Origin of the sequence: Brevibacillus borstelensis (assembly GCF_036700025.1) — a bacterium.
Classification (GTDB): domain Bacteria; phylum Bacillota; class Bacilli; order Brevibacillales; family Brevibacillaceae; genus Brevibacillus; species Brevibacillus borstelensis.
In genome coordinates, this window is the sequence record NZ_CP144922.1 from 2,843,083 (window position 1) to 2,956,446 (window position 113,364).

General features: G+C 50.2%; 122 protein-coding genes, 4 tRNA genes, 2 pseudogenes and 2 riboswitches (2 of these 130 cut by a window edge). Of the genes and pseudogenes, 89 read left to right on the forward strand and 39 right to left on the reverse strand.

Translation table 11 applies throughout. The features are described 5' to 3' along the window. Positions 1–265, forward strand: the end of a protein-coding gene (locus tag V5G20_RS13370; protein WP_024984185.1) for a TlpA family protein disulfide reductase. The gene continues 278 nt to the left of window position 1, outside the view; the window shows 265 of its 543 coding nt (coding positions 279–543); its start codon lies off the left edge, out of view; the stop codon is at positions 263–265. 24 nt (positions 266–289) lie between these two features. Here the strand turns inward: V5G20_RS13370 and V5G20_RS13375 are convergent, their stop codons facing one another. Then, positions 290–1,450, reverse strand: coding sequence for a CapA family protein (locus tag V5G20_RS13375; protein WP_003385620.1), 1,161 nt, complete (start codon positions 1,448–1,450; stop codon positions 290–292). Between the two features lie 251 nt (positions 1,451–1,701). Between V5G20_RS13375 and V5G20_RS13380 the strand changes: the two genes are divergently transcribed. From V5G20_RS13380 to V5G20_RS13450, 15 genes are all read left to right on the forward strand, one after another. Further along, positions 1,702–1,902 (forward strand): hypothetical protein, encoded by a 201-nt coding sequence (locus V5G20_RS13380; RefSeq protein WP_003385619.1) that lies wholly within the window; start codon positions 1,702–1,704, stop codon positions 1,900–1,902. 406 nt (positions 1,903–2,308) lie between these two features. Continuing rightward, on the forward strand, positions 2,309–3,064 hold the full coding sequence (locus tag V5G20_RS13385) for a 2-phosphosulfolactate phosphatase (RefSeq protein WP_003385618.1): 756 nt from the start codon (positions 2,309–2,311) through the stop codon (positions 3,062–3,064). 130 nt (positions 3,065–3,194) lie between these two features. Continuing rightward, positions 3,195–3,353: a YycC family protein gene (locus tag V5G20_RS13390; RefSeq protein WP_122958313.1), complete on the forward strand. Its 159-nt coding sequence runs from the start codon at positions 3,195–3,197 to the stop codon at positions 3,351–3,353. A gap of 257 nt (positions 3,354–3,610) precedes the next feature. Further along, entirely contained in the window at positions 3,611–4,177 is a 567-nt protein-coding gene (locus V5G20_RS13395) for a thioredoxin family protein (RefSeq protein ID WP_003385616.1), read from the forward strand. A gap of 178 nt (positions 4,178–4,355) precedes the next feature. Further along, the gene (locus V5G20_RS13400; protein WP_024984085.1) at positions 4,356–4,670 is read left to right on the forward strand and encodes a hypothetical protein; all 315 of its coding nucleotides are present in this window, start codon (positions 4,356–4,358) and stop codon (positions 4,668–4,670) included. A gap of 102 nt (positions 4,671–4,772) precedes the next feature. After that, positions 4,773–4,848: transfer RNA gene (locus V5G20_RS13405), tRNA-Thr, on the forward strand. Positions 4,849–4,854: 6 nt separating this feature from the next. After that, positions 4,855–4,939, forward strand: a tRNA-Tyr gene (locus tag V5G20_RS13410). A gap of 25 nt (positions 4,940–4,964) precedes the next feature. Beyond that, a tRNA-Leu gene (locus V5G20_RS13415) sits at positions 4,965–5,051 on the forward strand. Between the two features lie 171 nt (positions 5,052–5,222). Further along, the gene (locus V5G20_RS13420; RefSeq protein WP_003385614.1) at positions 5,223–5,711 is read left to right on the forward strand and encodes a MarR family winged helix-turn-helix transcriptional regulator; all 489 of its coding nucleotides are present in this window, start codon (positions 5,223–5,225) and stop codon (positions 5,709–5,711) included. A 152-nt stretch (positions 5,712–5,863) separates the two neighbouring features. Then, positions 5,864–6,802 carry an ABC transporter permease gene (locus V5G20_RS13425; protein WP_035979648.1) on the forward strand — a complete coding sequence of 313 codons (939 nt, stop codon included), beginning with the start codon at positions 5,864–5,866 and terminating at the stop codon, positions 6,800–6,802. Further along, the gene (locus tag V5G20_RS13430; protein WP_122958310.1) at positions 6,795–7,619 is read left to right on the forward strand and encodes an ABC transporter permease; all 825 of its coding nucleotides are present in this window, start codon (positions 6,795–6,797) and stop codon (positions 7,617–7,619) included. The genes V5G20_RS13425 and V5G20_RS13430 overlap by 8 nt, the downstream gene beginning before the upstream one ends. Then, positions 7,616–8,440 carry an ABC transporter ATP-binding protein gene (locus V5G20_RS13435; protein WP_327955560.1) on the forward strand — a complete coding sequence of 275 codons (825 nt, stop codon included), beginning with the start codon at positions 7,616–7,618 and terminating at the stop codon, positions 8,438–8,440. The genes V5G20_RS13430 and V5G20_RS13435 overlap by 4 nt, the downstream gene beginning before the upstream one ends. Beyond that, positions 8,406–9,989, forward strand: coding sequence for an ABC transporter substrate-binding protein (locus V5G20_RS13440; RefSeq protein ID WP_327986013.1), 1,584 nt, complete (start codon positions 8,406–8,408; stop codon positions 9,987–9,989). Before V5G20_RS13435 ends, V5G20_RS13440 begins: the two co-directional genes overlap by 35 nt. 202 nt (positions 9,990–10,191) lie before the next feature. Next, a complete protein-coding gene (locus tag V5G20_RS13445) occupies positions 10,192–11,931 on the forward strand; it encodes an ABC transporter ATP-binding protein (RefSeq protein ID WP_035988851.1) in 1,740 nt (579 codons plus the stop codon). A gap of 282 nt (positions 11,932–12,213) precedes the next feature. Continuing rightward, the gene (locus V5G20_RS13450; RefSeq protein WP_003385604.1) at positions 12,214–13,974 is read left to right on the forward strand and encodes an ABC transporter ATP-binding protein; all 1,761 of its coding nucleotides are present in this window, start codon (positions 12,214–12,216) and stop codon (positions 13,972–13,974) included. Between the two features lie 308 nt (positions 13,975–14,282). On the opposite strand, the gene V5G20_RS13455 is transcribed toward V5G20_RS13450, so the two are convergent. Further along, positions 14,283–15,758, reverse strand: a complete 1,476-nt coding sequence (locus V5G20_RS13455; RefSeq protein WP_122959062.1) for an IS110 family transposase — start codon at positions 15,756–15,758, stop codon at positions 14,283–14,285. A gap of 882 nt (positions 15,759–16,640) precedes the next feature. Here V5G20_RS13455 and V5G20_RS13460 point away from each other — a divergent pair. The 3 genes from V5G20_RS13460 to V5G20_RS13470 all read left to right on the forward strand — a co-directional run bounded on the left by V5G20_RS13460 (position 16,641) and on the right by V5G20_RS13470 (position 18,229). Further along, the gene (locus V5G20_RS13460; RefSeq protein WP_003385603.1) at positions 16,641–16,967 is read left to right on the forward strand and encodes an inorganic diphosphatase; all 327 of its coding nucleotides are present in this window, start codon (positions 16,641–16,643) and stop codon (positions 16,965–16,967) included. 392 nt (positions 16,968–17,359) lie between these two features. Then, positions 17,360–17,433: transfer RNA gene (locus V5G20_RS13465), tRNA-Gly, on the forward strand. Between the two features lie 397 nt (positions 17,434–17,830). Next, positions 17,831–18,229, forward strand: coding sequence for a hypothetical protein (locus tag V5G20_RS13470; RefSeq protein WP_172920479.1), 399 nt, complete (start codon positions 17,831–17,833; stop codon positions 18,227–18,229). Between the two features lie 322 nt (positions 18,230–18,551). Here V5G20_RS13470 and V5G20_RS13475 read toward each other — a convergent pair. The 6 genes and pseudogenes from V5G20_RS13475 to V5G20_RS13500 form a co-directional block, all read right to left on the reverse strand. After that, positions 18,552–18,902 (reverse strand): annotated as a pseudogene (locus V5G20_RS13475) (DMT family transporter); the annotation flags it as partial. A 192-nt stretch (positions 18,903–19,094) separates the two neighbouring features. Continuing rightward, positions 19,095–20,024: an IS3 family transposase gene (locus V5G20_RS13480; RefSeq protein ID WP_283858068.1), complete on the reverse strand. Its 930-nt coding sequence runs from the start codon at positions 20,022–20,024 to the stop codon at positions 19,095–19,097. Further along, positions 20,015–20,239, reverse strand: a complete 225-nt coding sequence (locus V5G20_RS13485; RefSeq protein ID WP_338460867.1) for a hypothetical protein — start codon at positions 20,237–20,239, stop codon at positions 20,015–20,017. The genes V5G20_RS13480 and V5G20_RS13485 overlap by 10 nt, the downstream gene beginning before the upstream one ends. Positions 20,240–20,349: 110 nt before the next feature. Then, positions 20,350–21,078: an IS21-like element helper ATPase IstB gene (istB, locus tag V5G20_RS13490; protein WP_023555238.1), complete on the reverse strand. Its 729-nt coding sequence runs from the start codon at positions 21,076–21,078 to the stop codon at positions 20,350–20,352. After that, on the reverse strand, positions 21,075–22,580 hold the full coding sequence (gene istA / locus V5G20_RS13495) for an IS21 family transposase (protein WP_023555239.1): 1,506 nt from the start codon (positions 22,578–22,580) through the stop codon (positions 21,075–21,077). Before istA ends, istB begins: the two co-directional genes overlap by 4 nt. 697 nt (positions 22,581–23,277) lie before the next feature. Continuing rightward, positions 23,278–23,730 (reverse strand): GNAT family N-acetyltransferase, encoded by a 453-nt coding sequence (locus V5G20_RS13500; RefSeq protein ID WP_338460868.1) that lies wholly within the window; start codon positions 23,728–23,730, stop codon positions 23,278–23,280. Positions 23,731–24,221: 491 nt separating this feature from the next. Between V5G20_RS13500 and V5G20_RS13505 the strand changes: the two genes are divergently transcribed. Together V5G20_RS13505 and V5G20_RS13510 are read left to right on the forward strand one after the other, a co-directional pair. Continuing rightward, positions 24,222–24,971 (forward strand): stalk domain-containing protein, encoded by a 750-nt coding sequence (locus tag V5G20_RS13505; protein ID WP_003390536.1) that lies wholly within the window; start codon positions 24,222–24,224, stop codon positions 24,969–24,971. A gap of 544 nt (positions 24,972–25,515) precedes the next feature. Then, positions 25,516–26,100 (forward strand): hypothetical protein, encoded by a 585-nt coding sequence (locus V5G20_RS13510; protein WP_024983650.1) that lies wholly within the window; start codon positions 25,516–25,518, stop codon positions 26,098–26,100. Between the two features lie 114 nt (positions 26,101–26,214). Here V5G20_RS13510 and V5G20_RS13515 read toward each other — a convergent pair whose 3' ends face one another. Then, positions 26,215–27,195 carry an NAD(P)H-quinone oxidoreductase gene (locus V5G20_RS13515; RefSeq protein ID WP_338463467.1) on the reverse strand — a complete coding sequence of 327 codons (981 nt, stop codon included), beginning with the start codon at positions 27,193–27,195 and terminating at the stop codon, positions 26,215–26,217. 275 nt (positions 27,196–27,470) lie between these two features. Here V5G20_RS13515 and V5G20_RS13520 point away from each other — a divergent pair, with 275 nt between their 5' ends. After that, positions 27,471–27,638 carry a hypothetical protein gene (locus tag V5G20_RS13520; RefSeq protein ID WP_197029776.1) on the forward strand — a complete coding sequence of 56 codons (168 nt, stop codon included), beginning with the start codon at positions 27,471–27,473 and terminating at the stop codon, positions 27,636–27,638. Positions 27,639–27,789: 151 nt separating this feature from the next. Here V5G20_RS13520 and V5G20_RS13525 read toward each other — a convergent pair whose 3' ends face one another. From V5G20_RS13525 to V5G20_RS13555, 7 genes are all read right to left on the reverse strand, one after another. Beyond that, positions 27,790–27,966, reverse strand: coding sequence for a hypothetical protein (locus V5G20_RS13525; RefSeq protein WP_170208387.1), 177 nt, complete (start codon positions 27,964–27,966; stop codon positions 27,790–27,792). A 396-nt stretch (positions 27,967–28,362) separates the two neighbouring features. Beyond that, complete coding sequence (locus tag V5G20_RS13530) at positions 28,363–28,701, reverse strand: hypothetical protein (protein WP_024983648.1); 339 nt, start codon at positions 28,699–28,701, stop codon at positions 28,363–28,365. A 139-nt stretch (positions 28,702–28,840) separates the two neighbouring features. Next, on the reverse strand, positions 28,841–29,800 hold the full coding sequence (locus tag V5G20_RS13535; protein ID WP_327953988.1) for an IS30 family transposase: 960 nt from the start codon (positions 29,798–29,800) through the stop codon (positions 28,841–28,843). A gap of 166 nt (positions 29,801–29,966) precedes the next feature. Further along, positions 29,967–30,527 (reverse strand): GNAT family N-acetyltransferase, encoded by a 561-nt coding sequence (locus tag V5G20_RS13540; RefSeq protein ID WP_003390532.1) that lies wholly within the window; start codon positions 30,525–30,527, stop codon positions 29,967–29,969. Between the two features lie 51 nt (positions 30,528–30,578). Next, complete coding sequence (locus V5G20_RS13545; RefSeq protein ID WP_024983647.1) at positions 30,579–30,875, reverse strand: MOSC domain-containing protein; 297 nt, start codon at positions 30,873–30,875, stop codon at positions 30,579–30,581. 273 nt (positions 30,876–31,148) lie between these two features. Further along, a complete protein-coding gene (locus tag V5G20_RS13550; protein ID WP_003390530.1) occupies positions 31,149–31,502 on the reverse strand; it encodes a DUF2512 family protein in 354 nt (117 codons plus the stop codon). Positions 31,503–32,160: 658 nt separating this feature from the next. Then, positions 32,161–32,541, reverse strand: a complete 381-nt coding sequence (locus tag V5G20_RS13555; protein WP_024983645.1) for a hypothetical protein — start codon at positions 32,539–32,541, stop codon at positions 32,161–32,163. Between the two features lie 562 nt (positions 32,542–33,103). On the opposite strand from V5G20_RS13555, the gene V5G20_RS13560 reads away from it, so the two are divergent. Further along, positions 33,104–33,934, forward strand: a complete 831-nt coding sequence (locus tag V5G20_RS13560; RefSeq protein WP_024983643.1) for a prohibitin family protein — start codon at positions 33,104–33,106, stop codon at positions 33,932–33,934. A gap of 71 nt (positions 33,935–34,005) precedes the next feature. Here the strand turns inward: V5G20_RS13560 and V5G20_RS13565 are convergent, their stop codons facing one another. Both V5G20_RS13565 and V5G20_RS13570 read right to left on the reverse strand, forming a co-directional pair. Next, a complete protein-coding gene (locus V5G20_RS13565) occupies positions 34,006–34,224 on the reverse strand; it encodes a hypothetical protein (protein WP_003390524.1) in 219 nt (72 codons plus the stop codon). Between the two features lie 140 nt (positions 34,225–34,364). After that, positions 34,365–35,888, reverse strand: coding sequence for a glutamate ligase domain-containing protein (locus tag V5G20_RS13570; RefSeq protein ID WP_024983642.1), 1,524 nt, complete (start codon positions 35,886–35,888; stop codon positions 34,365–34,367). A gap of 205 nt (positions 35,889–36,093) precedes the next feature. Here V5G20_RS13570 and V5G20_RS13575 point away from each other — a divergent pair, with 205 nt between their 5' ends. Then, positions 36,094–36,366 carry a hypothetical protein gene (locus V5G20_RS13575; protein WP_338460869.1) on the forward strand — a complete coding sequence of 91 codons (273 nt, stop codon included), beginning with the start codon at positions 36,094–36,096 and terminating at the stop codon, positions 36,364–36,366. Positions 36,367–36,618: 252 nt separating this feature from the next. On the opposite strand, the gene V5G20_RS13580 is transcribed toward V5G20_RS13575, so the two are convergent. Further along, entirely contained in the window at positions 36,619–36,966 is a 348-nt protein-coding gene (locus V5G20_RS13580; protein WP_338463468.1) for an MmcQ/YjbR family DNA-binding protein, read from the reverse strand. A gap of 196 nt (positions 36,967–37,162) precedes the next feature. Here V5G20_RS13580 and V5G20_RS13585 point away from each other — a divergent pair, with 196 nt between their 5' ends. Further along, positions 37,163–37,357, forward strand: coding sequence for a hypothetical protein (locus V5G20_RS13585; RefSeq protein WP_003390520.1), 195 nt, complete (start codon positions 37,163–37,165; stop codon positions 37,355–37,357). A gap of 133 nt (positions 37,358–37,490) precedes the next feature. Here the strand turns inward: V5G20_RS13585 and V5G20_RS13590 are convergent, their stop codons facing one another. Together V5G20_RS13590 and V5G20_RS13595 are read right to left on the reverse strand one after the other, a co-directional pair. Then, positions 37,491–38,324 (reverse strand): alpha/beta fold hydrolase, encoded by an 834-nt coding sequence (locus V5G20_RS13590; protein ID WP_003390519.1) that lies wholly within the window; start codon positions 38,322–38,324, stop codon positions 37,491–37,493. Between the two features lie 648 nt (positions 38,325–38,972). Next, the gene (locus V5G20_RS13595) at positions 38,973–39,188 is read right to left on the reverse strand and encodes a hypothetical protein (protein ID WP_311068426.1); all 216 of its coding nucleotides are present in this window, start codon (positions 39,186–39,188) and stop codon (positions 38,973–38,975) included. 119 nt (positions 39,189–39,307) lie between these two features. On the opposite strand from V5G20_RS13595, the gene V5G20_RS13600 reads away from it, so the two are divergent. After that, positions 39,308–39,703 (forward strand): MmcQ/YjbR family DNA-binding protein, encoded by a 396-nt coding sequence (locus tag V5G20_RS13600; protein ID WP_243014172.1) that lies wholly within the window; start codon positions 39,308–39,310, stop codon positions 39,701–39,703. A gap of 15 nt (positions 39,704–39,718) precedes the next feature. On the opposite strand, the gene V5G20_RS13605 is transcribed toward V5G20_RS13600, so the two are convergent. After that, complete coding sequence (locus V5G20_RS13605; protein ID WP_422388002.1) at positions 39,719–40,468, reverse strand: TIGR02206 family membrane protein; 750 nt, start codon at positions 40,466–40,468, stop codon at positions 39,719–39,721. Between the two features lie 234 nt (positions 40,469–40,702). Here V5G20_RS13605 and V5G20_RS13610 point away from each other — a divergent pair, with 234 nt between their 5' ends. From V5G20_RS13610 to V5G20_RS13645, 8 genes are all read left to right on the forward strand, one after another. After that, positions 40,703–40,945 (forward strand): hypothetical protein, encoded by a 243-nt coding sequence (locus V5G20_RS13610; protein ID WP_003390513.1) that lies wholly within the window; start codon positions 40,703–40,705, stop codon positions 40,943–40,945. Positions 40,946–41,041: 96 nt separating this feature from the next. Continuing rightward, positions 41,042–41,392: a DUF952 domain-containing protein gene (locus tag V5G20_RS13615; RefSeq protein ID WP_338460871.1), complete on the forward strand. Its 351-nt coding sequence runs from the start codon at positions 41,042–41,044 to the stop codon at positions 41,390–41,392. Positions 41,393–41,580: 188 nt separating this feature from the next. Further along, positions 41,581–41,802, forward strand: a complete 222-nt coding sequence (gene tlp, locus V5G20_RS13620) for a small acid-soluble spore protein Tlp (protein WP_003390511.1) — start codon at positions 41,581–41,583, stop codon at positions 41,800–41,802. 113 nt (positions 41,803–41,915) lie between these two features. After that, positions 41,916–43,028, forward strand: coding sequence for a tRNA 2-thiouridine(34) synthase MnmA (mnmA, locus tag V5G20_RS13625; RefSeq protein ID WP_003390510.1), 1,113 nt, complete (start codon positions 41,916–41,918; stop codon positions 43,026–43,028). 22 nt (positions 43,029–43,050) lie between these two features. Continuing rightward, positions 43,051–43,377, forward strand: a complete 327-nt coding sequence (locus V5G20_RS13630; RefSeq protein WP_003390509.1) for a hypothetical protein — start codon at positions 43,051–43,053, stop codon at positions 43,375–43,377. Between the two features lie 27 nt (positions 43,378–43,404). Then, on the forward strand, positions 43,405–43,917 hold the full coding sequence (locus tag V5G20_RS13635) for an ACT domain-containing protein (protein ID WP_039070320.1): 513 nt from the start codon (positions 43,405–43,407) through the stop codon (positions 43,915–43,917). A gap of 168 nt (positions 43,918–44,085) precedes the next feature. Beyond that, positions 44,086–44,340 (forward strand): hypothetical protein, encoded by a 255-nt coding sequence (locus V5G20_RS13640; protein ID WP_003390507.1) that lies wholly within the window; start codon positions 44,086–44,088, stop codon positions 44,338–44,340. Next, positions 44,337–44,699 carry a DUF2085 domain-containing protein gene (locus tag V5G20_RS13645; protein ID WP_003390505.1) on the forward strand — a complete coding sequence of 121 codons (363 nt, stop codon included), beginning with the start codon at positions 44,337–44,339 and terminating at the stop codon, positions 44,697–44,699. The genes V5G20_RS13640 and V5G20_RS13645 overlap by 4 nt, the downstream gene beginning before the upstream one ends. 14 nt (positions 44,700–44,713) lie before the next feature. On the opposite strand, the gene V5G20_RS13650 is transcribed toward V5G20_RS13645, so the two are convergent. After that, positions 44,714–45,142, reverse strand: coding sequence for a PucR family transcriptional regulator (locus V5G20_RS13650; protein ID WP_338460872.1), 429 nt, complete (start codon positions 45,140–45,142; stop codon positions 44,714–44,716). A 163-nt stretch (positions 45,143–45,305) separates the two neighbouring features. Here V5G20_RS13650 and V5G20_RS13655 point away from each other — a divergent pair, with 163 nt between their 5' ends. Both V5G20_RS13655 and V5G20_RS13660 read left to right on the forward strand, forming a co-directional pair. Next, positions 45,306–45,620: a thioredoxin family protein gene (locus V5G20_RS13655; protein ID WP_003390503.1), complete on the forward strand. Its 315-nt coding sequence runs from the start codon at positions 45,306–45,308 to the stop codon at positions 45,618–45,620. 66 nt (positions 45,621–45,686) lie between these two features. Further along, positions 45,687–46,970 carry a glycosyl hydrolase family 18 protein gene (locus V5G20_RS13660; RefSeq protein ID WP_024983636.1) on the forward strand — a complete coding sequence of 428 codons (1,284 nt, stop codon included), beginning with the start codon at positions 45,687–45,689 and terminating at the stop codon, positions 46,968–46,970. Positions 46,971–47,318: 348 nt separating this feature from the next. Here the strand turns inward: V5G20_RS13660 and V5G20_RS13670 are convergent, their stop codons facing one another. Beyond that, positions 47,319–47,705 (reverse strand): DUF2203 domain-containing protein, encoded by a 387-nt coding sequence (locus V5G20_RS13670; RefSeq protein WP_338460873.1) that lies wholly within the window; start codon positions 47,703–47,705, stop codon positions 47,319–47,321. Positions 47,706–47,757: 52 nt separating this feature from the next. Here V5G20_RS13670 and V5G20_RS13675 point away from each other — a divergent pair, with 52 nt between their 5' ends. The 9 genes from V5G20_RS13675 (at position 47,758) to V5G20_RS13715 (ending at position 55,344) form a co-directional block, all read left to right on the forward strand. Further along, complete coding sequence (locus V5G20_RS13675; RefSeq protein WP_338460874.1) at positions 47,758–48,999, forward strand: alanyl-tRNA editing protein; 1,242 nt, start codon at positions 47,758–47,760, stop codon at positions 48,997–48,999. 79 nt (positions 49,000–49,078) lie between these two features. Further along, the gene (locus V5G20_RS13680) at positions 49,079–49,465 is read left to right on the forward strand and encodes a kinase-associated lipoprotein B (protein WP_338460875.1); all 387 of its coding nucleotides are present in this window, start codon (positions 49,079–49,081) and stop codon (positions 49,463–49,465) included. 35 nt (positions 49,466–49,500) lie between these two features. After that, positions 49,501–49,611: riboswitch (TPP riboswitch) on the forward strand. A gap of 225 nt (positions 49,612–49,836) precedes the next feature. Next, complete coding sequence (gene thiS, locus V5G20_RS13685; protein WP_003390495.1) at positions 49,837–50,040, forward strand: sulfur carrier protein ThiS; 204 nt, start codon at positions 49,837–49,839, stop codon at positions 50,038–50,040. A gap of 5 nt (positions 50,041–50,045) precedes the next feature. Continuing rightward, on the forward strand, positions 50,046–50,816 hold the full coding sequence (locus V5G20_RS13690; RefSeq protein WP_024983633.1) for a thiazole synthase: 771 nt from the start codon (positions 50,046–50,048) through the stop codon (positions 50,814–50,816). Beyond that, positions 50,817–52,085 (forward strand): acetylornithine deacetylase, encoded by a 1,269-nt coding sequence (locus tag V5G20_RS13695; RefSeq protein ID WP_338460877.1) that lies wholly within the window; start codon positions 50,817–50,819, stop codon positions 52,083–52,085. Between the two features lie 6 nt (positions 52,086–52,091). Then, a complete protein-coding gene (gene tenA / locus V5G20_RS13700; RefSeq protein ID WP_003390492.1) occupies positions 52,092–52,772 on the forward strand; it encodes a thiaminase II in 681 nt (226 codons plus the stop codon). Continuing rightward, positions 52,757–53,533 carry an ABC transporter ATP-binding protein gene (locus V5G20_RS13705; RefSeq protein WP_024983631.1) on the forward strand — a complete coding sequence of 259 codons (777 nt, stop codon included), beginning with the start codon at positions 52,757–52,759 and terminating at the stop codon, positions 53,531–53,533. Before tenA ends, V5G20_RS13705 begins: the two co-directional genes overlap by 16 nt. Positions 53,534–53,541: 8 nt before the next feature. Then, a complete protein-coding gene (locus V5G20_RS13710) occupies positions 53,542–54,303 on the forward strand; it encodes an ABC transporter permease (RefSeq protein ID WP_024983630.1) in 762 nt (253 codons plus the stop codon). A gap of 18 nt (positions 54,304–54,321) precedes the next feature. Then, complete coding sequence (locus V5G20_RS13715) at positions 54,322–55,344, forward strand: ABC transporter substrate-binding protein (protein ID WP_031933063.1); 1,023 nt, start codon at positions 54,322–54,324, stop codon at positions 55,342–55,344. Between the two features lie 289 nt (positions 55,345–55,633). On the opposite strand, the gene V5G20_RS13720 is transcribed toward V5G20_RS13715, so the two are convergent. Both V5G20_RS13720 and V5G20_RS13725 read right to left on the reverse strand, forming a co-directional pair. After that, complete coding sequence (locus V5G20_RS13720; RefSeq protein ID WP_024983628.1) at positions 55,634–56,779, reverse strand: glycosyltransferase family 4 protein; 1,146 nt, start codon at positions 56,777–56,779, stop codon at positions 55,634–55,636. A 170-nt stretch (positions 56,780–56,949) separates the two neighbouring features. Next, a complete protein-coding gene (locus tag V5G20_RS13725; RefSeq protein WP_003390487.1) occupies positions 56,950–57,504 on the reverse strand; it encodes a hypothetical protein in 555 nt (184 codons plus the stop codon). A gap of 202 nt (positions 57,505–57,706) precedes the next feature. Between V5G20_RS13725 and dacB the strand changes: the two genes are divergently transcribed. The 8 genes from dacB (at position 57,707) to V5G20_RS13765 (ending at position 66,451) form a co-directional block, all read left to right on the forward strand. Next, complete coding sequence (gene dacB / locus V5G20_RS13730; protein ID WP_338460882.1) at positions 57,707–60,604, forward strand: D-alanyl-D-alanine carboxypeptidase/D-alanyl-D-alanine endopeptidase; 2,898 nt, start codon at positions 57,707–57,709, stop codon at positions 60,602–60,604. A 112-nt stretch (positions 60,605–60,716) separates the two neighbouring features. Continuing rightward, entirely contained in the window at positions 60,717–61,811 is a 1,095-nt protein-coding gene (locus V5G20_RS13735) for an Ldh family oxidoreductase (protein ID WP_338460884.1), read from the forward strand. Positions 61,812–61,869: 58 nt separating this feature from the next. Beyond that, positions 61,870–62,262, forward strand: coding sequence for an aspartate 1-decarboxylase (gene panD / locus V5G20_RS13740; RefSeq protein ID WP_003390483.1), 393 nt, complete (start codon positions 61,870–61,872; stop codon positions 62,260–62,262). Between the two features lie 38 nt (positions 62,263–62,300). After that, positions 62,301–62,987 (forward strand): YheC/YheD family protein, encoded by a 687-nt coding sequence (locus V5G20_RS13745; protein WP_024983624.1) that lies wholly within the window; start codon positions 62,301–62,303, stop codon positions 62,985–62,987. A 159-nt stretch (positions 62,988–63,146) separates the two neighbouring features. Then, a complete protein-coding gene (locus V5G20_RS13750; protein ID WP_003390480.1) occupies positions 63,147–63,929 on the forward strand; it encodes an IclR family transcriptional regulator in 783 nt (260 codons plus the stop codon). Further along, positions 63,926–64,663, forward strand: coding sequence for a 5-oxoprolinase subunit PxpB (gene pxpB / locus V5G20_RS13755; RefSeq protein ID WP_003390479.1), 738 nt, complete (start codon positions 63,926–63,928; stop codon positions 64,661–64,663). Before V5G20_RS13750 ends, pxpB begins: the two co-directional genes overlap by 4 nt. Beyond that, positions 64,660–65,667: a biotin-dependent carboxyltransferase family protein gene (locus tag V5G20_RS13760; RefSeq protein WP_338460887.1), complete on the forward strand. Its 1,008-nt coding sequence runs from the start codon at positions 64,660–64,662 to the stop codon at positions 65,665–65,667. Before pxpB ends, V5G20_RS13760 begins: the two co-directional genes overlap by 4 nt. Positions 65,668–65,680: 13 nt before the next feature. Next, positions 65,681–66,451: a 5-oxoprolinase subunit PxpA gene (locus V5G20_RS13765; protein WP_338460889.1), complete on the forward strand. Its 771-nt coding sequence runs from the start codon at positions 65,681–65,683 to the stop codon at positions 66,449–66,451. Here the strand turns inward: V5G20_RS13765 and V5G20_RS13770 are convergent. Beyond that, positions 66,448–67,686: an MFS transporter gene (locus V5G20_RS13770; protein ID WP_279041897.1), complete on the reverse strand. Its 1,239-nt coding sequence runs from the start codon at positions 67,684–67,686 to the stop codon at positions 66,448–66,450. The two genes, V5G20_RS13765 and V5G20_RS13770, sit on opposite strands and share 4 nt — an antisense overlap. Before the next feature lie 65 nt (positions 67,687–67,751). After that, positions 67,752–67,943 (reverse strand): hypothetical protein, encoded by a 192-nt coding sequence (locus V5G20_RS13775; protein WP_031933067.1) that lies wholly within the window; start codon positions 67,941–67,943, stop codon positions 67,752–67,754. 282 nt (positions 67,944–68,225) lie between these two features. Here V5G20_RS13775 and brnQ point away from each other — a divergent pair, with 282 nt between their 5' ends. The 6 genes from brnQ to V5G20_RS13805 all read left to right on the forward strand — a co-directional run bounded on the left by brnQ (position 68,226) and on the right by V5G20_RS13805 (position 74,863). Further along, the gene (brnQ, locus tag V5G20_RS13780) at positions 68,226–69,536 is read left to right on the forward strand and encodes a branched-chain amino acid transport system II carrier protein (RefSeq protein WP_338460895.1); all 1,311 of its coding nucleotides are present in this window, start codon (positions 68,226–68,228) and stop codon (positions 69,534–69,536) included. A gap of 70 nt (positions 69,537–69,606) precedes the next feature. Beyond that, a complete protein-coding gene (locus tag V5G20_RS13785; RefSeq protein ID WP_024983621.1) occupies positions 69,607–69,987 on the forward strand; it encodes a hypothetical protein in 381 nt (126 codons plus the stop codon). Between the two features lie 254 nt (positions 69,988–70,241). Beyond that, positions 70,242–71,426, forward strand: coding sequence for a DUF418 domain-containing protein (locus V5G20_RS13790; RefSeq protein ID WP_122959040.1), 1,185 nt, complete (start codon positions 70,242–70,244; stop codon positions 71,424–71,426). Positions 71,427–71,635: 209 nt separating this feature from the next. After that, a complete protein-coding gene (locus V5G20_RS13795) occupies positions 71,636–72,814 on the forward strand; it encodes an acyltransferase (protein ID WP_338460900.1) in 1,179 nt (392 codons plus the stop codon). A 156-nt stretch (positions 72,815–72,970) separates the two neighbouring features. After that, a complete protein-coding gene (locus V5G20_RS13800; RefSeq protein ID WP_003390466.1) occupies positions 72,971–73,870 on the forward strand; it encodes a DMT family transporter in 900 nt (299 codons plus the stop codon). Positions 73,871–74,158: 288 nt separating this feature from the next. Next, complete coding sequence (locus V5G20_RS13805; RefSeq protein ID WP_003390465.1) at positions 74,159–74,863, forward strand: YczE/YyaS/YitT family protein; 705 nt, start codon at positions 74,159–74,161, stop codon at positions 74,861–74,863. Between the two features lie 153 nt (positions 74,864–75,016). Here the strand turns inward: V5G20_RS13805 and V5G20_RS13810 are convergent, their stop codons facing one another. Continuing rightward, complete coding sequence (locus V5G20_RS13810; RefSeq protein ID WP_003390464.1) at positions 75,017–76,312, reverse strand: aminotransferase class I/II-fold pyridoxal phosphate-dependent enzyme; 1,296 nt, start codon at positions 76,310–76,312, stop codon at positions 75,017–75,019. A gap of 167 nt (positions 76,313–76,479) precedes the next feature. Between V5G20_RS13810 and def the strand changes: the two genes are divergently transcribed. The 3 genes from def to V5G20_RS13825 all read left to right on the forward strand — a co-directional run bounded on the left by def (position 76,480) and on the right by V5G20_RS13825 (position 78,306). Beyond that, the gene (gene def, locus V5G20_RS13815; RefSeq protein WP_338460903.1) at positions 76,480–77,004 is read left to right on the forward strand and encodes a peptide deformylase; all 525 of its coding nucleotides are present in this window, start codon (positions 76,480–76,482) and stop codon (positions 77,002–77,004) included. Positions 77,005–77,056: 52 nt separating this feature from the next. Further along, entirely contained in the window at positions 77,057–78,082 is a 1,026-nt protein-coding gene (locus tag V5G20_RS13820; RefSeq protein ID WP_338460905.1) for a homoserine dehydrogenase, read from the forward strand. Between the two features lie 80 nt (positions 78,083–78,162). Continuing rightward, positions 78,163–78,306: a hypothetical protein gene (locus V5G20_RS13825; protein ID WP_170208386.1), complete on the forward strand. Its 144-nt coding sequence runs from the start codon at positions 78,163–78,165 to the stop codon at positions 78,304–78,306. A gap of 101 nt (positions 78,307–78,407) precedes the next feature. Here V5G20_RS13825 and V5G20_RS13830 read toward each other — a convergent pair whose 3' ends face one another. Then, positions 78,408–79,010 (reverse strand): TetR/AcrR family transcriptional regulator, encoded by a 603-nt coding sequence (locus tag V5G20_RS13830; RefSeq protein ID WP_227277713.1) that lies wholly within the window; start codon positions 79,008–79,010, stop codon positions 78,408–78,410. 214 nt (positions 79,011–79,224) lie between these two features. On the opposite strand from V5G20_RS13830, the gene V5G20_RS13835 reads away from it, so the two are divergent. Further along, a complete protein-coding gene (locus V5G20_RS13835) occupies positions 79,225–79,974 on the forward strand; it encodes a glucose 1-dehydrogenase (protein ID WP_003390460.1) in 750 nt (249 codons plus the stop codon). A 164-nt stretch (positions 79,975–80,138) separates the two neighbouring features. Here the strand turns inward: V5G20_RS13835 and V5G20_RS13840 are convergent, their stop codons facing one another. After that, positions 80,139–80,843, reverse strand: a complete 705-nt coding sequence (locus V5G20_RS13840; RefSeq protein WP_243014186.1) for a CAP domain-containing protein — start codon at positions 80,841–80,843, stop codon at positions 80,139–80,141. 7 nt (positions 80,844–80,850) lie between these two features. Next, positions 80,851–81,006, reverse strand: a riboswitch (cyclic di-AMP (ydaO/yuaA leader). Positions 81,007–81,280: 274 nt separating this feature from the next. Here V5G20_RS13840 and V5G20_RS13845 point away from each other — a divergent pair. From V5G20_RS13845 to V5G20_RS13865, 5 genes are all read left to right on the forward strand, one after another. Further along, positions 81,281–81,754: a RidA family protein gene (locus tag V5G20_RS13845; protein ID WP_122959046.1), complete on the forward strand. Its 474-nt coding sequence runs from the start codon at positions 81,281–81,283 to the stop codon at positions 81,752–81,754. 4 nt (positions 81,755–81,758) lie between these two features. After that, positions 81,759–82,736 carry a threonine ammonia-lyase gene (gene ilvA, locus V5G20_RS13850; RefSeq protein WP_243014187.1) on the forward strand — a complete coding sequence of 326 codons (978 nt, stop codon included), beginning with the start codon at positions 81,759–81,761 and terminating at the stop codon, positions 82,734–82,736. 16 nt (positions 82,737–82,752) lie between these two features. After that, entirely contained in the window at positions 82,753–83,940 is a 1,188-nt protein-coding gene (locus V5G20_RS13855; RefSeq protein ID WP_122959047.1) for a metal-dependent hydrolase family protein, read from the forward strand. An 83-nt stretch (positions 83,941–84,023) separates the two neighbouring features. Further along, positions 84,024–84,677 (forward strand): helix-turn-helix transcriptional regulator, encoded by a 654-nt coding sequence (locus V5G20_RS13860; RefSeq protein ID WP_003390453.1) that lies wholly within the window; start codon positions 84,024–84,026, stop codon positions 84,675–84,677. 23 nt (positions 84,678–84,700) lie between these two features. Next, on the forward strand, positions 84,701–86,248 hold the full coding sequence (locus tag V5G20_RS13865; protein ID WP_338460914.1) for an AbgT family transporter: 1,548 nt from the start codon (positions 84,701–84,703) through the stop codon (positions 86,246–86,248). A 91-nt stretch (positions 86,249–86,339) separates the two neighbouring features. Here the strand turns inward: V5G20_RS13865 and V5G20_RS13870 are convergent, their stop codons facing one another. Further along, positions 86,340–86,705 (reverse strand): rhodanese-like domain-containing protein, encoded by a 366-nt coding sequence (locus V5G20_RS13870; RefSeq protein WP_003390451.1) that lies wholly within the window; start codon positions 86,703–86,705, stop codon positions 86,340–86,342. Positions 86,706–87,074: 369 nt separating this feature from the next. Here V5G20_RS13870 and V5G20_RS13875 point away from each other — a divergent pair, with 369 nt between their 5' ends. From V5G20_RS13875 to V5G20_RS13910, 8 genes are all read left to right on the forward strand, one after another. Further along, positions 87,075–87,890, forward strand: a complete 816-nt coding sequence (locus V5G20_RS13875) for an inositol monophosphatase family protein (protein WP_003390450.1) — start codon at positions 87,075–87,077, stop codon at positions 87,888–87,890. Between the two features lie 357 nt (positions 87,891–88,247). Then, positions 88,248–88,451 carry a cold-shock protein gene (locus tag V5G20_RS13880; protein ID WP_003390449.1) on the forward strand — a complete coding sequence of 68 codons (204 nt, stop codon included), beginning with the start codon at positions 88,248–88,250 and terminating at the stop codon, positions 88,449–88,451. Positions 88,452–88,676: 225 nt separating this feature from the next. Further along, positions 88,677–89,597: an aminoglycoside phosphotransferase family protein gene (locus tag V5G20_RS13885; protein WP_003390448.1), complete on the forward strand. Its 921-nt coding sequence runs from the start codon at positions 88,677–88,679 to the stop codon at positions 89,595–89,597. Positions 89,598–89,804: 207 nt separating this feature from the next. Further along, on the forward strand, positions 89,805–90,497 hold the full coding sequence (locus V5G20_RS13890; RefSeq protein ID WP_003390446.1) for a DUF2294 domain-containing protein: 693 nt from the start codon (positions 89,805–89,807) through the stop codon (positions 90,495–90,497). Between the two features lie 122 nt (positions 90,498–90,619). Beyond that, positions 90,620–91,312, forward strand: coding sequence for a DUF2294 domain-containing protein (locus V5G20_RS13895; protein ID WP_003390445.1), 693 nt, complete (start codon positions 90,620–90,622; stop codon positions 91,310–91,312). Positions 91,313–91,328: 16 nt separating this feature from the next. Continuing rightward, positions 91,329–92,543, forward strand: coding sequence for a PAS domain S-box protein (locus V5G20_RS13900; RefSeq protein ID WP_003390444.1), 1,215 nt, complete (start codon positions 91,329–91,331; stop codon positions 92,541–92,543). Between the two features lie 545 nt (positions 92,544–93,088). Beyond that, positions 93,089–93,553, forward strand: a complete 465-nt coding sequence (locus V5G20_RS13905) for a DinB family protein (RefSeq protein ID WP_024983608.1) — start codon at positions 93,089–93,091, stop codon at positions 93,551–93,553. A 236-nt stretch (positions 93,554–93,789) separates the two neighbouring features. Further along, entirely contained in the window at positions 93,790–94,677 is an 888-nt protein-coding gene (locus V5G20_RS13910; RefSeq protein WP_338460920.1) for a putative RNA methyltransferase, read from the forward strand. Positions 94,678–94,851: 174 nt separating this feature from the next. Here V5G20_RS13910 and V5G20_RS13915 read toward each other — a convergent pair whose 3' ends face one another. The 3 genes from V5G20_RS13915 to V5G20_RS27125 all read right to left on the reverse strand — a co-directional run bounded on the left by V5G20_RS13915 (position 94,852) and on the right by V5G20_RS27125 (position 95,937). Beyond that, complete coding sequence (locus tag V5G20_RS13915) at positions 94,852–95,154, reverse strand: hypothetical protein (RefSeq protein ID WP_338460922.1); 303 nt, start codon at positions 95,152–95,154, stop codon at positions 94,852–94,854. 33 nt (positions 95,155–95,187) lie between these two features. Continuing rightward, positions 95,188–95,622 (reverse strand): hypothetical protein, encoded by a 435-nt coding sequence (locus tag V5G20_RS13920; protein WP_338460924.1) that lies wholly within the window; start codon positions 95,620–95,622, stop codon positions 95,188–95,190. A gap of 180 nt (positions 95,623–95,802) precedes the next feature. Beyond that, entirely contained in the window at positions 95,803–95,937 is a 135-nt protein-coding gene (locus V5G20_RS27125; protein WP_371862621.1) for a GNAT family N-acetyltransferase, read from the reverse strand. Between the two features lie 330 nt (positions 95,938–96,267). Between V5G20_RS27125 and V5G20_RS13925 the strand changes: the two genes are divergently transcribed. The 7 genes and pseudogenes from V5G20_RS13925 to V5G20_RS13955 all read left to right on the forward strand — a co-directional run bounded on the left by V5G20_RS13925 (position 96,268) and on the right by V5G20_RS13955 (position 102,104). Further along, positions 96,268–96,510, forward strand: a complete 243-nt coding sequence (locus tag V5G20_RS13925; protein ID WP_122958847.1) for a hypothetical protein — start codon at positions 96,268–96,270, stop codon at positions 96,508–96,510. Positions 96,511–96,772: 262 nt separating this feature from the next. After that, positions 96,773–97,207 (forward strand): SRPBCC family protein, encoded by a 435-nt coding sequence (locus V5G20_RS13930; RefSeq protein WP_003390438.1) that lies wholly within the window; start codon positions 96,773–96,775, stop codon positions 97,205–97,207. Further along, on the forward strand, positions 97,207–97,539 hold the full coding sequence (locus tag V5G20_RS13935; RefSeq protein WP_003390437.1) for an ArsR/SmtB family transcription factor: 333 nt from the start codon (positions 97,207–97,209) through the stop codon (positions 97,537–97,539). The genes V5G20_RS13930 and V5G20_RS13935 overlap by 1 nt, the downstream gene beginning before the upstream one ends. A gap of 243 nt (positions 97,540–97,782) precedes the next feature. Further along, positions 97,783–98,997, forward strand: a complete 1,215-nt coding sequence (locus tag V5G20_RS13940; protein WP_338460928.1) for an MFS transporter — start codon at positions 97,783–97,785, stop codon at positions 98,995–98,997. A 471-nt stretch (positions 98,998–99,468) separates the two neighbouring features. Continuing rightward, positions 99,469–100,440: a helix-turn-helix transcriptional regulator gene (locus V5G20_RS13945; protein ID WP_003390435.1), complete on the forward strand. Its 972-nt coding sequence runs from the start codon at positions 99,469–99,471 to the stop codon at positions 100,438–100,440. Beyond that, entirely contained in the window at positions 100,437–100,580 is a 144-nt protein-coding gene (locus tag V5G20_RS13950; protein WP_155808006.1) for a hypothetical protein, read from the forward strand. The genes V5G20_RS13945 and V5G20_RS13950 overlap by 4 nt, the downstream gene beginning before the upstream one ends. 1,086 nt (positions 100,581–101,666) lie before the next feature. Then, positions 101,667–102,104: pseudogene (locus V5G20_RS13955) on the forward strand (SRPBCC family protein). Positions 102,105–102,282: 178 nt separating this feature from the next. Here the strand turns inward: V5G20_RS13955 and V5G20_RS13960 are convergent. Both V5G20_RS13960 and V5G20_RS13965 read right to left on the reverse strand, forming a co-directional pair. Then, a complete protein-coding gene (locus V5G20_RS13960) occupies positions 102,283–103,203 on the reverse strand; it encodes a DUF4261 domain-containing protein (RefSeq protein ID WP_003390431.1) in 921 nt (306 codons plus the stop codon). Positions 103,204–103,565: 362 nt separating this feature from the next. Further along, positions 103,566–104,147 (reverse strand): TetR/AcrR family transcriptional regulator, encoded by a 582-nt coding sequence (locus V5G20_RS13965; protein WP_122958845.1) that lies wholly within the window; start codon positions 104,145–104,147, stop codon positions 103,566–103,568. Positions 104,148–104,446: 299 nt separating this feature from the next. Here V5G20_RS13965 and V5G20_RS13970 point away from each other — a divergent pair, with 299 nt between their 5' ends. The 6 genes from V5G20_RS13970 (at position 104,447) to V5G20_RS13995 (ending at position 111,281) form a co-directional block, all read left to right on the forward strand. Further along, positions 104,447–105,607 (forward strand): MFS transporter, encoded by a 1,161-nt coding sequence (locus V5G20_RS13970; protein WP_338463469.1) that lies wholly within the window; start codon positions 104,447–104,449, stop codon positions 105,605–105,607. Between the two features lie 257 nt (positions 105,608–105,864). Beyond that, positions 105,865–106,140, forward strand: coding sequence for a CD3324 family protein (locus tag V5G20_RS13975; protein WP_024984651.1), 276 nt, complete (start codon positions 105,865–105,867; stop codon positions 106,138–106,140). A gap of 161 nt (positions 106,141–106,301) precedes the next feature. Further along, positions 106,302–107,033: a class I SAM-dependent methyltransferase gene (locus V5G20_RS13980; RefSeq protein ID WP_003390427.1), complete on the forward strand. Its 732-nt coding sequence runs from the start codon at positions 106,302–106,304 to the stop codon at positions 107,031–107,033. Positions 107,034–107,067: 34 nt separating this feature from the next. Beyond that, the gene (locus V5G20_RS13985; protein WP_024984653.1) at positions 107,068–107,805 is read left to right on the forward strand and encodes an MBL fold metallo-hydrolase; all 738 of its coding nucleotides are present in this window, start codon (positions 107,068–107,070) and stop codon (positions 107,803–107,805) included. Between the two features lie 254 nt (positions 107,806–108,059). Further along, the gene (locus tag V5G20_RS13990; protein WP_031933086.1) at positions 108,060–109,604 is read left to right on the forward strand and encodes an SMI1/KNR4 family protein; all 1,545 of its coding nucleotides are present in this window, start codon (positions 108,060–108,062) and stop codon (positions 109,602–109,604) included. 201 nt (positions 109,605–109,805) lie between these two features. Further along, a complete protein-coding gene (locus V5G20_RS13995) occupies positions 109,806–111,281 on the forward strand; it encodes a protein adenylyltransferase SelO (protein ID WP_338460939.1) in 1,476 nt (491 codons plus the stop codon). Between the two features lie 155 nt (positions 111,282–111,436). On the opposite strand, the gene V5G20_RS14000 is transcribed toward V5G20_RS13995, so the two are convergent. Then, the gene (locus tag V5G20_RS14000; protein WP_122958842.1) at positions 111,437–112,477 is read right to left on the reverse strand and encodes a hypothetical protein; all 1,041 of its coding nucleotides are present in this window, start codon (positions 112,475–112,477) and stop codon (positions 111,437–111,439) included. A gap of 141 nt (positions 112,478–112,618) precedes the next feature. Then, positions 112,619–113,364, reverse strand: partial view of a hypothetical protein gene (locus tag V5G20_RS14005; protein WP_251247513.1) — the 3' portion only. Its footprint extends 652 nt past the window's final position; the window shows 746 of its 1,398 coding nt (coding positions 653–1,398); the start codon falls outside the window, past its right edge; its stop codon occupies positions 112,619–112,621.

The window sequence follows — 113,364 nt, forward strand, 5'->3', positions numbered from 1 at the left end:
GGACTTTTACGGTGTAAACGTAACTTCCAACGACAGTCTGGAGGGAGCGCAAGCATTTGTAAAGCAGTATAAGCTCACTTTCCCGATTCCGATGGACGTTACCGGTGATGTAGCCAACCGCTACTGGATTCAAGCATTTCCTACCACTTATCTGGTGGATAAGCAAGGGATCATCCGAAAGAAAATCATCGGAATGGTAGAGGGGCACTATCTGGAAACGGAATTGAAAAGATTGCTGGAAGGAAAAACAGGACCGCTGCGGTAGGGGAGGCAGCGGCCCTGTTTTATTTTAGTTCTCCGGATCAGCTTTTCTTTGAACGCTCCCGTCAGGCAAAATTTGCACATCTTTGGATAGCGATTCCATCCGCTGACGAAGCGCCTGGCTGTTTTCCTCATTCATCGGAACAGCTTGTCCCAGCTCGGCATGGTGGGGAAGCATTTTCAGCTGGCAATCGCCCGTTTTTGTACAGGAGGCCTGGAGAACCATCGTCTCCCATGTTTTAGGGTCGTTGGAACGGGTAAAGATAAAATTCCCAAGACTGTAGGCGATCCATTTCTCGTTGTACTGTTCAAAGCCCTGCAGCACATGCGGATGGCCGCCGATCACCAGGTCTGCACCCGCATCTATATATGCCCGGGACAGCTCCATCTGATGATCTACGGGATAGTCTTCCCGCTCTTTTCCCCAATGGGCGATGACAATGACCAGATCTGCTTGTCCTCTGGCCAGTTGAATGGCTTCCACGGCCTTTGCCGGATCATACGAGACCGCGATACCCGGCTTGTTTTTGCCTGCGTACCAGCTTACATTCGGGACGACGCGACTGAAGCCGAAAAACGCCATCCGAATGCCATTGCGCTCGACGTATGCCGGCGCATAGGCACGCTTTGCATCCGGGCCAGCCCCTACATACTCCAGACCGTTGTCTTCCAGCACCTGAAAAGTATCCAAAAGACCGCTTTCCCCCTGATCCATCGAGTGATTGTTAGCCAGATTCACCAGATCGATACCTGCTTCCTTCATAGCTGGAATTGCCTCCGGTGGAGACTTGTAGACGAACTCTTTGTTGGAGGCCGGTGTACCGTTTTTTGTAACAGGCGTCTCCAGATTGGCAACCGTAAAATCATCCTGTTGAAAGTATGGATGTACGTGGACATACGGAAAATCATATCCGTTTTCTTTCAACCTGGTTTCCACATGACCAGTCAAGATCACGTCGCCGACAAAAGTCAGGTTTACGGTAGCGGCTTGTTTGTTTTCACCTGCCTGCTCAGCAGGCTGGTCCGGCTGCTTTTCTTGGGAATGGTTCCAGAAGTTGTGCAGCAAATAAAAAACCAGACAGGCTCCCAGCAGGACAAACGTAAATAGAATTGTTCGCAATACAATCGTCAACAATTTTCTTTTTCTTCTGCGCTTCGCTTTTAAGCGGTCTATCCTTGTTTGATGCATCGCTCTCCCTCATATCAAAGCCTTCTGCCGCAAGGGGCGGCTTTCTTCAAAACATAAAGATAATTATAACATGCTGAAAAGCCAAAAGCCTAATCAAGCGGCCCTGGTTGCGGCTCTAGCAAGGGAGGAGACTGGGCTTCAAAGCCCGGCCCATTTTTGCTACTAGCGGTCTTTTTTTGTACCATTGCCTAAGGAGAACGGATTCCTTTGCCTCATATGATAAACGGACATGAGGCAGAGGAGGGATAGAGGTGTCCAAGCCAAAGAAGGGGAGAGGAAAGAAGGATTCCAAACAGCATCCCAATCAAGTGAATTTAAAGATTGTGACTTCCGGGACCTGCATGGTCTGCAAGGAGCCATGTACACGCGGTATGGAGTATGTAGAGAAGATGGCGCAGCCGGGAGCCGTTGGTTTTGGAGTGCCGTGTATTTTGACCAGGCCCCGTGCCTGATACGAGATCAGTTCCAGAGAAGGGAAACAGAAGTGTGAGGTCGGGGTAATCGCCTGCTTAAAGCTGTCAGGGCCGGGATTATCCCTTTATTTTTTGGTTTGGATATGTTTATTCGTTTGCTTATCAAGATTTTCATAACTGTATGGACTGAAGGAGGTTGACACGCCAAGTGCAATTCTAAGTGGAAAACGAGGAAACAGGGAAGCAGAGTAGAGAACAGAGAAGAATATTCCATAATAATAAAAAAGGGATACCCGATTTGGACATCTCTTAAATGATGGTAATATATGGAAGTTGCGTTTTGGAATCTATTATAAATTCTAATAAATATTGGATAAAAAGTCTATTTCTTTTTTTGGCACTATCAGATAATGACAGTAAGTCGAATCCAAAAAGGGTGCAAATCATGTTTGATCAAGAGCCATTTCTGGTAAAAGTGGAATGGGGAAAACGCGGGGCACGAGAAGCTGCCGAACGGGGGGATATTGCGATTGTCGTCGATGTTCTCAGCTTTTCTTCGACAATCGTTACTGCCATCCATCATCATGCGATTGTTTATCCATACCCCCCGCCGATTAATGAACAGGCTGCCGCCTATGCAGACGAGATCGGGGCAGAATTGCTGCTGGGAAGAGCAGAAGCGGCGAGAGCTGGAAGACCCTCTTTGTCCCCGGTATCGTTTGGGCCCAGGGATGCAGAGAAAAAATATGTCCTCTGCTCACTCAATGGAGCTGCTTGTTCCCGGCTTGCTGCCGGTGCCTCTGCTCTATTGGTCGGCAGTCTGTTGAATGCGACTGCTGCTGCTAAGTATGCGAATAGCCTTCAAAGAAAGACGGGAGCGTCCATCACTGTCGTTCCATGCGGAGAGTATTGGCAAGGCGGACGAGACGGCGAAAATGATCTTCGGCCAGGGATCGAGGATTATTTAGGAGCTGGTGCGATCATATCCGGTTTGGCGGGGAGTAAATCTCCGGAGGCCCTGGTCTGTGAGGGAGCATTTCGCGAGGGCAGGGACCGCATCGCAGATTTAATCTGGGATTGTGGCAGCGGGCGAGAGCTGCGTGAAAAGGGCTTTGCCGAAGACGTTCGCCACTGTGCCCGTCTGGATATGTATCAGGAGGTTCCCATTTTGGACCGGAACCACTTTCGAGATGCTCTTTAATGAAATGTAGTATGGATCATGGAAGACATCGCATCACCGACCTTGCGCGCGGCTCATACCGCGTATCTGGCAAGGCAAGAAGTGCTGTATTATACTAGGTGTACATAACGATGAAGGGAAGTGGTTGTCCATGAGACCACTCGCGATTTCGCCGGAAACGGCTGGGAAGCTGGCGGAAGCATTGCAGGTTCCTTTGGAGCGCCTGATGCACATGCCGCAACATATCTTGCTGCAAAAAATGATGGAGCTGGCAAAAGAAGAAGCGGAGAAAAAAGAGGCCGGGGAGTAAGGAGCTTTCCCTTTGATCTTCCACGAGCAAAGAGGCTTTATCAAAGAAGCTTCTCTTCGTACGACGTTCTCATGCAGATCCAACGCAGCATTTTCCTTTGCCTGCAACCGCCCGTCGATCGAGATGCTGTTGTACCGACAAACATACTCGCCATTGCGGTATCTGCAGCAATCCTCCCGATGTGCAAGCAGGCAAAGGATTTTCATAGGTCCTGGTGAATCATACCTACATAAGAACAAAAATTTGGAGGGGATCATATGGCAGTAAATGTAGCGCATAAATACGGAACTGGTGTAAAACCGCAGGATTTCATCCAGGGAATGACAAAAAATCAGGAAGCGTTCAACGATTGGTTCGAGAAGTTTGCTTGGGCCAGCGAGGAAGACCGCGAGTTTTTCGCATCGCTCCGCCATCGTGACGATCTGCGTTGCCTGATCATCGCAGCCGATTGGTGCGGCGATGTGGTTCGCAATGTGCCGGTTGTGCTCCGGGCTTTGGAAGAAACAGAAATCCCTACAGAAATCATGGTGATGGAAGACCACCTCGACCTCATGGATGAATTCCTCACCATGGGAGGCCGCGCGATTCCTGTCGTCATCTTTGCAGATACTGGCGGACATGTTCTCGCCAAATGGGGCCCGCGCCCGCAGCATGTGCAAGCAGTGATGACTGCTTTTAAACAACAGAATCCGGACCGGAATGCACCCGACTACGAGGAAAAGATTAAAGTCGCTCGTGCCGAGATGCTCGCCCAGTACGGAGAGGGCACCGGTTACCAGCAGGTGATCGTAAAAGAACTGCGGGACGTACTATCGGCTATTTAATTGCAGACAAGGAGCTGGAGCACCACCCGAGACCAGCCGAGATCCAGGGAAGCAGTTCGCTACGCCGGATTCGGGAGAGTGCTCATGTTGACAGAAAATCAGTTGTAAATAGAAGCAGGGATGGGAGCGCGGCTCAACGGTTCGCTCCTGTCCGCTTCTTTTGGAAGGAATGAAAAGCTTGCATTACTACGGAAATGAGACCATCATGTCATTGGAGCAGGTTCTGCGCCTTCGTCCAAATGAAGTCCGGATATTGGAATGGGTTCGTACATACGAGTTTCTTGAAAATCAGTATGGCCTCGATGATGCCGTCCCTCATTTTTTAGAGATAAAATGTGAGGCAGATGCAGTTAGGATCAGACGAAACAGAATCACCGATTTTCCCGAATACATTTGCGAAGAAGAGAAGACGTTTCCTGATGTGGAACAGGCCCTTGCTCTCTTTCATGAGTGGGCAAAGCAAATATTGGATCAGGTAGGGAACGACAAGTAAGAGGGTCTGAAGAAATTGAGTATGTATTGACAATATTAATTCTATTATGTTAGAGTTAAAAGCGTCGATTCGTTTTTCATAAAAGGAAAAACATCGATGTATGCCGGTGTAGCTCAATTGGTAGAGCACCTGACTTGTAATCAGGGGGTTGTGGGTTCAAGTCCTATCGCCGGCACCATTTTTCGGGGAGATAGCGAAGTGGCTAAACGCGGCAGACTGTAAATCTGCTCCCTATGGGTTCGGCGGTTCGAATCCGTCTCTCCCCACCATCTTTTCTGTCAGTTTATAATTCGAGCCGGTGTGGCGGAATTGGCAGACGCGACGGACTCAAAATCCGTTTCCAGCAATGGAGTGGGGGTTCAAGTCCCTTCACCGGCACCATCATAGAGCGACGATATTCTTCGGGTCGAGGCACCTGAAGAATTTTTTTTATGTGGACCATCAGTCCCAACGATTTGCGGACTCTGCGGTCGGTACATCATGGGCATATTTCCTTTTGTTGACAACAGCTCTATAGCTGCTATATACTTTTTTCTTGAGGTGGTAATCATCATGGACATGAATGAGTTGCGCCAAACTCAACTCAGTTATTACTTTTTGGATGCAGTAACAGCATATATGGATTTCGAGAAGACCACCCATTTTTTAAGAACAAAGGATGGCAAACAAATTTATTATGCGGAAATCCATACCGTATCGGCGATTAAAGAAAACGAAGGGATACATATTACCGCGCTGGCTGAAAAGCTCGGTGTGACCCTTGGTGCTGTGTCCCAGATTCTGATCAAGCTGGAAAAGAAAGGATTGATCAAAAAAGAAAGAGACCCTCGCAACCAGTCTCGATTTCTGCTCACGCTCACTTGCGAAGGGGAAATCGCGCATTTGAACCATCTGAGGTTTCACGAAGCGTTTGATGATCTGGTTTACAGCGTTTTGGAGGGAAAATCCGAGGAGCAGGTACGGTTTTTGAAACAATGTTTGATCGACCTGGCGGCAAAACTGCAGACCGCAACTGAGGAAGAGAAGAAGAAGCAAAAATGAGAAAAATTTTTACATAAAGACTATAGTACCTATAGACATTCAAATTGTGAATTCCACCAGAAATGGTGGAATAAAAAACAACATTAATTGAGAATGATTATCTTGTTCATTCAAGAAACTTGCCGAAACGAGGTGAACATGCCGTGGTGTCCATGATTCGAAGGAGATTGACCGGGCTTGCCGTGGTACTGTTCGGGGTAACCCTCCTCTCTTTCCTGCTGGCCAGCATCTCGCCGGTCGATCCGGCCGAAGCGTATGCGCTCCGGGTCACCCAGCAGCCGACGCCCGAACAGATTGCCGCCATTCGCGTAGAGCTGGGCCTTCATCTGCCGTTACATCAGCAGTATTTCCGTTGGGTCGGCAATCTTCTGCAAGGAGATTTGGGCATCTCTTATTTGACGAAAAAGCCAGTCCTCTCCGACATTGCCGAAAAATTGCCCGTGACGCTGCAACTGGTTGGGCTCGCCCTCGTGTGGGTCGCGTTGGTTACGGTTCCGATCGGCATTCTGACTGCCTTGAAGCCGGGAACTCTATTCGATCAAGCAGTCCGATGGGCGACCATCCTCGGCATCTCACTGCCGAGCTTTTGGCTCGGATTTCTCCTGCTGCTGCTGTTCACTTTGATCCTCCCTGTCTTCCAGGTGGTGAATGCGGGCACGCTCGGCAGTCTGATTCTCCCTTCGCTTACGCTGGCGGTACCGGCGGCGTCCGCCTTTATCCGCCTGTTCCGTGCGACACTGTTGTCCAATTTGAATAAAGATTATGTCGTTTACGCCAGAGCAAGAGGAATCCGCCAGAGCCGGATTGTGTGGGTACATGTGGTCAAAAACTCGTTACCGCCACTCATTACGCTCTTTTGTCAATACGTCGGGCTGCTGGTCACCGGCAGCGCGGTCGTCGAGAGTCTATTCTCGCTGCCAGGCATCGGCATGCATCTGGTTAATGCCAGCATGGCCCGCGATTTGCCGACCGTCAACGGATGCGTGCTTGTCATCGCGCTCATCTTCGTTTTGACCCGAACGGCGGCGGAACTGATCAATGCGCGACTGAACCCGAAGCTGACGGACAAGGAGGAAAGGCTGTATGGGTAAAGCGATCCTGAACAACAAACAGGCCCTTGCCGGCCTTGCGCTGATCGCCATCGTCTCGATCATGGCTGTGCTCGCTCCTGTCATGGCACCCAACGATCCGAACAAGATTGATGTGATGAGCAGGTTTCTGGCTCCCAGCGCCCAATACCCGCTCGGGACCGATCAGTTGGGCCGGTGCGTGCTCTCCCGGCTGCTGTACGGAGCGATCTACTCACTCGGTATTGCCGTGCCGACACTGTTTGTGCTGGGCGGCATCGGGGCGGCGCTCGGAACGGCAGCGGCCTATATCGGCGGGAGATGGGAACGCGGCTTTTTGGTTGTGTGCGATATTGTAATGGCGTTTCCTTCTCTCGTTCTCATGCTGGCGCTGATTGGCTCGCTCGGGCAAGGGCTCGTGAGCATTGTCGCGGCGACCGTCAGCACCATGTGGGCGTGGTTCGCCAAAGTAGTCTGGTCGTACGCCAGCCTGGAAAAAGGCAAGGACTACATTGTCGCTTCCTGTATCGCTGGATGCAGCGGCTGGCGAATCGTGTTTGGCCACATCATGCCCAACCTGCTGCCGCAATTTGCTGTATACCTGAGTACCGGCATCGCCGGGTTCATCCTGATGGTGTCCGGCCTATCGTATCTTGGGCTCGGCTTCGAAGCAGGGACGCCGGAGTGGGGGGCGATGCTCAGCGAGGCGAAAGCTCATTTCTTTTCCCATCCGACGCTGGTCGTCTATCCCGGCTTGTGTATCTTGCTCGCGGCGGCCGGGTTCAACCTGTTCGGCGAGGCGCTCCGGGACATTCTCTCTCCAGAGGAGGCAAGCGAATGAGCGAGTTGTTGCAAGTCGAAAGCCTATGCATCGGGCTGAAGCAAACGGGCAAGCCCATCGTCAAGCAAGTGAGTTTCGCACTTCGCAAAGGGGCCGCGCTGGCCGTGGTCGGGGAGAGCGGCAGTGGGAAGACGCTGACTTGCAAGGCAATCTTGCGGTTGCTTCATGATCGGACATTTACTGTTTCCGGGAGCATCCGCTATCGCGGACAAGAGCTGCTTGCGGCAAGCGAGCGGGATATGCGAGCGCTGCGAGGCAACCGGATTGCGATGATCGTGCAGCATCCGATGATGGCGTTTGATCCGACCGCCACCATCGGCACTCAAATCACGGAGACGATCATGGCCCACCGCTGTATAAGCAAAAGGGACGCTTACTCGTCCGGTGTCCGGGCGCTGGAGCGGATGAATCTGCCCCGCTGCGAGCAACTGATGAACAGCTATCCGTCCGAATTGAGCGGCGGCATGCTGCAACGGATCGTCATCGCCCTGGCAATCATTCACGAGCCGGACGTAATTATTGCCGACGAGCCGACGACCGCTCTGGACGTCCGCAATCAAAGCATGGTCCTGCAGGAACTCAAACAGTTGAAGCAAAGCGGCATCGGGCTGCTGCTCGTCACCCACGACTTCGGCGTCGCCGCGGGTCTGGCGGACGAGATGCTCGTCATGCGGGAAGGGGAGGTGATCGAGCGCGGTACGGTACATGACGTCTTTGCAGCACCCAGAGAAGCATACACAAAGGAGCTTTTGGAGGCCAGAATACTCATGAGGAAGGAAGACCGACATGATCGAGATGAGGGATGTATCCAAACAGTATAGGGGCAAAGGCAGCCGTGGGCGTTCAGTTACGTTCGATGCAGTCAAGCAGGTCTCCCTCACACTTCGTTCGGATGTTCGTTACGCGTTAGTCGGCGAGAGCGGCAGCGGCAAAAGCACGCTTGCCCGACTGTTAATGGCGATTGATCCACCGACGAGCGGAGAGATTTTGTTTGATGGTGCCAGCGTATGGGAGATGCACCCACGGGAGCTTCGCAAGAAACGGGCAGAGTATCAGATGGTGCTGCAAAACGCGAGCGGCTCCCTCGATCCTCGGCGCAGCGTGTACGATTCGATCGCTGAGCCGATCCGCTGCCTAACGAACCTGGACCGGAGCGAAGAGCGCGAGAAAGTGCTGGCGCTGGCCGAACGGATGAAGCTGTCAGCGGCGCAGTTGGAGCGGCTGCCCCACGAACTAAGCGGCGGCCAGCTCAAGCGTGTCTGCATGGCGAGAGCAATGAGCGTGTCGCCGAATGCCTTTCATGAGGATGGTTCCGTCAAGGACACGCTAAAAACTGTCACGCTCGGTACCGGCCCCTACATGTACAGGGGCGACAGGGACGGCAATATCTATACCTTCGTCCGAAACCCCCACTATTGGGGAGAGCCTCCCGAGGTTGAGCGGTTCCATGTGAAAGTGATTCCCGATAATCACGCCAGGCTGCTTGCTTTTCGCAACGGGGAGGTAGATCTCCTCGTGGGGACCCGCCAAATATCTTTTGACGGATTCAATGAGATGAAGGCTGCCGGGTATGGCGCGCTCGTCTCGGAGGGAGAAGCGAATTATACCCGTTTTCTTGCCTTCGATGTATCCAAAGCGCCATTCGACGACTTGAATGTGCGGCTCGCAGTCAGCTATGCCATTGACAAAATGAGTATTGTTCAAAATATCTTTGCGGGGATTGAAACGAGAGCGGACAGCATTTTGGACCCCGCGTTGCCTTACTGCGACGTCCAACTGGTCCCGCGTATTTACGACAGGCAACAAGCAATAGCGCTGCTGGAAAATGCGGGTTGGGTGGATGCAGATGGCGATGGCGTACGGGAAAAAGACGGCGTTATGCTAAAGGGTGAGATTTTGTATATAAAAGGCGACCCCATGATTGACGATTTGATCCTCGTGCTGGCCGCGCAACTGAAAGAAATCGGCATGGAGATGAAAGGAAACGGCATGGAGAAGATGGCGTTTCATGCCGAGTACGCTAAAGGGGTGGCGATTACCCTTTATCAGACGTACGGCAATCCATGGGACCCGCATACCACGATCTCCAATATGAAACCCGATCTGAAGAACGACTATCCGGCCGCTCAGGCGCTCGCTCTTGTGAAAAACGGAAATGACATCATTCAACGGCTGAACGTCACGACGGATGAAAAGGAAATCCGGAAAACCTATCACTTTGTTTTAAGCGAAATTCACGACAAAGCGACTTTGCTTCCCATTTCCTACACGCGGGAGTTGGCACTGCATAACACCGATAAAATAAAAGGATATACGTTCTACGCCGGGCAGCCGTCCCATTTCAATGTTGCGGGGATCAAGTTAAAGTGAATTTTTTTACCCCTGGCCTATAGCTGCTATAGACTTTTGGGGGTACTCGTCTTCTCTATGGCCAGCCGAGCAGGAAGGTAACAGGCATAGCTGCACACGGCATCAGCCGGCAAAGCTATTCCTTATTTTGATATCCAATGAGGTGAATACAATGGTTGAACGAGATGGGGTAAAACATTCGGCCCACATAGAAGAACAGCACATGATCGGCTTCGGGGCACTCGCCCGGCTGTTGCGTCCAGTACGTCTGCATCTAATCGGCTGCGCCCTGCTCTCAGCGCTCGGGGCAGCGGCCGGACTCGCCCCTTATATCGCCGTCGCGGAGATCGCGCGCCACGTGCTCGTCGCCGCCAGTGCTGCAGACGCAGCCAGGGAAGTCTGGATGTGGGTGGGCATCGGAGCGGCCGGCGCAGCGCTCAGGCTCGTGCTCGTTTTCCTGTCATCGCGACTCGGCCACTATGCAGACGCCGAAACGTTGCACGACATCCGCAAGCGGCTCGTCCGCCATCTGGGTGTAGTGCCGCTTGGCTGGTTTCGGGCAACTGGCTCCGGTGCCATCAAGAAGGCGATGACGACCGATCTGGAAGTGATGCATCAGCTAATCGCCCATGCTCTCGGTGAAATGATCGGCGCTGTCGTAGCAATGACGGTCGGTTTCGCCTATTTGGCGATAATTGATTGGCGGATGACGCTGATCACGGCCGCCGTTCTCGCCGTGATGGCCACTTCCTTTCGCATCGCGATGCGTTCGATCACGACGCATATGGCCCGTCTGCAGGCGGCGGAAGAGCGCATCAGCGCCGCCGGTGTCGAATATGCCGATGGGATCACGGTCGTAAAAACGTTCGGTACGGGAGGGCGCATTCTGCAGCGTTTCGCCGAAGCCGTTCGCGATCATACCGAGGCGATGAGCGCGTGGGTGTCGGAGACCCGGTACAGTTCTGCTGTCTCCCGGCTGTTTTCTTCCGAAATGTCGGTACTGGCCGTGGTGATGGCAGCCGGTCTTGGTTTTGTCGCTAAGGATCAGCTCGCAGTCGCTGACTTGTTGCCCTTCCTGATCGTCGGTATTGGGTTGCCAACGTCGATCACCCCGGCGATTCACGGCTCACAAGGTTTGCGCCAGGGACGGATGGCGGCCAGCCATATCGAGCAGCTGCTGTCGCTTCAAGCGCTGTCCGAAGCGGAGCAGCCGCAGAAGCCGCGGGATCATCGCATCGAATTCGACCGTGTCTCCTTCTCTTACGACGGCAAGACCAACGCGCTTTCAGACATAAGTGCAGTATGCGAGCCCGGGACCGTAACCGCAATCGTAGGTCCTTCGGGTGCCGGGAAGACGACGATCGCGAGCCTGCTGCCGCGCTTTTACGACGTCACCGACGGCGCGATCCGCATCGGCGGCATTGACATCCGGTCCATCCCGACGCCGGAGCTGCTAAAGTTGATGTCGCTCGTATTCCAGGACGTCGTGCTGCTGAGGGACACGGTTAGGGAAAACATCCGCATCGGCCGCCCTGACGCTACGGACGAGGAGGTTCGTCGTGCCGCTGTCGCCGCCCAGATCCATCACGTGATTGAACAGCTTCCGAACGGTTACGATACGGTTTTGGGTGCTGGCACAGGCGGGCTGTCTGGCGGCGAGCGGCAGCGGTTGACGATTGCGAGGGCGATTCTGTCCGGTGCGCCGATCGTCATTTTGGACGAAGCCACGGCTTCGCTTGACCCGGACAGCGAAGCGGCCGTTCAGGACGCGTTGGCCGAGCTCGCCACCGGCAAAACCGTGATCGTCATCGCACACCGGCTGCACACAATCCGAAACGCCGACCAAATTCTCGTTCTGAACGATGGGCGGCTAACCGAACACGGAACCCATGAGGAACTGCTCGCCCACAAGGGGCTGTATGCCCGCATGTGGAAAGCTCAACAGCAGGGAGAATCTGTATGAGTCGCAGCGTCGGCTCCGACAAACTCCGGCACGGCACCGGCATCAGCTGAGTTGACGCCGTTCGGCTCACATAGGCTGCCAGCGGTGCCAGCGAGAGATCAGTTGCATCGCCTGTGCTTGCATCGGGGTGGCTGGCCTCGCCGGAGCCTTCGTACACAAGGCTGAATGACTGACTGCCTATCTGCCTGCAAACGAATGAACAAAAACAAACCTAGCCCAACGGATAAACGTGCCAGGAAGCCATGCCTTCACATGTTAAACCTTGTAAAAAGGAGAATGTCTATGATTCCTATGATCCGCAACCTGTATCGGTTATGGCCGGACCCGAAGCTGCTTTTGCGTCTCGGTTCGTTGCAAGTGATTCTGGCAGTATTGCAGGGAGTGCTGCTCGGCATGCTCGTTCCGATCTTGCGGGCGCTGCTGCGCCCGGAGCCGGACTTCGCCGCGGCTGGGCCGTGGCTATTCGCGGGCGGAATCGGCCTTGCCGTCTATGCTGTGCTCACCGTCATCGCCACGCCATTCGGCTTCGCCGCCAGTATGGAGCTCGCCGCTGAGCTCAGACACCATCTGATGGGGCACGTGACAACTCTCCCTCTCGGATGGTTCACGGCCGACCGCAAAGCCCGCCTCGCCCGGGCGGTCACCGCTGACGTCAACACGATCTCTCACCTGACCGTTACGATTGGATTCCCGGCGATCGTTTCCGTCCTTGTGCCGGCTACCGTCATCGTGGTCACGTTTGCGGTCGACTGGCGGATGGCGCTGCTGTTTCTCGCCATTGCCCCCATCGCTTTCCTGACCTTGCGGCGTGCCGGGCACATTGCCAGCATCGCCGAGGTTGAGCTGGAGGAGGCAGCCACGGAGATTGCCGGGCGGGCCATCGAGCTCGGGCAAGCGCAGACGGTGCTGCGAGCGGCCGGTCACGGTACGACCGGTACCGCCCGGCTGCGTGAGGCGCTAGAAGAGCATCGCCGAACCTACCGCCGCGGTTTGCGTCGCTCCATGGTGCCAGATCTGACATTCACCGCCGTTGTAATGATCGGGTTCGCGGCCGTGCTTGCGCTAGGAGCTTGGCTGCTGCTGGAACGATCGCTTCCCATCCCGGATGCGGTCGTGCTGTTCGTGCTGGCCGTCCGCTTTCTGGAGCCGATCGGCAATCTGATCGAACTGATTGGAGCTCTCCGCGCGATGGACAACTCGATCGGGCGCGTTCAGGCGATTCTGCACACCCGTCCGCTTCCGAAAGCACCAAAGCCTGTAACTCGTCTGGAGAATGCTGGCATCGAATTTGAAAGCGTAACCTATCATTATGAGCAGGAAACCGGCAAGGCGCCAGCCTTGTCCGATGTATCATTCCGTTGTCTCCCCGGAACGATGACAGCACTCGTTGGGCCGTCGGGCTCCGGCAAGACGACCGTCATCCGGCTCATCGCCCGATTCTTCGACGTCGACAAAGGCAGCGTACGCATCGGCGGCGTCGACGTCCGAAGCCTGAATGAAGAAGTGTTGATGAGTGATGTCGCTATCGTGTTCCAGGACGTGTATCTGTTCGACACGACGATTGAGGACAACGTCCGGCTTGCCAAGCCGGACGCCACGGATGAGGAGCTTGCCGCCGCCGCGCGCGCTGCCCGCCTCGACGACGTCATCGCCCGTCTCCCGCAAGGCTGGCGCTCGCGTGTCGGCGAGGGAGGCGCCCAACTATCCGGGGGTGAGCGGCAGCGGGTGTCTATTGCCCGGGCGTTCCTGAAGCGTGCACGGATCGTGCTGATCGACGAGGCGAGCTCCGCGCTTGATCCAGAGAACGAGATCGCGGTTAGCCAAGCGATCGCCAATCTGGCCGGCGATCCCGACCGGACAGTCATCGTTATCGCTCATCGTCCGTCGACGCTAGCCGCCGCCGATCAAGTTATCGTACTCGATGCGGGCCGTGTCGCCGAAATCGGGAAGCCGGAGGAACTCCGCCAGGGAGAGGGAATTTTTGCCCGTCTGTTCGACCAATACGAGCGCGCCCGGAGCTGGCACATCGTCAAACGGGCATAGTGCGGGCCGCCGGTACGAATCGATCATGGGAGGGACTTATGCCGTTCGAAGGGGAAAGGTTTCTCTCGATGAAGAACCAAGCATACAATATATCTCAAGGATGATTTGATTCCGGGCGCCTTTTCAAATTGATGACCGAAATAATGCCTGCTACAAAGCGTTTACACAATGTAGCGTAGTGCTTAACAGAAAAAAACCGTAAGGTCTTTTATAACAAATTGCTTCATTTTCCGATAAAAACGCGCTATTTTGGCAGAATTAAAGCATTGAGACAGTGAATGGAAATGAAGAATAGCACATAGGTTGCACTATTCTTCATCAATCTCAATGTCGACTGATTCATCTGAGATTCCGGCAAGCATTTTAGCTTCAGTTTCAAATGGCTCTATATCGATATCTAAAGACTTTTCCTTATACTGCTCATTCCATGGAACACCACAGGCTGCTGCGTGTCTTTTGGGATCGTAGGGGACACCTGTTTTCAGAACACTGTAGATAATCTTTGCAACTTTTCCAGACATATGTCCTATAGCTTTCATTTTTGGCATTTGACGTGCCAATAGGCGCTCGTAATATGCCGCAAACACATTAGGACCACCTCTTTGGGCAATAAGTATTAGAGCCATCTGAAACATGACCCTGCGTGTATCGCGAACACCACTGAACGTCTGGCGAGTGCCTTTTACAGAAGTCCCAGACTGCTTATTTTCGGCAGATACACCAAGGTATTTTTTAAATTCTTTATAGGTACTAAACCGATGAATGTCACCTATTACAGCAATGAGAGTACAAGCCCAATTATCACTCATGACAGGTAAAGAAAAGAGCAAATTGGTATATGGGTGTGGGGGAGTTCCTTTTTCAGCATTACCATGTAATAACTCATGGATGCTTGCGTCAATACTGCTTAAACTTTCTTCAATGCGCAAGGCTTCTTGGATAAGCCAACTTTGTCGATCGACAACATGGACCAATGGCAGAGCAACGGTGTTAGGTAAAACATGAGCTAATTCGCTGGCTGCCTTCTTTGCAATAGCTTTAGCACCGCATTTGGTTATTGCTTCTCGAAGTTCAATCTCGGAGAGACCCTTCATATCCAAAGCAGTTGGATACATTAACGCTAGGCGTAACACAGAAGGGCTTGAAAGCTTCTTAAATGCTCTTTTAAGGTCAGGGTGAGTGATTTGAAATAACTGTTGCACCTGGTTTTTCCTGCGTGTCAGGGTAGTGGTAAGTAACCAGCGATCACGCATGAGAGTACGGACGATAGACTGTGACATTGAGGCTGGACTCGCTAGTCGTACAGCTTTCATATCGGGGTGGAGCGATTTATGCCATCCCATATAGGCCATCGTTCTAGCATCAATAGCATCGGATTTCTCTTGAATACCAAGAGTCTCTTCCCGAAATTTTTTAACAGAGGCATTTTCAACCATATGAAGTGAGTAACCAGCTTTTAATAATACCTGTTGAAGAAGAAAGGAATAATGCCCACCTGTCGGCTCCATTAATACGAAAAAGTCGATTGGTTTTAATCCTAGATGCTCCTGTACATCTTGAAGGGCCTTCAAGAAATCAGAGATACCCAAACTATCGGCATCGAATTTCATTGTTTTGGCCCTTTTCCATTTTCCATCACGAAACTGTTCGGGAGTAATGCAGGTAGCCACATGAAAATCAGCTCCAATATCGACACCAACGTATATTGGATAAAAGAGTCTTACGAATTCTTTTTGCCCATCGGTTTGAGTGACACTAAAAGTCATTAACTGATCTTCCTTCATAAGTTATGTTCTCCTTTTATTAAGCAATATGTAATACACCTGACTATCCAAGTTACTGTGAGAGCTTCATTTGCCCAATGTAGCATGTCAGGATTATAGCGCCAGGTGATCTGTACCCAAATTGTCTCAAGAGGTCTAACGCAAGTTAGCCCCAAACGTTGAAGGGTTTCAATTGCTTTACTTTATATGGAGTACAATTTTCCGTTATATAGACTTTAAAAAACTTATACGTTACCTCTGAGAAAATTCCTGCTCTGGTTTAGTTAATTTTGGAAAACAAAAAAACCCGCCAAAGGACGGGTTAAACGCTGACATGGGTGCAGTGCCAATACACGTGGAGTGCCCCAGTGTTATATCAGAGGTCTGAAATCTATCAGCCCCAATCCTAATATGGTAGGTAAAACCATGAAAGGTCACTGCACAATATATATGATTCGCTAGTGAGCGAGTGTACTCCTGCAAGACCAATGTTCCCAAATAGTTAGTAGAGCTCTATCCATCAGGAGTGCCCACATTGTGTTCAGGAATACATTGGCAACGTAAAAGATTCGTTAGGAAATAGAGTTATTCCTGCAAAGGCCGATGTTCCCAAACATTACGCAGAGCTACAACCGAGGATGTGCCCACGTTTTGTTCAGAGATACATCGGTATCATTTAGTTTAATTCTGTGGAAAAGATATGAAAAGATTTTCTCGGTAGATTGCTTCGCAATCTACCTGCGACACCTCCCGTGTGGGCTACGCCCTCCAAAATACCCGCCTAAAAGGAGTGTCTGCACAATGAATTAAAGACTTACGCGTAAAAGCATGTAGTCCTTTGATCAAAGAACAAAACTAATCAAAACACTACAGTAATAGTTCACTTGGCGAAGGGAGAAAGCAATGGTATCAGATTACCTCCATAAACAGGTAAAAGTGAAAATAGACAGACCGTTAGGTTCGAAACATCCCAGACATCACTTCATCTACCTTCTCAATTACGGATATATTCCCGGCACAATCTCGGGGGATGGCATGGAGATAGATGCCTATGTCCTGGGTGAGTTTGAACCGCTGGAAACTTATGAAGGAAAAGTAATCGCAGTCGTTATTAGACATGATGATGTAGAAGATAAACTTGTCGTATCTAACAAGCATTATACCAGTGAACAGATTCGCGCATTGATTGAGTTCCAAGAACGATTCTTTCAAATCAATATCATCATGTAAAGCTCGGTGAAATACGTCCGTTGCGTGTACGAACCGTATTTCCAGCCGCTGATGTTTTGATCCGCTTTTGATGGCATCTGTCTATGCCAAAGTCGACCACACGGCCCGTCTTCCCGAATGATTCCACCCTCAGCTTCCGCTTGTTCATCGGATTTCTGGGACATGTACAAAATGCATTTCGAATCTCTCAAACGCTTCTGAACCCTGCAAAAAACAGAAGAACCTGCGAAATGGCCTTGGTTTCCAAGGTTTTTCGCAGGTTCTTAACATGTTTTCTTGACTTCATTTTCACGTGTGTTATAATAATATTCGCAAAACGAAATTCCTTTCTAGCTAGGGAGAGGGCGTACTTCCCTTCACCGGCACCATTCGTTGCGGATGTTTGGATACCTGCGGGTGTAGTTCAATGGTAGAACTCTAGCTTCCCAAGCTAGCGGCGTGGGTTCGATTCCCATCACCCGCTCCATAGAATCAGATTGTAAAAACCTTGAGAAATCAAGGTTTTTTTCTTTTTGATTCTTTAGGTTGAAGGGGGGAGGGATGCTATTTAGTGGCATATGGTGAGTGATTCTCCCCTCAAAGATAGCGAACTTTCTCGTTAACTCAAAAAGCCGTGTGAATACAACATACAACCAACGCCAAAAAAAGCGGTTGCCTAGTAAATAGCTCGTTCCTTATCTGAGAACAGGCTGGTTATATGGACAAGAACCTGTGATATGAAAAGTAAAACCGATTTTTTTGTCATTGTGTGCTATACACAGTTGTGGTCCAACATTTTGTGTTTAAGATCATATACCAATTGAAGTGGTTATAAAGGTTGCGTATAATGTAATTGATTCTTATTATTGGGGGAATTTGTAAAAGTGAATTTGGAACAAAAAGTCTTCCGACTAATTATTCCGTCAATCTTCTCTGTATATATAGTTGGCAGCTCAATGCTTGAAGGGTTTCTTTATTTTGTTATTGTTGACGATGTGAATCAAGGTTTCATTCCGTGGAAAGATTTTTGGGGCGTTTCAAAACTGACTGCAATTCGGTTCCTTGTAATGGCAGTGGTGATATTTATCATGTACCGACTTGGAAGCAGAACGTTGTTTATCTTGCTGTTTAGCATTGCTCTTTTTGAATTTATAGTATTTCTTGGGGCAAATCACTTTATCTTTTACCCGCCTTTAGTATCCAATCTCTTAATAACGATGATTTGTGGACTCATTATAAAAAAGGATAAAGGGTGTTTAGTTCCAAAGGGAGGATCAAACTAAAAAGTTTGGATATGAAATAACAAAATCCTAACCACAAACATAACCATCCCGTCTTCCCCTTGTGAAAAGTGAGACGGGATATTTATATTTATAGTATGAATCATTTTGTCTATAAAGTAAAAAAGTCAGCTATATGGATTACTCTAGCTAGATTAATTGATGCTCGGAAACATGGACTGTACGATTTGAATTATTTTTTCAGCTAGTTTTACCGTCAATAGTAGTTTCATTCGTTTTAAACCTAACTCGGATCAAAGAACAACAGCGGCAATCCAGGACGAGAAAAGAAAGTCCTAGAATGCCGTTATTTCTGTCTGTACTGCTATTCCATGAACACAGTTTTGGTTTCTTTCTGAGGTTTATCGTCGCGAATGACTAGTAGCAGCCCAATAAAAATAAATACTGTGCCCATCCAAAAAGACAAACCAATCTGTTCGCCAAGTAATACCCAACCTAAAAAAGTACCCACTATCGGCTGTAAAAAGAAAAATAATCCGCCACTGGAAGCATTAAGCTTTTGCAAGCCTCGATTCCACAACAAAAAGCCACACGCTGTAGAAATGACCCCCAAATATAGCAAGCCACCCCAAATAGAAGGCTGCATAATCGCTTGAAAATCAAGCTTAGTCAATCTCCCAAGTGTAAAAGGCGTTAGAAGGGCAATGGCTACAAGCGGTTTAACCCCTTAAAATTTGAGTCTTTCTCCCTTATTCTCGCATTTTCATATGCTTCTTCCCTCCTTCAACCACCTAGGAGTCTAGGAAGGAAAACGCCTAGCGTCAAGGAGATCACTTGACCCCAGACGTTTTCCTTCCTGCTTGTCAGCTAGGTTGAAGTAGGGATCATTCTGCAATCCTTTGCCATACTACACTTTCACAACAAATGGTGTAATGAGTTGCAAGGCAAAGGCTTTACCAAATTCTACAGGTGATAAATCGTACAAGCTTCCATGAATCCGTCGCTGATTATAAAAGAGCAGATAGTTTGTCACGATTTCATAGGCTTCTTGATAGCTCTGAAATTCATTCCGCTGCAAACATTCTTTCTCCAAAACACTGTGAAATGACTCAATGTGAGCGTTTTTATTGGGTGTCTTTGGAGGAATTCGCTCATGCACCGTTTGGAAATGCTGACAGGCTTCTTCAAAGGCATGGCTAATAAACTGTGGACCGTTATCCGTACGGATAACAGGGCGATCATCACAATTGAATTGCTGCCGTTTCCACAAAGCACGTTGGAGAATCTGAGCAGCATGTTTTCCTTCGCAGGTCAGTCCGAAATGGTAGTCCACGATCGCTCGATCATAGACATCAATGAGACTCATCAGGAAAAAGAAACGCTGTTCTCCTACGATAAATCCGTATTTTACGTCTATCTCCCACAATTGATTCGGAGCGGTAATCTCTCGGTTGTTTGCCAACTTTCGAGGATGTTTCCTTTTCTTTTGTCGTTGTGGTTGCAGGAGTTCTTCTTCTTTCAGCAAGCGGTAAACCTTTTTCTTGTTGATGACCAGTTGGTGGTCTCGCCGTAGGCAGACGGTAAGCTTTCGATATCCATAAGCAGATTCTTCATCGGCAATCAACTCGGATAGCCATTCTTTGATTTGTTCGTCACTGACAGGTTGTCCGTCTTTTGACAACGAATAACCGGGTATAGGTCTTCCTCCGTGATAAACGCGAGGTTTTTGGGAGGCTTTGTTTTTTCGGTAATAGTAGGTTGCTTCCAGGATGCCGACAATACGTAGCACTAGTTTGGCTGTGTACCCCAGCTGTATCCACTTGTCGGCTATTTCCATTTTGTCCGATAAGCTGGGTTCACCTTTTTTACAAGATCACGAAGGATCGCGATTTCCAAGTCCTTTTCTCCCAGTAATTTCTTCAGTTTATCATTCTCCGTTTCCAGTTCCCGAAACTCTCCTGGACTTGGTGTATAGCTTGTTACAGCTTTAGCTTCGGAAGACGTATTCTGCCAATCTGCGTGTTTGGAGTCACGTATCCATCGATACAGCATTTTAGGGTCTATCCCATGCCGTCTGGCTACTTGGTGTATTTTGCAACTCAAAAATGCAGAGTTTGGCGGCCAATTTATGCAGAACACTGCCAACATCAATACAAAAGAATTTAGGAAGACTTCATGCTGGATAGAGCATGGCGCAGTCGGTAGCTTTCTCCGGTAAACGCCAGAATATGGGCGTGGTGGACGAGGCGATCCACAAGGGCTGCCGTCAATCGCGTATCTCCAAACACCGTATTCCACTGCCCAAACTCCAAATTCGACGTCACAATCACACTGTTTCTCTCATAGCAGGCCGAGATAACATGAAACAACAGCTCAGCCCCCGTTTGGTGAAAGGGAACAAACCCAACCTCGTCCAAAATCAACAACTCACAGTCTGCCAGTTCTTTTTGAAACCGCATCAGTGCCCCATTCGCGTGTTTTTCCTGCAAGAGCGCAACCAGATCGGGAACACGGAAGAATCGAACGGCATATCCCCTTCGGCACGCCTCTACGCCAAGCGCTGTTGCCAGATGGGTCTTCCCCGTGCCCACTTTTCCCAGCATCAGCACATTTTCCTTGCGCTCCAAAAAACGTAGGTCGATCAATCCCTCCTTTGTACATGTTTCCGGTAAGGTGACTGCCTCAAAAGCGTAATCTTCCAGTGTCTTCAGTTGGGGAAACGCGGCTTTCTTTATCAGTCGCTTCAGCTTTGTCTCCTCCCGCCGTTGAATCTCCATCCGCAAGACTCCCAGCAAGAAGCTCTCCCGATCTTCAAACGGCACCTGTTCATAGGTTTCCATCACATGCGCCAAATGCAAAGTTTTGCACACCTTTGCCAGCTCTTCTCTCATTCCACCCTCACCCCCAGGATCCGGTCGTACTCATCCAGTATGGGTATCTGCCCGTGAAGGGCAGGGGGTGTATGCGACTCTGAAAACGGTTCCGGGCGGAAAACAGGGTGTTTTATCGCGTAAAGGGCATGCTCCAAGGCAACAGCCAGATGCTCTTGCTGATGCGACAATTCTCCCAGTACTTGCCCGATTTCCTTCAACGTATAGGTGTCGAGCAATCGATGGAGCAGGCGAATTCGTGCTTTTCGTGCATTCATGTCTTCCACCGTCAAAAACGTTTGGAGCGCCTGAGGCATCATATTGGTAAAGGAAGAATACATCACCGCCCGCGGGCGTTTTTCATATCTCTTCAATACCGCCTTCCAATCTACTGGAATGACTTTCTCCGTATAGGGACGAGGCAATGTCACAATCGGGGTGTATGTCCCGTCTGCCGTTAACACCTCCAGCACATCCCACTTGACTTTCACCAAAACCGGCTGCATGGCCCGACACTGCGGCAACGGGAAGAGAGCCGCGTCAAACGACAGCTCAGCGTATTTGTTCAGGTGGCACGTCTCCAGCCGGAAAATCTCCAGCGGTGTCGTCGGCAGCGTCAGCAGCTTGCATTTTTCTTGCTTCCACAACTCGGCAATGGTTTGCTTTTTCACATAGTGAGGGCGCTGCATATCCGCACGGGCAGCTTCCGCCAAATACGTCTCCAGTTGTTCCGGCGTATCGATAACCGGTGGCGGAACACACCAGTTCCGGCGTCCATACCCCACTTTGTTTTCCACATGGCCTTTCTCATGGCCGCTGTATGGATTGCAAAACAGGGGCTCAAAGCGGTAATGGGCGCAGAAACGCCGAAACGCTTCCGTACACTCTCGTTTTCCGCCTTGCTGGATGGACACAACAGCAGCGGACAAGTTGTCAAACCAAATCTTGCGAGGAACCCCTCCCATTTGCTGAAATAGCCGCCCTAAGGCCTCCAGAAAGCATTCCGTGTTTTCTTTCGGAACCGGGAACACAAAGGCGGCATTGCTGTACGGAAACGACAGGGTCAATACTTTCCGCTCCACCAGTTCTCCCGACTTGACCACGTACACCGTCCCAAAGTCAGCCTGGGCTTCCCCGCCTGGATGCTCCAAACGCTCAAAATGTTCGGCTCGTTCGGCTGCCATGGCTTTCTTCCGTTTGGAGACATATTCGGATACCGTTCGCTGCCCGCCAGGGAAGCCGTACTCATCCCGTAACCGCTGAAACATGCGGACGGCTGTATGGCGTTGCTTGCGTGGAAGACGCTCATCATCCTCCAGCCATGTGTCAATAATCTCTAAGTACGGTCCCAACACCGGATGGCGGCCTTTTCGCTTGCATACCGGTTCATTCCAATCGTCGCGATCCGCATATTTCTTGGCGGTTCGCCAATTCACCTGGACACGTTCCGCAATTTCCTGAATCGAACACCCTTCGACTTCCCGCAAAAATCGGATATACTGTTGTTGTGGCACTTTCAACATTCCTCTCACTCCCTCAGATTCTAGCCAAATCCAAGGGTAGATTTTGTAGGGGGATGTTGGCAAGTGCCTTTTTCATGGCCTCAGAATTGCGGTGGAACTCTGCAGTTTTCCGCCGCAATTCTCTGCACTTTTATCCTGCCATAAACACTTGGCTAGCGTTTCCTACTTCGTGGGCTTCCTGGATCAATTGTTGTTTGAACTCGATTGAATAGCGTCTCCGTTGCATAAAAATATCCCCCTGTTCTTCTGATATCAGCTTAACAAGATAAGGGGGTATGACTCAAATCCAATTTTGGGGCTTAAAAGATACGATATCGATCATGCGGAATCCACTCCTTCACGCTCCTTTCCGTATGGAATGGTAGACATGATGACAGGTTTTCAAAAAAAGAAAGAGCGGACACCTGTAAGTAAGGTGCCAGCCCAGATAGAACCCCCACATTTTGTCGGGGTTTTCTTCAGTCCAAAGGGCACATGAAGCCCCCCTCATAAGAGTCCTGTAAGTTCTTAATTCATAATCACACACCATGGAACCATCGCACACGATGGACGAACTTCCGCTGGCTTGGCAGCAAGCGCAGCACTCGATACAGACAGAACCAGCGTGACAGAAAAAACAATCGCAGCGATCTTCTTCATCATTCCACACCCCAAATTTGTAATTTTATGTTAATTTTATCCCAAGTTACATCTGGTTTCAACCGTAAAAGGTAATAATTTCCTCGTTTTCAACCGCCAATCGTTTGAAGTAAATAATTTCCGGATCACCTTCATCCAGGTTCTCAATAATACCTGTTTTTAAATAACCGAGCCGATCACATAGGTTGTGCATGGGAAGATTGGACTGGTTGGTTGAGGTAAATAATTTCGATGTAGGGCATAGCTTCTCGAGATGTTTGATAAGAGCTGTTGCAATCCCTTTTTGGCGGTAAGCAGGGTCCACGATAACGAGAGAAATAAACCAATACCCAAAAAAGTTCGTATCAAAAGTCAGAAAACCGGATATCGAAGCGTTTTGTTCAGCAACGAGACAGCGATGATGATCAATCATTTCCGATAAATATCCAGATCTGCTCGAAGAATGGATGACCTTCTCATCCATCCGTAATATTTCAATGGTGTCATTTATATTTGCATATCGCGTGATCATTTGTATCACCCTAATTTTTCGAATTTGCCAGTCAGAGTAAACCAAAATAACAAATAGTGGGAAAGAAATCAAGTCGGATTGAAGTAAATGCCAAAAAACCCTCCAAACAGAGGGTTTTAGTGAAAATCAACATCAATCCTTTTTTTAGAGCTTGGTTGAATCTTTGGCATACAAGCAAATAGAGAGAACGAGCAAGCCGAGCAATGTTGAGAGTTGAAAGAAAGAAATCCCTGTAAGGAATGCAAATATCCCGATTATCATAACGATAACGAAAATAAATTTGAACCAGAATGGTTGATTTTTCATTAGATGCACAACCTTCTTTTTGGTAAATTTTACCATACAAATGAACGGTTGTAACATATTCAAACGCACTATGTAATTGGGGCATTATTTCTTTGCCAATGCGAGTCATTACGAATTTTGATGAAACATTTGTTCAACTTTTTGCGTTATACTTATATAAAAATCGACACAGAGGAGAGTATAGCATGTTTCATATATCGAAAAAGGTAATAATTGGAGGAGTGGCGGGAGCATTGTTGTTTACCGGGGGAATGCTCGCCGGAAGCAATAGCGCCATCGCCAAAAAGGGAACGCAATCCATTAAGGCTAACTTTGCGAATATCAAGCTCATGATCAACGGGAAGGAAATTCAGACCAAAGCGGAGCCCTTCACTTACAACGGCAACGTGTATGTGCCTGCTGCCACTATCGCGAACATGTTTGGTATTGGTCAAAAGTGGGATAATAGCGTTCCTGCGGTTCGTTTCGAAGGCCCTGACCGGGTGACTAGCGACCCGATCTTTGGAGGAATGCAGGGACAGCAGACGTACCCCTTCCCCTTGGACTATGTGTACGCATTGCGTCCAGGTTTTGAAAAAGTCGTTAACATCGTAAATAATAAAGAACTTGTTATTCCGAAGATGGAGAGTACCGGAAAGTTAAGTGAGATTTCTCGTATGGTCCACGGAAACATGTTCTATATGCTGGAAACCAATTCCCAAGGGTCATTTATCAACGGGTATGAGATCGACAAGGTAAATACTGGTATTACGAAACTGTTTTCCCGCCAGATCGAGCCTGTTAAAGGAAAGCTTACTTTCAATGAATCAACGAGGGAATTTACCGAGAAAATTCACGAATATGTTGACGGGAAGCTTAAACTCGTCGGGGTTAAGGTGTATCTCATCAATTGGGATAACATGATCACCAAAACAGATGAATTGCTTATGAAATAATATAGAACCTTACTGGCACGAATGATCGGCCAGCAGGCCGCAGTTCAACATACGTACGGAAAAGCCAGCCTAGAAGGTAAAGCGACGTCTCAAGCTCGGAGGCCGCCATTCACCAGGGCTGGCTTTTTGTTGTTTTTCGAGGTGGCAACAAGACGCAACAGGGAGGATCAACGTGTCGGTGCCGTCAACCCACGCAAGCCCAAACATCGCTACCAAGAAGCGAGGCAAGACGAATTCATGGGTAGTGTACCTGTGGGAATCAAAGTCCGATAATGCCGCGATATCGATGCCCGTCAAAGGCCCGAGCCAAGCGCTCATACAGAAGGAGAAGGGGAGAAGTCGAGAGATGCGATCCGATTGCGGACAATGATTGCAACGATCAATGAACCGATTACAGCTTTGAGCGGTTCCGCTCCTAATAAAAAAGGTTGTAACGGCGCAGCTTCGGCTCTGTCACGAAAAGACGGCGGAGAACCAGCTTAAACTGCATCCAGTATAATTGCCCTGAAGGATTTGGTATAATCTGGATGGCGGGAGGGGTGTCATGAAGCTGATTGCCTACGTTTTGCTAATGATCATTGTTTTAACGGGCTGCAGCACTGATAAGGAGCAGGAAATCCAGCCGTTGGATGCATCTTACTCAGAACAAAAGGCTGTACTGGCTCCAACGGAGGAAGATATGCCCGCTGCTCTCTTGGACATAAACAAATTGGTACAATCAACCCGAGGGCTTCCTGATCAAGCGGGCGGAGTAGAGGAACTGCTCGGAAAACCGCTCAAAACAGAGCAAGGTGAATGGACGTTATATGGTTCGGGAGCAAAGACCCCGTTTATCAGGCATTATTATGAACATGCCGTAGGAACGGTATCTGTTATGTACATTGACGGCAATATTGCCCATATAAACGTAGAATTTGCGGAACCATTGCATGATTCGGGTGACGAGATGAAAGCGTTGGAGCTGATAGGGATCGTGAAAGACGATTTCCTTAAGAAAATTGCGGAAGAATCGAATTATACACGCTTTATTTTGAGGGATTTCTATTACGCGGACGTGATTCATGGAAAACCGGATAAGCCAGCTTTCATTCTCGGGATAAAGGTTGTGACAGATGAAACGTATGAATAGCCGAAGGCATTGAACCGAAATAGTGAGCAGGGCACCCTTACCAAAGAAACCCCACCCAAACAGGTGAGGTTTTTTCTGTTGAAGCATTTGCAATACGGTTATGCATTTCAAAAACTACTCCATGAATTGAAGGATGATCTTCCCGATATTGCGGTTCTCTTCCATATACACATGAGCTTTATCTACCATTTCAATCGGAAATACGGTGTCGATGACAGGATGTACTTCTTTTCTTTCCAGATATGCCCCAACATTTTCCATGAAGTCTTTCGTTAAAAGAGCTTTGTATTCATCGCTTCTTGGCGTCAGCAATGTCCCTGTCAATTGGACGCATTTCGCCATCAAGGAAAACAAATGTACGCTTTCCACTTCACTTCCGCCTAAAATGCCGATGAGGACCCAGCGCCCTTCCTTTTTTATACTCGCCAGGTTTTTCTCCCAATACGCAGCGCCAATAAAGTCCAGAATCAAATCGGCACCGCGCCCGTTTGTAGACTTCAGAACCTCTTCTTCAAATGCCTGCTCTTTGTAATTGATCGTGACGTCGGCTCCCAACTCCCGGCAGAAATCCAGTTTTCTCTGGGAACCGGCAGTCACGATTACTTTTGCGTTACACAGTTTTTTTGCCAACTGAATGGCGGCTGTCCCAACTCCGCTGGCACCAGCATGGATTAAGACGGTTTCATTTTTTTGCAGCTTGCCGATCCAAAATAACGTTTGATAGGCAGTGAGGAACACTTCGGGAATGGATGCCGCTTCTTCAAACGATAAAGACTCGGGGATTTTCATTGCCCGATCGGCTGGCATGATGGCAAACTCGGCATAGCCGCCGCCATTGACCAATCCCATCACTCTGTCACCTGCGGAAAGGGAGCTGTATCCGTTCGTTTCTACAACTGTACCGGCTATTTCAACACCTAAAACAGGGTTTGCGGCATACCCTGCCTTTCCTTCGCGTGTAATGATATCGGTTCGATTTACTGCCGCTGCATGTACGCGTACAAGCAATTCTCCTTGCTTTGGTTCGGGGATTGGCAAATTGGCAATCTCAAGTTGATCGGGACCGCCTGGCTTTTTGACGATAACTGCTTTCATCATGAACCACTTCCTATAACGTATATGGTGATGAAGGTACATACCTTGTGGATGCAAAAACAAAAATGGAAAGCGAAGGCAACCATCTCTTTCATATGGAACAACTTTCCTGGTTCTTACCATAACATATTTGCCTGGAAATGAAAGCAATGGTCTTCTTACTGTTTCCCAAAAGTCTTGCTCAGACTCGTCACGGCGTATAAACCAGTGACAGGCATGCAGATGGGGTCAGCTTTTTGCAATTGGAGACAATAAGGCGAGGGGAGGTGAAGGAAATGTCTCTAGGCAATGAAGACAAAAGTCAGCAGCAGGAGATGGGACATGACGGTAGCAATATGCATGGCTATTCCCTGACAAAAAAGGAGCATAGTCTGGCTGAAAACGCAGGCAAAGGAACTGTAGAGCCCGAAAAACAGGGTGAAAAGGTAAATGAATTAGCCTAGCGTGCTGCTAAGTTAACACATGAATAGCGAAAAACAAAAACAGGCCCTCCGGCGGTGAGTTTATGGCTGTGACCAAGGAGGGTCCTTTGCTTTGAACGGCATAAAAAACACCTTCACAGCATTAGGTGAAGGCGCGAATCATGTTGCAGAGTTAGAGATCTACTTTTGTTATTCCCCTAGCTGCTGGCGTTGCTTCATCTTCGTCTGGTGTCGGGAACATCTGGTATTGATGACGTCTGACGATTTCACTTTCATCCAGGGTAGAGGTTACGGTGTTTGTTTCAGTTTGGTTTGCTTCCTGTTTGCCTTTTTCAACGCGGTCTGCCATCCAAGTCACCCCCTCAAAAAGCTAGTCTCTTCAGGAAGTTTGGACGTTATACAGGGACACTTGAGTGTCATGGAAAGGGGGCCCATTTCTATCCCGCATACATATCAGAGAGATGCATACAAAAAACGCGCCCGAGAGAGCGCGCAGACATTAGAAATGGTGATGATTGTTGTGCATCTGACTTAGTGTCTGGTGAGCGATTGAATCGTCCATCGAGTGCTTTTGAGCATATTCATCCCGCTTTTTCATACTAATTGATCCGCTTAGACACCATGCTAAACCAACCAAAACAAGTAATCCGCCGAAAACATACAGCACTGGCATCACCCCTTAATCAGGTTACTTTTAGTTTAGCAAATATTACCACATAAGTCATTACCCAATCAAATTCGACGATCAAGGTGCAAATCCATAAAACAGCAAGATAAAAATGAAATTCAAAACAAAACCGGCTCCAATCGCAAGCGGAATATATAAGAGGCTCAGAAGAACGCCGAGAAACAGGGGAAGCTCTTTACTTTTCGCAAAGCGGATCAGTCCAACAAATCCAGCTACCAACAGCGGGACGATATACAAAAAGGCGAACAGGCTGACCCATTCGATTAATGTGTGAAAAGCTTCTTGCGGAACAGGACCCTGTTTCATATGATAGGCCTCGATGATATACAACCTTCCGAACCAAAAGACAGCCGAAAGAACGATATAGTAATAAACGAATAGTCTTGTTTGACGCATATCTGTTCACTCCGATTCGGGATGCTTTCTATAAACATTAAACCGAAGAGAACATGAATGAAAAAAGTACCAACTTTTTTTGGTACCTTTGCTTGACGTCCACTTGATGTCATTACTGCTCTTTTTATATGACGGTTTGTCAAGCCAAGTGCGACAGAGCTTCCAAGAATGATTCGTGAGCGGTTTTCCAGCCTAAACATTTTCTCGGTCGATTGTTAATGAGATACAGTGCCTGACCCAATTCTTCCTCGGAAACCTCAGCGAAGTCTTTTCCTTTTGGGAAAAATTCACGAAGAAGTCCATTGGAATTCTCATTGGTGCCACGTTGCCAGGAAGAGTATGGATCGGCAAAGTAAATGTTTAGGTTATGGACGGATTCCAGGCGATCATAACAGGCAAATTCTTTTCCTCGATCAACAGTGGCTGTTTGAAACGTACCTTTGGGAAAAGAGCGAGCAATCATACCAAATGCCTTCTCTAGCGAAATGGAAGTCCGATCAGGCATCTTGATAGCAAGATAGAGACGGGTCTTACGCTCGGCAAACGTGGCTACACATGCTTTACTTTTTCCTCGACTCGAAACAACCGTATCAAGCTCCCAGTGACCAAAACTCTCGCGTTTTCTCACTTCTTTGGGTCGCTGTTGAATGGATTTACCTACGTTAAATCGACCACGTGTTTCACGAGGCTGTCTGCGTTTTCCTTTATGGCGCAAGACAGTGGTATCTCCTTTCACCAAAAGTCCTTGATACAGCCATCGGTAGATCGTTCTAAACGATACCTTCTGCTCTGGGCAGTCTTGGCTCATACGTCCGGAAATTTGCTCGGGAGACCAGGTTTGCGCTAATTTTTCAGCAATATAGGAGCCACGTTCGGGTGTCCATTTGCCACGGGAAGTGGACTTCTCTCGACGCTGCCCATACGCATGATGAGCCGTCTCGGCTTGATATTCGCCTGCCTCCATTCCCCGAGTTAACTCACGGGCAATCGTAGAGTGATGCCGTTTGAGTTCAGTGGCAATGGCCCGAGTAGACCAACCCAGACGATGGAGTAACGCTAGCTGACTGCGCTCTGTTATGCTAAGATGTGAATAACTCATGATTGATTCTCCTGTGTAAATGTGTTGTGGTAACTTCATTTTACACGAATCAATCATGGGCCATTTTTTTGCCTTTGGTTAGGTGTCGCACTTCATATTACAATCCGTCATATACAAAAAAACAACAGGCTGTCATAAGCCTGCTGCCAGGAACTGAACTTTTTCATCATTTTACTTTGGCAAACACACAGGTATCCCTCAATTCCTTTCCGTCTACAGAAAGCAAGTCGTTGCGTAAAATCCCTTCCAGTACAAATCCTAATCTTTCCGGAATGGCACGACTTTTCACGTTCTGGGGATCACACCGAATTTCCACACGCCGTGCTTTTAATTCCTCAAAGGCAAAGGCGGTAATTCCTTGGACAGCTTCTGTCATGTATCCATTTCCGCTAAAGCGGGTGTCGATCCAGTAGCCGATCTCAAACTTGGGGATGGCCCAATTGATGCGATGGAGTCCAGATGAGGCGATAAAATCGCCGGACTCTTTATGAAATACCAGAAGTCGCAAGTCCTCCCGTTTCAAAAAATCCAAATGAGATTTACGGATGCTGATTTCTACATCCTGTTCTGTCTGTTCATGATGGGCGAAAGGCATCACAGGCTTTAGCTCTTCGAGAGAAGCGGTGATCGCTTGGAAAACAGCTTTGCCGTCTCCTGGTTTTGGCATTCGGATTAACAGCCGATCCGTGCAAAATTCACTCGGGAAATCAAGCAGCAGTGGATTCATTTTCATTTCTCTCCCATTCCATTTCTCATTGTAGTGTAGGTGCCTGACTTTTCAGACGCGATCAAGCGGTCGGTACGGTTCCGGCGGGAGCTCTACGCAGATTGGATCGCCAGGCTTAACTTCTCCGTCCGCCAGCACGATTCCCATGATTCCCGCCTTGCGGATCAGGTTGCCATGCTCGTCGTGATCCAAAAGTGCTGCCATCAGACCTGGCAGGAAGCGGTCCAACTGAGCACAAGGATTGCGTAATCCGGTAATCTCTACAAGCGCCGTTTCGCCCAGCCGGAGCCTGGTACCTACTGGCAGCCCAAGCAGGTTAATGCCGCGTGTTGTGATATTCTCTCCCAACTGCCCGGCAGAGACAGTAAACCCGGCCCCCTTTAATTCATCAAATGCTGACCGCTACTACCTCCGTTGTCTGTTTCATTCTATACGACACCTCCTGTTGTCATTGTAACCGGAAGAAGCTGGGAGAGCGAGTCATTTGCCGCACATCATACACAGAACTTTATGGAGGGGAACAAAAAAGCCAAAAGATCAGGGGTTCGTTTGTTCACCCGGATCTTTTGGCCAAATGGCTGTTGATTCACTGCCGAAATAATACTGTGTCTGAAGCGAAGCTTACGTACCTTGTCTTTCCTGCTCGTCGACTCTTCCCAGAAAGCGGTGGTAAAAAAACTCGGCAACACCAAGCACTACTACCGTAAAAAGCATTTCACCAAAACTGAAGTTCCAATTCATGAAGGCGGAAACAGCCCATAAGTAGACAGCTGCCAGGATTGCATCGGAAACAGTTGCGATCAGGTTATTCGAAGCGCGCAAGATAAGCTGGTCGCCGATCAGGTAGGCGATGATCGATAAACCTACCGATGTGACAATGCTGGCCCATATGGTTGCTTCCGTAAACCAGTAAATAAAAGGGACCAAGATGATACCATTTATTACCAGCTTGACTATAAAGCGATACAATGCCATCCACTCCATTCAAAATATCATTGGGAATATTATTTCTTTCTGGCGGCAGTGTTATTCGTCCATCAAGGAAGAATTATCAATGAAAAACCCCCATGCTTTGAGGGGACGAAAAGGGGAGGGCAGAGGCAGGGCTGCGGTCAAGCTTTTGGCATCCATAGGCTATCTGTTTGGGTCGCAGAAGCTATTTTGATAATACAAGTACATCATCATTGCTTTTCTGCCCGCTGCGGTGTCCGCATTCCTTTTGTGTTTTAGACATTTCAGCATTTTTTGGTCACAGCTGCAGGCAAAATATCCTCGTTTCTTATAGCACAAGTCATGCTTCCTGCAGCAGGCATCCACGTCATCAATCGGCGGTTCAGGGCCACTGCATCCGGGGCCGCACCAGTTTCCGTAAAAACAAGGAAACTTTCTTGATTTCCTGTCCCTGTACATTCCCATACGGATTCACCACGTTTGCGTGTTTTTTATCATCATATGGGGGAAACGGCTGGTTGATTGGATGCATCGCGAGGAAGAAGCGGAGCGGACTACTCGTCTTGAACTGCAAGTTCGTCATATGGCCAAAGAGCGGCCATTCATACGCAATGCTTCAAAGGCAGAATCTCTAGACACAGACGGAGAAAGCAGGGGGCGGCGGCGAGTAATGTGCGATGATTCATGTGCGCTCTATATATTCTGCCTGATAGGAATTGGCCCCTGCGTGAACGGAAAGCAATGTGTCGGCGTAGCCAACCAGACGATTGACCAATTCTTCGGATATTTGGTAGACCAGAGGATGGAGCTCCGGCTGATGGAGTGACGGATCATCGTAAATGATGGTTGTGTTTATAAAGACATCCCTGTTACCGTACAGATCGTAGTGGATGATCACTTTGCCTGCGGCACCTTCCGTCAACGGGTCTTTAAAGCCAGGCAGAAATACATACCACTCTTCCGCTGTTGCAGAGCGAAAGTTTTTCGTAAAAGTGAGACCGTTGATTTCCTCTTCAATTCGTTGTTTGATTTCCGGGGGGATGAGCGGTGTTATTTTTTCCATACCTGTAGGATGATCAACGAGGTACACGGTATATTCACCAAGTCGTGTGATCCTGACAGTACCTGTCATGGCGATCAGGCAGCCGAATTGTCGAACCACAGGACTCAGAGCTGTTATTGCGTGAAAGCGCTACTTATTCCTCCAGCTTATTTGAGGGTGTTTTGGTACAAAAAGTAAAAAGCAGTCTTGGCGATTTCGTTTGAAAACCCATGTCAGAGTCGAAAGTCACAATGATGTTCCGCTTGATAGAAGAAATGCTCTATGCAAATTTTTTTCACTGTAGTTATATCTTCCTGATTTCTTTTGCAAACGCAACCTTGGACAAGCATATGGCTGTCAAAAAGGGTACCTCTTTTATTCACGTCTATCTCTCTTTTGCCGTCAGGTTTCTCAGCGAGAACTGGCGGCTATTTGTTTGCCCGTGATCAGGAAAACCGCCGAGCTATTGTATCGAGAGCCGCAAACCAAACATTCGACGAATAGTGAGTAGGGTGAAATTTTTGAAACTTATGAAATCTGTTGTCGTATTACATAGATAAAGCCAGTCATAAAGGAGATGCGAATGGAAAATCAGAAAGTGACACAGCTCAATCCCAAATTGGGCGCCCCTAAGACGATTGTGACCATCATTGTCGCTCTCATCATCGGTTTCCTCATTTTTCAATCGGTAACGATAATCCAGGCGGGGCATCGTGGCGTTGTATTGCAGTTGGGAGCCGTTCAACCGCAAGTTTTTGACGAGGGTCTTCATTTCCGTATTCCCTTTATTCAAACGGTCATTCCGATGGAGGTACGGGTCCAAAAATCAGAGACCAGTCAAACTTCGGCCTCCCGGGATTTGCAGACCGTGGCAACAACCATCGCTGTCAACCATCATCTGGATGGCAATAATGTCAACAGGCTTTATCAGGAGGTGGGGATGGATTACGCTGCCAGGATAGTCGATCCTGCAATCGCCGAAGCGTTGAAAGCGGTAACAGCACAATATACGGCAGAAGAATTGATCTCCAAGCGCTCTGAAGTAAGTGCAAAAGTAAAAGAAGTGCTGAAGGAGAAGCTTGCTTCTTATTACATCGTCCTGGACGAAATCAACATCCGCGAGTTTAAATTCAGTGAAGAATTTGACCGTGCGATTGAAGCAAAGCAAGTCGCCGAGCAGCAAGCGCTCAAGTCAAAGCTTGATTTGGAACGGATCAAAATCGAGAAGGAGCAGGAAATTACGAAGGCTCAGGCACAGGCCGAAGCGCTCCGCCTGCAAAAACAGGAAGTTACACCTGAGTTGATTCAATTGAGGCAAATCGAAGCCCAACTGGAAGCGATTCGCCGCTGGGACGGGAAATTGCCAAATGTTACAGGGGGAGCCACTCCTTTTATTAACGTTGACAACAAGTAGTTTCAAAACCAGTGCCCTTTGGCGTAAGAATTGCTGAAGGGCTTTTCTGTCGTTTCGCAATAGGGGGTGGATTACTGCGGATAAGCCGTTCCATCCCCGCGAAAAAGCTTTCGCACCATCTCATAGAGCCTTCCAGACATATGGGGAAAAACGATTGCGTACTGATCTGCACCATTTCGCAAAAGAGCAACCGGTACCTCGACGAAATACGGGATTTTCATCAGATCGAGAATTTTTTTGTATTCTTCCAGTTGATTGTGATCCACCGTGTAATAAAAGGCTTTGTCCATAGCTATCACGCTCCTCTTCTTCATATTACCAAAGATGCGTTTTTGATAAAAACATCAGTTTCTTGCATCTATGTAACCAAAAAGCCCTTCTTGCACCAAGAAGAGCAATTTTAGCCGCAGGAGAGTAGGCCGTGCCCCTGTTATAAAGCATCATCTGGATCAACGGATTGGGCCGTCAGAGGAAAATCATCCGGGACAGAATCGATGTCTTCCGCGAGAGAATCTTCCGACTGAGCATCAACGCCTTCCGCGAGAGAATCAAAATCTTCCGACTGAGCATCAATGCCTTCCGGGATAGAAGCAAAATCTTCTGACCGAGCATCAAATCCTTCCGGAAGAGAGCCAAAATACGATTCAGTGCTCGCCGTGAGGTCATTTGTGACGAGAAGCCCATCAGTTGACAAGTCGTTCGTTGCAACCGGTTGATTCTTCTTATGGACCGCTCGTTTACGCCTGTCGTAGGTTATCGAATGGTTATTGTCATCGTCCTCGACGTGGTCACCGTCTCCGGCATCATCCTCAACCTCATCCGTCTTTTCAGGTTCAGTATCCTGCTCCTCATCCGGTTCAAATTGTGAATGGTCGTCACCTTCTTCAACCTGTGAGTCCATTTCGAACGCTGATTCAACCTCCGATCCTGCTGTTTCCTGTTCAAAGTCTTCTTCCAGTAGAGAATCCTCCCTTACACGATCTTTTTCCTTTAGAAGATCATTGTCGCTTCGCATGGCGATCTTTCTTTTCTTTGGCCGCACTTCAACCGACACGTTTGCTTTGCTTTTGGCCAATCTGCGCAAATAGGCACAAGTCCTGCTTATTTTTGCTTTGTTTGAACCTATTACGAGAATGGTCGTGCCGGGCAAGAGCCTCTTTTTTAAAGCGCGGTGCAGCTTTATCCTGCTTGTAAAGTGGCGTGCGCGTTTTTGGGGAAAACCGGAGCGAGTGGCTGCCCGGGAGATGCACCTGGCGTACGGACCGAGCGTGTAGAGGTAATCCACTTTCTTCATTGCCACATATCGGCCGATCCGTGCATATTCTTTTCGTGTGTATTTTCCCTGCATAGTGCCGAATACCGCGATGTTGGTTCCTTTTTCATTCTGGACCAGAATGTCGAGAGCGGCTTTTACAGCCGAAGGGCGTGCGATGGAGGTACCCTCTATGACGCGAATATCGTTTTGGACGTGAGATACTCCCGGCCGCCGCTGGGACAAACCGGCCTGGATCTCATGTGGAGCATATCCGGATGTGTGACTGGCTGCGATCGCCTTGAGCGCGTCCACAATGTTTTGGAACCCTTGACGAATATCTCTTTTTGCTAACCTATCCAAAACAACAATAGCTCTGCGGTATTGCGGCTGTTTCTGGCGTGTACGGATACGGGCATTGCTTGTCAGCACGTGTTTGCCTGATGCATAGACTCTCCGGCGTTTCTTGAGAATGGGTGCGGGCATTTCTTTGATGGGCGCTTCACCCGTTTTGCCAGTTACAGCGATGATGACGTTTCCGTTTCTGCTCGACTTTTTGACAGCTCCAGACCGGATGGAACGAACCCGAAGCGATTTGACCACTTTTTTCTGCGATGTCCTGCCCTTATCTTTCTGCGGCGAATTGATCTTTGTCGCTGTTCTTTTTGGGAAGCCATTTTTTTTCGATCGTTCTTGTCTCAATCTGTTTAGTTTCCCTCCCTACAAACAATGTGGGCAGCGCTGACATATACTATGTCTGGATGAGACAGCCCGTATAGACGAAAAGCTTTCAAACATTTGCCGAGGATAGACGGGTCAAGTTCTTTTTTTCGTAAAAAAAGAGCCAATCCCGGTTGGGTGGCTCCAAATGAAAATGTAGTAGCTAACGTAAAAACGATTTACGAGTATGAAAGCGATCTTGCACGACTATTTGGCCGGATTGTTGAAGAGGCTCAGTATCTTCTATCTCTGTCTCGACGACGGCGGCAGCATTCAGGTGGACACCAACGACAGTGATCAGGGCAATATCTGCGTCTGGATGGGGGACGATATTGATCCCGTTGAGTTGGCCATTGTGGACTTTGTGCTGACCAATACGGGCTCTGTGAGGACCATTGCGGACTTTGTGGTGACCATTGAGAACTTTGACCTGACCCTCGCCCAGGATAAGAATACATGAACTTCATCCTCTCCGTTTTTTCTTGGATTACCATACCTGTATATTCTGGTGCACGTAATTGTGGATAGACAGATGACCTGAAGGCAGGGGAAACAGGCTGAAATCCATCGGCTTATCGCCTGCGGGCGGAGGACGGAGAGGGAAATGTTTCATTGTCATGTAAATCATTGCGGTTATTTCCGTTTTATGTAACAGAGCAGACATGATGAGAAGAGAAGGCCGTACATAACGAACTGCAATGCTTGTCCTTTGTTACGAGTGGATCAGCTGCTGTTTCGCTTTGGGAAGACCTTTGAAAACCAAATGATACGAAAGGTCAATTTGGCTCAACAGTTCTTGCTCCGGGACGGTGCCATCCACTTCAACTGTATTCCAGTGACGTTTATTGAGAGGGTATCCCGGTTTGATTGCTTGATACTGGAAACGCAAAGTCTCGGCAAGATCCGGTTCGCACTTTAAGCTTATCTGCAGTCCGTTTTCTCCAGTTGCAAGCAAGGCAAACATTTTTCCCCCGACCTTCATGACGTGTATATCCTCACCAAACGGAAAATCCTCTGCTGCTCCTTTTTTGTCAAGACAGTATTGTCTCAGCTCCAGCATATTCATAGGGATCCCTCAGCTTTCGAGAAAATGGGTAAACAAGGTGATACTCTGTTCATGATAGTTGGAACATGCTGGCATTGGCAACAGAATCCCGGATATTTTGACCAGAAGCGGCACATAGTAACAGAGTGCAATCGTTTGAAATCGGGCGAAGCCCAGCGCTTCGTAGCCTACATAGAAGAGGAGAATGGGAATGCCCAAGGATGAACGTAATGACCAACAGCCGCAAATCAATCTGTTGATCACCAAGCAAAACATGGATACTCCATATATTACCGAGCAGGAAGTTGATTCCGATGTAAATGAAGACCCGAAGAGGGAGTACATGTTGGATGAATCAGCGGAGGCGTTTATCCGGCAGCATGTGGAGTCATCTGAGGATGAGTAAAGCGGCGGGAGGGGGAAGTGCGTCTATGCACACGAACGTGCCCCTCCCCGATTTACCATCAGTCTTCTCGCAATGCATGCAGTATTTCACTTCGATCACTCCATTATCAGAATGATGGGGGAAATACAAGAAATCAACCAAGCGAGTTTTTTTGAACGAAATGCTCTACACGATCAAGCCAGTCGCCGCAAAGCGTTTGAACCAATTGCCGCTTTTCAATCTCCAGCATATGACCAACGCTGTCAAGAATCGAAAAAGTGGCATGCGGAAAATGTTCGAGCATTGACCAATGATCGCTGTAGCCGCAAATGGCATCCTGCCGTCCGAGAAGAAACAAGGTAGGAGCGGTGAAGAGACTCGTGCTGTCTATGGGATCAAGTGAGAAAAAATAGCCTTTGGTACGCCATTCGGATGTGAGAAAGTCTCGGTCTGCCAGCAGACGGCCCGGCTGCACCTCTTCCAGGAATCGAGTGAGATTCTCCCTGGTTTGGACAACCATCAGCGTTTCGAATGCTGTTCGTATATCCGGATGGAGATCATGGAGCATCTCCTCATCTTGTCGTAGAATTGTCTTGTCAGGCAGGGTGCGTTTCTGTAAGTGAAGAGCGGGTGCGAGGAGGAAAAAACCGTCCAGAAGCTCTTTTCTTTTTGCATAAATGCCTTGGGCGATATAACCGCCGTAGGACTTGCCTGCCAGGGTAAAACGCTTCTCGGGTATGAAGTCGTCCAAAAAGCCCAGAATGACATGGAGAATATCCTCTGAGGTCGTTACCCATTCTTTTACATGGCTGTGTCCGTGCGCCGGCAGATCGATATAGATGCGCTGCCAGCCTGGCCGATTGGCAAAAAGGGGCTCCATCCATGCCTGCATGGCCCGGTGGTCTGTTCCGAGAGCATGCAAGACGACAAGCGGTTTTCCTTCCCCGTAGCTAGCGTAAGAGATGGTATCCTTCCAGTTGGAGGCCACAGTTCATCACCTGATCCCATGTTTCGTTTGATTACCGGATTCCGGTATAAAAGCGGAGTTGGATAGCTGCTGTCGATTCAAAGAAGCAGGTTTTCGTATTTGAAATCATGTTTTTCCGTGCGCCGTTTTCGGTAGCGGACGAACGATTCTTCAAACAATTGAGTACCTACAAGAACAGGAAGTATATCCCCCCACTGATCGCCAACAGGACGAGGAAAAACAACAAGCGTTCTCTTTTCTTCGATGCACATGGCGTAAAGAAAAATTCCGCAAATGTCCAAACCAATAGCAAGGCCCCCAGAAAGAGCTTCCCAATCACTTCTCATACCTCCGTTCTAAAAGCCCGTTGACAGCAATCTTTTGGACCTCTACGATTCATAGAAAAGACTGCTCCAAACTTCGCAAAATCGCAGTTTGCCTATTTCGGAAATCTGTGGAATCGTCGGACGGATAGTGCTTGTTTTGTATGCAGTACATCAAGGCTTCCTGAAAAACTGAGTGTCATACACAAGAAGGGAATTGAAAGGTGATTGAAGATTCTCCCCAAAACGTGTAGGCTAAGCTCATCTTGTTAAACGGTCAAGGCTGGGAGCAGAGGCGAGTAAAGATGATCGAAGCGCTTTTGATCGTTTTCCTTTCATGGGAGTCTCACGTAATCAGAAAGGCGATGAGGAGAAGCAGGCTGCCTGTCAAGAGAATGCCAAAGACAATATAGCCAAACCATTTAAGCGGCTTCGGCATGCTTTCCATGTCGATAGGTTTCGAAGGTGTTCCGACAATGTTTCGGTAGTGGTCGACAACGCTGTTGAAGGGCTCATTTTCCCGTTGAGGAGGATCATCGGCTGGTCGTTTTTCATTCTTCAAATGAAAACACCTCCTTGTGGTTCATTTTACCACAAAACAGGATCGGACATGGTAGCCCCTCGTTGGCGGTTGTCGAATGAACCAAAAAAAGCGTACTCGTGAAAGGAGAAGAAGATGGCATGGACAAGCATAAACAGGTGGAAACGCCAGCGGGACTTGCGCTTTTGGAGCGTCTACGAACGATTTGCACGCAATTTCCCGAGGTGCAGGAAAAAGTAGACTCCTTTGGACATACAACCTTCCGTGTGGGGGACAAGCCTTTTGTCATGATCGCTGAGCGCGGGCTAGAGACTACTTTTTCGCTCAAGACAACTCCCCACACACAGGAGCTGCTGCTGCATAAGGGCGGCTACACCAAGACACCGTATATCGGGCAGCACGGATGGGTATCTGTAAGCGGGTCTACCACTCCAGACTGGGAGGAAATCGAAGGCTTGATCCAAGAAGGCTACCTGCGGACCGCGCCGAAGCGTCTGGCGAACCTTTACCAAGAACAGCAGGGACAACGCAGATGACACAAAAAAAAGGGACTACACAGAAACCCCTGACTGCGACGGCTTCCGGTCCCTTTTGCTCTGAGCATAAAACGGCAGGTAAAGCAGAAAAAAGAGCAAGGCAGCCACACCTTCAAGCGAAAGGATATACCAGGGATAGGGACCGAGGTAATCCAGGAGGCTCGGATTGGCAGGCTTTTGCGAGACGAACATGTAATTGCCTCCGGTCACGCTGTTAGCAAGCAGTACGATGGGCAAAAGCAGATTTAAAACGCCGAGAGCTTTCCAATACGAGCGGATGGTGGGACGATACTCAGCCACCCATGTCATATACAGGCAAGCGAGAATAATGGCTGCGTGAGCCAGAAAAAAGTGAAAAAAACGAAAATGCGGAAACGGGTAGAACAGCTCGGGCGTCAGCATCGCCTGAAGGGCTCCCCCGAGACCGAGGAAATAGGTGAACTCATAAATTCGGTAGCTTTTGAACATCAGCATCGCGATGGAAAACAGCAAGGAAATGCTGCAGAGCTGCAAAGGCAGCGTATACGCGGCAGACCAGCTCCCTGTATAGACGTGCCACACCTGAAAGGCCGCTTCGGTGAAGAGCAGCAGTCCTGCCAGAGAATACCGTACCCGTTTTTCTGTATCAGATGTCCGCAATCGATCGCGAAGCAAATAGAGCGCAAGTACGGAAAGCACGAATAGAGCAAGTGCAACAAGGTGGGAGACCGAAAACAGCATAAAGGGCTCGCCTTGAATCGTATAGGACAAGAGATCGGACATGATGGATTTTCCCCCAAGCGAATCTGTTAGATAGGCTGCTTGCATGCTTTCGAGCAAATCAGCGAATAGAAGTATTATAGAAAGTTTTTCCTCTGTTTCCAATAGTAGATCATACGAAATGCTCAAATGGGAAGTGTGAAAAGCAGTAAAACAAACACTGCCTTGGCAAGCGGAAAAAAGATTGGCAGAATAGATACGAGAAAAAAGAAACGCCACATGTACACACCGGGAGGCTCAATGAAAACCGCTCTGTATCATATCGCGTATCAAATCGGAATGCATCCGGCCGAGATGGCCAAGCTGGTACGGGAAGGAGAAATAACGGGAGAAGTTCCCGGGAACAACCCGCAAGCCAGGGATGCATGGGTTGATCTGCATTCATTGCGAAATTATATTCAATGGCGACATGATCAAAACAGGCTCGATGAGATGGCCTATCTAAAGGCAATTCGTCACATTGACAAGGCGCTTCGGGGCTGATGGCCGACGGGGGGCTTTCTGGCGCTTGCGTATGCAGAAGGTTCCCATAGAGAATCGTCGGGACACGCTGCCTATCGTGCAAACAGAAAGGGGAATATGCAAGTGGATATCATCTATTGTCTGGTACCTAAATCCTATTGGGAAACATGGGAGGGAAAGGAGACATACCTCCCACGGGATTATGAGCAGGAAGGCTTCATCCATGCGACCAAGGGAGAGGAGCTCCTGGGCAAAGTCGCCAATCGCGTCTACAAGGATTTTACGGATGAGCTGTACGTATTGGTCATACAGGAGCAAAAGATTGCCTCGCCGGTCAAGTATGAACAAGCGAAGGATGGCCTGTTGTATCCGCATATATACGGTCCTCTGAACAAGGACGCGATCCTGGAAATTCGCGAGATGAAAAGGACAGACGGGAACTGGGGAGTAGCGGGGGTGGTTGGATAAGTGTTTCGGCAGATGCTGCGGTGAAGCCGTTGATGACTGTTTCGGAATCCGGCATGGACGCTGGACCGAGGCCCGCTGAATAGTCAGGAGACTGCATGGAAAGGGACACATGTATCTGTACATAAAGTGTCCCGTCCGGGCGCAAAATGGTAAGGACATGGAATCATACCTGCAAAGGAGTGTGCCGCATGGCCAAACCAGACAACCGCTCGGATAATGTTGAAAAGCTGCAAGAAATGATTCAAAACAGCATGGAGAACATGCGCGAGACACGCGATTATCTCAACGCGCACGGCGATGAGATTTCCGCGGAGGAAAAAGCGAACCTGCAGCAAAAAAACGAACGCAGGGAAGAGAGCATTGAAGACTTCCGCTCCGAAATAAAAGACGAGGCTTCGCAAATGGAATAAAAAACTTGCGCCTGCCGGACACTTCGGCAGGCGTTTTCGCGCAAGAATACATGAATTGTTTTGTGAAACATGATAATCTGTAGAGGAACAAATTCACAGTGAGGAGAACGACCATGAAAAGACCAGAAGATACACGTGTCGTCGTCGGCATGTCTGGAGGGGTCGATTCTTCCGTGACAGCATACCTGTTAAAGCAACAGGGGTATGATGTGATCGGCATCTTCATGAAAAACTGGGACGATACCGATGAATTCGGCCACTGCACAGCGGAAGAAGACTTTCAGGACGTGCGACGCGTTTGCGACCAGATCGGAATTCCGTACTATACGGTCAATTTCGAAAAAGAGTATATGGAAAAAGTCTTCCAGTATTTTCTCGATGAATACCGCCGCGGGCGGACACCCAATCCGGATGTCATGTGCAACAGGGAAATCAAATTCGGCGAGCTGTTGACCAAGGTTATGGACTTGGGGGCAGATTACATTGCGACCGGGCATTACGCCCAGGTCAAATTCCAGGACGGCGAATACAAGCTGATCCGCGGAAAGGACACCAATAAAGACCAGACGTACTTTCTCAATGCGCTCAATCAGAAGCAGCTTTCCAAAACGATGTTTCCGATCGGCCATATGAGCAAGCCCGAGGTTCGGGAAATCGCCGTGAAGGCTGGCCTTGCGACAGCAAAGAAAAAAGACAGCACCGGTATCTGCTTTATCGGCGAGCGCAACTTCCGGGAATTTCTGCAAAACTACCTGCCGGCAAAGCCAGGCAATATCGAATCGGTTGACGGCGATGTTGTCGGGCGCCATGACGGGTTGATGTACTATACCCTCGGACAACGGCAAGGTCTTGGGATTGGCGGCGGCCATGGCAAGACAGGAGAACCGTGGTTTGTGGTGGATAAAGATTTGGAGCGGAATGTGCTGATCGTTGCAGAAGGGGCAGACCATCCGAGAATGTTCTCGACCAGTCTTGTTTCTACGGATGTGAACTGGATCAGCGATCGGAAGCCGATCTCGACATTCACCTGTACGGCAAAATTCCGTTACAGACAGCCTGATCAGCAGGTTACGGTGCACATCCGCGATGATCATACAGTAGAAGTTGTGTTTGACAAGCCGCAAAAAGCGGTTACTCCCGGACAAGCTGTGGTCTTTTACAACGGAGAAGAATGTTTGGGTGGAGGGACAATCGACAAGGTCACTCCGCTGGACACAGGGAAATAATTGAGGGATTGGGGAATCGGACGTGGAAGCGACAAAGAAATCAAAAGTCATGATCTTGATTTTTTTGGGAGGAGCAGTTTTGCTGGCCTTGCTCGCCTATTTCGGCATGTACTCCCTGGGCAAGGAGCATGTCGCTGTCATCAATGATGTCATCGAGGCAAAAGGCGGAAAGGTGCAGCACATTACGGTCGTTCCCAAGGATGAAAGTCCTTTTACGGAGAGCGGCAAGGGGAATACCATTTACAAAATTGATTTTGAAATAGAGGGAAAGACCCAAACGGCATGGTACCGCTCCGACAATCAATCCTCTATAATAAAAGAGAAAGAAGAGTGGATTTTTCCTGAGTAATGATGAGAGTAGGACGTGATAAGGACCATGTCGAACAGAGAAGACTTGCTTGAATTAGCCCGCCTGATACGCAGACTGGAAGCAGAGACGGAGAATGCGTCTATCTCCATTTTGTCCCACGAAAACAGGGACGAGATCGGGGGGGCCCTCACAGAAGGATTGGGAGGCTCGGCTGCTGTCCAGACAAGCTCTGGGGAATACGCAAATCACCTGGCGATTATCCGAATGGGCGCCAATAAGTATACGATTGCCCAGGATTGGCGAGAGGTGTACATCAGCGAGATCAATTATTGTCCCTGCCGGATACCTCCCGGCTCCCACGGCCTGCTGGTGTACCATATCGACTACCCGGGAGTCATCTACGACGTTTCGCGGATTTTGGCCGATAATCAAATCAACATCTCGAAGCTGAACGTCTCACGGGAACAAAAGGGGAAAAATGCTCTGCTCGTTTCCATAACCGATGAAGAGATCTCCTCGGAAGTAGCAGCGGCGATCGAAACACTGCCGCAGATCGCAAAAGTGTTTTCGCTGAAATAAGTGAATGTTGGCCCTGTCGTGGTATGGCAGGGCCTTTGTTTTTCTTAAAATAGCGCCGCGGAAGTTACGACTGCCAACGACCGCCAATGACCGATAAAAGAACCGTCTGGAGATGTGGGTGGTTTTCCCTCCTTTGTGATAAAATGGGTGCAGCAAGGAGGGGTCGGGTTGTTTTTTATAGGAGTAATGGCCGCCTTAATCTGCCTGATTACGGGTGTCGGGCTGCTCGTAAATCATGTTGTCGCGTGGGGAGTCGTTTTCATCGTTGCCGGGATTGGACTGATCGTTTTTCTGCTGGTGGCCTATCCGGCCAAACGCAAAAAGTGTTCGTCCTGGGATTGCGGCTTTGTCGACTGCGGGGCGGGCTCCATACCGGATTGTGACTGTTTGCCGGACTGCGGCTGCGGAGCGGGGACGCCATGAAGGAAGGGTTGTTCGCCAGGATCAGATCCCTGTCCTTTATTCCATGCCATCGGATGCCTTCCCGGTCGCTGGTTGTCAGAGGGAAGCGGCTTCCGCTATGTGCCCGCTGCAGCGCCATATTGACTGGGTATTCAGCATTGCCGCTGTTATTGCTCCTTCCTTTGACAATTCCTTGGTTCGCAGGCGTCCTGCTGCAGGTGCCAATGCTGATCGACGGCTGTACACAGTATTGGAAGTGGCGGGAGAGCAACAATGTTCTGCGAGTGGTCACCGGATTACTCAGTGGAATGGGCCAGTCCGTATTTGTGGCAGGAGTCTCGCGCATCTTGCTGGAGTGGCTGCTGCTGAGGCTGTCCTAACTGGTGGGAAGCTTCTACTCCGACCGCAGATGACAGGCAAGCTGAATCTTTAGTTTATCTTCGGGCTGCTTGAGATCAATGGCAAGCAGCTCTTCAATTTTTCTCAGCCGCTGATACAGCGTATTGATATGGATATGGAGCTGCTTGGCCGTGAGATGGGCGGACTGGTGGCAATGGACATAGACGAGCAAGGTTTTCTCAAGATCACTATATTTTTCCTTTTTCTCCCACAATGGTTGAAAGACACTGCGGACAAAAGCTTCCTGGTCCTCCGGCGACTGGTGAATCAGCAGCTGGTTTACGCCCAAATCCCCATAGCGAACGACTCCATGGCGGTTCCGGTTCTGCAAATACCGGACCGCTTTTTTGGCTTCCCCGAAGCTAAGCGGCGGATAGATGCGGCTGAGCTGGCGAATCGTCGTCATCTCCCTCGTGGTGTACACAGGAACATTTCTGTTCGCCACGCTTTTTGCCGAAATCATTTTCCGGATTCAAGGGAAGTTTTGAGCCGTTCGGTCCCCTGGATTCCATTCTCAGCACTTGACATCGCTCTCGCCCAAATTCTAGGATAGTACTACCGAATGAAGAAGAAACGGGGAAGAGCATGTGCAAGAGCTGACAGTAAACGACATCGCGGATTTGGAAGACCCCGGCAAGGGCAATCCGGCAGTGGTTTTCATCTACACCCCTTTTTGCGGAACGTGCAAGCTGGGGGAGAAAATGCTTGAAATTGTCGAGCAGACGATTCCCGGATTGCTGATCTATCGCTTTAACATAAATACCGGGCCCCAGTTTGCGCAAAAGTGGGAGATTGCCAGTGTCCCGGGGCTCCTCATTTTTCGCCACGGACGTATTGTTGAGAAGCATTTCGCCTTTCAATCTGTCGATTTTTTATATCGGACCCTGAAAAGGTTCTTCTAGACATACACCTATTTCCTTCACGTTGAATACATGAAAGAGAGAGACAAAACGTGAAGGAGGAGAAGCATGCAGATCCATGTAGTAGAGCGGGGACAAACCTTGAATGCGATCGCGGAGAGGTATGATTCGACTGCGCAAGCCATTGCCAGTGCCAATCAAATACCCGAGCCGGATCGGCTGGTCGTCGGACAGGCGCTGGTCATCCCCATTGTGGGCAGTTACTACTGGGTACGGCCGGGGGATACACTGTATACGATCGGGCAGCGTTTTGGAATCAGTGCAGCCCAACTGGCGCGTATAAACCGGATTTCCCTGTACCGCCCGATAGAAGTGGGGCTCCGCTTGTACATCCCTCCGCGGCCTCGGCGTGCGGCCGATTTTAACGCCTATGCAGAGCCGAGAAGAACGGTGACTCCGGCCCTGGAGGCGGATATACGGACAGCTGCCCCCCATTTGACGTATCTGGCGCCCTTCAGCTTCAGGATAAATCGGGACGGCACTTTGACACCGCCCCCTCTGGGTGATTTGCGTCAGATCGCCCAGGAAAATGAGGTCGTCCTCATGATGGTGATTACCAACCTGGAGAGAGGTCAGTTCAGCTCCGAGCTGGGAAGCCTGGTGTTAAACGATATGAACGTCCAAAATCGCCTGTTGGACAACATTATCACAACTGCCACTGACCTCGGGTTTGGCGATATCCATTTTGACATGGAGGCGTTGCCCGCAGCCGACAGAGAAGCATATGCGCGTTTTCTCCGCCGTGCCCGTGAGCGGGCAAGAAGAAACGGCCTGATGATGTCAGTCGCGGTAGCGCCCAAGACAAGCGCCGAACAGCAAGGCAAATGGTATGCGGCTCACGACTACCGGGCGATCGGGGAAATTGCTGACTTCGTGGTTATCATGACGTATGAATGGGGATACAGCGGCGGTCCTCCGATGGCTGTATCGCCGATCGGCCCAGTCCGGCGAGTGCTCGAATACGCGATCACAGAGATGCCTGCCAGCAAAATTATGATGGGGCAAAATCTTTACGGGTACGACTGGACATTGCCTTATGAGCCCGGAACGACTGCTCGTGCCCTGAGTCCGCAAGCTGCTGTCGCGCTCGCCCAGCGGGAGCAGGTGCCGATCCAATACGACAGCAGAGCGCAGGCGCCGTTTTTTGAGTACACAGATGACCAAGGAAGGCGTCATCGCGTCTGGTTTGAAGATGCCCGTTCGATTCAGGCCAAGTTCAACCTGGTCAAGGAGCTCGGTCTGCGAGGCGTCAGCTATTGGAGACTGGGACTGCCTTTCCCGCAAAACTGGCTGCTGATCGAGGAGAACTTCCGCGTCAGAAAGCGTCGATAACCATAGGAAAGCGTACAGTCCGGTAAGCCTGTACGCTTTTTTTCTGCTCGCCAAACATGGTATGATGAATCAAAAAGAACGAGGAGGGAGATCATGGGAGAGTGCAGACTGGATCATAGTACAGAAGACGTCCGCAACAAGCTGGCCGAGCAAACGCCTTTTTTGCCGCCGGCACTGGCCGCGTAGCTGAACGGGCTTTTGACGGAGACGCTTTCTCAGGAAACCTTGAACGAGCTGTTTCACCTTTTAAAGAAATACGATTTGGCGACGCCCGAAGAGCGTATTCAACGTGAGGAAAAAATGGCAAAGCTGGTAAGGGAATAGCAAAAAAAGGGAATCGCAAGCAGCCTATTCGATTGGTTTGCGACCGGCAAACCCTTCTGTGATGCCGTGATAATACGCAATGCTTGGCTCTCCCTGCTTCCAGCAGAGGAGAACTTCTTTTCCGTCGATGACAGCGGGGAAATCGAACAGCCCGATGTCGATGTCCTTTACCTCTATGCCTTTCTCTATGAGCTGGTTGATATGCATCTGCGCCTCCAGCTCCATAAACTCCAGGCGGCATTCCAGCGTAAAGACTTCTTGCTCATCGGGAGGCTGCCGCTTTTTGGCCTGCTGCAGTTCTTGGTAGGTTTGATAAAAGAGGCGCTTCGTTTCTTGCAAAAAGGAGAGCTCTTCGCGTACATATGGCAGCAGTTGATTCGCCTGTTCGACCGTGAACAATTTTTTAGCCAAGTGTAACACCTCCAGGACCCATTATACAGGGAACCAGTCAGGGAGGAAATGGATGGATCGGCTGTTTATTGCAGGTGATTGGAAAGGGGTACCTATGAACGACAGGTTGTACTATCAAGATGTTGATTTGCAGACGTTTGAGGCAGATGTGATCAAACGCGGCGTGGAAGCGGACGGAACAGCATACGTAGTGTTGAACCAGACGGCGTTTTATCCGACAGGCGGAGGACAGCCTTGTGATACGGGAACCATTGAAGGGGTTGCCGTCACGGACGTAGAGGAAGTCGACGGGGAGATCAGGCATCGCCTCGAAGCGCCGCTTCCGGAACATACGCAGCGGGTAACGGGCAGGATCGATTGGGATCGGCGTTTTGACCATATGCAGCAGCATACGGGACAGCATATCCTGTCCGCGACGTTCATCAAGCTCGCAGATGCCCAGACAGTAGCCTTCCACCTCGGACGCGATCACGTGACGATTGATGTTGCGCTGAGCGAGCTTACGCCAGAGCTGATTGAAAAAGCGGAGCGTCAGGCAAACCAGGTGGTACTGGAAAATCGTCCGATCGACGCTCGTTTTGTTACGGCCGAAGAGCTGGAACAGCTGCCGCTCACCAAGCAGCCTACGGTATCCGAGAATATCCGGGTCGTCATCATCCCGGATTACGACTACAATCCATGCGGTGGGACACACCCGAAAACTACGGGAGAAGTCGGTCCGATCAAAATCATCGGTTGGGAACGCCACAGAGGCAATATACGCATTCAATTTCTGTGCGGCTGGCGGGCACTCGCGGACTACACGCGCAAGCAGCACTTGCTGCAGGACCTCACCCGGATGATGACGACGAGCGAAGCGGAAATCGCCGATATGCTGCAGCGTCTGCTGGCTGAAAAAGAGGCCTTGAAGGATTTGCTTCAGCAAAAAGAAACAGAGCTGTTGACATATGAAGCAGCCAGGTATTTGAAAGAAGCAGCCGAGCTGGGGAACGCCCGTGTCGTCCAGGCCTCTTTCACGGGCAGAAGCATGCAGGAATTGCAGCAGCTTGCCCGTACGCTCACCTCGCAGGATGAGCATGTCATCGCGCTTTTGGCGACAACAACGGACAAGCTGCAGCTCGTTTTTGCCCGGGGTGGACAGGTGGCGGCTCCGATGAACCAGCTGCTGAAGGAGACGCTGCCGTTGATCGATGGAAAGGGCGGCGGCAACCCGGCGATGGCCCAGGGCGGAGGGGCTCCGACGGTGGCTGCGGACGCCGTGCTGGATCATGCGCGCGGTTTGCTTGAGGTGTAAAACATGACCCGTGGCAGTCGCAGTCAGTCTGTCCAATCAGGCTGCGACCGCCCTTAGGGAAACGAAGGAGGAGAGTCAGATGAATGCATGGATTCCGGGAGATCTGGTCCGGGTCGGGTACAAGACGGGAGAATATCTGACAGAGGTTGTAGAAAATCACGGCGATAAATTGCTGGTCAAAATTATGGCTGTTACGAAATACCCGACGCAGGGCGATTTGCACAATCCGCTTGAGGTGGACGTTCCCTTGTTTCACCAAAGACCGGCTCTCTCCTACCTGGAAAAAATCATGGTTCCGGCTGCGAGCGTGATCCGGTTCAACGGCACTTTGCCCGACTACAAGGAATCGCTCAAAGCCGCTTTGGAGAGGGAAATGGAAAAGCTGCGCAAAACGTCAAAATGGGCGGAGCGCTGCCTGGTCGAACTGGAGATTCTGTACAAGGAAAGCTTTACAAACCCGAAATAGAGTGATACTGTAATAATCGAATTGAATATCCACGCGCAATACCAAACGGGGGTCGAGCAAAATCGGCTGAGATTGTAACGAATGCGTTACTGACCGTTGAACCTGACCTGGGTCATGCCAGCGGAGGAAGAGGTATCAGCTCATCAGCGTGAACGCCGATGCTGTTTCCAAATGGTTTGGAACGACATTTAGGCATATGCAGATAAGCACAACCACAACCATCCGAGGCGGATGGTTTTTTTACTGTCTGCCCCTGATGCACCGTATTCAAACGGCTTCTTCCGTCTGTTCTCTCCATGACACAGGCGAAATGAAGCCGTTTTTTTTCTGGGACCGGCCAGAACATGCTGCGCCGAAGAAGGAGGGGGAACATGCTGGTACAGTTGAATGGCAAGAATGTAGAGCTCGCTGCCGAAATCACGACTGTCCGTGAACTGCTGCAGTCCTACCAACTGCAGGAGAAGATCGTGATCGTGGAGCGTAACGGAGAGATTGTGGATCGCACCCGTTATGAAGAGACACCGGTCGCAGATGGGGACCGGATTGAAATTGTACATTTTGTCGGTGGAGGATGAATAAGATGGACACTTTGAAAATCGGACCGTATGAATTTCGTTCGCGGCTGCTTCTGGGGACGGGAAAATTCCCTGATCTGGACATACAAGACAAAGCGGTGGCAGCATCAGAGGCAGAAATTCTGACTTTTGCCATTCGCCGCCTAAATCTGGAAAACCCGCATGAACCGAATTTTCTGGAGAAATTGGATCTGAAAAAGTTTACGCTGCTTCCGAATACGGCGGGTGCCTATACGGCTGAGGAGGCTGTGCGAATTGCCCGCCTGGCGAAAGCATCCGGCTTGTGCGACATGATCAAGGTGGAAGTCATCGGCGATCCGAAAACGCTGCTGCCAGATCCGATCGGTACGCTGGAAGCCTCCCGCATTTTGGTAGAGGAAGGCTTTATCGTGCTTACCTATACGAATGACGACCCGATTTTGGCCAAACATCTGCAGGAGGCCGGCGTTCACGCTGTCATGCCGGGAGCTTCTCCGATCGGATCGGGTCAGGGCATTATCAACGAGAATAACCTGCGGTTCATCATCGAGGATGCCAAAGTACCGGTCATTGTTGACGCCGGCATCGGTTCTCCCGCCGACTGTGCGAAGGCGATGGAGCTGGGAGCGGACGGTGTCCTGCTCAATACAGCGGTCGCGCTGGCGGACAATCCGGTGTTGATGGCGGAGGCGATGAAGCTGGGCGTGGAAGCGGGAAGGAAAGGCTTCCTTGCCGGACGGATCGCGAAAAAACGGTATGCATCGGCGAGCAGTCCGACTGAAGGGATGATCGAGTAGGTGGAGCACGTACTAGCAGCGATTGAGGAGCGTAGAGAGGAGCTGTTTTCGCTTCTCTCCGAGCTGATCGCCCAGCCGACGGTAAGCCCTCCCGCCCGCAACAGCGACAAGGCGCAGACGCTGGTGGCAGAGAAGCTGCAAGCGCTCGGCTTCGAGGTCGACCGCTGGACCGTTTTTCCAGGCGATGACAACGTCGTGGGGGTAAAGAAGGGAACGGACTTTAGAAACTACAAAAGCTTGATCATCAACGGCCATATCGACGTAGCTGAGGTCGGAGACGACAGCGGCTGGACGTATCCGCCTTTTGCCTTGACCAAAGGGTGGGACGGCAGATGGTACGGGCGCGGCGTCGCCGATATGAAAGGGGCGCTCGCTGCCAGCTTGTTCGCGGTGCAGGTGCTGCATGAGTACGGCATAGAGTTGAAAGGCGATCTCGCTTTTCAGTCTGTGATCGGTGAAGAAGCTGGGGAAGCCGGCACGCTTGCTGCGATTGAGCGCGGCTACTCGGCCGATTACGCGCTTGTCGTAGACACAAGCGATCTGCAGATGCAAGGCCAGGGCGGAGTGATCACTGGCTGGATTACGATTGAAAGCCCGGTTACGCTCCATGACGGGATGCGCAGCAGGATCATTCACGCAGGCGGTAAAGTCCACGGGGCATCTGCGATTGAGAAAATGATGAAGGTGATCGCCTCGCTTCAAGATTTGGAGCGGCACTGGGCCGTGATGAAATCATACCCCGGTTTTCCGCCAGGCATGAGCACGATCAATCCTGCCGTCATCGAAGGCGGACGCCATGCCGCTTTTCTCGCGGATCGCTGCGCACTCTGGATTACCGTTCACTTTTATCCGGACGAGACGCATGAGGATATCATACGGGAAGTAGAGGACCATGTCCGCAGAGCCGCCGCCGCTGATCCGTGGCTGCGGGATCATCCGCCCGTTTTTCGCTGGGGAGGCCGCTCCATGATCGAGGAGCGGGGAGAGATCTTTCCGTCATTGGAGCTGGACAAGGAGCATCCGGCCCTGCTCAAGCTGCAGGCTGCATTTGAAAAGCAAACGGGACGCCCGGCGGTGGTAAACATGTCTCCTTCGGTCACGGATGCAGGATGGTTTGCCCACGCCGGCATACCAGCCGTCATCTTTGGCCCGGGTGAGCTGAGTCATGCTCATGCTGTGAATGAATCCGTTGATCCGAAGCAGTTGGTTGTCTTTGCACAAACAGTTGCCCGGTTCCTCGTGGACTGGTGCAACACGAAAAGGGAGTGAGTGGACTTGTCGACATTTACGCATCGTTTGCGGGAAAAGGTTGCTCCGATCTGGGAGCGGACCCATCGTCACCCGTTTGTCACAGGCTTGGGAGATGGAAGTCTGCCTGTGGAGTCCTTCCGTTTTTACATGAAGCAGGACTACGTCTATTTGATCGAATACGCCAAAATGTTTGCCATCGCCAGTACAAAAGCCCATGATCTGGCGACGAGCGCGCGGTTTGCTTCGCTGCAGGAAGCGACGCTCAATTTCGAAATGGCCTTGCATCGTCAGTATGCCGAACGCTTTGGCATCACGCGCGAGGAGCTGGAGCAGACCAAACCGTCGTTTGTGATGCTTGCCTACACGAGCTATATGCTGAAGGTAGCTCATCAGGGCTCGCTAGCCGAGCTGGTCAGCGCGGTACTGCCGTGCGCCTGGAGCTACTGGGAAATCGGCAAGCGGCTCGCCGAGGTAGAGGGAGCGCTTGAGCATGAATGGTACGGGGAGTGGGTGCGTACGTACAGCTCCGACGAGTTTGGACAGCTGGCGCAGTGGCTGATCGACCTGATGGATGAGCTCGCTGAAGGAAAATCAGAGAAAGAGCTGGCGATTCTGGAGGAGCATTTCCTGAACACGTCCCGCATGGAGTATTTGTTCTGGGAAATGGCTTACACGGAGGAAATGTGGCCGTGCGAGAAAAACTAGCCTTTTCGGGCGTCGGCTTTTCGTATGGGGAAAAGCCGATACTGGACGGATTCGATCTGCAGCTAAGCAAGGGCGAGCTGGTCAGTCTGATCGGGCCGAGCGGGATTGGGAAAAGCACCTTGTTTCAATTGGCGGCGGGACTGCTGCAGCCAGACACAGGGACGATCCGTCTGGATGGAAAATCAACGGCAGAACGTCTCGGGCGTGTAGGCTACATGCCGCAGCGAGATTTGCTGATGCCGTGGCGGACTGTAGCTGAAAATGCCGGTTTGCCGCTCGAAATACAAGGTTTTTCCAAAAGTGAAATACGCGAGCGTATTGCGGAAGAGCTTCCCCGCTTTGGCCTGGCCGAATGGAAGGACGCCCATCCAGATGAGCTCTCTGGCGGGATGCGTCAGCGCGTTTCTTTCCTGAGAGCCCTGATGACCGGAGCGGACCTGCTGCTCCTGGACGAGCCGTTTAGCGCACTGGATGGGATTACGCGGATGGAAATGCAGGAATGGCTGCTCTCGATGTGGCAGCAGACCGGGAGCACGATGCTCCTTATTACCCATGATATCGATGAGGCGATTTTGCTGGCGGACCGGGTAGTCGTTCTCCTGGGCAGTCCGATCCGGCAGCCGGTAGAGCTGCAGGTTTCTGTTCCCCGTCCGCGAACGTTGGCCAGTCGCAATGATCCGGAATTTCACGCTCTGCGGGGAGAAATCTGGGAGCTGCTGCGAGGCCATGGTGCCGCGAATGGGGAGGTGAGCGAAGCGTGAAGGAGTCTTTGAAAAAGGGGCTATGGTTTTTCGTCTCCGTCATCTCGCTTCTCATCGCCTGGGAGGCTGCTTGCCGACTGCTTGCCGTTCCAGCCTTCATTTTGCCGCCGCCGAGCACGGTTCTCCTCTCTCTGTGGGATTTGCGGGAACAGCTGCTAGGACAGCATCTGTGGGCGACGCTCAGGGAAGTCGGACTGGGACTTTTCATCTCCATCCTGTTCGGGGTCTCGCTTGCACTGGTCATGACGCTCAGCAAAACAGTCGAGCGTCTGGTGTATCCCTACATTGTCATTTCGCAAACGATACCCATCATCGCGCTGTCACCCGTTTTCATTTTGTGGTTTGGCTATGATTTGACGGGAAAAATCGCGGTGACGATCCTGTTTACCTTCTTTCCCATCGTCGTTAGCACGTACGATGGTCTGAAGGCCTGCGACCGGGAAATGATGAATTTGCTGCGTACGATGGGAGCGAACAAATGGCAGTTGTTCAGCAAGCTTCAGCTCCCGGCCAGTCTGCCCCATTTCTTTAGCGGCTTAAAGGTGGCGGCTACCTACAGCGTGTCGGGTGCCACCATCGGTGAATGGCTTGGGGCGAGCGAAGGTCTCGGCTATTTCGGCCGGCGGGCTTCGGGAAACTTCCAGGCGCCAGCCTTGTTTGCTTCCGTTCTTTTGTTATCCATACTTGGTATGCTGCTCTTCTGGCTGGCAGGAAGGCTGGAGCTGTGGGCTTCCCCTCAGACGCGAAACAGAAAAGATAAAAAACGATAGGATAGGTAGGAGAGAATCATGAACAAATGGACGAAAACGCTTTTGACGCTTTCTCTGGCTGCGAGTCTGGCAGCGTGTGGCGCACAGAGCGAAAATCAGGAGAAGCCAGATGCTGCTAAATCGGCTGCGGGCACTGAGCCGACAGAGTTGACCATTGCGCTCGACTGGTACCCCAACGCTGTACACTCGTTTCTCTACGCTGCAGAAGAACAAGGCTATTTCAAGGAAGAAAATCTGAAGGTCAATCTGCAAATGCCTTCCGATACCAATGATCCACTGCGGATGGCTGCTGCCGGGAAGGTCGATATGGCAATCAGCTATCAGCCCCAGGTTGTGCAAGCCCGCTCGGAAGACATAAAGGTCGTCTCCATTGCTGCGCTGGTCCGTCACCCGCTGAACGTGATCATGACGCGAAAAGACAGCGGTCTGGATTCACCGGAAAAGCTTGTCGGGAAAAATATCGGCTATCCTTCCGTTCCGCTGGACGAGTCGATCGTCCGTACAGTGGTGAAGCAAGCGGGGGCAGACGACTCCGGCCTGTCCTTTACCGACATCGGATTTGACATCATACCCGCATTGACCGCGAAAAAGGTGGATGCTGTAGTCGGCGGCTACATCAATCACGAGCAAGTCCTCTTGGAAAAGCACGGCGTTCCCGTTAACGTGATCAAGCCGAGTGACTTTGGAGTGCCTGATTATTATGAGCTGGTCTTGGCTGCCAGCGATGAAACGGCAGCCAAGAAGAAGGATGCGCTGGCGGCATTCCTCCGTGCAGCCGCCAAAGGCCAGGCGTACGTAAAGGAAAACAAGGAGAAGGCGTTGAAATCTCTGTTGGCCAAGCAAGCACAGGAGTTCCCGTTGGAGGAGGATGTGGAAACGAAAAGTCTGGACATCCTGCTGCCTTTGATGGATGCAGGCAGTGAACCGTTTGGCACACAGACGGCTGAATCCTGGCAGACACTGATCGATTGGATGAAACAGGAAAAACTGATCACAAAAGATGTCAAACCGGAAGAAGTCATGATCAATCTGAATAAATAATGACAAATGCCAAAACTCTCCTCGGGAGAGTTTTGTTTTTATACAAGGGGTTTTATAATAGAAAGGGAATTCAGGCTAAGGAGACGACTTATGAGCAATCGTGAAGATCGGAATAATAAGCTGGTCATCTGGGTCTTTGTTGGCAGTGTTCTCGTTTGTACGCTGTCGGTAGCGATTTATATGTATCTGGTTGTAACCAAATAATAGCGGATCGCTCCCTTCCCCCGCTGTTGAAAATAAAGCCACTGAACGCATCATGCGCAGTGGCTTTTTGCTTTCCGCTCTTATGCTACCGGCGGACGAGACGGTAATGCTTCTTTAGCTTCTGCACGGTTTGGTGCCAGCTAAAAGAGGTCGAGACTCTCCGTCGCGCGTTGAGAACGATCCGCTTACGCAATTCCGGGTCGCTGTACAGGAGATCAATCGCGGTTGCAAATGCCTCGGGACTTTGGAAGCGATCCACCAAAAGACCGCTATGCCCGTCCCTGATTACTTCCCGAATTCCCCCGCGGTTGGACGCTACTACGGGTATACCGGAGGCCATCGCTTCCGAGTTGACCGTGGCGAAGCCCTCCCGGAACAGCGTAGGGCAGACAAAAACATCGCCAAGCTGAAACATTTCATGGATGCGCGAGGGTGGAATGTAACCGGTAAAACGGATCGGAACCCCAAGGAGCTCTGACAATTGCCGAACCTGGCGCATATAGGGTGTTTGGCTGCTGACTCCCGGCCAGGAAGCCCCTACAGCGACGAGCTTGGCGTGAGGAATCCGTTCTTTCAGGAGGGAAACGGCACGGACAAGCGTATGCAATCCTTTTCCACGGACAATGCGGCCGACAAAGAGGATGTTGTAGGTATCGGCAAGTTCCCAGCGGCTGCGCAGCTCCATTTTGGCAGAGGCCGACCATGGGCGAAATTTGGAGGTGTCCACCCCCAGTATGGCTGTTCGAAATTTGCGGGCATGGCGAGGATAACGGTGCTGCATGGTCCTTGTGACAAAGGAGACAACCGAAGTCACACCGTTTACTTGGCGAAGAATCCGGTCCGCTTGGCTGCGGGAGAGGCTGGACATGAATGTGAGTGAATGAAGCGACAGGATGATTGCAGTTCGTGGAAACTGGCGGCGGACATGTGAAACGAAACGAGGACGATTTTCGATTTGGATAATGTCAAACGATTGGCCGGCTACCTTTTTCAAGGCAGAATGTATATAGCGCCGCCTGTCCCCGTGGGGAATGCGAATAATGGTAAGCCGACCGTTCTGGTAGCGGCTGACAGAGGGCAGCCTCGGATGGGCACGGCTGATCATGACCACCTGATCGGTACGTGCCATCCGCTTGAAAATGTTGTACGTGCAGGTTTCAACAGAGCCGCCTTTGATTGGCGGTACAGGCAGCTGCTCTGGCAAGATCACCAATATGCGCAAGCCCTGCATACCTCCCCGATTCGGATATATCAATAACAGCCGTATATCCTATTCGGAGCACACGGAACAACTCACGGACATATCACCCGTTTTTGAAGGGGAGACAGCCTATTTGGCAAGAGGAGGTCTGGTGGTGTCCTATCCCCAAGTCCATAATTACAGCAACAATGGGCGGAAATTCATCTGCCGGATGATCTGCGGACACTTCTGATTTTATCCGCTACATCGCGGATCGATAACTGATTCAGTTCCGGAAACCCTTGCCCGCGCAAACTGACGGTCTTGCCATCGTAAAGCGGATAGACTCCCTGCCACAGCCCCACAATGCTGTACATGTCAGTCCGGTTCACTTTTTTCAGAAACAAAAGGTACTGTCCCTCTCCAAGCGGACCAGGGTATTGAAGGTTTGCGGGATCAGAGGCATCAGGGAGAGGCTCGACGCCGGTACTGAGGAGCTTCACCCGACGAGATGCGGAACCGTGGAGCGTGCGTTCAATCTGGACGTCTTGCACATAATTCACCAATTGACCAGCGGAAATGCGCTTCGCTGTCGGGTACTTTTGGTGGCGGGCATCTGTCAGTCCAACCACGATCAGATCACAGTGCAGGATCAATTCCTTCCAGTCTTTCATCCGGGTTTGATCTACCTGCAAGTCGGCAATTTCCGGGGTTGCCGACACAGGCATGGCAATGAAGATGAAGACCAGCAGGAGCAGGGTTCCTTTTTTCCACATAGAAGAAACCTCCTAAATTATGTAAAAATCCTTTTTAGTATGATCGACAAGCCAGCCCTTATTCTGGAGAAAAAGAAAAAACGGGGCTTCTTTCATACATATTATTGTGGTAATATTCCGAAAATGGATGCAAAGTGATAAGATAATGGGGACTGCTTCTAGAATCGGCACCATGGCAACAGAATAGGACAAGGAGGGTATTATGAAACGACTGCTCAAACGCACTGGCTGCTGGATTATGCTCATGCTGCTCGTCTTTCAGTTGGCAGCGGTTCCCGCCCTGGCTCAGGACACGACAAGTACCTCGGAAGCGCTTGCAGCAAATATCGAGCAGGCGATATCCGAGCTGGACAAAGACCCCAACAGCATCGGCTTGCACGCGGGAATAGCGGTATATGATTTGACAGATGAAAAAGCCTTGTACGGGCATAACGCGGACAGAACGTATGTGCCTGCCTCCAACATGAAGCTGTTTACCACTATTGCCGGTTTAGACAAGCTGGGACCGGATTATCAGTGGAAAACAGAGGTGTACGCCACAGGTAAGGTAAGTGGCGGCGGGGTTTTAAACGGAGATTTGATCCTGAAGGGCTTCGGTGATCCCAGTCTCACTGTCGCAGATCTGCAAGCCATCGCGGCTGCCCTGAAAGAAAAAGGGATCAAGCAGGTAAACGGAAAATTGCTGGTGGATGAAAGCTATTTTGACCCGACTCGGCTTGGCTACGGCTGGATGTGGGATGATGAGGTGTATGGGTACAGCGCCCAGCTAAGCGCCTTGGCAGTACATAAAAACATGCTGACGATCACGGTGGAGCCAGGGAAAAAAGCGGGAGACACGCCGGTCCTCACCATGGAGCCAGCCACCGAGTATGTGCAGGTCGTAAATCAATTGCAGACGGTTGCCGGCAAGGACAGTGATATTTCCGTCCAGCGTCCGCGCGGCAAAAACACGATCATCTTCAGCGGAACGATTGGTGTAGAGGCAGCTCCTTATCAAGAGGATGTCACGATGGAGGACCCTGCCCTGTACGTTGCGGACATTTGGAAGCAGCGTTTGACCGCGAGCGGCATCAAGCTTCACCCGCAGGCAAGCGTGGAGAAAACGACGCTTTCCACTGGCACTCCTTTGTATACGCATCTGTCCAAGCCTTTCTCCGAGATTTTGGTGGAGCTAAACAAGGACAGCGACAATTTTTATGCCGAAATGCTCCTCAAGACACTTGGAGCAACAGAAAAGGGGGAGGGATCGGCGGAAGCGGGCAGCGAGGTGGTCGCGGACGTATTGAAACGAGCCGGTGTCGAGGCCGGGTATGTGCAAAAGGACGGCTCCGGACTTTCCCGTTTTAACTGGATCACGGCAAATCAAATGGTGAAATTGCTTACGTTTGTGCAGGATCAGGAATACAGGGATGCACTGGAGAAGTCACTGCCAATAGCAGGTGTCGACGGAACCTTGAAAAATCGCTTGAAAGGCACACCGGCAGAAAAGATGGTCATCGCGAAAACGGGCTCCATGGGCGGCGTGAACAGCTTGTCCGGATACGCCACTGCGAAAAATGGAAACAAGCTCGCTTTCTCCATCTTGATCAACGGGATTTACAAATCCAAATATGCGCGGGATTTGCAGGACAAGGTAGCGGTACTGCTGGCCTCCTATCCGGACATCAAGGCTCCTGACGGGTACAAACCGGCAGTGCCTGACGCCTACAAGCTTTCCGCATTGCTTGACCCGATCGCCGAGGAAGCGGATGCATCCGGGATTACTGCAGGGATTGTCGTCAAGGCTTTGGATCAGGAGCAGGGGGAAGCGATCTGGTATGAGCACGAGGCAGACACGCTGTTGACCCCGGCTTCCAATCTCAAGCTGCTGACGACAGCGACAGCACTGGCACAGCTTGGCAAAGACTATCAGTTCAAAACAGAAATGTACGGATCCACTCCGCTTCCGAAAAACGGGGTGTACCAAGGCGATCTCTACCTCAAGGGCTACGGCGATCCGACTCTTCATACAGAAGACAATCTGAAGGTGCAAGAGGGCGTATCGATGGAGGAAATCGCTGCCTGGCTGAAGGAACAGGGAATCAAACGGATCAACGGCAATCTCATTCTCGACGAGAGCTACTTTGATCAAGAGCGCCTTGGCCTTGGCTGGTCGTGGGACGATGAAAGCTACTACTACAATCCGCTGTTGGGTGCGTTGGCATTGAACCGCGGAACAGTCATGATCGAATTCCAGCCAGCCGTTCGCGCGGGTGACCCGGTACCAATCAACCTGCTGCCCAAAACGAAGTATGTAAATGTGATAAACGAGGCAAAAACGGTGAACTCCGGTCAGGAAAACACCTTTGCCATCGAAAGGGACCGCGGGACCAACACGATCCGGGTGACGGGCAATCTTCCTTTGGGGACGGCTCCCGATTACGAGCGCGTTCCTGTTGAAGATCCGGCATTGTATGCAGGGACTGTGCTTCGAGAGACACTCGAAAACGCGGGAATCTCCTTCTCGGGGAACAGCACGGTCAGCGTCGGAACAGTGCCCCAACAGGCAGTCAAATGGACCGAGTTCACTTCCGAGCCGTTATCGGAGATCGTTTCCTATCTGAACAAGAAGAGCGACAACTTTTATGCGGAAATGCTGTTGAAGACACTGGGAGCGGTGAAACGGGGGGAAGGAAGCTCGTCAGCAGGCGTGGAGGTCGTACAGGAGACTCTTTCGACATTGGGGGTTGAAACGAACTTTGACATGGTTGACGGCTCCGGTTTGACACGCTACAATCTGATCTCCGCCCGCCATATCGCAGATGTTCTGGAGGGGATGACGAAGCATGCTGCCTATCAGGAATACCTCGACTCTCTCCCGATAGCCGGCGTAGATGGTACGCTGAAAAATCGCATGAAGGGAACGGCCGCCGAAAACAATGCCCGTGCAAAAACGGGAACACTGACTGGAGTGAGCAGTCTGTCCGGCTATGTCCAAACGAAGGACGGACAAAAGCTCGTCTTCTCCATCGTGATAAACGGATACGCACCCAAGAGCGAGTATATGACGGCGATCCAGGATCGGATCGTGTCAGCACTTGCCTCCTATGAGGACAAATAAGCTCCAAACCAGCCCGTTCATGGGCTGGTTTTTTGCTGTTTCGCAAATAGGCCTATGCCGTGCCGGGCTGCATTCGGTTGTCATATCTATATTCAGACTGGGCAGGGCCAGAATGAAACCGAAGCAAAGAGAGGGCGTGGGAGTGGTGTGTCCGAATCGATACGATTGGAAACGGTTAGAGCAGTTTGCAACAGCGATTTTTGTTCGGGCGGGAGTTTCCACGCGGGATGCGGAGACTGTCGCCCGTTCGCTCGTCCACGCCGACCTGCGCGGTGTCCACTCTCACGGACTTGCGCGCATGCCTGTTTATGTGGAACGGATTTCAGCCGGATTGATCGATGTCAGCAAGGCTCCCGTCATTTTGAGAAAAGCGGGGGCCACGGCTGTCGTCGACGGAATGAACCATTTGGGAGCGGTTGTCGGAGAGGCCGCTTTGCAGACAGCTATCGAAATAGCCGGGAAGAATGGAACGGCCATCGTCGGGGTCAGGTGTTCCAACCACTTTGGAGCCTGTTCTTACTATGCTGAACAAGCGATTCAAAAAGGGATGATTCTCTTCGTCATGTCCAACGCTCCACATACGATGGCTCCGACTGGAGGAATTCGCCCTTTTTTTGGCTCCAATCCGATTGCAGCAGGCATTCCGGCGGGTTCAGCCCCTCCATTCCTGCTCGATATGGCGACAACGGTAGCTGCTCGCGGGAAAATTGCTCTGGCGCGGAAAAAGGGCGAAGCCATTCCCAAGGGCTGGGCGATCGATGAACGTGGACGGGATACGACAGACCCGGCAGAGGCCTTGCGCGGAGCGCTTCTTCCCATCGGTGGCGCCAAGGGTTATGGCATCGCCATGTTCGTTGATATTTTATGCGGCCTTTTGGCGGGGGCGGGATATGGTCCGGGTGTGCACAGCTTGTACGATAACGATGAGCATCCGCAAAATGTAGGGCATTTTTTTTGGGCCCTTCAAATTGAGAGCTTCATGCCGCTGCCCCTCTTTCAACAAAGGATGGATCAGTATATTCAGCAGATCAAAGCGGAGCCCAAGGCGGAAGGAAGAGAGGAGATTCTGATTCCCGGCGAATGGGAGTGGCGAACGGCAAAAGAAAGGCAGGTCAGCGGAGTTCCGCTCCCCGACACAGTCGTTTGTGAGCTTGCGGCGCTTGGCAGTACATGGGGTGTCGAGCTGGAAGACGCACGCATCCAATAACAAGGACAAAAGGTCCCTCATAGACTGGTGTCAGTGGTGTTTGGAAAGGAGATGCCGGATGCAAAGACATATGTGCAAAGGAAAGATTCATAGGGCAACCGTTACACAGGCAGAGCTTGATTATGTCGGGAGCATTACGATTGACAGCTTGCTCATGAAGGAAGCAAACATCCTGCCTTACGAGATCGTGCAAATCACGAGCCTACGCAACGCTACCCGCTGGAAAACCTACGCACTCCCTGCACCTGAAGGCTCCGGGAAAATATGCCTGAACGGTCCGCCTGCCCATTTATTTCAGCCGGGGGACATTGTCATCATACTGAGCATGGGCATGTATACGGAAGAAGAAGCCAGCCAGCTAATTCCTCGTGTCGTGTTTGTCGATTCGGAAAATCGCATTACCAGGATCGAGGAACATCATCTTATTACGAATGGAGAGAATGCCACATAAAAGCGCCGAATGTTGGAAAATGGAGCAAACACCTGGTGATGAGACAGGATGAGCGTCTGTGGGAATTCCTCCCAGATACGGTCCTGTTTGAACCGGAGGCCCTTTGGAGGCATTTGGAAAAATATCGATCTGTCATATTAAAGCCTTCAGGTGGCGGCGGTGGAGCTGGGATAATCAAGGTTACATCTCTGGGCGATTCTCGTTACCAGGTTCATGCCGGAAACGGGCGCAGGGTTGTCAAAGGGGAGGAGGCAACGGTCAAGTATGTACGTTCCTTGTTCAGGCCGAAGCCATACTTGATCCAGCCGTATCTTCGCCTGGGGAGGATCAACGGACGTCCCTTTGATATAAGGGTGATGATCCAACGAACCAAAGGAAGGCCCTGGGTCGTGACCGGGTTTCTCGCCAAGCTGGCAGGCCCGGGATTTATCGTCACAAACATCGCCCGAAGCAGAGGCAAAGTTTTGCCGCTGACGGTCGCTCTCGCCCAATCAAATGTCGATGTGTCCCCGGATTTGTTAGAGGAGATCAAATACGTGGCCCAGATGACTGGCGAATGCTTGGGAAAAAAATACCCCACTCTCAGGAAAGTTGGGCTCGACTTGGGGATTGATACAACTGGGAAACCGTGGATCATCGAAGCGAACTTTCGACCGTCGCTGTCGCTGTTCCGAAAGCTTCCAGACCTCCGGGCCTATCGACGAATCGTCAAGTTCAGCAGGTAGAAGCCGACCACTTGTCACTGCCACGGACAAGTGGTCGGCCTCTTTATTTAAGAAATAAACAGAACATTCAAGATTGTCATTTTAAAGAGGTCTTGGTTATAATGAGGAGTACATACAAAAACGGAATGCAATTCCGATATTCGGAACGGAGAGATCGCTTTGTCCGAAACCAATAAAACGGTTCTGAAAGCACTAGAGCTGCTTCAATTGTTTCTTGATCACCCACAGTTGACGCTGCAGGAGGCAGTCCATCTGTCCGGACAGCCCAAAACCTCTGTATACCGGATGCTGATGTCTCTGGAAGAGGGAGGCCTGCTGAAGCGGACGGATGTGGGAGCGTATGAATTGGGACTTGGGTTTCTGCAATACGGACAAGCTGTTTCAGAACGGATGGATATCCGCCGGGAAGCCCTGCCTGTCATGGTACGGTTAAACGAAGAAATTGGCGAAGCCGTCAACCTGATTATCCGGGACGGCGAAGAAGCAACTTATGTGGAAAAGGTAGACACCAAAGAGCCGATCCGGGTATACACAGCGATCGGACGGCGGGCTCCGCTGTACGCAGGGGCCTGTCCCCGAGTTCTGCTCGCTTTTTTGCCCGACGAAGAGCAGGAAAAATACTTGTCGCGTGTAAAGCTGCAGCCGGTCGCGGATTGTACGATTACCGACATCGACGTGCTTCGCCGTGTGCTGTCTGAGTCAAGGCAAAACGGTTATACTGTCAGCCACTCCGAACTGTACAACGATACGTCAGCGGTAGCCGCACCGATTTACGACCATAGCGGCAGTGTGATCGCAGGGATCAGTATTGTCGGGCCGACCAGCCGGTACAAGGAAGGACAGATACAGCTGTTGGCCCAAAAAGTAATCGAAGCCGCACAAGCCATATCAAGGAAGCTGGGCTGGAATGACAGAAGGTGCGGGAGGGGAGCCATGCAATGAAAGACATTCAAATGGAACCGATGGGAGATCAAGCCCTCATCATTCGCTTTGGCACAGTGATTGACCGGACAACTCACGAAAAGGTGAGACAATTTGCCGCATGGCTGGACCAGCATCCTGTTCCGGGAATGGTCGAATACATCCCTGCTTTTACGACCGTGACAATCTTTTACGATCCGGTATCGCTTTACGAACAGCGAAAAACGGATTTCTCCGCGAACGAACCGATCATTTCACCGTATGAAAAGCTGCGTTTGTTCCTCGAAGCCGCCTTGAAGCAATTATCGGATCAGCCGCCTGCCGCCGGAAATACCGTGGAGATACCTGTTCTCTACGGAGGTGAAATGGGTCCCGATCTTTCCGAGGTAGCCGCTTATCACCAGATGAGCGAGGAAGAAGTGATCCGGATTCATTCGGAGGGAGACTATCATGTATTCATGATCGGGTTTGCTCCGGGCTTCCCTTATATCGGCGGGTTGTCGGAAAAAATCGCTACCCCGCGCAAGACGAGCCCGCGGCTAAAAATCCCGAAAGGCTCGGTCGGCATCGCAGGCGAACAAACGGGAGTTTACTCGCTGGAAACGCCGGGAGGCTGGCAGATAATCGGGCGGACACCGATAAGCTTGTTCCGTCCGGAGCACAATCCCCCGAGTTATTTGAAGGCAGGAGATCGCGTGCGCTTTGTTCCGATCACGGCAGAAGAGTACGAAGCGTATAAGGAGGGGGAGGCATGAGTCTCAGAGTGATTCGTCCCGGACTGCTTACCACGGTGCAGGATGGAGGGAGAGTCGGCTTTCAGAAGCATGGCGTGATCGTCGGGGGCGTAATGGACAGGTTTGCACACAGGATGGCAAATTTGCTGGTTGGCAATGAAGGGTCAGAGGCCACCTTGGAGATGACGATGAAGGGCGATACGTGGGAAGTGACAGAAGATACGCTGCTCGCGATTTGCGGAGCAGACATGAAAGCGATTGCTGACGGCCAACCGCTGCCGCGATGGAAGCCTGTATGGGTCAAGGCTGGGACGGTCATACAGTTTGGCGTCAGCCAGCACGGGGCCAGAACATATGTAGCGATAGCAGGAGGCTTTCAAATCCCGCTCGTAATGAACAGCCGGTCTACGTATGTCAGAGCAGGAATAGGCGGTTATGAAGGGCGGGCATTGCAAAAGGGAGACGAACTGAAAGCAGATAAGCCCGGACCGCAAGCCAAGAAGCTGTACGATTTTTTGCGAAAACAAGCCCGGGTGGCTTCCTTTTATGCGCCGGATTGGGGGATTGCCTCGGAACTCATGCCCCGCTACCACGAGCAGCCTATCGTCCGCGTCGTGAAAGGGAATCAATTTGACTGGTTTACCAGGGAGAGCCGGGAAGCGTTTTTCCAGCAAGCTTATCGCGTAAGTCCCCAATCGGATCGCATGGGCTATCGCCTGGATGGTCCCCTTCTGGAGCGGATTGACAAGAGCAGAGAGCTCGTTTCCGAAGCAGTTACGTTCGGTACTGTGCAGGTTCCGGCTGAAGGCAATCCGATCGTTCTGTTGGCAGACAGGCAAACGACCGGGGGCTACCCCAAGATTGCCCAGATTATCAGTGTCGATCTGCCGTTGATCGTTCAAACAAAGCCCGGGGATGCGATCCGTTTCCGGGAGGTTGGCCATCAGGAGGCCGAGCGGCTTTTGATTGAGCGGGAACAGCTAATCCGCCAGGCGCGGCTGGGCATGCAACTGAAATATGAGTAGGAGGCTGGAGGAAATGACGTTTCGCATTGACTTGAACTGTGACATGGGAGAGGGCTTCGGCGCGTATAGCATCGGGAACGATGAGCAGATCTTGCCCTACATCACTTCGGCCAATATCGCTTGCGGCTTTCATGCCGGCGATCCGGCAACCATGCGAAAAACCGTGATAGCAGCGCTGGACAAAAAGGTGGCGGTAGGGGCCCATCCCGGTTTGCCGGATCTGATCGGCTTTGGCAGAAGGAATGTGTCCATTACTTCTGCAGAAGCTTATGAGTACGTTGTCTATCAAGTCGGCGCCCTGGAGGCATTTATCCGTGCAGAAGGCGGTAGCATGCAGCATGTAAAGCCGCACGGCGCACTGTACAATATGGCTGCCGTCGATCCGGAGCTGGCAGAGGCGATCGCGGAAGCAGTCTACCGGGTCAATCCCGAGCTGTTTTTGGTCGGACTGGCGGGAAGCCATCTCATCGAAAAAGGTCTCCAAGCGGGATTGCGCGTAAAAAATGAAGTGTTTGCCGACCGGACGTACCAGCACGATGGAACCCTCACTCCCCGGTCGCAGCCGGATGCGCTCATCACAGATGAAGAAAAGGCGGTTTCCCAGGTGATCCGGATGATCAAAGAAGAGAAGGTAGCCACGAGACAAGCCGTGGACAAAGAAATCGTTGCGGAAACCGTCTGTATACATGGGGACGGCCAGCATGCCGTGGAATTTGCAAAGCGCATCCGTGCGACTCTGGAAGAATCGGGCATCGCGGTCATGGCAATGGGCCTCGAGACTTAGCAGCCTTCCTGCAAATGTCTTTCTTCCGTTTTGCTTTCCGCGTAATAGGCTTGTTTGGATTTCTTGAACACATTCAGCAGCAAAACAACGGAAAGAACGACGGATATATAAGAAAAGAGCAGGGACACCGATTGCAGGTCGAACGTTTCGGAGGCGATGCCTAAAAGAAATGTGCATACAATCTGGACAATGCTTTGAAACATCCCTGCCAAGCTGCCGAATCGTCCCATCATGTCTGCCGGAACGTTGTTTTGGTAAAACGTTTGATAGCCTGCATTTGCAAAAGACATAAAAAAACCTAAAATCAAAAAGCTGATCGCGGCAGTCAAAAAGCTGAAGGACCCGTAAAACATGGTGTAGCCGATCGTGGTGAGCAGCATGCCGACGGCTAAGTACGCTTGCAGCGAAAATTTTTTCGTTGTAGCTGTGGCTGTTATCGCTCCTGCAATCGAACCAACGCCAGCGATGCTCACGATCACACCATACAGCTTGTCGGTTAAGGACAATTGCTGCTTCAGAAAGGTGACCTCCTGAGAATCAAGGGCAAACGCAATCATCATGGCCATCTGGAAAAGCAGATAAATCCGCAAGAAATAACGATCATGCAAAACAAACGCTTGAACGATACGCCAGTCATTTACGATCATGTTCCATGAAAGAGGCTGGCGTCGTTGCAAAGCCTCGTCGGAAACATCAGGCAGAAGGGCAATCAAAGCCGCACAAAAAAAGAACGTAATGCCGTTTATGAAAATGCACAAACTCGTTCCTGTGGTAGCAATCAGGACTCCGGCAATGGCGGGCCCGATGAGGAAGGCGCCGGCATTCAGCATGCTCATGATTGAGTTAAAACGCCTGCGCTCTTCGGGTGTAACCAGCTTTGTCACGTAATACGTCGAGCTTGGGCCAAAGAAGGAGCCCGCCACATTCGCAATGAACAGAATGGCGTAAACAACCCAAACAGAGGACAGCAATGGAATCAAAAGAACGAGAGCGCCCCGAGCCACATCCGAATAGATCATGAGCTTCCGTCTATTGACCCGATCAATCAGAGAGCCCGCCCAGAATTGAGTCAGCAGCCTTGCCACCGGTCCAACGATATATATACCTGCTACCGCTGCAGCTGAACCCGTCATGTCCAAGATGAAAATATTCAAGGCAACCAAATAAATCCAATTGCCCAAATAAGATACACCAATACCGCAAAGCAACAACGAATAGGTCCGCCAATTCCCCATACATCCACCCTGTTTCAAAATCTCCAAAAGCAAAGTCCTCAGGCTGACTGTCTTTTGGGTAAAGCCTAAGGAGCGAACGTGTCCCCCAAATTCGGCAATGTCTTGTAAATAGCCATGCCGATCAGAAACAGCACGAGCAGCTTCAGGATTGTGGCAGTGAGGATGCTTTCAACATGACGCTCAATGCTGCTCTCTACCACGATGTAAACGACCACCGCAATACATGCAAGCAAGAAAAATCCGATAATAGGCCACATTCCAGCATATCACCCCGGATACGTCATGTTGGGCTGCAATCGAAAGGCTTTCTATAAGGATAACAGAACTGGATACAATTGGAAGCTGGTGATTCCTCTTTGGACGGGAAGGGACGAGTATGGAGATGCGATCTGCTCCTGGTACCTTTCCTTTATGAAAGTTCAAAATATAGTGAAACAGCATACTTTATTTAACATTACGAATACCTCCCTGTCACTAGATTCGCTTTGAAAAAGCTGATACAATCCCTCCATTACAGCTAGGAGGGAACAACCGAAAAGATGAATGCGCTGTCCAAAAAAGAAATCGTCCTCATAAGTCTCATGTTGTTTTCCATGTTTTTTGGTGCGGGCAACCTCATCTTTCCGCCATTTCTGGGTCAGTCTGCCGGTGATCAGGTAGGGCTTTCTCTTGCCGGCTTTATTTTGTCAGCAGTCGGACTGCCGATTCTGGGCGTGGCAGCCATCGCCAAGGCGGGGAGCTTTTACGAGTTGGCCAAACGGGTTCACCCTGCTTTTGCAAGCTTGTTTCCACTGCTTATTTACGTCTCGATTGGACCGGGACTGGCCATTCCGCGGGCGGGAAGTCTGGCTTATGAGATGGGCATGCTGCCTTTTTTGCCGCAAACCGCAGCGACACAGCCCGTGGGACTTGCCCTGTATACCCTTGTATTTTTCGGGCTGGTCTTTTGGTTTAGTCTGTCTCCGTCCAAACTGGTTGACCGGTTTGGCAAGCTGATGACACCAGCGCTCTTGATTCTGCTCTCGTTGATCTTCGTAAAAAGTCTCTTTGGTCCAAAAGGGGGGCTTGTGCAAGCGGAAGGGGCGTACGCTGCTCACCCTGTGATGCAAGGCTTTCTCGACGGATATTTGACGATGGACGCACTGGCGGCGCTTGCCTTCGGCATTGTCGTATCCAATACGCTTCGGTCCAAGGGAGTCACAGAGCCTGGCCGGCTGTCCGGTTACATGATGGCCGCAGGCACGGGGGCGGGAATTTTGCTGGCCGTCATCTATTTGATGCTGGGTGCTATCGGCTCTACTCACGCATTTTTGGGCAAGGCAGAGAACGGCGCACAGCTTCTGACCAATGTGATGGGGCATTTATTTGGCTCCTCCGGCATTCTCCTGCTTGGGGTCATCTTTACGGTCGCTTGTCTCTGCGTTTCCATTGGACTCGTGACCTCGTGCAGCCAGTACTTTTCCGGGCTGTTTCCGCGCATTTCCTATCGCGGGTGGGTTGGCCTGCTCTGTATCGTGAGCATGCTGATCGCGAACATGGGGTTGACGCTGATCCTGAAGATTTCAGTGCCGATTCTGGGCGCCATCTATCCGGTCGCGATCGTGTTGATCCTCTTCGCGCTCGCCGAGCCGCTGCTTTCTCCGCGATCTCATCTGTATGTAACGGCAGTCGGACTCGTTGTAGTCTACGGGCTTCTCGATCTGGTCAATACGATGCTTTTGCCGCGCAGTATGGACTTCTTGCTGGCCAGCCTTCCCCTGTATTCGGAGGGAGCCGGTTGGGTGGTGCCTGCATTTGTCGGCAGCATTCTCGGTTTCGGAGTAGATCTGCTGCGCAAGCGGGCTTATTGAAAAGGACTTGTGCTCCCAATCCTTCCTTGTTAAGATGGAGAAAATATTGACTCGATTTGGAAGTGATTGGATGTACAGGAAAAAGGCAATCCTCCCTGCAGCGCTTTTGCTTTTTCTCACCGGCTGCGAGGAGAAGCCGCCTTTTACAGTTTCGGTCGGGCAAGAATCGGTTGAGCCGCAGCATCGGATAGAAGTAAATGAATGGCTGAAGCGTTTGGATCGCTCATCCGATGCGGTGCAGATGTATGACATGGAAGGGTATATATACTATTCTGTAAAGGGGTACAAGGATGTCTCTGTATCCTATATTTTCGAGGAAAGTCGCGGCAATACGAAAAGGACGCTGAAAACGACCTTTATCCGGGGAAATGATACGGATACGCTGTTTGTCAAAGTGAAGTACGATGCCAAAAAATGCTGTGATCTGAAAGTGATCGATGAACAGCCATAATGGCACGACGGGTGTGGTTGGAACATGAGGATGCAAGGAACCGAACCGAGATATCGGCAATTGTTAGTTGAATAAGCCCCGTTTGTTGAATAATCCCGTTTCCTTTATGAGGAGGCGGGGTTTTTGCTTGCTTGCATAGGCGGTACGAGAAGATACGGAGATTGTGGAAGAAAATAGTTCGTTACTTTTTACTTGGATCAGTCGTATTAAACAATGGGGGATTATGGAAGTGCACGAGAGAAAGGTTGAGATGCATGCAAACAACACCTACCCCATTGACCGAGAGAATCAATGAACTGGATGTCATCAGGGGATTTGCGCTCTTCGGGATTTTTTTGGTGAATATGCCGGGATACATGCAGCCGGAGCTTTTTCTCAGCATGCAGCGCATTCCCGAACACGCAGGCGCCGTTGATTTGTGGCTGCGGATGATGCTGGACATGCTTGTTCAGACCAAGTTTTACACGATCTTCTCTTTTTTGTTCGGCGCAGGGTTCTACCTCTTCATGAGCCGCCTGGAGCAAAAAGGGGTGCCGGTTGGCAGCAAGTATTTCAGGCGGTTGACCGTGTTGTTTTTGTTTGGCATCGTACACTTGTTGTTCTGGTTCGGGGATATTTTGCACACGTATGCGTTGGCTGGCATCCTGCTCTATTTGTTCTACAAAAGGCGGGAGGTTGTCATCAAAAGATGGGCGATCGCGTTGCTCGCTCTTTTACAGATACCGATGGGACTGGCGCTGCTCATCCCCGATGACGGACACGCAACAGGCGCCCAAGAGGAGCATCTGGCCAGACAAGCGGTCGACGCCTATCAAAACGGGAGCTTGGGGGAGTGGCTCTCCTTTCGCTGGAACTATGAATTCCCGGTGCTCTTTCAAAATGAATGGCTGATGATTCTGACCGTATTGCCGCTCTTTTTATTTGGACTGTATGTCGCCAAAAAAGGGGTGTTTCACCAGCTCGGCCAATACGAATCGGCAATCAGACGATACTGGGTGATTTCGCTTTTGACCGGATTTCCGCTGGCAGTGCTGATTCCCTTGGTTCACTTTGGGATCGTCCCGATTCCGGGTTCGCTGGAAATGACTCGTCTTGTGCTGATTCAGTGGAGCGGATTGGCTCTGTGCGTTTTTTACCTCACATCGATTTTGCTGATGATGAGAAAAGAACAAGGCAGCGAAAGGCTTGCCTTCCTGGCACCTGTGGGGCGAATGGCGCTGACCAATTACATCGCCCAAACTGTGCTTTGCATAAGTACCGTCAAGCTTTTTCACTTATACGGTTCAACCCCGCTCTGGGTTGGCTTCATGCTGTGTCTGCTGATTTTCCCGATTCAGGTGGCGTGGAGCAAATGGTGGCTATCGCGTTATCGTTACGGACCGCTGGAATGGGTATGGCGAAGCCTGACTTACGGGTCTGTTCAGCAGTTAAAAAAGTGAGAAGACAAGGACTTTGGAGGAAATGTATGAGACCAGATACTTTGATGGCGATCATTGCCGTCTCCATTCTAACGACCGGCTATTGGGCCTTGTGCAAATGGTTGCAATCGCGCTAGCGTAAACATTCCTATTGCCTCTTGCCAAGCTGACAGGTAAGATGGTGAGTGTTGTTTTCCATGTCTATGGCGGAAAGGTATGACGTTTAAAAAATGGCCCGAAAAGAACGAATCGTCGAATTGGATTATGTCCGATCATTTGCTTTTTTGGCTGTCGTGTATCAGCATGTCATCGGCGTATACATTCGCAAGCCGGGAGTTGGGGAAGAGACGGCGTTTCTTTTTGGGATGTTGTTTCATCTGTTGAAATTTGCGGTTCCTGCATTCGTATTCGTCACGGGACTCGTGCTGTTTTACAACTATTACGACCGCTTGCAGTATCCGCGGTTTATACAAAAGAGGTTTACGGAGATCGTGGTGCCTTACGCGGTCTGGTCGATCGTCTATATGGCGATGCATCACGACCTGACTGGATTCAATCCGGAGACGCTGTGGCTGGTGCTGAAAAAATGGATGACAGGAACCGCTTCCTATCATCTGTGGTTTGTCGTGATGATTTTCCTGTTTTATCTCTTATACCCGATCCTGCTAAAGCTGTTCAAGTGGACAAGACATGCTGTACGGGGAAGAGCGGGCAGGACGTTTGCCGTTGGAGCTGCTGCTCTTGCCTACGCCGCTCTGATGTGGTTCTCCGTCCGCTATATCCCGGCTCATTCGTTTCGGTTTGATCTGGCCTGGCTCGATGCTTACTTGATCAAATACCGGGATCGCAACTTTCTGTATTACTCTTTTTATTTTTTCATGGGCGGTCTGGCTGCACTGGCATTGCCGCAGTTTCGCGTCTTTTTGCAGAAAAGGTGGCTGTGGCTGTTCGCCGCTTTTGGTGTCACCTACGCCTATATCGGGTATGAGCTGGTCAAACATTCGGCCGGCCCGATTGTCAATTTGAATGTGGCAACCTCGCTGAAGCCTTCGATGTTTCTCTATACCGTAGCCCAGCTCCTCGTTGTCTACCTCGTAGCCGTGTGGGTGGGCAAGTCGGGTTCGCAATGGAAAAAATGGCTGACGATGCTTGGGCATTATTCATATGGCGCTTATCTCATCCACGCGCTCGTCCTGACGTATGTGATGAAATTGCTCAATCACTGGGAGTGGACGGCAAGCGGGATCGGGGGCAGTCTGATCGCGTTTGTTCTCTGTTCTGCGTTTTCCTTCGGGTTGTCTTACGGCTTGGCTAAATTGCCTTTTGGCGCTTTGCTCGTGGGAGCTGCCGAGAAGAAGAAAAACAGCTCGGCTCCATCGACACCGAAGGAGTATAAACAAGCGATATGAAGGCTTTCAATTGCAACAAACACGGCTTCCCTTGATTATCAAAGGGGAGCTTTTTTTGCGCGGAAATGTTCCGAATTTTCGTAATCAAAGCAGGAGTTAAACGGGCAAAAATGGTATATGTTATGTCAAGATAGATAAAGGGGTGGAGCGTACAGGATGATCGCTTCCTATGTGCAGTTGGCATTATCGATGGCATTTGTCGGCATTAATATTTCGGTGGGAAAAGCCATCGTCGAGCACGTACCTGTTTTCTTGTTTTCGGAATTTCGCTTTATCCTTGCCGTGATTATTCTCCTTCCTTTGCTGTCCATGCGTGGAGAGTGGAAAAGCTCGTGGCGGAAAGAAGAGGGGAAGACGCTGTTCTGGCAGTCTTTCTTTGGGGTGTTTTTATTTAGCATTTGCATGCTTTACGGGGTACAGTGGACTACAGCCACTTCGGCAGGCATCATTACGAGCACCGTACCGGCTTGCATCGCTTTGTTTTCTTTTCTGCTCCTCAAGGAAAAAATACGCTCACATCAACTGGTCTCCATTTTATTTTCGGTTGTGGGCATCGGCTTCATTACCTTTACGGGCGGAGCGGCAAGCGTGGGCTGGGGCGCCATGTTTGGAAATCTCCTCGTATTTTTGGCCGTCATCTCGGAGGCCCTCTTTACGATCTTTGCCAAAAGGCTGTCGGAGAGTGTGACCCCCTTTCAGATGACGGCGGCGATCAATGTGATCAGTCTGATTTTGTTCCTCCCATTTGCGATTGCCGATCTGATCAAGACGGATTTGACTGCTGTACCGTTCCAGATCTGGCTGCTGATGATCTACTATGCCGTCACCGCAAGCGTCCTTTCTTTCGTCCTCTGGTACAGAGGCGTAGCGAAGGTGGCTGCTTCTACAGCCGGCTTGTTCACCGGCTTTATGCCGGTCAGCGCTGCGCTCGTGTCCGTTCTCTTTTTGGGTGAACAGTTCACGTGGGCTCACGGAATGGGCATGCTGTTTGTACTCGGGGCAGTTGTGGCTGGCACCAGAAGCGTCGAGGATCAGAAAGTGAGGGTGGAAAGGTAGCGCCAGCGGCCTGGAGATGGAGTTGTGAAGGTCGAGTCGAGGCGCAGAGAAGGCAACCAGCCAGGCTCACCAGAGCTTTCGAAAGATTCCAAACAAACTCGTCCAGAACCCACTGCAAATAATTTTTTACGGAAAGTCTGCGATTTCGCATCGCAGGCTTTTTTGGGGGCGATGTTTCACCGGCCTTGACAAAATAAGGCTCCACAAATATAATTATCTAGGTAATTAATTTGTAAAATACGTTATAAATAGAGAACATTTTTGCTAACAGGAGAGGAGCATATACTGTTGAAAAGAGAGAAAACAGCAAAGGGGAAACTTCCGTTGTTTGCGGCCAAGCTGGTTCTGTTTTTACTCGGTTTGGTCGTTTTGTCGATGGGCGCCGTCAGTATGATGAAAGCGGCATTAGGCGCATCTTCTTGGGATGTCCTGCATATCGGCCTGTCGGGTTTGACCGGCTTGTCAGTCGGTTTATGGGTACAGATCGTTGGTATTCTGATGGTCGGAATCGCATGTATTCTGGATCGGCGTTTGCCGCAGATCGGGAGCGTCGCCAACATTTTGTTGATCGGCTTTTTTGTCAACATCTTCCTTGCGAGCAGCATCATTCCGGTTGTGACAGCGCAGTGGGCGCGGTTTGTCGAATTGGTTGTCGGGATTGTTCTGATGGGTATCGGGTCGGGGATGTATGTCGCGTCCCGCTTGGGAGCCGGTCCGCGGGATGGAATCACGCTGTCGCTCGTCCGTATCACCGGCCGATCTGTCCGCCTGGTCCGTACCTGCTTGGAAGGGACGGCGCTCTTTTTGGGCTGGATCGCGGGTGGACCGATATCGTTCGGCACATTCTTGTCAGTATTTCTGGTCGGCCCTGTGATGCAGGCATCTCTTCGCTTTTGGACAGTCCAAGTCCGACGTTGGGAGCGCAGGCTGTTGCCTGCTGTCGACATGGATCAGCTTGAGCAGCCCGCGCAAATGGCTGAAAGAGTATCGTAACAGGAGAGTCGACGTGATTTGGCAAGAACTCTCGATTTATTTCGCAGTTGGAGGATGGCAGAAGAGCTTGATTTCTGTTCGAACCTGCATATCTGGAGCGACACGAAAAAAAGCGTCTTGGATGAGCATCCAAAACGCTTTTTTCTGTTTCCATTACCCTTGCAAATCGAGAACTCCTTGGTAAATCAGGGAGAACAGTTCGTCGATGTCTTCTTCTTCAATACAAGAGAAGGCAATGCGCAAGTCGGTCTTGCCCAAAGCGATCGTACCGACACCATATTTCTCAAGCAAATGGGTACGCAATGTTTCCGCATCTACATTCTTGAGCTTGAGACACATAAAGTATCCCGAGTTGAAAGGATAGTACGTCCACACGTCATCAAATTTGCCGCTGTCAAGCAACTGCTTGACCCGGTTGGCGCGACGTTTCATGATCTCGAACTTTTCTTGCTTTTCTTGGTTGAAAGTCGGTGAATTCAATGCGTGCAGGATAAAGGTTTGGGACGGGTGCGGTCCGCTGGAAATCGTCGCGCGGATCATTCCGAGCGTTTTCTGCTCCAGGGCAGCCAGCAGGGCATCGCTTTTTCCGCCGTAGGTGATAAAGCCTACACGGAAACCCCAGACGTATTCTTCCTTGGTCGCGCCGTCCACCTTGATCGGCAGAATTCGCGGATGCAGGTCGCAGAGCGCGCCGAACAGAGACTCCTGCAAGGAATCTTCAAAGAACAGACTGAAGTAGGCGTCATCGGTTACTGCGACGATGTTGATTCCCGCCTCGGCACCAGCCTTCAGCGCTTTGAGAATTTCTTCGGCTTCCTTTTGCCCAGGCGTATATCCGGTCGGGTTGTTCGGGAAGTTGAGGACGACGATCGCTTTGCCCTTCTCTTTTTGTGCCAGGATCGCATCCTTGAGACCTTCCGCGTTGAAAGTCATTTCATCGTTATAAAGCGGATAATAGACCATTTCCGCCCCGCGGCGAATGGAGAATGTCAATTCGTAGTTCTCCCAGTTTTTGTCGGGGATAATGACGCTGTCTCCCGGTCCTGCGTACAAGTCCGCCACGACACTCAGACCGTGCGTCAATGCATTCGTCACGATCGGATTGCTGAAGGTTTTATTTTCCAGAGAAGGATGCTCCTCCAGCATTTTTTTCCTCCAGGCGGCGCGCAGCTCCGGCTTGCCGGCAGGGGGAGCGTACTCGTAAAGGTCTTTTGGTGCATAAGCGGACAACGTGTCCTGGATCGATTTCAAATGCATCGGCTGGCCGTTTTCCAATGCAATCCCGATCGTGGCGTTGTACTTTTTGGCCTTTGATTTCGCTTCGGCAGATTGACTGAGGATGCCTTCCTTCGGGAAGTAAATCAGTCGGCCCAATTCAGAGAGCATGTCGAAAAAGTGCGGATTTTCACGTTGAATTGTCTCGTTGAGCTGAGATGCAAGTGGATGCATGGTTTCCTCCCTCTTCGTTTCCATCAACTTCATGTTTACCATTTAAGATAGCGTATATAAGCGTATTTGTCGATGAAAAAACAGGCGTTCAGCAAAGCGTTTGACGAAAGGGGACCGCTTTGTTACGTTGGATACAAATTGACTCGTTGTCGGGGAGGAGAAGCGAGATGGCTGAACGGATGATCGTGCAGCTGGGGGATCCGATTCTAAGGGAACGATCCAGGCCGGTGAGCCCGATTACGCAAAATGTGTGCAACATTCTGGATGACATGGCGGACACCATCTACGCGACCGAGGGAAGAGCAGGTCTTTCTGCGATTCAGATCGGGATACCCAAGCAGCTGGTCGTCATGGATTGCGGAACCGGCCTGATCGAACTGATCAATCCGGTAATCGTGGACAGCCGGGGTGAGCAAAAAGGAACCGAAGCCTGCCTGTCCATTCCCGGTGTCGTTGGCATAGTCAAGCGGGCCCAATATGTAAAAGTAAAGACGCTAACGCGTGCGGGAGAAGAGGTCGTACTGGAGGCAGAAGGATTTTTGGCCCGGTGCGTGCAGCATGAAATCGACCATTTGCATGGCATCCTCTATATCGACTATGTAAATGAGCTGTACGATGACCGGAAAGGCAAAAAGCTGAAGCCGGCAGACGCCAATCCCCTCCTCGCTCATCGGCGTCGTTTGCCGCGTTGATTCGGCCGCAGACAGCGAATCTAGTACGGTACACAGCAAGGAGGAACTCGCAATGAAACGATACGACGTGGTCATCTCCGGATTTGGCTCGGTAGGCAGACAAGTCGCAAGATTGCTTCACGAGCGCAAGGAAAGATACCGGATGGTCTACGATGCCGATGTCAGGCTTGTCGGCGTCATGCGTTCGACCGCTGGCTGCTACGCGGATGAAGGACTGGCACTCGAACAAGTCCAGGCGTTTTCCGCAGAGAAAAGTATGGGAGATAAAAAGAAAACGGGAGCCGACTTCCTGGCAGCATGTCCATTTGACATCCTGATCGAAGCGGGTCCTTCTGATATTGTCACTGGCGGCATGGCCCTCTCCTACATGAGAACCGCCCTGTCCCGCGGCAAGCATGTCATCGCGATCTCCAAAGGGGCGCTGATAGCAGATTACCAGGGGCTCCATGAGGCGGCCAGACGACATGGGGCCATGCTCAAAGTAAGCGGAGCAACGGCTGCAGCTTTGCCGACGGTTGATTTGCTCCAGTTCAATTTGGCCGGTTGTGAAGTGGCGCTGATCGAAGGAATATTTACCGGAACAGCCAATTTTGTGCTGAGTGCAATGATGGAAGAAGGCATCTCCATGGAGGAGGCGATTATCCGCGCCCAGCAGATGGGGATTGCCGAGCCTGATCCGCGCTTTGATCTCGAAGGCTGGGACACGGCCTGCAAGCTGACAATTATGGCCAATGCAGCTTTTCATGCAGGCATTCGCCTGTCGGATGTGGCACGGAAGGGCATCCAAGGCATCACACCGGAGCTAGTGCAGAAGTGGAAAGCAGACGGTCTTGTCCCCAAGCTGGTAGGCAGTCTGCGCAAAGTCGACGACACTCTCCAGGCCGCTGTGGACGTGCAGCTATTGTCCGAGACTCACCTGTTCGCCCAAGTCCGCGGGACGACCAAAGCGATTCGTCTGGAAACGGACACAATGGGGGAGCTGTTGGTGGGGGGAGGAAAATCCGACCCGGTGGCAGCCGCAGCTGCAGCCCTGAAAGACCTGGAGCACATCCTTCAGGCAAACCGGGCAAAAGGCTGAACGAATCCCTGAAGAACGAATAGCTTCACATCCCGGGTGCGTATACTAGGCACAGGTCGCACTCAGTGAGGAGGCTTCCCATGGACCAACAACAAAACAATGACAAAGATGTCAGTGTAGAGTTGCAGCAGGTGGGGGCATACCCGACCAAACAGACAATGCATGAAAAAGAGGTACCTTTGCTAGAGGAGCAGAAGTGTGACTGCTGTTCCACAGAGAGCTAAGAGCGTCGAAGCGAAGAGAACGCTTTGACGAGAACCTCTTGAATGTGAAAAGCCGGAGTGGTACCGTTCCGGCTTTTTGCTATTTCCCGCCCCGAAAGGGCTCACGCAAACGGAGACAGCTCATACGGCCCCTTGATCGCAAGCCTCATCAATTGCAGCGCCATGAAGCGGGGAGAATAGCTCATGCCGCCCTCCAGCCACCACATGATGACTCCTAAAAAGGCAGAGGCGGTATAGCGGACAATAATCTCTCGCTGTGCCGTGAGCTTGGTGTCATCGGGCTGGAATTCGTCCAGGCCTTGGGAGATGTAATCGGTGATGACTTCGATCAGGCGATCAGCGAGTGGTGCCTGGTGATGGGACAGCATTACCTTGTAAAAGGTCGCATGGCGTGCAATCTGTTCAAACAGGCAGACGAACACGGGGTGCGGTTGATCTACGTGCAAGTCTGCTTTTTTCGCATGTTTGGTCGTTTCGCGCAGACTGTCCACCAGCTCCGAGAGGACTTCTTCTGTGCTTTGCCACATCAAATCCTGTTTGTCTCGATAGTGGAGGTAAAAGGTGGCCCTATTCAAAGTGGCACGCTCGGTAATGTCCTGTACGGTGATGGCCTCATACCCTTTTTCCTGTATGAGCGAGGTAAACGCGTCCTGAATGAGCTGGCGTGTCCTCCTGACCCGCGGATCAATCTTCTTCGGTTTCATCGACATTCTTCCCATCCTTGTTGAACTTTTTCTATGTGATCCACACAACGTTGATCTTCTGTTGATTTATCGTCACTTCGGCGTTTTGTGTTGTTTGCCCATATAAGAAGGGCATTGATATAATTATTTACGACACAGTGTCGATAAAGCAACTAGTTGTTTAAAATTTTTTTGAATTTCTTTTTCAGAAATGAAAAAGCGGGAGGATACGACTATGGGTCGTCTAACAGGAAAAGTCGCCATCATTACAGGTGCGGCAAGCGGTATGGGGGCACAAACAGCTCGTCTGTTTGCCCAGGAAGGCGCGAAAGTAATCGCGACGGACATGTCCGAAGACAAGCTGCAAGAAGTGGTGAATGAAATCAAGGCGGACGGCGGGGAAGCCATCGGGGTCAAACACAACGTCGTTTCCGAGGACGAATGGAAAAACGTCATCGCACAAGGTCTGGAGGCATTTGGCAACATTCACGTCCTGGTAAACAATGCGGGTATCAGTACAGATGCTACGATTGAGCAATTTACGATGGAAAACTGGAACAAGGTGATGGATGTAAACCTGACCGGCTGCGTGCTGGGAATGACGCTGGTTTACCCTGAGATGAAAAAGGCTGGAAGCGGTTCCATCATCAACATTTCGTCTATCGCAGGACTAGTTGCTCTGAACTTTACGAATGGTTACACCGCTTCCAAAGGGGCGTTGAGAGCTCTTACGAAAGCAGCAGCTGTCGAATGCGCGAAGGATTCCGTCCGCGTGAACTCCATTCACCCGGGCATTATCGAAACACCAATGACGCAAATGATCACGGCTCCAGAGGTTCGGGGCATTTTTCAGGCGCAAACGCCGCTGCCTCGTCTCGGCAAACCCGAGGATATCGCTTATGGTGCACTTTATCTCGCTTCGGACGAGTCTTCGTTTGTGAGCGGCCTTGAAATGGTCATCGACGGCGGCTGGTGCGCTCGTTAATGAGCCTCTGATCCGGGTGTCGCCATTTTCTCCTTTGATCACAAAAGCCTAGATCGATACCATGCCCACCAGCTTCAGGTGGGCTTTTTTTGCAAGCAGGGAAAAAACCGAAAAAACCGAGTCACTCTGTTGAGCAACTCGGTTCTTCTCTGCAGCCATCAAGGTTATCCGGTAAATTCTTGTACCCAGTAACCATTTTGGTAGCCTACGCCGATTTTCGTGAAATTCGGGTTCATGATGTTTTTGCGGTGACCGTCACTGTTCATCCATTGCTGCATCACTTCTTCAGCGCTGCGCTGACCCATGGCGATGTTTTCGCCGGCAGTCATGTACGATACGCCAAAGCGCTTCATCATGTCAAATGGAGAACCGTAGGTAGGGCTGTTGTGATCAAAGTAGTTGTTTTGATCCATGTCAGCCGCTTTTGCCAATGCTACCTTTTCCAATGCAGCATCGTAAGCAAGCGGAGCCAGACCAGCTTTTGCACGCTCTTGGTTTACCAGATTTGCCACTTCGCGAGCAAACTGGGAGGAAGCGTTGACAGTGTTGCTTGCCGGAGCTTTAGCCGGTTGTTGAACTGGCTTTTGTACCGGCTTTTGCACCGGCTGCTGAACCGGTTTTTGTACCGGCTGTTGCATCGGAAGCTCTACCCATTGCATAGAGTTGGATGGAAATGCCCAGTTCCATTGGTTCCATTGGTTCGATGGTTGGGATTGTTGCGAAGGTTGGGAATTCATGAAATATGGGAGCCATTGCCCTTGATTAACAACATTTTTTACCGGGCATGTGGCAGCAAATGCTGAAGTGGACATCGAAGTAACAGCCAATCCCAAAGCAATAGCGATGATAGACTTGCCGAATGGTTTCATGTTCTCATCGTCTCCTTTTCTTCGCCTACGAGGTTAGTTGTCGGGTTCGGGCTGAGGATACAACCCTTCACAAGCGTGATTCACCCCAATGCAGAGTGGCTAACTCTACAAAAAGAAGTCCCCCGCACTTCCACTTCTTTGGAAGTTTCGGCTTGTTTGTTTGGCTTAACTAGGATAACAAATAGACTTGAGAGAATGGAACCTGTAAATAATGGCAGACCTTGTTGACGCTTGTTCAGAAAAGGAAATACCGCCGTGTATTTGTGGCATGATTTCCATGACAGGCGGCTGGAGGATTCAGCGGACGGGTGCATGTTGTTGATTTTTTCTAAAAAATTTGTCGATATCAAAAAAATTGTATCATTTTATTCCGGGATCGTGATAGAATGAGAATATCGAGTGTTGATTAGAATTTTCAGAAAAGCGTGGTGGTACTTTTGTCATTTGTGGAAAAGAGACTTGAAGAGCTGGGGGTAAGTCTGCCCCCGAACCAACCGCCTTTGGCAACCTACGTATCCTGCGTGCGTTCGGGCTGCCTGGTTTTTACCTCAGGAGCCGGCTGCTTTGTCGATGGGAAACCGCTCTATACGGGCAGGCTGGGCAGGGAGCTTACTGTAGAACAAGGATATGAGGCGGCACAGATTACTGTCCTCAACCTGCTCAGCATGATCAAAGCGGAGATTGGCAATCTTGATAAGATTGAGCGGATTGTGAAAGTACTCGGACTGGTGAGCAGCGCAGACGATTTTTACGACCAGCCCCAGGTTATGAACGGGGCTTCCGATCTGCTGGTGAACGTTTTTGGCGACAGGGGGAAGCATGCCCGCTCTGCCTTGGGCACATCCGTTCTGCCCATGAATCTGCCTGTGGAGATTGAAATGGTCGTAGAAATCAGGGAAGAGGAGAGATAAACGCATGTTCGTTACATTGGAGCAAATCAGGCAAGCCAGGGCCAATCTCGCGGGTGTCATCTTGCCGACACCTATGCAGTATTCGCGCACTTTCAGCGAATGGTCAGGCAATACCATCTACGTAAAATGCGAGAATCTGCAAAAGACAGGGGCGTTCAAAATCCGCGGCGCGTACAACAAGATCGTGAGCCTGACAGACGAGGAAAAAAGACGGGGTGTCGTGGCCTTTTCTGCAGGCAATCACGGCGCAGGCACTGCCTACGCTGCCCAGATCCAAGGGATTGCAGCTACAGTGGTCATGCCGACCAATCCTGTACCGAGCAAGCAAAATGCGATCCTTCATTACGGCGCCAAAGTAGTAGATGGAGGGAGCACCTCCATTACCATGTATGAAAAAGCGCTGGAGCTTCACCAAAGCGAAGGTCTTGTCTTGATCCATCCGTTTGAAGACATGCATATTATCGCAGGGCAAGGCACGATCGGCCTGGAGATTTTGGAAGAGCTTCCCGACGTTGACGTGGTCATCGTTCCGGTCAGCGGGGGAGGGTTGATATCGGGCGTGGCGGCTGCTTTGAAGGAGACAAAGCCGGCCGTGCGCGTGATCGGCGTGAATAGCGAGGGGGCCATGGCGATGTATGAATCGCTTCGGCACGGCTGTCCGTTTGAAGTGGAAAAGGTGGATACGATCGCGGATGGATTGATGGCCAAAAAGCCGGGAAAGATCACGTATGCACACACGACAAGATACGTCGACGAGATGGTATTGGTCTCCGAGGAAGAGATTGCAAGGACGGTGGTGAGCCTTGCGGAACGGGCCAAGATGGTAGTAGAGCCGTCCGGTGCGGCCGCTTTGGCAGCAATGATTCACCATCGGACTGCACTCAAGGGAAAAAAGGTAGTCGTGCTGGCTTCAGGCGGCAATGTAAACATGAAGCTGCTCGCTGAGCTGGTCGAAAAGTACACGCAACAAATCCCAGTATAAACAGGGTGGTGCTGACGTGAGGCGAAAAATATACAATGTAAGAATAATCGACGTTGTACATTTGCGGCAGATTGAAAGAGGAACGGTTGTCTTTGACGAATCCGGAATATTGCATGTCTCTGAGGCAGGCAATGCGGAAGTGGCAGACTGGGAGTTCGACGGAACGGGAATGACGCTTTTGCCCGGCTTGATCGACTGCCATGTGCATTTGGGCATGGACGCTTCACCTGATCCCTTCAGGCAAATCAGACTGGATTCCGCAGCGGACACGGCGTTTCGGGCTCATCAGCAAGGAAAACAGTTTCTCGAGGCTGGCATCACGACAGTACGGAATGTGGGTACACGATACAATGTAGATATTTCCTATCGAAATGCGGTTGAGCGAGGCTTTGTCGAGGGGCCGCGCGTCTACGCATCCGGCCAGCCCATCGTCATGACTGGCGGGCACTGCCATCCAATGGCGATTGAGGCTGATGGGGTTGACGAGGTGAGAAAGGCCGCCCGAAGCCAACTGAAAGCGGGAGCAGATCTCTTGAAGCTGATGGCCACGGGCGGTGTCCTAACAAAAGGAACAGAGCCGGGCTCCACGCAGCTTTCAGAGGCAGAGCTGCGCTGCGCTTGCGAGGAAGCTTCTCATGCCGGAAAAACAACTGCAGCTCATGCGATTGGTTTGGAAGGAATCAAAAACGCCATTCGTGCAGGCGTTACGACGGTCGAACACGGAACGGTACTCGATGACGAGGCCGTCCAATTGATGATCGAAAACGGAACGTTTCTGGTTCCGACCCTGATTGCTGCGACGCTGATCCTGCGCCAGCCGTCTGAGAGCGGAGTGCCTGAGGAGTTTGTCCGCAAGGCAGAGCCGTTTGTCCAGATCCATCGGGAAAGCTTCCGCAAAGCGCTTCGGCACGGAGTGAAGATTGCTGCAGGCACAGACGCCGGTACCCCTTTTAACATCCCAGGGTATTTGGCGGATGAATTGCAGCTCATGCACGAGGAAGGAATGCCAGCGATTGAGACGATTCGGGCCGCGACGCTGCAGGCAGCTGCATGCATGAAGCTGGAGGACAGAACGGGTTCCATTGAGGCAGGAAAATGGGCAGACCTGCTGCTTGTGGAGGGAAATCCGGTGGAAAACCTGCTTTCTCTCAAGCGAGTAAGGCAGGTGTATAAAGGGGGTAAGCTTTGCGTACACCACCGGTAAACAAGCAGGCCTCGTTGACGATTTGCCCAGGAGACGCAGCCGCATTCTCCCACATAAACACGCTAGGAAATGAGGTTTCACACATGAGTTCATTGCATCCCATTTTGGCCAGTTATATTCCTGTAGTTGAGGGCCTGGCTCGAACGATTGGCGACCACTGTGAAGTCGCCCTGCACGACATGACCAACCCCGAGGCTTCGATCATTGCCATTCACAACAGCCATGTAAGCGGCAGAAGCCCGGGAAGCCCGGTGACCAATCTCGGTCTGAAGCTGCTCCGTCAGGGCGAGCAAGGGCATGACTTCATTCTCAACTACAAGCACGAAGGGATTAAAGACAAAATCATCAAATCCAGCACGATTTTTATCAGGGACGAGCATCAAGCCATTATCGGTTGTATCTGTATCAATCTGGACGTGACCAGCCTTGTGATGGCCGAGTCTATTCTCAAAGGAATGGCTTCTTTTCAGCAGGAGCCAAGTGAAGAAAAAACGGAAGAACGCTTTGCTCCCACTATCTCCGAGTTGATGGACCAAATCATTGAGGAATGCATCCGCAAAATCGGCAAACCCGTCCCCTTTATGCAGAAGGAGGAGAAAATTGCCTTTATCGGTCTGCTCGATGAAATGGGGCTGTTTTTGATCAAAGGCGCTGTGCAGCACGTAGCCGACCTGCTGGATGTTTCCAAGTACACGATCTACAACTACGTGGAGAAAACGGGTAAGCAGCCTTCGTAAATTGAAAGGGAAGGGCGGGGAATATGATGGCGGCACCTGTTACGCAACAGACGAATGCAAGTAAAAAAGGATTCTTTTTGAAATTCCTTGACCGTGTGGAAGTGCTTGGCAATAAATTGCCGGATGTAGTCACACTGTTTCTCGTCATAATCGCCGCCATTTTGATCCTTTCCGCTATCGCTGCCGCACTCGGATGGTCGACGGTGAATCCCACCAATCATGAGCGGATCGCCGCAGTCAACCTGCTTAGCAAAGAGGGGATCGTCCGCATTCTGACCGAGATGGTCAACAACTTCACCTCATTCCCGCCGCTCGGCTTGGTTCTGTCGGTCATGCTTGGCGTCGGATTGGCAGAATCAACCGGCTTGATCGGCGCAGCGATGAGAAGGACTGTACTGGCCTCCCCGCGTTCGTTGATTTTGCCGATTATCGTCCTTGTCAGCATGTTGGGACACGCCGCCGGAGACGCGGCCTTCATCGTTATGCCACCGATCGCTGCGATGATTTTCACCATGCTCGGCCGGCATCCGATCGCAGGGCTTGCTGCCGCATACGCTGCTGTAGCCGGCGGCTTCAGTGCCAATCTGGTTGTTTCCGTATTGGATGTGACGTTGGCAAGCTTTACGCAGACAGGGGCTCAAATGATCGATGCGAGCTATATGTCCAGCCCTGCGATGAACTTCTATTTTATGGTGGCTTCCACTTTGATGCTCGTTCCTTTGACCGTATGGATCACTGTCAGGATTGTGGAGCCAAGGCTGGGAAGCTATACACCACAAGCTCAACAAAATGCTGTGGAAGCACAGGTGACACCGGAGGAAAAACGAGGATTGCGCTGGGCCGGTATTGCTTTGTTCGTCTGCGTGGTCATCCTGTCAGCCGTCACCATACCGAGCGGTTCGCTGCTTCGCGACCCTGATACCGACTCGCTGATTGTCTCTCCATTTATGAAGTCGCTCGTTCCCATTTTGCTCTTTTTGTTCGGGATTCCCGCTGTCGCCTACGGTATTGGAGCCGGTGTGATTCGCTCGGACAGAGATGTGGCCGAACATTTGGGAAAGACGATGTCCGGAATGGGCTATTACATCGTTCTGGCATTTGTCGCCTCGCAAATGATCGCGTATTTCAACTGGAGCAATCTCGGTCCGATTATTGCGATCGAGGGAGCTGCTTTTCTGCAAAACATCGGCTTGACAGGCCTTCCGCTGCTGATCCTGTTTATTCTGTTCGTCGCTCTTATCAATCTCCTCATTGCAAGCGCGACAGCGAAATGGGCAATTCTCGCGCCGGTCTTTGTCCCCATGTTTCTGCTGCTGGGGTACAGTCCCGCTTTCACCCAGGCTGCCTACCGCATCGGTGATTCGATCACCAATCCGATCACACCTATGCTGCCGTATTTTGCGATCTTGCTTACTTTTGCCAACAAATATCAGAAAAATCTGCAAATAGGAACCTTGATCTCAATCCTTCTGCCGTATTCGTTATTCTTCGGGATTTTTTGGCTGCTCCTGTTTGCGCTATGGTACCTGTTAGGCATGCCGCTTGGTCCGGGCCACTTTATCAAGGGATAAGAGTTTGGGAGGAAAGGTCCTCTCTGAGCAAGATGCCTCCGAACCAAACAGATTGGCAGCCGCCGTCAAGAAAAACAACCAGCGAGACAGTCTAGTCCGCTGGTTGCTTTGGTTCGTTTCCGCCATTCTCGTGATATTGTTTCCAGGCAGTCAGCCCGCCTTCGAGCGAGGTGGCATCGTAGCCTTTTTCGCGCAAGAGCTCAGCCGCTTTTCGCGCCTTGTTTCCGCTCGTACAGATCGTGATGATCTGTCTATCCGTTGGCAGTTCTTTCATTCTTTCCTGAATGTCTTCGTCCGGTTCGACCATCTTCAGATACGGGAGGTTCTCCGTCGGCACGCCGTAATCGTTCAAGCTTTCTGCACGATATTTGTCTTCATCACGCACATCGAGCAAGTATAGCCTCTCTTTGTTTGCAAGGCGGACAAGCAAGTCGCGGACCAGGATTTTTTGTTCCATGTATCAATCTCCTGTTCTTTGTTTGAAGTCTTTTGGCAAATCCTTCAGGCCATTCCATTTTACCATGCGGACGGCTTTATTTGTGACTTAACCCATAATGGGGGTGCATGAACATATCGTGTCTATTAGGTTGGAAGCAAAAATTCGTTTGTTTACAGTGGAAAGGGTTTAGATAGAACATGACTATATAGCTCACTGGCACAGAAGCGGAATGATCCAAAAGAAATCATGAATGTTTCGGGAATGATCTGCCGTAGGTATGAAAGGGAAACGGAAAAACAGGGGAATCCTGAAGTTGCTGCTGACGTGCCTCCATCCTACAATCGCCAAAGGCATTGAAGACTGTTTTCCAGACAGGAGGAAACAAGCGTGAGCTATGTAGAGCTTGCCAAGCAAGTGGCGAAAGAAGCGGGTACGATGATCAAAAACAGGCGCGAATCCCGATTTACGATAGAAGAAAAAGGCAATGCCTTCGATGTGGTCACAGAGCTTGACAAAGCATCAGAAAGCCTCATTCGCAAACGGATTTTGGAAGCGTACCCTGACCATGCATTTTTAGGGGAAGAAGAGTCCTTTGCAAACCACCATTCTTTTGTAAAATCGCTAGCAAAGGCAGACGAGACTCCTTTTCTTTGGATCGTCGACCCGATTGACGGAACCAGCAACTATGTGCAAAGAATTCCGGGCTTCACCGTTTCCATCGCCCTGACCAGCAAAGGAGAAGTGATTGTCGGCGTCGTTTACGACCCGAGCCAGGATGAATTGTTCTGGGCGGAAAAAGGAAAGGGAGCGTTTGTCAACGGGAAAGAGCTGAAGGTCGCCGGCACCGAGGATGTAGCCAGAAGCGTGATTGCGACGGGCTTTCCCTCAACACCGCTGATGCGTGAAGCGGTGTTGAAGGGGATAGGAGAGCTGGGACCGCGCTGCCAAACAATGAGGGTGCTGGGGTCCGCCGCTCTCCATCTCGCTTATGTCGCAGCGGGGCGCTTGACCGCTTTCTGGGAATATGGATTGAATGCTTGGGATGTGGCGGCAGGAACACTGCTGATCACGGAGGCAGGGGGACAGGTAACCGACATGGCAGGAAATTCCTACAAGGTCAGCACGCCTCATGTTGTAGGAAGCAATGGCCAGATTCACCGAGAGCTGTTGACGCATTTGCATCCGATAAGGTTGGATGTGTAGCAGAACAGATTGATCAAAGAGATGAGACCAGAGTTTGTTTCAAAGGAGAGCCGGAATCCTTGCGATTTGCTTTTTCATTCCAATTCAGTTACTATGAAGAGACTTGAATGAGCCTCTTTTGAATTTCTGATTCACACTGGCGCGGTCTACGGAGCCGCAAGGATGGAAGAGAGGTAGGGCTTTCGTCGTTTTGGATGTTTGAACAATAGACGAAACCTTTTTGGACCAAATATAGTAATGAAGGCTGTAATTCACCTTTTGGATAATTATTTCTTCATTGCTTTGTGTGCGTGTGATTTTCATGTACATGAAGGAGCTTGGATTGGCATATACTACTGTTGGAGGTTGGTTACAACAATGCAAACGATTGGAACAGTAAAATGGTTTAATGCAGAAAAAGGTTTCGGGTTTATTCAAGTAGAAGGCGGGGAAGACGTTTTCGTACATTACAGTGCGATCCAGGGAGAGGGCTTCAAATCCCTGGATGAAGGCCAGCGTGTCCAGTTCACTATTACCCAAGGGAATCGCGGACCTCAAGCTGAAAATGTAGTGAAAATATAAAAGCCCCACCCAAAAAAGCAACTGTCTTTGAGGCAGTTGCTTTTTTGCGTCTTTTTTCGTTCTTTGGTTCCTCTGCATCCAGGGCAAGAACTGTAGCTGTTTAGTCGGATGTGATGACGATGGTGAGAGGAATCTGAAAATAATTCCGAAAAAACGGAACAATTGGATACACGTTATGGTAAAATTCTCTTCCACAATGTTTGAAGAGGGGGTACTGGCACTGAGATGAACGATATTCTGCAAGCCTTTCGGGAGAACATTCCCGCACTCGCTCATGCGAGTGACATCCGCCGAATTGCCGAAGGGTTTTCACCTGATCAAAAATACGTGGTCAGCTATGACGACGGAACCAAATTGCTGTTGAGAACGGCCGACTTGAAGCAGTACGAGCGAAAATACGCGGAATACGGGATCATGGAAGCGATCCAAATGTACGGAGCGAAAAGCCCCCAGCCTATAGACATCGGCAGGCTTGAGCAATCAGAGTTGTGCTACTACTTGCTCAGCTATATCGACGGAGAAGATGCAAGAGGTGCCATTCCCGATTGCCCACCGGAGAAGCAATACCGGATCGGCTGGGACGCCGGGCAGGACCTTGCCAAATTGCATCAGCATCCCGCCCCCCATTCGATTTCCTCTTGGTATGAACGAGCGACGAGAAAGCACCATAACTATGTGAAGGCGTATAAGACCTGTGGAGTGAAAATGGAAAACGACGCCCGGATAATCCGCTTTATTGATGAACACCAGAAGCTCCTGAAAGCCCGGCCCAACAAGTTTCAACACGACGATTTTCATGTTGGCAACATGATTGTCCATGAAAAGCGGTATGCCGGAGTAATTGACTTCAACCGTTTCGATTGGGGCGATCCGATTCACGACTTCTATAAATTGGCACTCTTTAGCAAGGAATGCAGCATTCCCTTTTCGGTCGGACAAATAGAGGGGTATTTTTATGAAAGGGGAATACCGGCTGACTTTTGGACACTGTATGCAGTCTATGCCGCCATGTCAATCTTTTCCGCGATAGTCTGGACGGTCCGCGTAACCCCCGAAAAAGTAGACGAAATGGTCGAACGACTGCATAGCCTGTGCGAGGATCATCGCTATTTCGAGACCTGCAAGCCTGATTGGTTTAAGGAATAATCTCGTCTTGGCTGGATTTGGTTTGGGGTTCGGCATTGAAAAAATGTTTAGGTCCATGTTTCAACTCTCCCAAAAAGAGGTAAAGCTTACTATAGGATAAAAAGGACGTATAAGTTTCACGGTTTATGCCGAAAATTTACCTTGTCTATGTTATAGTAAAATGGGGGAAAGGAAAGAACGCCTTTTCCTTACAAGAGGATTGATCATGTGGAGACTAACGTACAAAGAGACCTGAGCAGTTATATCGGACGGGTTCTACGCGATCACTTTGGAAAAGGCCCCGAATCTGTCTTTGTCACCTTGGGACATACCTTTATTACCTGCTATTTGCGGAATTTCCTCTCGCCAATGGAGCGCGTCCTGCTCGAACAGGATCAGATCGTCACCATTCTGCAGACGAGAGATTTGCTCATGAAAAATTTGCTTCCGGAGATCACGGCGTACTTGAAAATAGCCACGGGCGTGGAGATTCGGGAAGTTTATTACGATTGGGGCTTACATAACAGATCGGGTATCATTGTCGCGCTTACTTCGGAGCCGCTGCCGCACGCAGGCGAAATTGCGGAAGCGTTTACGGGTAAGGAGCAGTTGCATGAGGAAATCGAAAAGATAAGCATTCAAGTGGAAAAAATCCCGGAAGAGATGTTCTCATACAAACTGAATATGAGGACCATCCTCGTAGTCCGCAACGGTATTTTGGTGGCCATTGAAAAAGAGTTCATCCGGCTCGGCTTTTCGGAATCGCTGCGGATCGCCAAAAGGCAATTGGAAAAAGGTATGCTTCACAATGATCTCCATTTTGAGTCGATACTTGGGACCAAGGTTGTCGATTTATTTGTAGACTGGGATTTCGGAAGAGATAAAAGTGTCATCGTATTTATCGTCAATCCAACCTCATAATTCGGTGGAAATGAACTAGACATGACAAATGAGCTAGACATGAGCCGGAATGGCAGCTGCCCAGGCTGACTGTTCCGGCTCTTTTTTTAATTGAAAACTACCCTTTTAAAAGGAATGAAACGATGGAAAGCGTAGTTCAGCAAACAGAGATCAGCAGCTATATTGGGAAAATCCTTCGGGACAACTTTGGGAAGGGACCGGAATCCATTTTTGTATCGATCGGACATACTTTTATTACCGTCTATATCAAAAACTTCTTGTCTCCTATCGAACAGGTGTTGTTGGAACAAGGCCAGGAAACCACAGTTAACAGTATCAGAGACTCACTCATGCAAAAGCTGTTGCCGGAAATCAAAACGTACATAAATAAAATAACAGAAAGAGAGATTACCGAGTTTTATTACGACTGGAATTTCCATCGAAAGTCGGGGCTTTTTTTGGGGATTGCTTCCACGCCTTTTTCATACAATCCTTCCTTTTCAGAGCTTTATGAAGGAAAGGAAGCTTTGCATCGCGAGATATACCTGCACAATGAGCAAGTGCAGAGAAAACCGGAGAACCTCGTTTCCTACCAATTGCATGCGAGATTGATTCTGCTTATACAGCAGGGTGTATTTGTCCAGATCGAAAAAGAATTGATCCGGCTTGGACACGAAGGCATTGTCCTTTTGGCGAAGAAAAATGTGGAGAAGCAGTTTCTAGGCAAAAACAGCCATATTGAAAGTGTTCTGAACAGAAGGGTCATCGAATTGTTCGTTGCATCCAATGCAAGGATGGACAAGAGTATTATCGTGTTTATGCTGAGTGCTCCGTAAAGCGAAAGAGAGGAAGATGCAGCGGCTGGCCATCATGAAAACTCCGGGCAAATCAGAGGAAGGTTCTCGCAAATTGCTTGTCACAATCGAGATTTGGAAGGAGCGATATTCGTTGAAGTTTGGTGCTGATGTGGAGAACAAATCACTGTTTTTACAGACATTTACATATTCTTCGATTGGAATGGCTTTGGTCTCCTTGGATGGGCAATGGATGAAAGTAAATCAATCCTTCTGCGACCTGATCGGCTATACAGAGGAAGAGCTCTTGTCCCGAACCTTCCAGGATATTACCCATCCCGACGATCTCGCGGCAGACCTTGATTACATGCAACAGCTGCTGGAAGGGAAGATCGAATCCTATCAGATGAGAAAGCGCTACGTTTTGAAACAGGGTCGCGTGGTTTGGGTGCTGCTGAACGTCTCCATGGTCCGGGACGACTGCGGGCGCCCGCTCTATTTTCTCACACAAGTGCAGGATATTACCGCTTTGAAAAGATCGGAGGGTCTTTTGCTTGAAAACGAGCGAAAATTGACCGAGGAGCTTTTGCGAAATTCGGAAAAGCTGACGATAGCCGGCCAGCTAGCGGCGGGCATTGCACATGAAATCCGCAATCCATTGACATCGCTGAAAGGATTTTTACAGCTCATCAAAAAGGGACCAGACTATAAAACAGAGTATCTGGACATTATGGAAGCGGAGCTGGACCGGATCGAAGTCATTGTCAACGAGCTTTTGCTGCTGGCCAAGCCAACAGATCGAAAGTTTGAGGAGAAAGATGTTAAATCAATGCTGCAAAACGTCATTACATTATTGGAAACGCAGGCTCTTATCCATAATGTACAGATACTGACCGCGTTTACCCCCGGCGTCACCATTTACTGCGATGAAAATCAGATGAAGCAAGTGTTCATCAATCTGATGAAAAATGCGATTGAAGCAATGCCGGGCGGCGGGAAGCTCCTGATCCAGGTCAAGAAAAAACAGGAGCTTGCCGTTATCCGCTTTATCGACCAAGGGTGCGGGATTCCTAAAGAAAAGCTGAAGCAAATCGGTTCTCCGTTTTATTCCACCAAAGAGGACGGAAACGGACTCGGCCTGATGGTCAGCTATAACATTATCGAAAACCACCACGGGAAAATCCATATTGAAAGCGAGATCGGGGTAGGATCGACGTTCACCGTCAGTCTTCCTATCTATACGCCGTCGCGGCTCCATCCTGCGTTCCATTAAACTCGACTCTGTTTGCCTTTTCGGCGCTTCTTGAAACTCCCGCCCTTTTTTGCCTATAGCACAGAGCTATTTAACGTAGAGGCTGCCCTTCCCTAGAAATATCTACGGATAGGTCGGCCTCTTTCTTATGATGCCAATCATTGAAATGTATGGCTGAATCAAATCAACGAAAAGGACAGCAGTTCAACCTTCAAGTCGATCGGCATGGGATGGATTTAGACAACACCAATTTTCCAGTAACTCGCTGCAACTGTTCTGTAATGAGAAATCATCCTAGAAGGAATGTCTATCATGTAGCGGTTATTGATAATGTTTGTTACATAAAGCATAATATAGCAATAGTTGTTCGAGATGGAGAGAGATTTCAGAATTGTACGACAAACAATATACACCCTCAATTTCAAAGAGTGTTGAGTCAAATGGAAAAAGTACGAGCTTCTCGGCATTGACCAAGAAAGATGGCAAAGTGAACGCCCAAAACGATTTCTTCCGTTTACGGGGGCAAATTCGAATCCAATCTTTTGGCGGAAAAGGAGCTGGAAAACATGCAAGCATTGTTCCACTATAATTGGATGGTCAGAGATGAATGGCTGGAGCTGTTGAAGCAACTGCCCCGCGAAGAATTGCTGCGCAGCCGTGTGGGCGGAGCCGGCAGCATTCTGTACACGCTGTTTCACATCGTGGATGTGGAGTATAGCTGGATCATCTTCGGGATCCAAGGCAAACCGGACACTGAGCCGAATTTTGGCGACTACCAGTCACTTGATCGGGTGAAAGATTTTTCCGATTCATGCCGCAGTGAAATCGCATCCTTTCTGGAATCGTGGTCTGGTGAAAATGAACGAGAGAAAGTGACCGTTTCCTGGTCCGAAACAGCGTACACACAAGGAGAAATAGTAAGGCATGTGATCGCGCACGAGATCCACCATATGGGACAGCTGTCCATCTGGGCGAGAGAGCTTGGTCTGCAGCCGGTATCCGCCAATTTTATCGGCAGAGGATTATTGTAAAAGCACTCTGTTTTCCATAACCTTTTTTCCCATAACGAAAAGTGCTATACTTAATGTCGCAAGGGAAATATCCCCTTCGCCAGATTTGTTACGGGAGAGGTTACCAACATGATCATCCAATTCATTCGTTTACGGTAATGTAAGGTACAGATTATGTAATCTCAGTCAAAATGGCTGGGTTTATTTATCTGTGCCTTTTTCATTCACCGAAATACGAATGAATGGGGTGCTTTTTTGTGTCCAATAACAGCAAGAAGATCAAGTCTGCGGGTCTTATTTCAGCGAATAATGGCTTGTTTCGTTGTCCGCTTTGTTCAGGGGCCATGGAGCTGATTCTTGAGAAAAGCCTGCAATGTACGAATCATCATACCTTTGACCTTTCCAGACAGGGGTACGTGAATGTTCTGTCCCACGGCCTCAAAACGAAATACGATAAACAAATGTTCGAATCGAGAAGGAGTCTTTACAAGAGCGGAGTGTTTCAGCCGCTGGTCGATCAGATTGGCGGCAGGATCATCCGTGAGCACGAGTCGACACGCGAGCCGCTGAGGATATTGGATGCAGGATGTGGAGAAGGCTCGCATTTATTTGCTATCCGAGAAAAGATCGTGCAAAGCTCGCCTCACGAGTTGTTGGCAGTGGGGGCTGATATTGCCAAGGAGGGGATCTATCTCGCCTCCAGAGACTATCCGGATATGATCTGGTGTGTCGCCGATATTGCCAATTGCCCATTTGCCAGCCAGCAATTTCATTTCATTCTGGCGATCTTGTCGCCTTCGAATTACGCAGAGTGCCAACGTATGCTCAAAGACGATGGAATGGTGATCAAGGTAATCCCGAAAAGCGGATATCTCCAGGAGCTGCGGGCAATTTTCTATGAGCAAAGCGACAAGCAGTTGTACGCAAACGACAATACGGTCGCGAGATTTACAGAAGCGTTTGAGCTTGTAGAAAGTGAGCGGCTGAAATATAGTTGGAAGCTTGAAAAAGCGCTGGTCGAACCTTTGATTCGGATGACACCGTTATCGTGGGGATGCACGGAAGAGGACTTGCAGAAGGCAAAAGATATGGATATTTCCGAGATCACGATTGATCTGCGGATATTGTATGGGAAGAAAAAATAGTTTTGATCCCGCGGACCGCGGATTGACGCCTGAAAAGGTTGGTTCATGCGACCCGTGTGCGGGAAGTGACCTTGTTGCCATTCGTATATCCAAACATTACAAGCATTCCCGACAGTACTGTCTTTGTCGGTAAGCAATACGCTTGGCAAGGTGCCAATACACGAAGACGCTTTTTCAAGCGTCTTTTTTTCGTTCTTGTTTTTTCAGCTGTTCATTTTGCTTGTTCCAAAAATCTGGCGGCACATATTCAATGAGCGAATAATCTATTTCGTCCCCGCTTGTGGTCGCCAACTGGACGAGCAGTGGCTCCGCTTTGTTTGCAGGCTCTAGATCCCCCGTTTTGATGGTGATCGCGACTGCTCCCGTCCTTTTCGGTTTTCCTACCACAACGACTTGATTTCCTTTTGTATAAACTTGGGTCACTTCTGTTTGAAAGGCAACGATGTACAAGTCCAGTGATTTTTCATTCTGGAACATGGGGATGGAAAGACCCATATTGTGCTCAAAATCTTACCAGCTGGAAAGTCCGATATCGTATGCGGTAAACAACCGATGGAGGGCATAGTGGATTCGGTTCGGCATATAACTCCAGCGCCCGACAGTGCTGTGCCAATGTTCCTCGTATGCAGGGCGCTGATAGGAGGGAAGGCTTACGATCGTTCGATAAGGGAGTTTTTTTCCTGTTTGCACGATCTCATTGATGGGCAGAACGACTGACGGAAAAGCTCCTTCAGGCAAAAAGGGAGGGTCTTGGAGTTTTACCGGTTCGGGTGGCTCCAGCCGTCTTAGGCGCTCTTTGCATGCATTCGCTCGTTGAGCTTCTTCGAGCTTTTTGTCAAACATCTTGATGTACCCTTCGCCGGATTCATTGGCGCTGGATGCAGTGGCAAAAGATATGCTTGCCAGGGACAGGCAAAACAGAAGACAAGTACATCTGCTTTTCATCGACATTGGCTCACCTCAAGCATAGTTTTGCCAATGAAGGAGAGAACACGGACATGTATTTTTTCAGCAAGCTTGTATGTTCCGTTATCTTACCAATGTCATAGCGTGTCTGGTGTCGCTTGCTACGGAATACAAATCGGTTAGTTTATTTTGTTTGCCATTGTTTATAAATTCCTTTACTCATTTCATCCCGATCTTCTCGGCAACATGAGCAGAAGCGGTATGGACGGTCGCCATATTTGTGCAAAGTCTTGGCAACTGGGGGTCATTGAATGCAAACGCTTTGCAGGCGGCAACCCCTTCTGTGAAACGCATGGTGACGGAGTCGGATAGGATTCTATGCAGGGGCGGAATGGCAGATAGTTCATACAGTTGTTAAACCAGTCTGTTTGTTTCAATCATGCGGACCACCTTTTTTCGTTTTCAGGTGTATTTTTTTGGGGGAGAAAAATGGTAACATATTTTGGATATATTTCACAGAAAACCAATACTATCCATGTTATTGCCTGGTTGTAAAAGCACAGTCTGCTAAAGCCTGGAAAAAGATTTCAACCTGGGAGAAAGCAAAGTCCAAGTAATGGAACTTGCTTTTGCGGAAGTGGTCAATGTCTTGAGGCGGACGGTCAGAGAGGGAGGAGAGACGTTTTGGATTTGTTAATCTTCTTGGGATTGTGTGTGGTTGTACTCTATATCGCCTATTTGCTCATTAAAACAGCCGTAAGAAATGGAATTGATGAGTCAACGAAAGTAGATAAACTTGAGAAGCTTTTAGCCGAAGTTCGAAATGAGCTTCGGAAGAAAGAAACCGAACAGAAGCAAGAACAAGAGCAGAAGCAAGAACAAGAGCAGGAGCAAATGAATCAGCGGTTAAAACAATATGGCTCATAAACGCGCAGGCGACCGAAGCGGGGAGAATTTCTCACTGCTACTGGAAAATAAAAGGGAGGATACATAAACAAGATCAAAGGTCGACAAACTTACATACAAGAGTGCTGCCATATAAAAAACGACGGAACCGTTGGACGATAGTTGGGATAAATCTCGGCCATTTTCACGATAGGGCATTGTTGACACGAAACCAAAAGGTTTTATATAATCAAAAGCGAAACCAATTGGTTTCATAAACCGGCAGAACAAAGGAGAACACATAATGGACTCGAATCAAAAAAACACCGTACCGGATATCAACAAGACGGTTGTGCTTAATGCCCCGATTCAAAAAGTATGGAATACAGTATCCACTGCAGAAGGCATTGCAGCCTGGTTTATGCCCAATGACTTTCAGCCAGTCGTGGGGCACGAGTTCCACCTGCAATCACCTTTTGGTCCCTCGCCGTGCAAAGTCCTGGAAATCGACGAGCCTCACCGCCTTTCTTTTTCATGGGATAAAGATGGTTGGGTCGTTTCTTTTACGTTAAAAGAGTTGGGCAACAAGACGGAATTTACCCTGGTTCACAGCGGATGGAAGCAGCCGGACGCAACTGTGCCGAAGGCCAACGAGGAAGCGGCAGTCATTCGCGACCGCATGAACAACGGATGGGAGTCCATTGTTCATGACAGATTGCGCCAAGCGGTTGAGGGTTAATGTCAGCCGTACAAAAACATGACGTATTTCAGGCGATTGCTGACCCGACTCGCAGAGAGATCTTAAAATTGCTTTCAGAAAAAGAACTGCCTATTTCTGAAATCACCTCCCACTTTCCGATGAGTCGAACAGCAGTTGCGAAACACCTGCAAATACTCTCGGAGGCCGAATTGGTTTGCGGACGCAAGGTAGGGAGGGAAAAGCGTTTCCGCCTTCATCCCGGACCGTTAAGCGAATTGAAAGAGTGGCTCTCTTATTACGAACAGTTTTGGACGAACAAATTGTCGATCCTTACACATGTGGTCGAGTCTCAGCCGGAGAGCGGAGACTGAATGGACGCCAGCGTAGCGCTGGTGTCTTTTTTTCGCTGGATGTTCGAAAACGTGAATCGGCCATGCCTTTCAGAGAATGGTTTTGTCAATTGACGGTCCAAGGCGGCTACCGGAAAAAATTAAAAAAATCCGTTTTACCGCATAAATGAATCCTTATCGAGGTAGCAGCTGTTCTGTTTTTCTCTTACCATCGAAACAAACATGCTGAGTAGAGGCTGTTTGCGGAAGGAGAAGGATGTTCAAATGTTGCGAATTCGATTCGGCATTTTCTTTAGCGTTTTTGTCGCGATGGTCGGCTTGATGATCATCGCCCCCGTCATGCCTCCGTTGATACGCGAGCTGGGGTTGAGCGAGACTCACTCAGGCTTGATCATTTCGCTGGGATCTATCGCGATGGCGGCAATGGCTCCGGTATGGGGAAACTGGAGCGATGTAAAAGGCAGAAAGCCCGTTATATTAATCGGCTTTCTCGGGATGCTGGCAAGCTATGTACTGTTCACAGCGACGATGTATGTCGGTCTGGCCGGGCTCGTCAGCGGCGGTTTTTTGGTTGTGATGCTGATCGTGGCACGAGGTCTGGTCGGGATGTTTATTCCTGCTGTTCCGTCGTCGGCGCAAGCGTATATGGCTGATATCACGGATGAAAAAGGCCGTTCGGCGGGAATGGCCGTAATCGGGGCAGCTAATGGAATGGGACTGGTACTTGGTCCGGCGATTGCCGGTGCTTTTGCACTCATCGATCTGATCTGGCCGCTCTATATCGGTTCGCTGTTGCCTTTGGTGGCATTTGGCGTGGTCCTGCTGATGATCCCGGCTCAAAAACCGGTGATTCGGGAAAAGCCGAAGAAGGTGAAACCGTTTCAAAAAGGCGTCCGCCTGTATTTGTTTGCCGGATTGGCTACGATGCTCAGCATTATCACCTTGCAAGTCGTCGGCGGCTTTTATTTCCAGGATCAATTATCCCTGTCTACCCGGGAAACCGCACGAATGATCTCCATGGGACTGATGCTCAGCGGTGTTGCGATGATTGTTACGCAAGGCTTACAAATGAAAAACCCGAAATGGCAGCCCAAGCCGCTGATCCTGGCTGGCTCGCTGCTTCTGGTGAGCAGCATGGCGCTTTTTTTGTTCGTCATCAGCATGGCAGGTTATTACGCAGCGTTTTTCCTGTTCGGGATTGGGGCCGGGCTGATGATGCCGGGATTTATGACGGGAGCATCGCTTGCAGTTTCCCACGAGCAGCAGGGGGGAGTAGCAGGGCTTGTGGGAGCAGTTCAGGGCATATCTGCTGTGATCGCCCCTATTCTCAGCACGAGCCTTTACCCGCTAGACAAACATCTGCCTTTCGTCTTTGTGGCCCTATTCGTCATCATTATGGCTGTTACGCTGCTTGCTGTCCGAACGCAGACAGGGGCGGCAATCGAGACTACTGCTGCCCATCAGGACGTAAGCAAATAGCATCGAGTCTTTTTGCTTTGCGGTTTGAGCGGACATCCTGACAGCAAAAATCGATACTCAGCCACCATGTTTCCTTTTGGTGGCTTTTTTGTGTTCGGTGAATACCTAATAATTGGTAATAGGTCCTCTAGGATTGAACCAAAAATACAGGAGAAACACTTTCTATCGATGTTTTGCCAGTACCCGAATGATTGCACCCGATTGATAGATTCCCATCTTCAAATCTTCTAACGGCGCAAAGGCGTAAGTCAGGCGAAGATAATGGTTGGATTCTTGCCATAAATATTTGGAAGGTACGATACACTGCAAAGGTCGCTGCAGCCGCTTTTTACAATCTTTGTTGACAATGATTTTCATTATTATTTAAACTGTGAATAATAAGTTTGCTTGTTTCCCGTGGAAACTTCTTCTCCTCCAAGGTGGAACCGCTCGTATGGTCATTTTATCAAACAGGGGAGGGAGGGAGCTGGTTTGAAGCTTCAACTGGATACCCATGACTTGGGGTGCATGATCGAGGAGCTAAGCGATGTCACCGTCTCTCCTCAGCCTGAACAGCACTTTCAATCCATTCCGATATTGGGAGGGGCTGCTCAATTGCAGCGGATTTTGCTCCGAACAGGCATGGAGATCAATTTGTATGAGGGAAGCATTCACGAGCCTGTGACGTTGGACGTCGGGGTCCGTTATCCTCACCTGGAAATCGGTTATACGCTTTCAGGTCAAGGTTTCTGGGAAACGGCTGGCTCATCCCGGGGGTATTGTTTGGCACCTGGCGTTTCCCATCTCATCTATATTCAAGATTCGAAGCTGCGTTTCGAACTGCTTCCCGTGGAGAGGTACGTGCATCTGGAACTTCGGGTCGACGTTCGGTATTTCCGGGAACTGCTGCCCGAACTTTCCCGGATATCGGAGAAACCATCCTTTTGCAGGCAAACCGCCGGCTCGCCCCATCTTTCGCTTATCGCCGAGCAAATCAAACAGTGCCCTTATTCCGGCAAGCTCCAAAGGATGTTCCTCGAAGGAAAAGCGTATGAGCTCCTGGTCCATCATTTGGATGCGGCGGAAAAAGTGGAAAAACGGGTTCGTGCGGAATCCAAGCTGAATGCAGGTGATATCCAGTGCCTTCATTATGCGAGAGAGATTTTGACACGCACGTGGAGAGAGCCTCCCGGTTTGCTTGAGCTGGCCAGACTCGTCGGCCTTAACGACTACAAGCTCAAGCTCGGCTTTAAGCAATTGTTCGGCACAACGGTCTTCGGCTATGTCCGAGGCCTGCGAATGAGTGAAGCCCGTAAATTGCTGGAGCAAGGAAAGGCCAATGTCAGCGAGGCAGCTGTGATGGTCGGTTATCACAATATAAGCCATTTTGCTTCCCTGTTCCGCAAAACGTTCGGTTATAACCCAAGCGAAATCGCAAGAGCAAAGGAGTCGGGCCAAGGATGAAACACAACGTCACGATAGGGGAGGCAGAGATCTCCTCGGAGGAAAAGCTGGAGGTGTTCGTTGAGTCTGCATACGACGCTGGCGGGGAAGTGCTGCCTTCCGCTTTTCTGGCAAGCATCGTGTATGAAACAAAGAGCTAGTATTTCCGAAAAACAGTGAACGCTCAAAAAGATTGTTTCTTCGAACAAGAAAACGGGAATGCGGTGCTCCCCTCACTGAAGAAATGATCCGTACACTGAATCCGGAGAGAAATGTGAAAGAGGCAATGGAGGAAATACGTAACTGTGCTATTGACTGATGAAGGCCAAGTACGTTCCAACACGCCAAGACGGGCTTACCGCTCGGTATACGTGCACAAGAGTGCTCTATAAGGGCCGCTGCGTATGTCAAGATATCAAAGGCTCGGTAGGCCACGCTCCCGATTCGGGCCTGGTTTCAATATAAAGGGCAATCTGCTTCAGAAGCTCCTGTTTTTTGGTCTCATCGATATGTGTGAGGATAGAGTGAACTACTTCGCCTTCCTGTACCTGAAATTTGCGAATCCGGGGGCAGGTGAGCGATGGGAGCCATTTGCGGTCGGCGAAAGGAATTCCGGTGCAATATCTGTCACGCTGACCCTGCCATTGCTATATTCCAGCAAGGCGTAATTATGAATCCCAACCTGTGGGGGAGTGCGTTTCACGATGTCTTCAGGTACGATAGAGATCAAACTGAGAGATGTGGTGATGCAAGCATGAGAATCAAGCAAATCGAATGGGAACCTGCTGACCGGATTCCTTATGTAACGGCAATGCCGGGGAACCAGGGTATTTGCTTGCGCTGAACCAGATTTTACGGAAAAAGCCCGATGTGCTGTTGCTTCACCAGGGGCCCGAAGGAGTGAACTCCGGCCAGTTGGGACATGCCGGTATACGGACGGTATTGGAGGCTGGAGAGAGCACGCTGGTGTTCTGCGGGCATGTGCACTGGGAACAGCCTTATGCTGAGCTGCCGAATGGGACGCAAATATGCAACGCGGATGGCAAAGCGTTTATATTCTCAAGGTAGAACTCATCAACTACTATCGCTGCATATGTCAGAAACGCGGCTTTACGATCCGGATCTATGAACGGGTTTTTAGGATAAACATGTACATAATAGTAGTGCACGCATAGGTGAACAGACATTCTCTGTCGATTTTTCGCTAGGAAGGTCCACTTAACCAGAAAAGAGAGCTGATGCGAGGTATGAACAACCTGACAAAATTCAAGATAGAAAAACCGGCTAAAGAAGTGTTTGAGGCATTCGTAGACCCTTTGAAAATCGGGAATTTCTGGTTTTCGTCAAGCTCTGAAAGATGGGAACAAGGCAAGACGATCACACTGAAATACGATCTTTATGATGCAACAGCGGAGATTCACGTAATCGAAGTGGAGGTCGATAAAAAAATCGTGTTCAAATAGGGGCCCCCCGAAGAGGAACACGTGGTTGCCATTACCCTGACAGAGTTGGATCATTCCAGTACGATTATTGAAGTAAACGAAGAAGGCTTTAATGAGAATGATGAAGAGCTGATAAGCAAATTGGTGGACAACAAAGAAGGGTGGGTATTTATGCTGACCTGTCTGAAAGGGTATTTGGAGTTTGGTGTTCGCAATTTGAGAGGAGGATTAGTAAAGGAATAGAAAATGAGTCGGCGACAGGCGGAGTGAAACCCCATGGATTGCGGGTTTTCACTCCATTTTTCTGGAGCCATTGCTGCCCTGTTTTCAAACCACCAGTTTCCGGCAAGCTTCCGCTTCTGCCAAAACGCTTGTCATGCCGCTTTCACAGGACAATCCTTATGTCCTCAATCAGCCGTGATTAACGATCTGCTTCGGTGTACCCCTGCCTTCCAGCATAATAAGGTTCTCCCGGATCGATATCGATAACGACGCGATGTGGGGCCGCGAGCGCATATTGGTGCTCGCAGCGCCAACGCATATCTTCGCTGAAACCGACAGTTTCCCCGTCAGCGATCACGTCTCCCTGGTGAAACAAATAATAGCCAATATTCATTAAATGATCGGCAACCTCAGAAGGGTCGAGATCATAAAAATGGCACTGAACATCGGGAATGCCAAGTGCAGCGAGACCGATCGAGTCCATCAGGCCTTCCGCCCGACCGCTTCCCGTCCCTTGCACGTTATAAAAGCGTATATTCATAGCTCCATATAAGATGGCACCTTCTTCGATGGCAGCCAAATAAGCCTGGGGCTCTACAAGCTTGTCGCTCGCCCGAAAGTAGATCGCATCGCAAGGAGCTGCTTCCAGTACCGCTCGAAGGGCGCCGGTGAAAAGCTGCAATCTTGCTTGAGGCTCCAGCCCGGATGCCATCATATCGACCAAAAGGAGTGAATAGTTGCATTCGTTTAGCGTTTGAGCTGCTTCTTGCCAATGCCAGGACTGCTGAATCGCGGTCTCGTATTCTGCCGCAGGCCGGCTCTCGAAATTCAGTAAGCTGGTCTGAGCGGGCATTTCTCCTTCCGCGTACTGTACCATGTAGTTTAAATGGAAGAAGTGCATCAGCAGCTCCTTATCGGCTTCGTTGGCTTCCCAAACAGCAAGGGCAGGGTCATCTGTTTTTTCCCGGTCCGGCTGTTCGATTTTGCCCGTGTAGAGATTCATTTTTTCATAGAGGAGCGCCCGATCCAGTTTTGGCTGCTGCCTGTATTTCAGTTCAACCCCATAAACCCGTGCAAACCCAAAGTCTTTCTCCTGATCCAGAATATCCTTCTTTTCCATTTTTTCCTCCTTGGCCGAAGCGTTGATTGTAACCCGGTTCCGCGTTGTTTCTTTTGCCCTCAGCTTGCATACAGGGAGTATGTACGGTCGAAGCGTCCTTTCAGCAAATCCTGCTCCGGATAAAAAATGAGAGCTCGCTCGCCGTAATAGTCCTATTATATAAGGTGCTTCCATCTGCTTCCATCATATTTTTCACCTGAAACCGGATGCACACCAAACATAGACTGGAATCCAGCTAAGTATTGCGAGATTCCACATCGTTCAGGAGGGATCATTCCACTATGAGAGTAACGCCATATTAATAGCGGAAGGAGCTTTTTTGCGAAACGAGGAGGTTTAAGTAACGCTCGTCTCCAAACAGGCTATTTGATCAATGAGAGGGTAACCTCTACGGCATGATTGATAAAGGAGCGGTCCGGGCGAGATTTCATCATGACGGTGAGCCCGATGACCGACACGACAAGCGTTTGCGCAAGAGCTTTTGCATTCTTGACTGTCTTCAGTTCTCCCGTTTGTATCCCTCGTTCAAGCGTTTCCTGAAAAATCGCCGAAAGATACATCTGATGCTCCCTCGTAAGAACTTCAAACTTCTCATCGTGTGGTGCAAGCTCGACCATTGTGTTGATGCAGAAGCATCCCCGGGCCGGATTTTGGTCATAGTCCTCAGCGGTCAAGCTTTCAAAAAAAGACCGAAACGCGTCTTTCACAGACGGATGTTTTTGGAGTGCCGCCCGGACACGGGAAGCGTGGAATCGTGTATATTTCCTCAGCGCTGCTTCGAACAACTCTTTTTTGTCCCCGAAAGCTGAATAGATGCTTGGCCGTTGGATGCCCATTTCAGCCGTCAAATCGCTGAGTGAAGTCGCTTCGTATCCCTTTTTCCAAAATACATGCATGGCTGCGTCCAATGCTTTTTCCACATCGAATTCTCGTGAGCGAGCCATCACAACAACCCCTTTTTATATCGAACGGTATGATATGATTTTATATTTCTGCCAGCATTGTGTCAAATCGAGAAGGGAATTTTGTTGACATATGAAGTTCGCGAGCTGTATAAATGGGAAAGGGTAATTATGTACCGATCAGTATAAAATTTTGCTTCGCTATGAAACTGGAGGGTTGTAGCTTGAGTGGAGAGGGGCTTTCCCAAAAAACAGAAGTCGTTGTCGATCAAAAGGACGGAGCCATTGCGGACAGGGGGCAACCGGAGTCCGCTACTGCCTCTTGTATACCGGTCAGATCGATGTCTCGCTCTGTTGCACTGCTGTTCGCGGCCGCCTGCGGGATGGCTGTAGCCAGTATCTATTTCGCTCAACCGCTGCTCGACTCTTTGGCTCGGGAGTTCGGACTTCGTCATTCATCGATTGGCATTGTGATTACCGTTACCCAACTTTGTTATGCATTGGGGCTTTTTTTACTGGTGCCGCTTGGAGACTTGTTGAACAGACGCCGACTGATTCTGTGCCACATGCTTTTGTCCGTACTTGCAATAACCGTAGTAGGTACTGCTCCTGCCGCTCCGGTCCTGTTGGCAGGCATGGCTGTAATCGGTTTTTTGGCCGTTGTGACCCAGACGCTTGTCGCATATGCTTCAATTTTGGCTGCCCCATCCGAACGGGGGCGAATTGTCGGCCTGGTGACGAGCGGGGTGGTCATTGGCATATTGCTGGCGAGAACATTTGCAGGCATTTTGACCGACATTGCCGGCTGGCGCTCTGTCTATCTCGTCTCTGCAGCAATGATGCTGCTCATGGTCGCCGCATTGTTCAAAGTGCTGCCTCGCGAAGAACGCGAAAAAACGTCGATGACATACTCGCAGCTGCTGCGCTCCGTCATTGACCTATTCGTCCAGGAAAGAATTCTGCGGATTCGCGCTGCATTTGCCTTGTTGATTTTTGCTGCATTCAGCATATTATGGACTTCACTCGTCTTGCCGCTTAGCTCGCCGCCGCTTTCGCTATCCCATACCGCCATCGGGGCCTTCGGCTTTGCCGGCGTTGCTGGAGCATTGGCAGCAGCCAGAGCAGGCCGGCTCGCGGATCGAGGGTTCGGAGAGTGGACCACCGGTATCGCGCTCACATTGCTGATCGTGTCCTGGCTCCCGATCTCCTATGCTGAAAAATCGCTGTCTGTTTTGATTGTTGGCGTGATGATCCTGGACTTGGCGGTGCAGGCCGTCCATGTGACCAATCAGAGCATTCTCTTTACCGTACGCCCTGAAGCGCGCAGCCGCCTGACCGCCGGCTACATGGTTTTCTATTCCATCGGAAGCGCCTCCGGTTCGATTGCTTCGACCAGTATGTACGCCTATGCGGGCTGGAGTGGCGTATGCCTGCTTGGGGCAGCAGTCAGCACAATGGCTCTACTGTTATGGGCATTCACACGGCGTCGGATTTCATGTTAGAGAATAAGATGTCTAGTTCTGGATCGATATTCGCTATAATGGTTGTAGATGGTTTACAAGTTTTTGAGGCGAGGTGAACACACATGTCACTTGAAAGAAGTACAACCGTTCAAGTGGATGCGTCGGGCTCCGGGCAAACCAGCACGGAGATATAACAATGCTTTTGTTCGGAGCCGCCTTCCAAACCATATAGGCTGATATATCTTGTGCAGGCTTTGCTCACTATTTACACAAATCTGTAGATAGGAGCGGCGAGAATGAAGCACGAAAAAGCAAAAAATATTTTGCCAAAGCACGTGATCGAATGCATTCAACAATACATTGACGGCGCGTATGTGTATATTCCCAGAAAAGCTGAAAAACGCAAGGCGTGGGGCGAGCTGACCGGAGTTCGGGCTCAGCTCAAAATCCGAAATCAAAACATCTATAAAAGCTTCTTGCAAGGCGATTCCATTGCGGAGTTATCTCAGCGACATTATCTGACGGAGCAATCGATCCGCAGAATTATCCGGGAAGAAAAGAAGCGCGTGTAAAAGGGAGCGATATTTGATGTGATCCATCGAGATACTTCAAATATCGCTTTTTCTTATTGAAATGATTCTGTTTGATTCGGGTGCATGCATGCGCTTGAGAAGCATGAATAGAGATGGTAGGGTGGGAGACAAATGATGCTGCAAACAGAGGAGCGAGAGTGATGACTCAAAACATCTATGACAATGAGGAATTTTTCAAAGGGTACAGTCAATTGAGACGTTCCATAAGCGGGCTGGATGGTGCACCGGAATGGCCGACACTGCAGTCCATGCTCCCGGATTTGCACGGTGCCCATGTTCTTGATTTGGGATGCGGGTTCGGCTGGTTCTGCCGCTGGGCCAAAGAAAATGGCGCCTCAAGTGTAGTCGGGATCGACATTTCTGAGAACATGCTGACCAGAGCGAAACGGGAAACGCAGGATTCCCAGATTGCCTATCTGCGGGCAGACATGGAGAGCCTTGAATTAAAGCGAGACTCATATGATCTGGTGTACAGTTCGCTGGCATTTCACTATATCGAAAACGTGCAGGGCTTGTTAAAGGAAGCGTACGCATCTCTCAAACCAGGGGGGAGTCTGGTATGTTCAGTAGAACATCCGATTTATACGGCTTCTAGCGGGCCTGGGTGGATCAAGCATCCTGACGGTTACAAGACGTGGCCAGTCGACAACTATCAATATGAGGGTGTACGGAAAACCAATTGGCTGGTCGAAGGAGTGGTCAAGCAGCATCGGACGATAGGCACATATTTGAACATGCTGATTGGGCTTGGTTTTACAATAACCCGTGTAGTAGAGTGGGGACCCTCCAGTGAACAAGTTGCCTCCCATCCTGAGTGGGAAGAGGAGCTTCATCGCCCTATGTTTTTGCTGATTTCGGCTCGAAGATCCTAGTCATCTTATAGCCAAGAGAAAGGAGATGTGGATAATGAATCACTGTCATTTGCTTCACATCGAGTTCGAGTACGATGGACATAAACAGAGCATCACGCCTGTTCTTCTTCAAGATGAGCAGGATCTTATTCTCGTCGATTGCGGCTATCCGAATTTTATCCCGCTTCTTGAAAAAGCGGCTCTCCAGAATGGCATCGCATTCGATTTGCTCACCAAAGTCATCGTGACACATCACGATATGGATCATATCGGTTCGCTGGCAGAGCTGAAACGGAAGTACCCCCAGATCGAAGTCATTGCCCACGAACGGGAGGTTCCCTACATCGAGGGTACGAAAAAATCGTTGCGGCTTGAACAGGCGGAATCGACCTACGATGCGTTGCCGGATGAAGCAAAGCCGCAAGCTGAACAGTTTATTCAGTTCCTTGCTTCTATTGAAACCGTTTCAGTAGAAAGAGCCGTTTCCAATGATGAGAGGCTGCCTTGGTGCGGCGGCATTGACATCGTCCACACACCAGGGCATATGCCAGGCCATATTTCGTTGTACCTTTCTTCCAGCAAAACGCTGATCGCGGGAGATGCAGTCGTAATGGAAGAAGGCAAGCTGAATATCGCAAATCCGCAGTATGCTTTGGACCTGGACGAGGCTGTTCGGTCCGTGCATCGATTGCTTTCCTGCGACATTGAGCGGCTCATCTGCTATCATGGAGGCTTGTTTCCTGGTGATGCCAAGAAAGCCTTGCTGGAACTCGCTCGTAAGTACGAGAGGTAAATCGTACCGGAGACTTGCCCTGAGCAGCGTATTGATACTTTTCTCATAACAGGATCATCCAAGACCGCCCGTTTCCAGGCGAACAGTAGATGGATTTGGCATAAATTAACATCCAACAGGTGGAATGGCCGCGTGAATCTACTATAATGGTAAAGAAAAGCAGAGGTTGAGATTTTACCTCGGTGCCAGATGATCTGTTTGGAGCTACAAAAAGAATGAGAATCGCTAAAATGGCGCGAAGGAGACGTTTGCACATGCGACAATTGCTAGAGGAAATCATAGAGCAGCTGCGATTCGATTTGCCTGGTCTAGCCGCATCCTTTAATCCCCCTGCAACAGAGGAGGAGCTTCGCAAGGCCGAGGAGGAACTGGGTTTTTCCCTTCCTGCTGAACTGCGGGAGCTTTACCAGATACACAATGGGCAAAGCGAGGATGGCCCCGGCTTCTTTTTTGGCCTTCCGTTTCTTTCGCTGGAAGACATGCTCGCAGAATGGAGAATATGGGCGGAATTGGAGGAAGAGTACGCCATGGAAGGCGGGCATTATTCCGTTCCCGCCGCTTGGATCAAAGAAAGATACATAAACCGCTATTGGCTGCCGATCAGCAAAGACTGGGGCGGCAATCATTTAGGGATCGATCTGGATCCGGACGAGAAAGGTGTAAGCGGCCAAGTAATCAATTTCGGCCGCGACGAAGAGGTCAAGTATGTGGTAGCTCGTCGTCTCACCGATTTCCTGCAATGTATCCGAGATACGGCACGCGAGGGAAATTACAGTGTCGATCAAGAGGAAGACTACACCTCCTGGAGCTTTGGCCGGGAGGGAGAGGTACACTTTCTCGATGCCATTCGCGGGATGAATTTGCCCGTTCTCGAACCATTCCGCGCAGCTTCAGAAGTACCAGACGCAGACGTGTGGTTTGAAGGCCTCGACGACGAATGGAAGAAAAGGATACTCGAGTCAAGCAGTTCACCAGAGGCTTTTCTTCGCAGGAAAAAGCTGCTTTTTATACAGCAGGGACTTACTGATATCGCTCCGCTTGGTTCTTGCAGTGAGGTGCGCGAACTGATTCTTAGCGGAAACGAAATTCGTTCGATTGAGCCATTGAGCGGCTGCAAGCATCTGAAAAGATTGTATTTGGTGAAAAATCCGGTATCGGATCTGCGGCCATTGCGAGGTTTGGAGTATTTGCAGGAACTGAATCTTTCCGGTACGGCCGTCACGGATGTAACCCCTCTTGGCTGCTTGCCAAAATTGACAAACCTGGATATTCAGCATACACCTATTCGTGATTTTTCACCGTTATCATCGATCAAGGGTTTGCGTATGTTGGAAGTTAGCGAGCCGGATGCGGAGCAGCTTCGAAGTCTGTCGGCGCTCACTCAGCTTACAGAGCTGACCCTTGCTGGACTCGGTCAAGTAAGCGAGAGCGATTTGAACGCGATCGGACAACTGGTAAACTTGCAAACGCTTCAGCTGGAAGGGGTTTCTTTGCCAGGTCTTGCGTTTCTGGGAAATTGCCGCAGGCTTCAAAAAATAGTGATAAAGGATTCGACGATTGGGGATGTTTCAGTCTTGGCCGGGCTTACTAAACTTCAGTCCCTGGAGCTGAACGGTTGTCCCGATATCGGGAAGCTGGAGGAGCTGGCCCGGTCGGCCTCTTTGAGGAAAATAACGGCTTCCTTCCAGCAATTCGCACGATTAAAGGATTGTTTTGACCGAAAAATCGACTTTTCCACGATGATCGGGGAAATGACAGACGAAGAAGAAGAGATCTGGCATCAATATTTGACAGACTAGGCAAACTTCCAGACAATGCGAAACAGGCTAGTGAAAGCACGTCTTCGTTCGCTGTTCAAAGGCCACCTACGAGGGGAACAGGTATAATAAAAGGGCGGAAGCGGACACTAAAAAGGGATGACTTTGCAATGTCTGGAACATAGATAACGATAAATAGGATACAATTCCAATGAAGAAAAACAGGAAGAAAAAGGAGCCAAGATGACAAAGGAAACAGCAAGCACAGAAGCAGGATGGAACTTTGACAACAGTTACGCACGTCTGCCGGAATTATTTTTTTCCAGCCAAGGTCCCACTCCTGTACGGGCACCGAAGCTCATCATTCTCAACGAGTCCCTGGCATCATCCTTGGGATTGAACACTCAAGCGCTGCGCAGTGAAGATGGCGTTTCGGCGTTTGCCGGAAACCGGATTCCCGAGGGCGCTTCCCCGCTCGCTCAAGCTTATGCGGGGCATCAATTTGGACATTTCAACATGCTCGGGGACGGCCGGGCACTGCTGCTCGGCGAGCAAATTACTCCTGAAGGCGAAAGGGTAGATATCCAGCTCAAAGGCTCAGGCAGAACACCGTATTCCCGAGGCGGAGATGGCCGGGCGGCACTCGGACCGATGCTGCGCGAATACATCATCAGCGAAGCCATGCACGCTCTCGGGATTGCAACGACCCGCAGTCTGGCAGTAGTGACGACCCGTGAGTCCGTTATCCGTGAGACTGACCTGCCCGGTGCGATTCTCACGCGCGTGGCCGCCAGTCATTTGCGGGTCGGTACCTTTCAGTACGCAGCAAACTGGGGGACAGCCGAGGAGCTCCGGGCTCTGGCTGACTATGCGATAAAGCGGCACTATCCGGACATTGAAAACAGTGAAAATCGCTATCTGTCGCTGCTTCATGAAGTGATCAGGCGTCAGGCGGAGCTCATTTCAAAATGGCAGCTAGTCGGCTTTATCCACGGCGTCATGAACACCGACAACATGACCATCAGCGGGGAAACGATCGATTACGGTCCTTGCGCCTTTATGGATACGTACGACCCGGAGACGGTATTCAGCTCGATTGATATCCAGGGCCGCTACGCCTATGGCAATCAGCCATATATCGGCGGGTGGAATCTCGCCAGATTTGCCGAAGCCCTATTGCCGCTGCTGCATGACGACGAAAAGCAGGCGATTGAACTGGCCCAAAATGAGCTTTCCACATTTTCGAAGCTGTACTACCACAATTGGCTTGCGGGAATGAGAGCAAAGCTGGGAATAAGCAACGCGGAAGAACAGGATGAAGCCCTTATTGAAGACCTCCTCCGTATGATGCGAAATTATCGGGCGGACTATACCAATACCTTCCGTGCATTGACTTTTGACAAGCCGGAGGACACACCGATGAACGGCACCCCGGAGTTTGCACAGTGGCATGAGCAGTGGCAGGCGAGACTTGGCAGGCAGAAGGAATCGAAAGCAGCCGCACAGCAGTTGATGCGCAGCAGCAATCCGGCTGTCATTCCACGCAATCACCGGGTAGAAGAAGCACTGGAAGCTGCGGTCAACGACGGGGACTACAGTGTAATGCATCGGTTGCTTGAGGTTCTTTCGAAGCCCTATGAGCATTCGCCTGAGCAGGATGAATACTGCACACTGCCGGCTGAATCAAACCGCCCGTACAGAACCTATTGCGGTACCTGATTAAAAACAACGGACTACCCCCCAATGCCAAAACAATACATTTCATCTGCATGACTACGGGTATGTATACCGTAGTCGATGGTGCAAGCGCCCTTTCCTGTATATTGCAAAATCCACAGGATACTCCGTGGATTTTCCTTTTTGGTTCGTTTGTTCTAATTTTGTCTAGGTCTCTTCGTTTTTGCAGCTCTTGTCAAAACCAGTTTTACAAAGGTAGCCAGCCCCAGGTACCCAAAGAGCGGATAAAGAAACAGAAGCAAATCGGAATAACCGATAAAGCAAAGCAGAAAGCTTACGGTAAATAAAGCAAGATAGACTCTCGTTTCCGGAATGTTCACGAGCTCCCGTACTTGCTGCCCGATCCCGAAGACGTTAGAGATGAGGGTCGTAAATATTTCCGAGTAAAGGACGAAAACAAAGAACAGCTGCAGCCAGTCATTCCACTGCCCGGTGATGAAGATGATCGGTACTTCCAGATGGCGTATCTGTTCCCAGTTGGCGAGCATGGCGATATGAGAGCTTAGCATCATGAACCCAAGACCGCAGCCGCCTATGATGCCAGCTCGCTTTAAGACGGCGCGCTCCCTGATGGAGTAACCGATCGGAATGAGTACGGCTTGGGCCATCGCCAGATTAAAGGAGACGTACAGGACTGCCTGCCACAAAAATTCGAGGGAATCCGGCGGTGGGAAGGGGAGCGGTGATGCTACGTCGCCATCGATCAGGATCAGGAAGGAAAAGAGCAGCATGGTGGGCACGACAATGGAGTTGATCGCGAGCAGCCGCTCCAACCCTTTTCGGAGGAGTAGAAAAGCTGCGATGGCTGTGATGATAATCCCGAAGGTATAGGGTAAACTGAATTGCTGTTCCAGCACCGAACCAGCGCCGGCGAGCATCACAGTGGTCACGCCGAGCAAAGTCAGAAATACCAATACATTCATGATTCGTCCTGGAATGGAACCGAATAGCAACCGATTAAAGGATTCGTATGAAGGTGTACCAAGTTGTTGGGCAAGGAGCATCATCCGGTAAGCCAGCCACATGAACAGGCCAGTCGATACCCAGATGGCCCAGGTGCCTGCCCCCCCGTAAGAGGTAAAAAAAGCAACGATTTCCTGACCGCTGGCAAAGCCAGCTCCGACTATCGTTCCGATGTAGGTGGCAGCCACCTGTACACTTTTGATCCACAGTTTCATAAGTGAGGCCCGACCTTTCCTCCAGCTTGCTTCTACCATTTTATGGAGGCTTGGTCAAAATCAGAATAAACGCAAAAAAATCCTTCCGACATGATTTTGCGGTCATGGGCGGAGGATTTTCTTTGTAAGAGGCTATCCTTTTCAGATAAGGAACATTGCGACCAGTGTGGTTACCAAAAGACCGATCACCACGGGATAAAGATTGCGTCTGGCCAGCTCGAACGGATCGACGCGGCAAATGGCTGCAGCGGGAATCAGCGCCCACGGTATAATCGTGCCGCCCCCGACCCAAATAGCGGAGATTTGCCCCAGTGCCGTCAAAGTAGCGGCTCCCGTTCCCAGAGCAGTGGCAAACAATTGGGCCAGCGACCCGGCGAGGGTAATTCCGGAGAAACCCGAACCATCCAGACCCGTGATGACCCCGATGGCCGTCAAGGCAAGCGCCGCCACTTCCTTGCTTAACGGAATCGTATGTGCCAAAGCAACCCCCAAGTCGTTTACAATCCCCTGCGACCCGGCAGGAAGCGTTTCGCCAAAGACCTTAACGAAACCGCTGTCGCCCATATAAAAGAAGGCAGCGATGGGGATGACCGGACCAAATACTTTAAAACCGAATTGAAAGCCGTGGATTAGGTGATTCGTGACTTTTTCCAGCCCCGCCTGCTTGTGAGCGATCAGTGTGACAGCGAGGAGAATAAACAGAGCAGTTCCTCCGACGAGGGCGGTGGCATCTCCGCCTTTTAGTTGGAGCATGAACATCGCATACACATCGAGGAGGAATAGCAGAATAACTGCGGCAGCAATCCAACCGCGCAAGCCAGCAGCAAGCAGTGTGGAGGCGCTTTTTTTGCCAGAGTCGGAATCTTCAATCTTTTTCAATGGTTCGG

Excerpts from the sequence above, each read along its gene's own strand:
- V5G20_RS13375 (WP_003385620.1), bottom strand. The coding sequence starts at position 1,450 with ATGCATCAAACAAGGATAGACCGCTTAAAAGCGAAGCGCAGAAGAAAA.
- V5G20_RS13385 (WP_003385618.1), top strand. The coding sequence starts at position 2,309 with ATGTTTGATCAAGAGCCATTTCTGGTAAAAGTGGAATGGGGAAAACGC.
- V5G20_RS13390 (WP_122958313.1), top strand. The coding sequence starts at position 3,195 with ATGAGACCACTCGCGATTTCGCCGGAAACGGCTGGGAAGCTGGCGGAA.
- V5G20_RS13395 (WP_003385616.1), top strand. The coding sequence starts at position 3,611 with ATGGCAGTAAATGTAGCGCATAAATACGGAACTGGTGTAAAACCGCAG.
- V5G20_RS13420 (WP_003385614.1), top strand. The coding sequence starts at position 5,223 with ATGGACATGAATGAGTTGCGCCAAACTCAACTCAGTTATTACTTTTTG.
- V5G20_RS13425 (WP_035979648.1), top strand. The coding sequence starts at position 5,864 with ATGATTCGAAGGAGATTGACCGGGCTTGCCGTGGTACTGTTCGGGGTA.
- V5G20_RS13430 (WP_122958310.1), top strand. The coding sequence starts at position 6,795 with ATGGGTAAAGCGATCCTGAACAACAAACAGGCCCTTGCCGGCCTTGCG.
- V5G20_RS13435 (WP_327955560.1), top strand. The coding sequence starts at position 7,616 with ATGAGCGAGTTGTTGCAAGTCGAAAGCCTATGCATCGGGCTGAAGCAA.
- V5G20_RS13440 (WP_327986013.1), top strand. The coding sequence starts at position 8,406 with ATGATCGAGATGAGGGATGTATCCAAACAGTATAGGGGCAAAGGCAGC.
- V5G20_RS13445 (WP_035988851.1), top strand. The coding sequence starts at position 10,192 with ATGATCGGCTTCGGGGCACTCGCCCGGCTGTTGCGTCCAGTACGTCTG.
- V5G20_RS13450 (WP_003385604.1), top strand. The coding sequence starts at position 12,214 with ATGATTCCTATGATCCGCAACCTGTATCGGTTATGGCCGGACCCGAAG.
- V5G20_RS13455 (WP_122959062.1), bottom strand. The coding sequence starts at position 15,758 with ATGAAGGAAGATCAGTTAATGACTTTTAGTGTCACTCAAACCGATGGG.
- V5G20_RS13460 (WP_003385603.1), top strand. The coding sequence starts at position 16,641 with ATGGTATCAGATTACCTCCATAAACAGGTAAAAGTGAAAATAGACAGA.
- V5G20_RS13480 (WP_283858068.1), bottom strand. The coding sequence starts at position 20,024 with ATGGAAATAGCCGACAAGTGGATACAGCTGGGGTACACAGCCAAACTA.
- V5G20_RS13485 (WP_338460867.1), bottom strand. The coding sequence starts at position 20,239 with ATGCTGTATCGATGGATACGTGACTCCAAACACGCAGATTGGCAGAAT.
- istB (WP_023555238.1), bottom strand. The coding sequence starts at position 21,078 with ATGAGAGAAGAGCTGGCAAAGGTGTGCAAAACTTTGCATTTGGCGCAT.
- istA (WP_023555239.1), bottom strand. The coding sequence starts at position 22,580 with ATGTTGAAAGTGCCACAACAACAGTATATCCGATTTTTGCGGGAAGTC.
- V5G20_RS13500 (WP_338460868.1), bottom strand. The coding sequence starts at position 23,730 with ATGATCACGCGATATGCAAATATAAATGACACCATTGAAATATTACGG.
- V5G20_RS13505 (WP_003390536.1), top strand. The coding sequence starts at position 24,222 with ATGTTTCATATATCGAAAAAGGTAATAATTGGAGGAGTGGCGGGAGCA.
- V5G20_RS13510 (WP_024983650.1), top strand. The coding sequence starts at position 25,516 with ATGAAGCTGATTGCCTACGTTTTGCTAATGATCATTGTTTTAACGGGC.
- V5G20_RS13515 (WP_338463467.1), bottom strand. The coding sequence starts at position 27,195 with ATGAAAGCAGTTATCGTCAAAAAGCCAGGCGGTCCCGATCAACTTGAG.
- V5G20_RS13520 (WP_197029776.1), top strand. The coding sequence starts at position 27,471 with ATGTCTCTAGGCAATGAAGACAAAAGTCAGCAGCAGGAGATGGGACAT.
- V5G20_RS13525 (WP_170208387.1), bottom strand. The coding sequence starts at position 27,966 with ATGGCAGACCGCGTTGAAAAAGGCAAACAGGAAGCAAACCAAACTGAA.
- V5G20_RS13530 (WP_024983648.1), bottom strand. The coding sequence starts at position 28,701 with ATGCGTCAAACAAGACTATTCGTTTATTACTATATCGTTCTTTCGGCT.
- V5G20_RS13535 (WP_327953988.1), bottom strand. The coding sequence starts at position 29,800 with ATGAGTTATTCACATCTTAGCATAACAGAGCGCAGTCAGCTAGCGTTA.
- V5G20_RS13540 (WP_003390532.1), bottom strand. The coding sequence starts at position 30,527 with ATGAATCCACTGCTGCTTGATTTCCCGAGTGAATTTTGCACGGATCGG.
- V5G20_RS13550 (WP_003390530.1), bottom strand. The coding sequence starts at position 31,502 with ATGGCATTGTATCGCTTTATAGTCAAGCTGGTAATAAATGGTATCATC.
- V5G20_RS13555 (WP_024983645.1), bottom strand. The coding sequence starts at position 32,541 with ATGGAAAAAATAACACCGCTCATCCCCCCGGAAATCAAACAACGAATT.
- V5G20_RS13560 (WP_024983643.1), top strand. The coding sequence starts at position 33,104 with ATGGAAAATCAGAAAGTGACACAGCTCAATCCCAAATTGGGCGCCCCT.
- V5G20_RS13565 (WP_003390524.1), bottom strand. The coding sequence starts at position 34,224 with ATGGACAAAGCCTTTTATTACACGGTGGATCACAATCAACTGGAAGAA.
- V5G20_RS13575 (WP_338460869.1), top strand. The coding sequence starts at position 36,094 with ATGAAAGCGATCTTGCACGACTATTTGGCCGGATTGTTGAAGAGGCTC.
- V5G20_RS13580 (WP_338463468.1), bottom strand. The coding sequence starts at position 36,966 with ATGCTGGAGCTGAGACAATACTGTCTTGACAAAAAAGGAGCAGCAGAG.
- V5G20_RS13585 (WP_003390520.1), top strand. The coding sequence starts at position 37,163 with ATGCCCAAGGATGAACGTAATGACCAACAGCCGCAAATCAATCTGTTG.
- V5G20_RS13600 (WP_243014172.1), top strand. The coding sequence starts at position 39,308 with ATGGACAAGCATAAACAGGTGGAAACGCCAGCGGGACTTGCGCTTTTG.
- V5G20_RS13610 (WP_003390513.1), top strand. The coding sequence starts at position 40,703 with ATGAAAACCGCTCTGTATCATATCGCGTATCAAATCGGAATGCATCCG.
- V5G20_RS13615 (WP_338460871.1), top strand. The coding sequence starts at position 41,042 with ATGCAAGTGGATATCATCTATTGTCTGGTACCTAAATCCTATTGGGAA.
- tlp (WP_003390511.1), top strand. The coding sequence starts at position 41,581 with ATGGCCAAACCAGACAACCGCTCGGATAATGTTGAAAAGCTGCAAGAA.
- mnmA (WP_003390510.1), top strand. The coding sequence starts at position 41,916 with ATGAAAAGACCAGAAGATACACGTGTCGTCGTCGGCATGTCTGGAGGG.
- V5G20_RS13635 (WP_039070320.1), top strand. The coding sequence starts at position 43,405 with ATGTCGAACAGAGAAGACTTGCTTGAATTAGCCCGCCTGATACGCAGA.
- V5G20_RS13645 (WP_003390505.1), top strand. The coding sequence starts at position 44,337 with ATGAAGGAAGGGTTGTTCGCCAGGATCAGATCCCTGTCCTTTATTCCA.
- V5G20_RS13660 (WP_024983636.1), top strand. The coding sequence starts at position 45,687 with ATGCAGATCCATGTAGTAGAGCGGGGACAAACCTTGAATGCGATCGCG.
- V5G20_RS13675 (WP_338460874.1), top strand. The coding sequence starts at position 47,758 with ATGGATCGGCTGTTTATTGCAGGTGATTGGAAAGGGGTACCTATGAAC.
- V5G20_RS13680 (WP_338460875.1), top strand. The coding sequence starts at position 49,079 with ATGAATGCATGGATTCCGGGAGATCTGGTCCGGGTCGGGTACAAGACG.
- thiS (WP_003390495.1), top strand. The coding sequence starts at position 49,837 with ATGCTGGTACAGTTGAATGGCAAGAATGTAGAGCTCGCTGCCGAAATC.
- V5G20_RS13690 (WP_024983633.1), top strand. The coding sequence starts at position 50,046 with ATGGACACTTTGAAAATCGGACCGTATGAATTTCGTTCGCGGCTGCTT.
- V5G20_RS13715 (WP_031933063.1), top strand. The coding sequence starts at position 54,322 with ATGAACAAATGGACGAAAACGCTTTTGACGCTTTCTCTGGCTGCGAGT.
- V5G20_RS13720 (WP_024983628.1), bottom strand. The coding sequence starts at position 56,779 with ATGCAGGGCTTGCGCATATTGGTGATCTTGCCAGAGCAGCTGCCTGTA.
- V5G20_RS13725 (WP_003390487.1), bottom strand. The coding sequence starts at position 57,504 with ATGTGGAAAAAAGGAACCCTGCTCCTGCTGGTCTTCATCTTCATTGCC.
- dacB (WP_338460882.1), top strand. The coding sequence starts at position 57,707 with ATGAAACGACTGCTCAAACGCACTGGCTGCTGGATTATGCTCATGCTG.
- V5G20_RS13735 (WP_338460884.1), top strand. The coding sequence starts at position 60,717 with ATGAAACCGAAGCAAAGAGAGGGCGTGGGAGTGGTGTGTCCGAATCGA.
- panD (WP_003390483.1), top strand. The coding sequence starts at position 61,870 with ATGCAAAGACATATGTGCAAAGGAAAGATTCATAGGGCAACCGTTACA.
- V5G20_RS13745 (WP_024983624.1), top strand. The coding sequence starts at position 62,301 with ATGAGACAGGATGAGCGTCTGTGGGAATTCCTCCCAGATACGGTCCTG.
- pxpB (WP_003390479.1), top strand. The coding sequence starts at position 63,926 with ATGAAAGACATTCAAATGGAACCGATGGGAGATCAAGCCCTCATCATT.
- V5G20_RS13760 (WP_338460887.1), top strand. The coding sequence starts at position 64,660 with ATGAGTCTCAGAGTGATTCGTCCCGGACTGCTTACCACGGTGCAGGAT.
- V5G20_RS13765 (WP_338460889.1), top strand. The coding sequence starts at position 65,681 with ATGACGTTTCGCATTGACTTGAACTGTGACATGGGAGAGGGCTTCGGC.
- V5G20_RS13770 (WP_279041897.1), bottom strand. The coding sequence starts at position 67,686 with ATGGGGAATTGGCGGACCTATTCGTTGTTGCTTTGCGGTATTGGTGTA.
- V5G20_RS13775 (WP_031933067.1), bottom strand. The coding sequence starts at position 67,943 with ATGTGGCCTATTATCGGATTTTTCTTGCTTGCATGTATTGCGGTGGTC.
- brnQ (WP_338460895.1), top strand. The coding sequence starts at position 68,226 with ATGAATGCGCTGTCCAAAAAAGAAATCGTCCTCATAAGTCTCATGTTG.
- V5G20_RS13785 (WP_024983621.1), top strand. The coding sequence starts at position 69,607 with ATGTACAGGAAAAAGGCAATCCTCCCTGCAGCGCTTTTGCTTTTTCTC.
- V5G20_RS13790 (WP_122959040.1), top strand. The coding sequence starts at position 70,242 with ATGCAAACAACACCTACCCCATTGACCGAGAGAATCAATGAACTGGAT.
- V5G20_RS13795 (WP_338460900.1), top strand. The coding sequence starts at position 71,636 with ATGGCCCGAAAAGAACGAATCGTCGAATTGGATTATGTCCGATCATTT.
- V5G20_RS13800 (WP_003390466.1), top strand. The coding sequence starts at position 72,971 with ATGATCGCTTCCTATGTGCAGTTGGCATTATCGATGGCATTTGTCGGC.
- V5G20_RS13810 (WP_003390464.1), bottom strand. The coding sequence starts at position 76,312 with ATGCATCCACTTGCATCTCAGCTCAACGAGACAATTCAACGTGAAAAT.
- def (WP_338460903.1), top strand. The coding sequence starts at position 76,480 with ATGGCTGAACGGATGATCGTGCAGCTGGGGGATCCGATTCTAAGGGAA.
- V5G20_RS13820 (WP_338460905.1), top strand. The coding sequence starts at position 77,057 with ATGAAACGATACGACGTGGTCATCTCCGGATTTGGCTCGGTAGGCAGA.
- V5G20_RS13825 (WP_170208386.1), top strand. The coding sequence starts at position 78,163 with ATGGACCAACAACAAAACAATGACAAAGATGTCAGTGTAGAGTTGCAG.
- V5G20_RS13830 (WP_227277713.1), bottom strand. The coding sequence starts at position 79,010 with ATGAAACCGAAGAAGATTGATCCGCGGGTCAGGAGGACACGCCAGCTC.
- V5G20_RS13835 (WP_003390460.1), top strand. The coding sequence starts at position 79,225 with ATGGGTCGTCTAACAGGAAAAGTCGCCATCATTACAGGTGCGGCAAGC.
- V5G20_RS13840 (WP_243014186.1), bottom strand. The coding sequence starts at position 80,843 with ATGAAACCATTCGGCAAGTCTATCATCGCTATTGCTTTGGGATTGGCT.
- ilvA (WP_243014187.1), top strand. The coding sequence starts at position 81,759 with ATGTTCGTTACATTGGAGCAAATCAGGCAAGCCAGGGCCAATCTCGCG.
- V5G20_RS13860 (WP_003390453.1), top strand. The coding sequence starts at position 84,024 with ATGAGTTCATTGCATCCCATTTTGGCCAGTTATATTCCTGTAGTTGAG.
- V5G20_RS13865 (WP_338460914.1), top strand. The coding sequence starts at position 84,701 with ATGATGGCGGCACCTGTTACGCAACAGACGAATGCAAGTAAAAAAGGA.
- V5G20_RS13870 (WP_003390451.1), bottom strand. The coding sequence starts at position 86,705 with ATGGAACAAAAAATCCTGGTCCGCGACTTGCTTGTCCGCCTTGCAAAC.
- V5G20_RS13880 (WP_003390449.1), top strand. The coding sequence starts at position 88,248 with ATGCAAACGATTGGAACAGTAAAATGGTTTAATGCAGAAAAAGGTTTC.
- V5G20_RS13885 (WP_003390448.1), top strand. The coding sequence starts at position 88,677 with ATGAACGATATTCTGCAAGCCTTTCGGGAGAACATTCCCGCACTCGCT.
- V5G20_RS13895 (WP_003390445.1), top strand. The coding sequence starts at position 90,620 with ATGGAAAGCGTAGTTCAGCAAACAGAGATCAGCAGCTATATTGGGAAA.
- V5G20_RS13900 (WP_003390444.1), top strand. The coding sequence starts at position 91,329 with ATGCAGCGGCTGGCCATCATGAAAACTCCGGGCAAATCAGAGGAAGGT.
- V5G20_RS13905 (WP_024983608.1), top strand. The coding sequence starts at position 93,089 with ATGCAAGCATTGTTCCACTATAATTGGATGGTCAGAGATGAATGGCTG.
- V5G20_RS13915 (WP_338460922.1), bottom strand. The coding sequence starts at position 95,154 with ATGTTCCAGAATGAAAAATCACTGGACTTGTACATCGTTGCCTTTCAA.
- V5G20_RS13920 (WP_338460924.1), bottom strand. The coding sequence starts at position 95,622 with ATGAAAAGCAGATGTACTTGTCTTCTGTTTTGCCTGTCCCTGGCAAGC.
- V5G20_RS27125 (WP_371862621.1), bottom strand. The coding sequence starts at position 95,937 with ATGCGTTTCACAGAAGGGGTTGCCGCCTGCAAAGCGTTTGCATTCAAT.
- V5G20_RS13930 (WP_003390438.1), top strand. The coding sequence starts at position 96,773 with ATGGACTCGAATCAAAAAAACACCGTACCGGATATCAACAAGACGGTT.
- V5G20_RS13935 (WP_003390437.1), top strand. The coding sequence starts at position 97,207 with ATGTCAGCCGTACAAAAACATGACGTATTTCAGGCGATTGCTGACCCG.
- V5G20_RS13940 (WP_338460928.1), top strand. The coding sequence starts at position 97,783 with ATGTTGCGAATTCGATTCGGCATTTTCTTTAGCGTTTTTGTCGCGATG.
- V5G20_RS13950 (WP_155808006.1), top strand. The coding sequence starts at position 100,437 with ATGAAACACAACGTCACGATAGGGGAGGCAGAGATCTCCTCGGAGGAA.
- V5G20_RS13960 (WP_003390431.1), bottom strand. The coding sequence starts at position 103,203 with ATGGAAAAGAAGGATATTCTGGATCAGGAGAAAGACTTTGGGTTTGCA.
- V5G20_RS13965 (WP_122958845.1), bottom strand. The coding sequence starts at position 104,147 with ATGGCTCGCTCACGAGAATTCGATGTGGAAAAAGCATTGGACGCAGCC.
- V5G20_RS13970 (WP_338463469.1), top strand. The coding sequence starts at position 104,447 with ATGTCTCGCTCTGTTGCACTGCTGTTCGCGGCCGCCTGCGGGATGGCT.
- V5G20_RS13975 (WP_024984651.1), top strand. The coding sequence starts at position 105,865 with ATGAAGCACGAAAAAGCAAAAAATATTTTGCCAAAGCACGTGATCGAA.
- V5G20_RS13980 (WP_003390427.1), top strand. The coding sequence starts at position 106,302 with ATGACTCAAAACATCTATGACAATGAGGAATTTTTCAAAGGGTACAGT.
- V5G20_RS13985 (WP_024984653.1), top strand. The coding sequence starts at position 107,068 with ATGAATCACTGTCATTTGCTTCACATCGAGTTCGAGTACGATGGACAT.
- V5G20_RS13990 (WP_031933086.1), top strand. The coding sequence starts at position 108,060 with ATGCGACAATTGCTAGAGGAAATCATAGAGCAGCTGCGATTCGATTTG.
- V5G20_RS13995 (WP_338460939.1), top strand. The coding sequence starts at position 109,806 with ATGACAAAGGAAACAGCAAGCACAGAAGCAGGATGGAACTTTGACAAC.
- V5G20_RS14000 (WP_122958842.1), bottom strand. The coding sequence starts at position 112,477 with ATGAAACTGTGGATCAAAAGTGTACAGGTGGCTGCCACCTACATCGGA.